Here is a 115,343-nt window from a genome sequence, read left to right on the forward strand (position 1 = left end):
ATGTCGTTCCCGAAACATTTACAGTTGCCACACTTTCTGCATTAGAAGTGGCTGAAAATTTCCCAGAACCTCCAGTGATTGCAACTTGTTGATTTTGATTTACACTAAGCGTAGCTTCATTTGTAGATAGTTTAAAATCAGCGTACTGTGAAATTACTGAGATTTTTACCGATTTTCCTGTCTGTGGATTGCTAATCGTAATTTCAGATTTTCCTCCTTTTTTAGCCTCAATTCTTATATTTTGATTTTCTAAAGTAGCTGTAATAAAGTCATTATTTACAGATAATTGGAAAGGACCCTCGCCAGAAGTAATTACAACATTTGTAACTTCTCCTATATTCAAAGAAATCGCTTCTTTGCTTACCTCAATATTTTCTAAAGCTGTTACTTCCACCTCAAGATTTGTTGACTTTTTAGAAACCGCATCCGTTACAGTAATTGTTGATTTTCCTGCTTTTACACCTGTGATTTTTATGGTTTTTCCTTCCAGTATAACTGTAACATTTTGATTATCAGAAGATATATCAAATTTATTTCCTTCAGAAGTTATATTCACAGAAGTGGTCGCTTTTTCTTTCAAAACTACTTTATTTTGGGATAAATTTACGAATGTAAATACTAATACATTGATAACTGATTTTTCTTGTGTTTTTACATCAGTAACCGTAATTTGAGTTCTACCTGTTTTTTTTGCAGAAATTTTAATCCCTTTTCCATTAGATGTAGCAGTTGCTATTTCAGTATTTTCCGAACTTGCCATAAAAGGTCCTACCCCCGAAATAGCAAGAATAGTGTGTTCCGCATTAGGATGTAACTCTATATCCGTTTTTTCCAATTGCAGAGACTCATTAACAACGACCTCAACAGCAAAAGTGCGGTTTGTTTTAGTATCTAAAACTGTAATGATGGATTTACCACCTTTCAACGCACTTATTTTTACATTGGTTTCCTTTACAGTAGCGCGTACCACATCGTTGCTTGATGTTACCTCATAAGGACCTTCTCCTTGTGAAATAGCGATGTTTTTTTCTTCTCCCTTTTTCATCTGTACCTTATCTGTTTCCACTTCAATTGACTTGAAAACAGTAATTTCAACAGTTGCTGTCTGATTGGTTTTTGTGTCAATAACGCTAACAACAGACTTACCAGGTTTCAATGCGGTTATTTTCAGCTCTTTATCTTCTTCAAATGCTTTTACCCCATCATTATCTGTCTCAATATTGAAAGGACCTTCTCCTGTCAAAAGTTTTATAACCTCTTCTTCGTTTACGCGAAGTTCTACTTTATTTTTTTCTAAAGAGACTGTTTTATAAACGGTTACATCAACTTTTGTTGAGCGGTTGATCTTGGTATTAGTTACCGAAACAATTGTTTTCCCTGCCTTTTTTCCTGTTATTTTGATGGTTTTTCCCTCCAAAGTGGCGGTCGCTATCTCTTCATTTTCAACATCTACGGAAAAAGTGCTTTCGTCAGCTATGGTTACCATTGTTTCAGAATTCTCTCCTAAACCGACCTCGTTTTCTGACAGGTTTACTGCCTGAGAAACCGTTAGCTCCACAGTCGTTTTTTTATGTTGAGCATCGGTCAAAGTTATCACAGTTTTCCCTGATTTTAAAACATTTATGGTGATTAAATTTTCATTAACAGAAACTTTAGCAACCCCCACATCAGAGGATTGTACTTTATATTTTCCGTTTCCTGTAAGAATTTTTAAGGTTTTATTATCTCCCTCAAATAAGGAAAGCATTTTCTCCTCCAGGGTAAGCTCTACTGGAATATTGGACATTTTATCGTCTTTCTCACAAGACCACAAAAATGCTAATCCAAAGACGATTAGCCCTAAAATAAAAGGTATTTTTTTCATTTCGATATTATTTTAATATTATAAAGTGATTGTTTTATATTTTATTACTCTTTAGGAATCACCAACTTAAACCCTTTCCCGCGAAGTAAGATACTTTCTCCGCGAACTTTCTCAACATATAGTCGGTTTGTTCCGTTGGTTATTCCAAAATAACTGCTCTCCACAGGATATATTTCCATCTGAACATCAATATGTCGCCCTTGTTTCGGATTCAGAATAGATGAAATTTTCAAAGCTCGTTGAGTGGATTGTGGCTGTACCTCTCCGTACGGATTAACTCCTGTTGCCATCCACACCCCTACTCCTTTGCGTTTGACTATCATTTTGGGAGTAATTTGGCGAGAAAGCGTTCGCCTTGTATTGTCATAATACCCATAAACTCGTGAATCTCCACCAGATTCAGCAATTACCTTTAACTGCTTAGTTTCAACCCCTTGTGCGGAAATACGAACAACGGCTTCCCCTTCATAACGGGCAAACAACTCCAAAATTTTGGTATTTCCGTTCCATTTGTAAAGCAAAATTCCGTCGGGGTCATCAACTTCCAACGTAGGTTCATCACCCCCACCGTCTATACTCACAAACTTGCTTTCTTCATTGGGGTAAATTCGAACCACCTCCTGACTAATACTCACCTGAGGGGGAACTACATTGATTTTCAAATGTGCTTTCTTGTCGTGCGAAATTACCGTTGCAAAGGTTTCTCCCTCAAACAACCCTTTGATTTTGAGCGTATCCTGATGTACGGAGGCTTGTGCCACTTTGGAATTTTCGATGTTCACGGCAAACTTCTCATTTCCGCCCGAAAGCAAAATATATCGCGTGGTTTGTTTATTGACCGAAACCTCACGGAGCGACTGCTCGTCCTGCCCGATTTTTATTTCAGGAATTGCATTGTGATTTTCCTTCTCGCACGAAGCAAAAAGACTTAAAATGGCAATACTTATGATAATCGTATATTTCATAACTCTCTTATTTTCATTTATTACTGAACTTCCAAATCATATTCTATTTCCCATTGACGGTCAACGGCTTCAATTATAATGATTTTCAACTTCTGTTTTCCTTTTTGGGGGAAGGTAAGCTGGTCGCCGTTGGGTTGTACTTCTTTTCCGTTTACAAAATAGGTAATTCTGGCAGAAGCATCAGCCAAATCATTGTAAAACAAATCAATCGTTTGCCTACAAATACCATCATCGTTAAGCGTACGCAAGTGCGGAACACGCCTAATGTCATTGATACCGTACTGCATTGATTGTGTTCCTTTGGTAATATGGTTAGTATATTCGGACGCATTGGCTCCCTTCACGGCTCTTACTTTGAACGTGTAGTTGGTTTCTGGTTCCAAACCTCTTACTAAAAACGAATTGGTAACGACACGTTGCGGAGCTTGTGCATCTACCACAACTTCCCATTGCAATTGGGGGTCAGCTTCCTTATCCCACGACAGAAGAGCTTCCCGCTGGAAGGTCTGAACCTGAAAACGAGTTGGAGCAGATAATTGCGTATTTCCTCCTCCTGCCTCGCCCTTATATACCAACGATACATCATCAATCAGAATGTAACCGCTTCCACTGGAACGACTCATTACAAAAGCCACTCCCATTTTGGTAATCCCAATAGGTACAGTAAGTTCCACCTCGCGTTTTGTCCATTCTGAGGCTTTGGGAGTTACTTTTCCTTTGGAATCTCTTTTTATAGGAGAAGCACTGGAACTGTTATACCAACTTACTACAAGTTCCATATTCTCACGATTTATTGTGCCTTTGTACCAATACGTTAGCAGATAAGTTGCTCCCTCTTGAACATCAATCGCTGCCGAACTGTAATTGTCATCAATCACATAAAATTGACCTGCATTGGCATACAATTTAGGACAATATTGCCCCGAACGTGCCTGTTCATTCCCAAAATCATCATTTCTAAAAAATATATTGTTTGAAAAACTCCAATTTTTGGGCTTTTTCCCCGGAGTATATTCCTCAAATCCTCCGTTAGGGATTAAATTTTCCTGTGCTTGGGCAATCCACGAAAGCCCCAAAAGCAATGTTATAAGTATTCGTTTCATATTTATCGTATTTCTGTAATTTCTGTTACACGTCACTTCGAGTGAATTTTATCGCAGTGCCAACGAAGATAAAGTTTGTATCGAGAAGTGATTTTATTCCCTGAAAGTTCTCGATACATTTTTCTTTCGCTAACGCTACAGAAAAACACTCGAACTGACGAGCCTAATTCTATTTTTCATCTTTTATCATTCATAAACCTCGTTACACGTCACTTCGAGTGAATTTTATCGTAGTGCTAACGAAGATAAGATTTGTATCGAGAAGTGATTTTATTCCCTGAAAGTTCTCGATACATTTTTCTTTCGCTAACGCTACAGAAAAACACTCGAACCGATGAACACTCAATTTGGTTAAAATTTTTTCTTTGCTAAATTAGGCAATTTCTCATACTCTCCGTCTATTAACGCTTGTTTTTTCTTTTGTGACCATTTTTTTATTTTCTTTTCAAATTCAATCGCTTGATTTATATCCGTAAAAGTTGCATAGTAAACCAATTCTACCGGTAATCTACTCGCTGTGTAGGAATTAGGATATTTCCCCGATTGATGTTCTTTTAGCCTTTCCCCTAAATTGGAAGTAACTCCTGTATAAAAAGTTTTGTCAGAACACAGTAAAATGTACACAAATGATTCCATACTTACCTTATCATTCAAATTTTCTTTGGTATGATTTATTCCTTTAATCAATCGACCCTCCTCGTCACTTCGAGTGAATTTTATCGTAGTGCAACGAAGATAAAATTTGTATCGAGAAGTGATTTTTACTCCAAAAGTTCTCAATACATTTTTCTTTCGCTAACGCTACAGAAAAACACTCGAACTGACGACCCTAATTCTATTTTTCATCTTTTATCATTCATAAACCTCGTTACACGTCACTTCGAGTGAATTTTATCGTAGTGCCAACGAAGATAAAATTTGTACCGAGAAGTGATTTTATTCCCCGAAAGTTCTCGATACATTTTTCTTTCGCTAACGCTACAGAAAAACACTCGAACTGACGAGTCACGTCCTAACTGATTGTCAATCACTTATAATGCCTATACTAATTTACCTTACAAATCATTTGAATTTACACTATCTTTTACCTCTTAATCTGCTCAATTGAAATGCCAAAAGGTTTGCCCACTTCCGTAGCGATGTGCTTTAACGAACCCTGCGTTTGAGCGTTAGAAAGTAAACGCTGTTTGTCCCACAATCCGTTTCCGAGTAGAAACTGTTGCAAAAGACGTTGTACTTCCTCCCGAGAATAGTAAAGTTCTCCCTGTGGATTTCGGGCAAATTGTAACGCATAAATAAGCCCATAAGCCCTTGAAATAAAAGGGAATGCGTATCCGCCTCTCTCGTCTAAATTGGCAAGGGTATTCTCCCCAATCAAAATGTTCATCGTGCGAATGGCAATGGCTCGTGAGAGTTCCTCCCGAATGATATGAAGATGTTGTTTCATATCCTCATAACGGTATCGCTCCAATTCGATACGTCCTTGCACAAATGCGTTAAAAATACGTACTTCGCTGTTTTTGAGCAAGGGAATCCCTTCGGCTCGCACCAACGGACGCAAAAAGGTGTAATATCCGTACGCCAAATCCCAATGATGCTCCAACTCAGTGTAATTTCGCCCAGGAGGAAGCACTACATCTTCGTGTTTCTTGCGAAGCGTCTCATCGCTGAGAAAACTTTCATTAAGATGATAATTTAGCACCTTATCCAAATAAATTGCCCCAAAAACGGCATAACGAAACGCTTCCGCCACCACAATTCCTTTTTCATCGGCAAAAGCTAAGTTTACATCGCCGATATTGTTGCCAATGTAGCCCGTTCGCCCTTGTCGCAATGCTTGTCGCCGAATATCAGAAGGATTTTCTGTGCCGTAGCCCCCGATTCGGGCAGAAGTTTCGATAAAATCGGTCAAATCTTTTTGAATCGCTTCCCGATTGGCTCGATGCAATTCCGATTTGGCAACTTCCTCTTTGGGTTTTAAATGGCTGTAAATCCCGTCGTTATAGTATCTGAAAACTACTTGATAATCTGCCTGATTCATTATTCTTGCTTCTTTCAAATAACTGTTGTACAACACGTCCAACGGTTCTTTAAGCAAACTGCATTCAAGCAAATCTACACTGCTACTTCCGTTACGGGAAAAGCTGTATTTATATTCAGGCGGAAGCGGTTCCAAATATGCCGATTCCACCGTTTCGCCTTCGCCCTTATTACAAGCGACGAGCATCAAAAGCATTGTAAATAATGTATATTTTCGCATTTCGTTTTGTTTTTCCTCCGTTACACAAATCAAACTAAAAATCAATCAACTACGGCAGAATAATATACTCGCAATAAGGTTGCGGAATTCTGTTAGGTCCTTCGCTATTTTGGTTCTGTTCAACGCTTAACACAGGAACGACCACCAATCCGTCATCAGAAACCGCCGTAATACTGGCGTTTACCCCCGACCCTCTGTCGCCAATCCCATTCACCGAAAGATACATCGGAAAACCAGACTTCACTTTGTAAGTAAATGCAAATTCTTTGTCTTTTTCCATAGTGAAATTCAACGAGTTATCAGAAGCATCACTCCCAACGGTTTGTATGCTTTTATCCGCTGCAACAAACCGCACCACGTAACGCGATTTTGTAGCAGCCCGTTCTTCACGATACCTGCATTTGAGGGTAATTTCATATTCCCGCTGATTTTCAAGCGTTACCCCTGGATAGCGGTAATTTTGCAATGCCTCATCAGGATTGCAAATGCGTATCCTCATATCTTCATAGGCGTTTTCGGGCTTTTCAATGGGTTTGAGGGGAAACAACTTTTCGTAATCCTCCTCCACAGGGTCGCTGTCTTTTACATTACAGGAAAAAAATCCGAGTAAACCTGCCAACAATACATATTTTATATTCTTCATTTATCTAAAAATTTCTTTTTTTTGGTGTAATATTCATTTTAAGTTGATTCCGTCACTTCGAGTGAATTTTATCGTAATGCAATGGAGATAAAATTTGTATCGAGAAGTGGTTTTACCCTTCTAAAAGTTCTCGATACGATTTGCTCCGCTCCGCAAATCACTCGAACTGACAAACTCAATACTACTTCATTTTTTACATAAATATACTTTTAAATCCGTCATTTATACTTGCTCTCCGTCACTTCAAGTGAATTTTATCGCAATGTAATGGAGATAAAATTTGTATCGAGAAGTGATTTCCTAATATCCTAAAGTTCTCAATACGATTTGCTACGCTACGCTTCGCAAATCACTCGAACTGACAAACTCTATTATCTCTTTGTGCTAAACAGTTTAATTAAAGACTAATTTATCTATTAAATTTTTTCTTAGCTAAATTAGGTAAATCTTCATAATTTCCTTCTATCAATGCTTGTTTTTTCTTTTGCGACCATTTCTTAATTTTCTTTTCAAATTCAATAGCTTGATTTATATCCGTAAAAGTTGCATAGTAAACCAATTCTACGGGTAATCTGCTTGCCGTGTACGAATTAGGATACTTACCCGATTGATGCTCTTTTAACCTTTCACCCAAATTGGAAGTAACTCCCGTATAAAAAGTTTTATCCGAACATAATAAAATGTACACAAACGACTCCATATTTTACCAATTTTAAAAGTTCTTAAACCAACATCATTTATATCTACTCTCCGTCACTTCGAGTGAATTTTATCGCAATGCAATGGAGATAAAATTTGTGTCGAGAAACGATTTCCTATATCCTAAAAAGTTCTCGATACGATTTGCTACGCTACGCTTCGCAAATCACTCGAACTGACGAGTTACATTCTGCTTTACTTTTTTTATACATTCTCCATAAATGTATTTCTTTATTTGAATCAACAATGTATTTAACTAATTATTCTATACTCTTACTTCCGTCACTTCGAGTGAATTTTATCGCAATGCAATGGAGATAAAATTTGTGTCGAGAAACGATTTCCTATATCCTAAAAAGTTCTCGATACGATTTGCTACGCTACGCTTCGCAAATCACTCGAACTGACGAGTTACATTCTGCTTTACTTTTTTTATACATTCTCCATAAATGTATTTCTTTATTTGAATCAACAATGTATTTAACTAATTATTCTATACTCTTACTTCCGTCACTTCGAGTGAATTTTATCGCAATGCAATGGAGATAAAATTTGTGTCGAGAAACGATTTCCTATATCCTAAAAAGTTCTCGATACGATTTGCTACGTTCCACTCCGCAAATCACTCGAACTGACGAGCAGTATTCTACTTTTCCTTTACAGTACCTCTTTATTTTTCCAAACACCCCTACATTCCTTCATCGGTGATTTCCGCTATAAAATAGGTGGGTTCGCCATCGGGATAAAGATGTTTGCTCACATACATTTCCCGTTTAAGAATCGCGTCATACACTTTCACCAATTCGCATACAAATTTATCACCCCGACGTTCAAAATCGCGAAAAATATACTTCTCCGTATAACGAAGCCCCGTGCGGAAGGTCAGCCCCTGCTCCGTTCCCACGTATCCCGAACCCAATCCGGTGCTTTCCTTGGCAATTCGCGGATTTACAAGGTCTGGTTTTTTATTGAAACGAAACAAATAGTACCGTTTTTCGATGATTTCTCTCAGAAATTGGTTATACTGAGGCGTTCCACGTGTACTACGAACAATCATATCGCTTTGAAAGAAAATACGACTTCCTTTGCGGATTACCACCTGCGGATTTTTCATCTGTTCGAAAATCTTTCGGTTTTTGTAAGATTCCGTAAGTGCATTATCGGTTGTATTGCGAGTATCTTCCCAATCAATTGGCGACTTCAATTTTTCAAAAACGACATACTCCCGAGCTGGTTCAATGTACGAAGCTGTTTTGAAAACCAAATTATTTTCAAAATCTCTTCCTGCGTACATAAAATCAGAATTTCCTGAAAATCGGTCGTTTACCAAGTGATGAATGTAATTAAAGGTGGTGAAACTAAGCTGTGTAAAGGTGTTTTGCTTGATTTCAAACTCACTTTCTTTGGTTTCCACCATTGATTTACTGTCATAATCGGCACGCATTTGCACGGTTCCTTTATCATCAAATTTCATCAGGAAATAAAATCCGCCATAGCCGTAACGCTCACGAAACAAAGGGTCTTTTTCCAAAATTTCATCTTTGTTAGCAAACAACAGCGAATCGGTTTTCGGAAAATAAAGCACCTTCCAACCATACGGAGCTTCGGTCAGTTCTTTACGTAACGCCTTGATGTTCTGCAAATTTCTGTCAGAAGGCGATACTTCCGAAGGCTCCTCTTTCTTACAGGAAATCATTCCCACCAAAACTATCAAAAATAAATATCTTTTCATTAAAACTTAACTTTAAAATTCAATAAACATTTTCAGGTTGTGTTATAAAAAGTATGATGCTGGTTTTGATTGTCAGGCTGAGCAAAGTCAGCGAAGACTTGGAGCTGAGTATGTGCATTGAAGCCCTGTAATGATAAGGCTTCGTCACATACTCCGTTTTCACGGACTTTGCTCAGCCTGACAAAAACACTTCTTTTTTTAAGGGCATCATACTTTTTACATCACCTTCCATTTTCAAATCCTCAAAAAACGTCATACTATTTATTTTTTATTCCATACGGTCGCCTTTTTACTCCGTACCGACTTCTTTTTGCTTCGTACCGACATCTTTTTGCTTCGTACCGACATCTTTTTACTTCATACGGTCGCTTTTTTACTTCCTTTCTTTCAAAAATATCAAAAAATTATCTGTTTACGAATGATTTGATACGTTGTACACTCAAAAGCTGCATCCGTTTGAGGTTGATTTTTACTTCTTTTTTAAAATATTCCTCTACAAACGCCTGTTTTTTAAGTAATTGTTCCTTGGCTACACGAACCTCTTGCTCTTCGTCTGCCGTACCACTAATGGAAGTACCTCCGAGGGTAATGGCATCGGTAATTTCCTTAGAACTATGTGTGAGATAAGCACTTACAATTTCAGCAAAATCATCTTCGGGGGAAAGCATTGAGTGAATGGTAAAAAATCCGCGGCGATTGGCTATTGCTCCTTCGGTTAGGATAACATCGGAAGTACGTGCCACCTCACAATCAGAGCTATACAACTTTTCGTTGGTTCGGATGGATTTCCCTACGCTGAAAAACCCCAAACGTGCTTGTTGGTAATCCTGCTCGGACGAAATCACGTAAGTGAACCCTGTATTGTCTTTATCACGACTACAATCGGATATTTTTTTGATATATCTTCCGATAGGCTCTTTGCTTGGAAGATCCTTGGAATCAGACACATACCCACTGCTAATCAATGCGAACTTATCCCGCTCATACGGAAGCAATTCCATCAATCGTTTGGCAAACTGATGATGTACGCTACGCATCAGCACATATACTTTTTCGTAATCCTTCGGGTCGAAATCATTGACGTTGTACAGAAACATCTCGGCGGTAGTACCCGTGTGATTCGCAAGTAGTTCCACACCGTGAGCGTCCAAATTTTTTCCGCCGTACATATAAATCTTAATCGGGTTTTTCTCCTTCATAAAATGGCTTCCTCCCACATTGTTGAGCGTGTAGGTTTCGAGCCACAAAAACTTAATGGCTTCCAACATCTTTTGAACATTTTCAGCCTCAGGCGGATAGGTATAACTTCCTTTCTGAGCAGTGTTTCCGTTCCATCGATAATCCACCTCAATGCCATACGGTAGCGTGAGTTCATTGTGTATCCACGTATCCAATTCGGTGTAGTTGCGTTGCACAATATTGGCTTCCACCACACTTTGGTCGGAAAGTTTTTCTTGGGAACACCCCAACAACGCCATTGATATTACGATATATATTTTTTTCATCATATGTTTATTATTCATTTATGTTTTCAAACGGAAAAGATACATCTTTTCCCTACAATATTATCTTGGATTGGGCTCTAACCCTCGATTGATGGCTTCGGCAGGGATTTGCAACAATTTACGCGGGTCTTCCTTTTCAAGCGGACGATATATTGCGTTTTTACTACTTCGGCTCACGGGAATGTAAAACCTGCGAATATCGAACCAACGCAACCCCTCGTGCAGAAACTCCTTCTGACGGAAATCCACAATGATTTTGATCAGTGCCAATTGTTTTAGCGTCATACCATAAAAAGGCGTGTAAGTCTCGTAATATTTACTATCTACGGTAGTGTAAGCATCTCTGGGACAGGACAAAGACGCTCCCCCGTATTTCCCTCTCCAATAGTCGAGCAGGTCATCTATGGATTTGTCGTACTCGCGTTTCATTGCGTAGGCCTCCATTCGGTTTAGTAACACTTCGTCGGTGGAAAACAGCACGTTAGTTACGTACAATCCTTTCGGACGCGTTCCCGTGCTTCCGAACAATGACAATTCATCAAACTTAGCGATGTACAATCCGTTAGTAATGGCATCTTCCGACGATGAAAATAAATACGTAGTTATAAGATTCAGGTTTTTACCCGCCTCACCACAACCGTCAATTCCTTTGGAATAGAAAATATTACGTACCGTAGCTCCTGTTACTCCGTATTTTTCGTTTAATATATTGCGTTGTATTCTTGATTCGGTAGCGGTAAGCAACAGATTGGCAGGGTCTTCCGTGTGCGTGTATTCTTTGTAGAGTGCCTTGCGATTGAATCGTATTTTTCGCTCATAAGCTGCCCAATTACGAAGCACCTGCTTGGAGTCGGCACCCAGCACATAGTTAGCGTATTCGATGACCAAATCCCATTCTCCCTTTATCAGATAAAACCTTGAAGCAAAGGCATATGCTGCTTTTTTATTAAAGTGAAATTTCGGATTTTTGTAATAATCGTCATTGACCAACGATACGCCCAATTTCAAATCTTTCTCGATTTTTTCATATACCTCAGCCACCGTGCCTCGTTTGTAATCCACCAAAGCGTGTTTTTCGGGTTTGGTCAAATACGGAATACCAGGGCTTTGCTGTGCTTTCTGCGTTCCGTAGGGTTCTGCCCAGATATTGACCAACATAAAATGCAAGTACGCCCGAAGCAAAAAAGCCTCTCCGTACAAAGCCTTTACCCTTTCTGTTTTGGGGTACGAAGCCAACAATTCCAGAGCCTTGTTCGCCTGTGCAATCCCTGCGTAACAAGCATTCCAGTAGTTCAGAGGCGTGTCCAAATCTTCTTGGTCATAATCTTCCCAAAAATACATCGCTTCATTCAGTCGAGAATGTACACCATTGACGCGTTCTGCCACATTGTCGGTTCGGGCTTCGAGGAAAGCAAAATAACTCGCCTCAGGATAAGCCCCCGCCAACAATTCGGCAATTTTCTCCTCCGAATCAATAGCCACATTGAGCGACGAATCGGGGTCTTTGTCCAAAAAACCCTGACACGATGCCAAAAGCATACTTACTAATGTTATTTTTATGATTGATTTCATAGTATTGTTTTTATTTTTATCGAAATAATTATTTCACTTCATTAATATGCCCCGATTGTCAGGCTGAGCGAAGTCGAAGCCTCCCAACAGGGCTTCGACTTCGCTCAGCCTGACAGAAATGTTCTCTTTTTTAAGGCATCATACTTTCTTCTTTTTATATCAATCCTCCTAAAACCCAACATTCACCGTTAGGGTAAATTGTTTGGGAGTGGGGAGCGACACCCCGCCTGAACGATAATACTCGGGGTCTTGTCCTTTGAGGCGACTATCCGAATATATCAAAAACGGATTGGTTATCTGTCCGCGAACGTTCAGCGACTTCATTTTGTAACGCTTGACAACACTTTCAGGCACGTTATACCCCAGCGAAATGTTTTTCATACGTACAAAACTTCCGTCGGCTACTCGGTTTTGCGAATAATTATACGTATTATACGCCTTTTCGATATTTTCCTGACCAATAAGTCGGATTAAATCCTGCGAAGGCAAAGCAGGAACTTCGGTTCGCCATTCGTCGCCAGGGGCTATCCATCGGTCATAATATTCGGTTGAAAATACGTTCAAATCCGCAAAAGCAGGGTCGAAAGACGGATTCAAACGGATTTTATTCCCCGCCTGTGCCGTTACGAAAAACGAAAACTCCCAATTCTTGTAATGGAACGTATTGGACAATCCTCCATTGACATTCGGCTCAATCGACCCGTGATAAATCAGATACGATTTAGAATATTGAGCGTCTAAAAAGTCCGCCCCTACAATGTTTCCGTAAGCTCTGTCATTGAGCGGATACAAACCGAAATCAAACGTTGGCAATCCGTAATTGTTCAAGCCTTGATAGTTGAACGAAAAGAGCGACCCTTTGGGAAAACCCACAATGTTTCCGCGTCCTGCTCCTGCCACCATATCGAACGTATTGGGCGTGTTCAAAAGCCTTGTAATCTTCTGATTCATATAACTTATGGTGAAGTTGGTCGTCCATTTGAAATCATCGGTCAAGATGTTTTTAGAGTTGAGAGCCAATTCCACGCCTCGCGTACGCATATCGCCAAAGTTGGCATATTTGTAATACTGCCCACCCACGCCCGAAGTTCGGATAAGGTCTATCAAATCAAACGAATTTCGTTGATAAATATCAATGGTAGCATTGAGACGATTGTTGAAAAATCCAGTATCAATACCCAAATTCAGTTCGTACATTTTCTCCCAAGTAAGGTCGCGGTTCTCCAAGTGCAAAATACGCAACGCATTCTCGCGGTCTTTGAAATGAAAACGATTCAGAATCACGTTTTTATATACCGCATTGGAGTTAATTGCCTGTTCGTTCATCTTGGCGGTAAGCCCGTAACTAAGTCGGAAAGCAAGGGTTGAAAAGTACTTTTGGTCTTTCATAAAATCCTCTTGGTCAATGTTCCATTTTCCGCCGACATTCCACGTAGGTAGCCAACGCGAACGGCTGTTTTTTCCTGCCGTATTCGACCCCTCGTAGTTAAGCACCGTATTGAAAATATACTTGCCCTTATATCCGTAAGTACCACTGAGTGAAAACGTAAGCCCTCGGTCGTAACGCTCCAACCACGCAAAATAATCATTGCCTTCATCAATCAATTTTTGAAAAATCAACGGATTGGTAAATATCTGATTTCCTTTGTCGTACTGAATCCCATATCCTTGAAAAGGATTCACGGTGCGGTCGGCGTAACGCATTTCGGCAAATCCGAAGGCTTTAATGTCGTGTTCGCCCAACGATTTGTTATAATCCAACGCCATACGAGCCTGATAGCTTTTCAGCGTGGTTTCGGTTTTGTTGAAAATCCCTCCGTGCGTAAGTCCTATTTTAGGTTGCGACAGCGGATTGTCTTTATCTTTTATCAAATAGATGTTTTGCTGAGCCACCCAAGGAGTTTCGTTGGCACGGAATGCCTGTACCACGTTGGAAGGTTCTTTGATGAAATGTGCCGAACTTGTCGAAGCCTGACGCGTGGAAAGCAACGCCGTAGCTTCCAAATCTTTGTTGATTTTGTAAGAAGCCTCTGCCTGTATTTTGAAGTCCAACAGATTGATGTCAAGATAATTGTTTTCGTATTCGTTTAAAATATTAAACGCAGCCCAGTTATTGCGATAATATTCCAACTTGCCATCGTTTGTGCGTGGTCGTAAGGTTCTCGAAGTTCCCAAAGCGTACGAAAACGGATTGATGTCGAAATCTCGCTCGAACGAACCTATGGTCGTGTTTTTGCGTTGGGTAAAAGTCCCAGGAGCTTTTTGGTTTCGCATATTTCCTTGTACGGAAAGCGTAGTTTTGAAATCGTCCGTGATGAAAAACGTACTTTTGAGGTTGGCGGTGATACGCTGTACGCGGTCAGTAATCGTCCAACCTTTGTCGTTAAACAATCCTAATGAAGCGTAAGTAGTCGTATTTTTTCCTCCGCCCGAAAAAGTCAAAGTGTGTTGCTGAATGGGGTTAATTGTGAATAGATGGTTGAACCAGTTGGTATTGACGTATTCGCGTTCTTTGAAGAAAGCCTGTTTGGCTTCTTCCGTATTTTCATAATAATACGTTCCTGTATTAGGGTTAATCGTGCTGATGCCTTTGTACCATTGATAATAAATGCCACTGCGTCTGCCATAAAGGGCATCTCGCAAACTGAAATAGCCTTTGTTTGCCAATTCCTGATATACCGACATTGTTTCCTGTGAGTTGAGCAAATCGTAATCCTTGTAAGAAGGTATCTGACGGAAACTCTGTTCGTACGAATAGGTTATTCGGTTGGGCGTATCGCGTTTGGCGGTTTTGGTGGTAACGACAATCACGCCGTTCAAGGCTCTTGCCCCATACACCGAAGTCGCCGAAGCATCTTTCAATACCTGAATATCTTCAATATCGGCAGCGTTAAGCCCTGCAATGGCGGAACTGATAAGCGTAACAGCATCACCCGATACCAATTGGTCAAGCGTTAATGAAACCAAATCTTCATATACTGCCCCGTCAATGACCCATAGCGGCTGCACGTTTCCGATGATAGAAGCCCCCCCACGAATGTTAATACGCGGAGCGGAACCAAAGGTTCCCGTTACGTTCTGAATGGAAAGTCCTGCTACACGACCTTCGAGCATACGCGACACGTCCGCCACGCCGTCCATTTTCACTTGTTCCATCTTTACCGATGCCGAAGCCCCTGTAAAGACACGGCTTTTTATCTTCTGATAGCCCGTAACCACTACGGCATCAAGCTCCTGCACGTCCTCTTTTAGTACGATATGCATTGTGGAAGCGGTAATTTTTACGCGTTGGGTCTGAAACCCGATGTAACTTACCACTAAGGTTTGTCCGTTTTCGGCTTTTGTGGTGAATTTCCCGTCGATATCGGTGGTTACGCCCACATTTCTTTCCTTTACGATGACGGTCGCCCCCAATAGTGGCATTCCCTGATTGTCCACCACAGTACCCGTTACTTCTTGTTGTGCTATTGCCCATTGCGAGCAAAGTAAAAATATAGTGTATAATAGTTTCTTTATCATTGATTGATTCATAAATGATAATTTTTGTTGTTTATTATTTGATATTATCGAATTTATATTTAAGTCGTGTTATAAAAAGTATGATGGTAGTTCCGATGGTCAACCTGACAGAACCAACCTTGTCTATCTTAAAATCTCCCGCCTGTCATTTCGAGCGGAGTCGAGAAACTATCGTTACAAAACTTATACGTTATATAGGCTTCGACTACGCTCAGCCTGACACTATTTCGCCCAGTCTGACAGAACCAACCTTGTCTATCTTAAAATCTCCCGCCTGTCATTTCGAGCGAAGTTGAGAAATTATCGTTATAAAACTTATACGTTATATAGGCTTCGACTTCGCTCAGCCTGACACTACTTCGCCCAGTCTGACAGAACCAACCTTGTCTATCTTAAAATCTCTCGCCTGTCATTTCGAGCGGAGTCGAGAAATTATCGTTACAAAACTTATACGTTATACAGGCTTCGACTTCGCTCAGCCTGACAGACTCAATATCAATCAGCCTTACAAACTAAAATTTCACATTCACTCCTGAATACACTCCAAAGGGATGACCAGGACGCAAGCCTGCGGGATGTCGCGATACCAAATAGGTTTTATTGGTCAGATTTACCGCATTCACCGTCAATGTCAAATACTTATTGATACGAGCCTTTGCCGAAGCATCAATAATGGTATGTGCAGGGACTGTGTTTCGCTCTGCAAGTGCCCCTTGACCTGGTGTGGTTCGCATATCGCCGTTGTAACGCACCCCTATGTGTAATTCAAAGCCCTTGTATTCAGCCCCCAAGCTGGCGTTAAAGCTGTGTTTGTTGATGTATGGGATTTCATCGCCCACAAATACACGTCCCCAAGTGTTTTCCTCAAACGAGTTCAACATTTCCGTATCCGTATAAGTGTATGAAAGCTGCAACGGAAGCCTCAATTTGTATTCTTTTGGAATGGGTTGGAAGTGCAACATCGCTTCCGCACCTTTCACAAGTGCTTCTCCCACATCAAATTGCTCCAACGTACCACTACCACCCGCCGCCGCAAGGTCGCTTCCCAACATATTACTATATTTATTGCGGAAAAAGATGGCTTCGGCAGTTAATTGACCTACGGAAAGGCGTGTTCCCACCTCCACATTGATACTATTTTCAGGTTTTTGGTTCATTCCCGCACTTGGAGGCGAAAAACCTTTGTGAATTCCCGAGAAAACTGACCAAGCGGGGACAATTCGGTAATGTAATCCCAAACTCGGAATAAAAACACGAGCCGGATTACTCACTTCACGACGAATTTTACCCGAACGGCGTACGTCGTTTTTGGTAAAGTCTTTCTTATGCAAATGTATATCCTCGTAACGCAAACCCGCCGACAGGGTCAGTCCGCGATACGTCAATTTGGACAAAAAATAGGTAGCCAAAGCCGTTGCCGAAGTGATTCGGTTTGCTTGCGAGCCGTGAATGGCAGGCAGGAAGAGTTTCATTTTTCCGTTTTCGATGGCATAGCTATCGTCCCACTGAAATCGGTCTTCGGCATCGCCGTGATAACGCAATCCCGCCTCTACGTCCATAAAAATATCGTTAATATAGAAATGATAATCGAATTTGGTTTGCAAACCACGCGAGTAATAGCCTCGGTTGTTGGCCCTTACAATCAGTCCTTCGCCGTTGTAGTCGGTTTTTCCTGTCAGAATATCGAAATACAGATGATTTGTTTCGGGGTCATCCAAAACGGCATTGATAGAACGCTTTTCGGCAGACGTTATCCCTGCTTTTATATCATTGAGCTTGTACCAATTACGATGGAAAGTGTTGTAATAAGCGTTCGTGGTGATTTTCATTCGCGGAGAAATACTAATCAAGTAGGTAGCAACCCATTGGGTATGCTTGGTGGTGATATTGTCCATTTGAGAGCCAGCGTATCGGAGGAAAGGCGTCTTTTTGAAATCGGCTTCGGACAATCCGACGTACGTTTCATCGGAATCTTCATCGGCATAACCGAATTTTACTTCAAAGGAATGGTTTACGCCTTCTTCTTTATCGGTTTTTGCTATTATTTTGGCAATAAAATCATTACGTTTGATAGCTGCTTTTTGATTGTCGGGCAATTTTTTAAATCCATCGGACTGAAAACGCAGATATTCTACCAAATATCCGAAATTTTTATGACTATTCCCGAAGTTGAAATGCGTTTTAAAGGTTTGATTTGTTCCGTAAGAGGCGTTTAATTTTCCTGCCAACTTTGAGGGAATGGGCGTGGACACCATATTAATAGCCCCACCTGTGGTAAAAGGTCCGTACTGCACTTGGCTACTTCCTTTGAGGACTTCCACGGCACTCATTCGGGCTGCGTTTGGGAAATAATATGCCGCAGGAGCCGAATAGGGGGCGGGAGCTGCTAAAATTCCGTCTTCCATCAGGGTAATTTTTTCGCTGCGTTCGGCTTTTGTCCCGCGAAGACTGATGTTGGGGCGGAGCCCGTAACCGTCTTCCTCATAGACGTTTACCCCAGGTACGGCTTTGAGCATTCGGTTAATGTCAGTATATCCCATTTTTTGGATTTCCGCCGGTGCGATGTAATAAGCTGACCCAGTGCGGTTTCGAGCTTGGAATTTGCTTCCTAAGATTTGATTAGCAGTAACTATGACTTCTTGTAATTCCTGAATGGAATCTTTCTTTTGCTGCTGAGCCTCTTGTGCAAAAATGCTACCAAACACAGACAAAAACAGAAAGAAACTTATCTTATAACGGTACATATAGTGCATACGTTTAACTTAGATTAAATTTTCAGGCGCAAAAGTAAAATTAATTTAGGATAAATCCAAATAAAAAGTTAAAAAGATTAACACCTCAAAATAAGTACCCTTAGGGATATGTTGTCGTACAAGTTTGTTGGTATTTTCATTGAATCCTCGCTCTCAAGAACAATACGGATTGGCAAAATAAAAAACAGGCTTAATGGACATTTTTTAGGCTGCAAACTCTGGAATCCCTTATTGTTACTACCTTTGTAGGCTATCAAAGGTTATGAATAAAAAAAGTGCTTTTACTATGGTAAGAATTTTACCAAGAAAAATGGACTAGTTAAAGGAGTCCAATTGTATAAATGCCAACATTGTGGCAAATAATTTGGTCGTGTTTTAAAAAGTATGATGGTATAAAAATTTGACAATCAGGGAATAAAGTTGTATTTTTGTTGAATGCTAATAACAATTAAACTCCACTGCCCCAATTGTCAGTGCACAAAGATAGTCAAAAATGGGAATAAAAAGAACAAAAAACAAAACTATCTTTGCAAAACCTGTAAACGCCAATTTATAGGCGACCATAATCTGACCTACAAAGGTTGGGCTTCGCATATTGCTGCGAAAATTCTCTTGCTTTTGGCAAGAAATGTAGGTATTCGTGATATTGCTGAAATTGAAAAAGTTAGCATCAAAAAAGTGCTTTCGGTTTTGGTAAATTTCAATCGAGAAATCAAACCCAAACAAAACAAATACAAATCGTTACAAGTTGATGAACTTTGGATTTTTGTAGGAAAAAAGAAGAATAAAAAGTGGTTGATTTATGCTTATTCTGCTGAAACAAAGGAAATTGTAGCATGGGTATGGGGCAAACGAAACATAAAAACAGCCCAAAAACTTCGTGAGAAATTGAAGAAATTGGGTGTTAGTTTTGATGAGATTTGTACATATAATTGGGAAGCTTTTGCGTCTGTTTTTCAAGAATATACACATAAAGTAGGTAAAAAGCATACTACTGATATTGAAGGAAACAACACACTTTTGAGACATCGGATACGCCGAGCCGTGAGGAAAACTTGTTGTTTTTCAAAAAAGTTTAAAAACCATATAAAAGCCTTTGAAATTGTGTTTTTCTACATCAATTTTGGGTGGATTTGAGTATCATACTTTGGGAAATACTACCAATAATTTTTAGGCGGAAATAGAATAAATAATAAGCTATTATGGGAAGAATATACCGTTGGAAAACAAACCTATTCTCAACTCGCCAAGAAATATAATTGTTCAATAAAAACCATTCAGAGACGAATTGATAAGGTCAAAATCAGTGTAGAAAAACCTATTGCAAGAAAGGTTATCGTTTTGATGGATACTACCTATTGGGGCAGAAACTTTGGTGTAACTCTTTTCAAAGATGCTATTACCAAAGAGAACTTACTGAAATATTATGTTCGAAATGAAACCAATGCTATTTATACACAAGGAATTGAAAAATTGAAGGCGTTAGGTTTTCAAATCCAAGCTATTGTATGCGATGGAAGGAAGGGGCTTATTCAATCATTTAACGGAATTCCAGTTCAGATGTGCCAATTTAGCTCATTAGATTTTTATTTTTTTATGGAATTCGCTGATTTAAAAATTCATCAGTCAGCTATTATAAGAAGATATTTGACCAAAAAGCCAAAATTAGAAGCAGCAAAGGAATTAATGAAAATAGTTGATTTGATGGTTATTACTGATAAAGAATCTTTTGAAGGGGCTTTGAGTTTATGGTTTGAAAAGTGGGAAGATTTTCTAAATGAAAGAACTGTTAATATTTTGACAAACAAGAGTTTCTATACACATAAAAAACTTAGAAGTGCTTACAGAAGTTTAAAAAACAATCTGCCTTGGTTGTTTACTTGGTATGATAATTATGAATTAGGCATTCCCAATACAACTAATGCTATTGACGGTCATTTTGCTGATTTAAAGAATAAATTACGCAGTCATAATGGATTGTCCTTAAAGCGTAAAATGAGGTTTATAGATGAGTTTTTAAAGGCATAGAAGCTCTCTAAAAATATCAATCAGACAAAGAAAATGCTATTTAAATTCAAATCAAAATTTAGTAAAAAATTAGAGCCTAAAAAATGTCCATTAGAAACAATCGTCTAAAAAACAGCCTAATTTTTGTCCATTATACCAAAAAACAAGAAACCGAAAAATTTTAACATATATCCTTACTTCACTGTAAAGGGTTAGTATATAGGTTACTACACGGTTTATGGCTGATTTTCGTAATAAAAAAGAGGCTGCCCTAAATTTTTAAGACAGCCTGATTATGGTATGTTATTTTTACTACATTTTGATTTTTACACCCGCAAAAATAGTTCTTGGCAATGCTGGGCCATAAATGTACGTTGGGTCACGTTCCACGCCTTTGTCGAAATCTTTTTGATATTCATTAAAGATGTTTTTTACTCCTGCACTTAGCTCCATATCAAAAAAGTCATTGAAAGAAAGATTGTAAACGGTGTTAAGACCAAAATCGAACATTCCTTTAGAAGTTTTTAATGCGTTTTCACCTTCGTGGAATAGTTCCATAGCTCCTGTGTAAACGCTTGTTAAATTCAGAGTCCATTTTTCTGTAGGTCTGTACGAAGCGGTTAAGTTTCCATAGATGGATGGCGAACGCAATATTTTATCGGTTTCCGCTATAACGGTTCCATCTTCTTCTTCAGCAACAACTTGAGATTTGCTAAATCTTGAACTTTGGAAAGTACTTCCCAATTGGAAAGCAAATTTGGAGTTAGGAGCATATTTGAATTCCACATTAATTCCTTTTACAGTAGCTCTATTACCATTTTGTTTCTGTTTTACTAAAAGTTCATCCTCATCCTCTCCTTCTATCGCAACATAATGGAATGGATTATCCAAATTGGTGTAGAAAGCTTCAAGCATCGCTACTATTTGGTGTCCATCATGCGAATGGTTATATTCTAACGAAGCCGAGAAGCTATCAGAAGTTTCTTTTTTCAGATCCGAAGCAAGTTCCACACGGCGTACATCTCCTGTAATCAATTCAGAGTGAACGTCTTCCGAATAGAATAACGGAGCTCTAAACCCTCGTGAGTATGTTCCTCGTGCAATTACCTCTTTGGTGATATTGTAAAGTAAACTTGCTCTTGGATTCAAAGCCGATACTGATTTTGCTAATAAATTAGAATTGATATTATCCAAACGCAATCCTGCTAAAACCTTAAATTTCGGTGTGATTTTCCAATCCACTTGTGAATACACGCCTAAAATATGCTGATCTTGATTTACCCCTAAGATTTCAGGATTACGACGATTTTCTGCGATTTCATCATATTTATACTCTGCACCTGAAGTCCATTGTAAACTATTTTCATTTACATAGAATTGAGCGGTATGTTGTCCACCTAACACCCAAATGTTTTCACGGGTAATTCCGTAGTTAAGCCCTTCCAAATCATAGGCATCATTTTCAACGTCGTATGCTCCGTAGTAATTGTTTGCTCTTGTGCGTTGTCCACTAATGAATGCCGACCATTTGTTGTTGTACGTTGGTGAATAATAGTCATACGTAGCATTTCCTCCGATGTTGTTAGTTCTGATGGATTCAGCGATGTCCGCCATATGTTCGGGCATGTCGAATTTATTTCCTCCACGACGATCTTCATTCCCGATGTTTAACTCTCCAACTAATTTTTTTCTTTCAGAAATATTATTAAAAAATTTGGCTCCTACGTTCAGATTTCTCAAGCGTGTTAATTCCGAAAAACCATCGTCATTAGCATCGTAAGGTTGTCTCCAACGATTTACCCCATAGAAAGAAATTCCTCTTTGCAAATCATCGCTCACTAAGGAGGCATTGAATGATGCTACTAAATCTTCTGACTTTCCTGCAATCAATGAAGAGGTAATTCCTGCTTGCATCGAATTTTCAGTTGGATTTTTAGTAATAATATTGATTGTTCCTGCAACTGCACTTGCACCGAACAAAGCTGACCCTCCTCCACGAATTACTTCAATGCGTTCAATCATACTTGTTGGAATTTGCTCCAAACCATAAACTCCGTTTAACGAACCAAAAATCGGGCGACTGTCAATCAAAATTTGTGAATAAGCCCCTTCCATTCCGTTGATTCTTACCTGTGAAAATCCACAATTTTGACAATTAACCTCAGTTCGCAATCCAGGCTGAAATACCAAACCTTCCATCAGCGTGGTAGCACGTACTTTTACTAAATCCTTTTGGCTGGTAACACTCACTAAAACAGGAGCTTCTTTACGATTTAGATGAGTTCTTGTTGCTGAAACAACTACCTCTTCAATCCCTAAAACATCTTCCTGTAATTGGATGTTTTTTTCAACAACTTTGTTTGAGACAATATGAATTTTTTCAGAAAAAGGCACGAACCCTAATGAACTTACTTTGAGTAAATAGTCTCCGCTGGGAACCGAGAGTTTAAAAGCACCATTTTTGTCAGAAGTCGTCCATTTTTTCTGATTTGCACTTTCCAATACCACCGTTACGGATTCTAACCGAGCTTTGTTGGAGGAAACGACTCCTTTTAAAACACCTTCTTGGGCATATATTATTAAGGAAAAAAGAAATAAAATAAGCGTAGAAAATACTTTCATAAATCTATTTTTTATTTGTTAAACTAAAATTTTCGGCAAAGCTAAAAAATATATTTGATATGCACAAAATAAAATTAGAATTATTTTAGATAAGATTTTTTATGTGCGATTTTTACTTTTGAAACAACCAAGAAAGGCTGTTAGAAAAAGTTTCCAACAGCCTTCTAATCATGGTGTTTCTAAAATCATGATGGATACTACTTAGCGTAGATTACATACGTAATTGTTTGATAATCCGATTTGTAATCAGCTCCGTTATGCGTTCCTGTCTCCTTTTTAGAGTATGAATATTCTACAATGTACTTTCCTTTCCAAGGTAATGTGAATGAAATTTCACCTTTGTTATTGGAACGAAATGATTGTCCCCAACCATTTTCATACGAAATGTTCACACGCTCTTTTTCTGCCACATTTCCTTCTTTCAAGATTTTGATTTTATTTTTTTGCCCAACTTTAAAATCCGTATTTTCAGCCGATAGCTGTACAGGCAGATTTCCAAATTGTAACTCCTTTTTTTCCTTAGAATTTACATTCACAAAAGCTACCGATTGATAAGTGATTTTCATCTCGCGAAATACATCTTTCACCAAATGAGCCACACTCACAGTATATGTCCCTTTTTCAGTAGGAGTAAAAAACGCAACATAATGACTTTCACGTTTCGTTTTTTGTAAACTTTCAACTTTGCCTGACGGATAAGTAACTTTCACATCAATATCTCTGATATCAGAGAACCACTTTTCACTAAATGTTGGACTCTCTAATTCTCCAAAAAAGATTTTTACTTCGTGTTGTTTGTTGAGTTTTCCTGAAGTGTTGGTTTCCAACCAAACGGTATGTGCTTTAGCAGTGATTGCCAAGCAGAATAAAACGATAAAACTGATTGTTTTCTTCATCATAATATGTATTAAAGTTAATAAGTTACTTATATAAAAAACGTTTGTTTTTCCGAGGAATCTATCACTACAGCATCTTTCAGAGATATAAAAATTTAGATAACATGTAGCCAGCCAACCCTCTCGAGTTAAACTGAGAAAATAATACCTAAGATAGATGTTTTTTCTATGTGTATCTTCTCAATGAACTGATTTTAAACAAATGAAATCCATAAATAGGAGGCAAATATAACAAATTATTTTTATTTAGAACAAATGTAGATAAAATTAATGTTATTTTCAGGTATTCTTTTTACTCATCTGAAATCGGTTAAGATTAGTTGTATGCCATATTTTTTGGAAAAATTCATATATTTGCACTCAGATATAAACTTAATTTATCTATTCTAACATAAATAAAACATTCTCTTGTACGCAATTCTTGACATTGAGACCACGGGCGGGAAATTTAATGAAGAAGGCATCACTGAAATTGCCATCTATCGTTTTGATGGACACGAAGTTGTTGATCAATTCATAACCCTTATTAATCCTGAACGCGAAATGCAAGATTTTGTAGTGAAGCTCACAGGTATTAACAACAAAATGTTGCGAAAAGCGCCAAAATTTTATGAAGTGGCTAAACGAATTATCGAAATCACGCAGGATTGTGTGATTGTTGCCCATAATGCAAGTTTTGATTATCGCATTTTGCAGACGGAATACCGACGCTTGGGGTACGATTTTTCTCGTACCACACTCTGTACAGTTGAATTAGCACAACGATTAATTCCGGGTAAAGAATCTTATAGTTTAGGTAAGTTAGCACGTTCTTTGGGAATTCCAGTTAGTGAGCGACATAGAGCTTGTGGTGATGCACTTGCCACAGTCAAACTCTTTAAATATCTCTTAGAAAAAGACAGCAAAAAAGAGATTATCACTACGTATTTGAAAAGCAATGCTCCTACAATAAATGTCCGCCATATTCGTATGCTGGATGAGTTACCCGAACGTTTGGGAGTGTACTATATGTACAATGAAGCGGGAGAAATCATCTACATCGGAAAGAATAAGAATATCAAAAAACGAGTGACGCAACATTTTTCCTCACCCTTGAAGCGAGATGTTTTATTGCAAAAACAAACATATAAAATTACATACGAAGAAACAGGAAATGAACTCATTACACGATTGAAGGAGCTACACGAGTTGGAGCATAACAACCCCAAATACAACAAAAATAATAAGTCAAATACAACAAAAATCAACTATGTTTTGACTTCGCACTTTAATCGCAGTGGATATCTTTGTTTTTCAACCGAGATGTTTCAAACACAAAAAACGTCGTTCATAACTACTTTTGAAACAATTCACCAGGCTCAAAATTTTCTGTATCAGATTACAGAAGAATTTGGATTATGCCCCAAACTGCAGCGGCTTTCGGAGGCTAAAAAAAATTGTCATAACTACACTATCAAAAAATGTAATGGAGCGTGTATTGATGAAGAAGCTGTGGAAATTTACAACCAACGTGCCGAGCAGGTAATAAAAAAGTATGGCTTTGTAAATCAAACCATTGCTATCATTGACAAAGGACGTACATTTGATGAGAAGAGTGTGATTTTGGTCGTGAACGGAATCGTCAAAGGTTACGGATTTTTTAATTTGAATTATCAACTATCACAGGTAGAAATCTTGGAGAATTTGATCACGCCTTTGCCTAATTCATTAAAAAACAGACATATCATACAATCGTACGTTCGAAATCATAAAGTAAAAATAATACCAATAAACACACAAAATTCAATATCTTATGAATAAGCAAACCTTACTTGTAATTTTACTACTTATCTCATTGGGAATAAATGTTTTCTTCCTATTCCGTGCGGAAAGAAACGAAATCGAATTTGCTGAGGTTCCCAAAGTGGACTCTGAACAGGTTGCTACAGCCGATGGTGACCGACAATCATTGTTGGACTCAATCCGTTCATTAGTGATTAAAAATAGTGATTTGCAATATTTTGATTTACAATACAATAACACTGCAAAGGATTATTTTATTGAACAAGGAATTGATAATCCTCAGGAGTTAGTGATGAATCAAATTTTGAAAACCAATACTGTGAAAGGAAAACACCCATTGATTCGTTTTGCACCTAAAAATGAGAGTTTCCAAACTAATAAAATCAAAATCTTAAACCACAAATGGGCAATTTGTGATTTTTCTGATGGCAGACTTTGGGGGGAATTGCTTATAAAATATTACATCAACGAAGACAAAACAGTAGAATTGACTGTGATGGATGATTTGCTTTATCCCGAAGAGGGCAGAGATTAGCGTCTGATAATCATTCTCCCACAAACTGACGATATGTTCTCCACTTTTCGATACAATCAACCATATCCTGAGGCAGTTCCGAATCAAAACGTAACATATCGCCTGTCACGGGATGCTCAAAGCCTAAGGTCTTTGCGTGTAATGCCTGACGGGGCAACACTTGGAAGCAATTCTCAACAAATTGTTTGTATTTAGCAAAAGTAGTACCTTTCAAAATTTTATCACCTCCATAGCGTTCGTCATTGAAAAGAGTGTGACCTAAATGCTTGAGGTGTACGCGAATTTGGTGTGTACGTCCAGTTTCTAACCTGCAAGAAATCAGCGTTACATATCCAAAACGTTCCAAAACTTTGTAATGTGTGATAGCCTCTTTACCGTGGTTTCCATCTGGGAAAACAGCCATTTGCAATCGGTCTTTTAGGTGTCGTCCGATGTGTCCTTCTATCGTTCCTTCATCGTCTTTAACGTCACCCCATACCAAAGCAACATACTCACGTTCAGTTGTTTTGTGAAAAAATTGTTGAGCCAGATGTACCATCGCTGTTTCTGTTTTAGCGATGACTAAAAGTCCGCTGGTGTCTTTGTCAATACGATGCACCAGCCCTGGTCTATTGCTGCTGTTATTTGGCAGATTATCAAAATGATATACGAGAGCATTGATGAGTGTTCCACTATAATTTCCATGCCCTGGATGCACGACCATTCCTGCGGGTTTGTTAACGACTAATAGCTGATCGTCTTCAAACAGAATGTCGATTGGGATATTTTCTGGGGTAAGTAGCTCCTCATGTGGAGGGTGTGCAAACATGACTTTAACCTCGTCGTTAGCTTTAACCCGATAATTCGATTTGACAGCGATTCCATTAACGAATATATTTCCTTGTTTTGCAGCCTGTTGTACCTTGTTTCGGGTAGCATTTTCTACAAAATTCATCAAGAACTTATCCACTCGTAAAGGTTCCTGCCCTTTACCTGCCTTGAAACTGTAATGTTCGTAAAGCTCATCGCCTTTTTCAATATCTTCTTCCTCAAATGTAACCATTATTCCAATTCTTCCAAAGGTATAACAATCTCTTCAACCGCTGTAGAGTCAATAGGTTGTCCTGTAAATCCATTGCCACATGTCAAATCTATCTTTGAAGTTTTAATGAGTTGATCCCCAGGCTCTACTTTTTGTCCGTTATGCGAAAGTTCTAACACCATGTCCTTACCGATGTCATCGACATAAGTAACTTTTCCAATTTCTAACCCAACCGATTTTAGTATGGCTTCAGCACTTCGTCTCGTAATTTGAATTACTTTTGGAATGGTTACTTTACGGTAGCCAGATGGATTAATCGTCAGGTAGATTTTACGCCCCTCTTTCACATGCTCCGTAGCTTCAGGATTTTGGCTGATTACCGAATATTTTGGAAATTTAGGATCATAGGTAGCCGAGTCAAGTACCTCGTAACGTAGATCAATTTCTTTAAGCATAAAATCAACTTCGGTCAGCGTTTTCTTAGATAGGTCAGGTACAACCACATACTCTCCATGATTGGTCCACACTTTCAGTATAGATAAAAATGCAAATCCTAAAACGACTAACAAAATACAGGCTAAAACAACGTGTATGGCTAATTTTTTGACGTGCTTTTTCATTTGATTATTTTTTTTATTCTTAAATTTTTAAGGATTCGGAATTTGTTGTTACACTCTCCTAAGTTCTACATTTGGCCTATCTCCTTTGCTCTTGCTTGTCTAACAAATTTTGAGCTACGGATTGTACTAAGGAGAGACATAAACTGAATAATAAAGCTCCAAAAAATCCGTTTACTTTGAAGCCTTCAACCAATTGAGCTGCCAATAGAATAATCACGGCGTTAATCACGAACATAAACAATCCTAAGGTAAGAATGGTTATGGGAATGGAAATAATTGCCAACACAGGTTTTACTAAAACATTCAGAATTGACAAGACAAAAGCTACTAAAATAGCTGAAAAATAATCAGTTATATGCGCTCCTGGCAATACATTTCCCAAAAGAAATATGATAACTGATGTGATTAATAAACTTACGATATATTTCATTTTAGCTATGAATTTACAATTACATATAATAGAAAAGCCCTTTCTCGAGATTTTTATTTACTATCGCTCTTGAATAAAAACTCGTACACGCTCAATTTTGTTTGCTGAGCATTCTTCAATAACAAAATCAAATGGAGCAAGTTCCACAATTTCGCCTTGTGAGGGAATGCCTTCGTTAGAGGAAACTATCAACCCGCCAAGAGTTTCATATTCCTCACTTTCAGGCAGATTAAGTTTATAAGTTTCGTTGATATACTCCACCTCCAGACGTGCAGAGAACACAAATTCATTGTCGGATATTCTTTCCTCCACAAAGTCATCTTTATCGTGTTCATCTTCAATCTCCCCAAAAAGTTCCTCGACTATATCCTCCAGAGTGAGCATCCCTGAAGTACCCCCATATTCATCTAAAACCACGACCATACTTTTCCGTTTTCGTGTGAGCATATTGAGGATTTCGTTAATGAGCATAGTTTCAGGAATGTACGGAATTGGAATCAAAATACTTTTAATATCTTTAGGTTTTTTGAACATATCAAACGTATGTACATATCCCACAATATCATCAATATTTTCGTTGTAAACCAATATCTTAGAAAATCCTGAAGACACGAATGTATCAATGAGAACCTCTGGTTTTTCATTGATTTCAACTGCCACAATTTCCGTTCGAGGAACCATAATTTCACGTGCTTTTACCCCCGAAAACTCCAATGCATTTTGAAAAATCTGTACCTCAGCATCAACTTCTTGTTTCTCTGGAACGTTTTCCATCTGTTCGGAAATATAGTCCACAAGTTCTAATTTTGTGAACGATAACGGGACATAATCACCCTTAGTTTTAAAGAATGTTTTCAGTATAAAATCTGAAATCCAAATAACAAAATTCGATATTGGAGAGAACAACCAATAGAAAAAATAAGCTGGAATAGCCAATATTTTTAATAATTGATTGGCGTAAATTTGAAAAAAAACTTTCGGCATGAACTCTGCCGTGATAAGGATGATCAGCGTAGAGATTACGGTATGCCACAACACATTTTGAAAAAAAGGAGGTAACGTAGCTGTCATCACGCGCCCCATCTCAAAACCGTATAGTACTAATGTAATGTTATTGCCCACCAACATAGTTGTAATCAACTTCGAAGGTTTACGCGTTATTTTGGTCAACACATCGGCCAGTAATCCTCCTTGCTTTTTTTGGATTTCGATATGCACTTTATTAGAGGATACGTATGCAATCTCGAAACCTGAAAAAAAGGCAGATAAAATCAAGCATATGATTATTATAATGATAGAAATTGGTTCCATTGTTTCAAAATGATAGTGTTACCCAAATTAGTTGCAAAACTAAAAAAAACTTTGCTAAAATCTTAGTTTTTAGTAAAGTTTTTAGGCAAAACGCATAATATTTTTATTTCTGTAAGCTGTATAAGGGTTGCATAATCAGCTTTTTAGTTATTAAAATAAACTCTCAAATGAAGCATTTAAAAAAATCATTGTGAGGTGACTTAAAAAATGAACTTTTAGCACTATCAAAAAAAAGTATCTTTCGTAGCACAAGGGGTAAGCGAAAAGAAAATAAACACTACTCAACAGACGAGTTTAATTTTTTTGATATGTAAAATCAACTCTTTCAGGCACTTTGATAATTTGTTATTAAGAAAGTGTACATTTTTTGTAACTTTTTCTTCTTTCATTCGTCTCAAGAGTAGAAATCAATATTATATGAAAACCATATTACCGTTTTTATACCTAATTTTTGATACGACTCTTTACTCTCAAGATGCCCCTTCTTTCAGGAGAAGTAAAAAATCAGTAACGAAAACTCGATGAATTTGTAAATGTTACCTAAAGAAACATGATAAACCAGTGCTATGTACACTTACCAATTCCTGAATTACCTATATTTGACTGCTAATGCTGAAAATACGCATATTTCACATATTTATAAACACTAATAAAATTATCACAAAAAACCATGAAAAAATTAACATTGCTATTAATTCTTCTTTTTGTTTCAGTAGTTTCCTATTCTCAAACTAAATACTATAGTACGGACGGAAAAAATAGGCTGACCGAAACCGAATTAAAAGAAGTTATTTCCATTTTGGAAGATAAGATGACAAAAGCATTTAGCAGAAAAATGAACGCTAGCTTAGTAGTAAAGGAAACACTGATAAAAGAAGATTCAACCATCGTCATGGTCTCATTTGATATGTGTGGTAAAGAACAGAACGAACTTTTTAAATCAGGACCTCTTTCCGAACATAAAAATAAAGAACTTCCTAAATTCAGTTTGAACACCTTGAATGGCGTAAAATTCAATTCGGAGCAACTAAAAGGAAAGCCTACAATGATAAATTTTTGGTTTACCAAATGTGCTCCTTGTATCGACGAAATGCCTGTTTTAAATAAAATCAAGGAGAAATACAAAAATGATTTTAACTTTATAGCAGTTACCTATGAGAAGAAAGAAACCGTCGAAAATTTCCTAAAATCACACTCTTTTGATTTTGAACATTTAATTGATGCTAAAGATTTAATAAACCAATTAGGAATAAAGTCGTTTCCTCTAAATTTATTTTTGGACAAAAATGGTGTTTTACAATATGTAGAAGGAGGAATTCCATATAATTTTATTGACGAAAAAGAAAAGAAAATTGGAGAAGGAGATGAATTTATAAAAATTATCGAAAAACTAAAATCACTTTGATTAACAAAGCTTTACTTAACAAGTTAATTTATATTAATATGTTAGGGTAATTTTAATACTCCCGACAACTTTTTAGTAAGTAAAATATGAAAACACCTCTATCCCTTTCCTTATAGTTGTTTTTGCTCCTCTTCAAATAAAAAATGATATAAACCATTAAATAACAAATACTTAAAAAAGCATCATTAAAAATGAATTTTATATATCCTATTCTTTTTTATTCTATTATTTATAGCTTTGTATTGGATTCAAAATGCTATATATGACAGAACGGCAAGAAAAAAACTAAACAAAATAAAAGACTTGGGCTTAAAACTAAATTATACTCTTTATTCGGTAAAATGCGAAACATTCATAAGTGGTGGAGGGGCAGGAAGAGGTCAGCATAAATATCGTTTCAGACTTGCTGATTTGTATTTTTACGAAAATGCTCTGGTTATAGCTGGATATTTTAAAATCGGAAAATATAAATCTTATAAAACCGTCCTATTTCTATCTAACGACAACAAACTGATACTTAATCGTCATAACATTGAAGTAAAAACACCTAAAAAAGTGAATTTAAATTCCTTTAACAGTGATGTCTATATTGAATTTATCATTTCAAATTTCATAGAAACAATTGTGGAAATTCGTTTAAAACATTTAAGCGAAGAAGAAAAAAAGCAAATCAGGATTACTACTCCTAACACACCTCCTTTTTCTTTTTCTTGACAATAGAGTTCTTTATTCCACTAAATAACACAAAAGAAGCTGTCCGAAAAGGTCAGCTTCTTTTAGTTTAATTCTTAAAAGCTCCTATTCTTCCAACACTGAAAACTCGGCTCCCGAAGCGAAATCCTGATTGTAATGCTGGCTCAATGCCGTAAACCGTACATAACGGGTTTTCAGGGTTTTATCAAAAAGTATGCGTTTTAGCTCTGCACTGGTGTCAAATGTGCCTTTTTGGATTTCTGTCCAATTTTTCCCATCGGAACTTATTGAAAAACTGTATTCTTTTATTTTACTGCTCCAACTATCATAAGGCAAATACGTGAATCCCTTGATGTTACGCAATTCATTCATATCAAAATCTATCCAATGCGGATATTTCGCCACCGTAACGGAGTACATCGTGTGCCAAATGGTACTGGGGTTGCCATCAATCAAGTTTTGTGCATCGCCACTGCCTGATTCTTCGCTACTTGCAGAAATTACCCGCACAGGCACGTTCTCCAAACGGTCAAAAGTCATCGTTATTTGGGAATCGGGTTTACCTTCAAACCAAGCCATTATTTTTCCGCCTTTTCTAAACGGAATAGGCAAGTTATATTTTGATGGTTTCTTTTGATTATCAATTGTATATACGATTTTAGCAAACCTATCTTCCGATGAAATACTTACATTTCCGAAGTAATCGCGTGAAATGGCAAGTGGAATTTCACCCGCAGGTCTTACCATCGTCTCCGCCTCAATGTTCCCATTACGAACGGGACGAATCATAAAGCCCATTACGTGCGAACCTCCTGCAAAAATACGGTCTTTCGGAAGTGGTGCCCCCTGTCCGCAACTATTTCCGCCTAAGCCTGTTACAGCAATGTCTAAATTCAGATATGTGTCCTTAGCCTTAGGCAATTCGTGTGGATGTCCTGCTAAAATCATATCTTTTGCTGTGTATTGCAATGCAGAAGATGACATTGGCTCATTCGGAATGAAAATCGCTCCATTTCCTTGATTGTCAGTAAGTGAAATCCAACGTACTTCTTCGTGATTGCCCATATCTTGTGGTTTCGGGAAATGTACAAATTCGTCTTTCACTTTGCCTGAAAACTGCTCAATAAAAGCTCCCGTTTTTCGGTCGTTGTAATTGTCGTGTTTTCCGCGTCCGTAATAGGTCAGGTTTTCGTATTTCTGCGGAATGGTCATCACATATCCCAATCGCGGAAGTATCAGCCACAAATCGTTAGACGTAATAGCCGATTGCAGTTCTATACTTCCGTCAGGATAAATCGTATATATCTGATTTGTAATAAATTTGAAGTCTTTTTCTCCAAATTTTCTATCGGTTAATTCTTCTATTTTATTTTTTCCTGAACTTGTTCCTCCGTGAATTTTCGCTGCATTCGGAGCTTGTGAAACCACTGTGAAATATACGGAAATTGAGCCATTTTTGTTTTCAACTACTTTGTTGGAAGTGGCATTGTGTTTCAAATTATGTAACCCTTTTTCAAACCACTTCTCATAAAACCAATTATCGTTATTCACGAAAGCCCGTAGTGCATTGATTTTGGGTCCATTGCCGTCAGTGATAATACTTTCATTTCCGTATTCTAGACTAAAAATACTTCCTGTTTTGGTGTCGAATTTTGCCGTAAAACTGCTGTTTTTCAATACTTTCAGATTTCCTTCATCAGAAAGTTCAATTTTCTCGCCCTTGGCAATTTGCAAAATAGAAGGTCTTTGTATTGGTGATTTCAGCAAAAATTGTTCTTCTGCCTGAACGTATCCTTTTTCTGCCCAAGGTTTATCTTCTTTTAATTTGAATTGAATTTTTAAGAAATATTCCGAAGTGGGTTTTAAAAGCGATTGATTATAAGGTACTTTTACAGATTTTCTGCTTCGTGCTGGAATGTTGCCAATGGCTAAATTCCCTTTTTCAATTGATTTTCCGTCTTCAAACAAAAACCACTCTACATCATAATCCGATAAATCCTTGAAATAGTTTTTGTTAAAGATTTCAACTTCATTGCCTATATTTTTCAATCCAACATATTGATACACTTTTTTCACTTCGTAATATTGGGGTTTGGGCGTCATATCCGCAAAAATAATTCCGTTCATAACAAACTGACCATCATTCGGATAGTCGCCAAAATCACCTCCATAAGCAAAATAACGCTTTCCGTCTTTGGTGTAGTTGTACATCGCTTGGTCAATCCAATCCCAAATCGCACCTCCACAAATAAAGTTGCTCGACTCGATGGCTTCCCAATAATCTATCAAATTCCCCACCGCATTTCCCATAGAATGAGCATATTCCGAAATGTGGAACGGATATTTGATATTGTGTGTTCCTTCCGAAGCTCCTTTCATCCAAGCAATGGACGGATATTGGTTTGAACCCATATCCACAATGTCGTTATTTCGCTCATACTGAACGGGGCGCGATGGGTCGAACTTTTTAAGAGCGTTGTAAGCCGTTACGAAGTTTTCGCCCGGTCCTGCCTCATTTCCGAGCGACCAAATCACAATCGAAGGGCTATTTACCGTAGCGTGAGCCATTTCCATTACCCGTGCCACGTGGGCTTTTTCCCATTCTTTGGGGTGCGAAAGCGATTCTTTTCCGTAGTAATATTGATGCGATTCGATGTTGGCTTCATCTTCCAAATAAATACCGTATTTATCGCACAAATAGTACCAATATGGGTCGTCAGGATAGTGTGAATTTCGCACGTGGTTGATGTTGGCTCGTTGCATCAATTTTATTTCGTCTTCCATCTGTTGGCGAGTGATGGCGTGTCCGCGTTCGGGATTGGTTTCGTGCCGATTTACTCCTTTGAATTTGACGGTTTTGCCGTTTACGTAAAAATATCGTCCCGCTTTGCCAAATTCGTCGTCTTCGGCTTTGGTGTCTTTAATTTCCACTTTACGGAAGCCCGTGTAGGTGGAAACAGTTTCTATCACGTTGTTTTTCTTGTCTTTAAGCTGAGCCACCAATACATAACGGTGCGGAAATTCGCTTGACCATTTTTTAGGATTTTCCAACGGAAATTGGGTTTTAATGATTGATGATTTTTGTGAAGAAACATCAAAGGAAGTCGAAAAAATAGGCTTTCCAACTTCTTTATTTTCATCGGAATAGAGTTTCGTTTCGTAAAGTGAATATTCGATTTTGTAGCCTTGTGCTTGTTTTTTATCCAAATTTCGGATTTCTGCGGAAATATTCAGCTCTCCGTTTTGGTAATTGTTGTCCAAATCAGGAATTACCTGCAAATCACGTATTTGCACTTTCGGTGTAGCAGTTAATGCCACCGAACGGAAAATTCCCGCCAAGCGGAACATATCCTGAGCTTCCAAAAACGAGCCGTCCGAGTTTCGGTACACTTCCACCGCCACCGTATTTTTTCCTTTTTGCAGATATTTGGTGATGTTGAACGCCGCCAAGTTTCGGGAATTTTTTGAAAAACCGACATATTTTCCGTTTATCCACAGATAGAAAAAGGAATCCACGCCATCGAAATTGATAAACACTTCGCGATTTTTCCAATCCTGCGGAATGGTAAATTCGCGTCGGTATGAGCCTACTTCGTTTCTGTAAATATAAGTTGTCCAAGAAGTTGGCGGAGTTCGCATTACGCCTTTTCGCCAATCGTCCACTTTGCGTTCGTGGTAGAAAATCACAGGCTGATTGACGTAAATCGGTACGCCATATTTTAGGGTTCCATCTTTTTGAATGCCGTAGATATTCCAATTGGAAGGCACAGGAATTTCCTCCCACGCAGTTACGTCATAGCTCGGCTTGAAGAAATCTTTCGGACGCTCATCAGGTGTTTTTACCCAATGAAATTTCCAATTTCCGTTGAGCGATTGCCAATATTTGGAATTTTCGGGCAATACTTTTCGTGCCGACTGCTTATCAACAAACGAGAAAAAATAGGCTTTGGGCTGTTCTTTGTTAAGTGAAAGTTCCTCCACCGATTCCCATTCCTTGCCTGTGGGAGCTTGTTGGTCGCCATAAGCATAGCCAAGGAGAGGCTGCTGTTGAGCGAAAATAAAATTGGAAAACACCAATCCTACAATCAAACTTACTTTGTTAATGTGTTGTATCATAATTTTAGTTGAAAAAACAATTCGCACAAAGGTAATGAAAAAATTGACGGTTTCCAATGAAAAAAAGACAAAGCCCAAAAAAAATGGGCTTTGTCAAAATCCTATTTACCTAATTTAAAACTTATTGGATAAACGAAATTTACTGCAATATTTTTACCTTTGTGTTTTGCTGGAATAAGTTCAGGTAGCATTTCTATGAGACGTTTTGCTTCTTCTTGAAGTAGCTTATCGCCTCCTTTTAACGATTTTACAACAACCTTTCCTTCAGCGCCTATGACAAAAACCACGGTTACCTTACCTTGTAGATTATTTTTTAAAGCAGCCTCTGGATATTTGAAATTACGTGCTATGTGTGCGTCCATTTTTTTTCTGAAGCAATCTAAATTTTCACTTTCAGAAACATTTTCACACTCCTTAAAACGAGGTGTTTTATCTACTTTCGTAAAGGGAAGTGTGTCATTAACAACTTGATTGTTTGTAAGTTGAGCTTCAGTTACTGAAATTTTTGGAAGGCTTTCCGATAGATTGTTTTGCGGAGCATTACCTGCCGAAAGCATCAGCACTGAAACTGCCAATGCGGGGATTGCCAATAAGTATTTTGACATCCCTTTTGTCGATTTTTGTTTTTGTTGTAACATACTTAGTCTTCGTTTAATAAGTTTGGGAGCAGACCAATAACTGGTAAGTAAATCAATCTTCGTTCCCAAAGCTTGGTTAATAAGTGTTTGATAATAATAGTTTTGAAACTTAGGGTAGGTTTGCCTATCGGCTTCAAATTCGTGTGCTTCTACCAATCGTTTCTGATAGAAATACAACAACGGATTAAACCAAAAAACAATCTTCATCAGTTCCAAAAACAACAAATCAAGCGAGTGCCACTGCTTTTGATGCACCTTTTCGTGTTCAATAACACAAGTTTCTTCCGCTTGTTCTTTGCCTACATAAATGTTATTCATAAATGTAAAGGCTTGGGTCAAATCCTCTAATAGGAAAATACGAGTTCCGTTCAGAACCACCTGTTGTGAACGGTACAATAGGCGGTTCAACCGTATTATTTTTATGATGAAAAGCAATCCGAAGCATACTGCTCCGATACCGTAAATCATTTCATACCAATTGATAGCATTCGTGTTGGAGGCTATAACCATATTTTCTGAAGTTGTATTGGCATAGGCGACAAATTCTTCCAAACGGATAGCCGCTGTAATATTATCGTTTGCCAAAGAAACCGGGAAAAAAGGCAATGTTAATGAAAGTGCAATTCCCGATAGCAGGAAAAAGCGATTTATCCTAAAATAAGGCTCGTTTTTGAAAAACGCTTCGTAAAGCAATAAAAACAAAAGCTGTACGAACATCGTTTTAACTGAATATATTAAAAAGTTTTCCATCACTTTTCCTTTTTAAGTTTTTGCAATAGGTCTTCTACATCTTTTAAGTCGATGTCCTTTTTTTCAACAAAGAAGGAAAGCATTGATTTAAAAGAACCTTTAAAATAATTTTCAGCCAAGTCTTTGAGTGATTTGTGACTGTAAATTTCCTTCGATACTATTGGAAAATAGATAAATCCTCTACCTTGTGGCTCGTGACTGACAAACCCTTTATTTTCCAATATCCGAACCACTGTTGATACCGTGTTGTAGGCAGGTTTGGGGTCATTAAGTTGTGCAATGATATCATTGACTGTACCTTTACCTAGCTGCCACAATACTTGCATAATTTCTTCTTCGGCTTTAGTAAGCGTTTTTATAGATTGAGACATTAACTTATTATTTTTATACGGCAAATATACAAACTATTTTTTTAGTTACAACTATTTTTTTAGTTTTATTTTATAAAAAACTTGAATTAAGCACAAAAAAAACACCTAATAAAAAGAAAATCAATTTATTAAGTGTTTATTATTTTGTTAGGTTTCACATTTTCGTTACTTCAACTCTCCAAACTTGCCTTGTTCAAAATCTTGGAAGGCTTGTATGAGTTCTTGGCGGGTATTCATCACAAACGGACCATAAGCGGCAATGGGTTCTCCACTAAGCACCAATATCAAGGCATCAGAAGTGGCTTCCACAGTGAAATTTTCACCATCGTTTTTGAACAAAACAAAGTGGTCAGCAGTGACTTCCTCCTGTTCGTTTACGCGGATGCTTCCCTCCACTGTTACCAAAGTCGTGGTGTAATGTTTTGGGAAAGAAAGTGTGGTTTTTCCTCCTCTTTGCAAACGCACATTATACATATGGATAGGACTAAAAGTAGAAGCCGCACCTTTCACGCCGTTGTATTCCCCTGCAATAACCGCTACCTCGCCATCGGTTATCGGAACTTTAGGGATATCCACATTTTTTATTGCCTGATACTTAGGCGGAGTGGTTTTGTACTTTGCTGGAAGATTCACCCACAGCTGCATCATATGGAAAAGTCCTCCCGATTTGCTCCACTCGGTTTCGTGAAATTCTTTGTGTAAAATACCATTTCCAGCGGTCATCCATTGTACATCGCCCTCTCCTATCACTCCACCTCCACCTGCACTATCAGCGTGTTCTACCTTGCCTTTGTAAGCGATGGTTACGGTTTCAAAACCCTTGTGCGGATGCACATCTACACCTTTCGGAATTTCACTCGGTGGGAAAACATACGGGGCATTATAATCCATCATTATAAAGGGGTCCATACGCTCCATAGAAGAAGTTCCAGGAATGAAATTATGTACGCGAAATCCGTCTCCCACAAAATGAGGTGTGCCGGGACGAACGATTTTTTCTATATGTTTGGTGTTCATAATCTCTTTTTTAAATTTGTTATTTATTGTTTTACAGCATATTATCTACAATAAAAATTATTCTGACTATTCGTTTTTCTTAAAAATATTGGTTTTATCCAAGTTCAGAAAAGGATTGTTCAAATTCGGATTATCTTCAAAAGTATAATTCGACATTCTTCTTCTAAATAATTCATTACGAAGATTGATGACTACTTTTTCCAAATCTGCCATATTTTTGAAATTTGCTTTTTCAAATATAATCTCCGAATCTAAAATTCCTGCGATTTTCTTTATTTTGAGGATTTCTTGTTCTTCAATGGTTGCATCTGCCAATATTGCTCCCACAGCAAAGAGATTCAATTTTTCAATGGCTTGTTCGGCATTATCCGCAAATTCAAACACAACTGAAGTATATACTTTTGCCAACTCTCTGATGAAAGTTTCTTCTTTAGAAACAATCAAAACAACATTTTTTTTCATTGTTTAATCTCCTTTTATTTTTCTGATACAAAGATACGACTATATGCAATACATTTTTCAGTAATAGAACATTATCAAGTTAATATAATTTTATATAGTAATTGATTTTTAGATGTTTATTTTGAAAAATGTAGATATTCAATGTTTTTCTATTTGCCAATATTGTCTATTTTTGCAATCTAAAAAACTTTTGATGAAAGAAAACAACGAAAATAAATACACGGAAATACAATCGGTTTTAGATGCGATTGAAGTCATTGGCGGAAAGTGGAAATTTCCTATTATTTACAGCCTCTGCGACCATACCAAGCGGTTTAAAGAATTGGAAAACGAACTAAAAGGTATTTCACCCAAAGCCCTTTCCAACGCTTTGAAAGATTTGGAAATGAATGGACTAATACATCGCGAAGTGTTTCCCACCGTTCCCGTTACGGTAGAATACAGCCTTACGCCCTACGGCAAAGACCTAAAGCCTGTACTTTCTGCCCTACAAGAATGGGGCAAAAAACACCGTGAAAAAATCGTGGAATCTTGTAAGAAGGAGGAGTAAGGATTATTTTGTATTTCTAAATCACTCATTGACGGAATGTTAGTAAAAAAACATCTATCAGGTAAATGTTCCCCGAAATGAGAGCCATTATATCTGTAACAAATTGATCAAAATAGAATCACAGATAGAAGTGTTTTAAAATCTGTTTTTTTATATTTGCCTAAAGTTACTGAAATATAATGCTTTATATTTGTGTAAAGTACTGTTTTTCACGCAAAACATTATTTTGAAATAATTTGAACAGGATATTATTTAAAGAGTAGCTCCTACAAATAATTGTTTTAGGAAAATATCAAAAACTAAAAAAGGAAAGCAATAATCCATTAGCAAGAACTTAAACATGAATTACAATTGGGTTTTCAAACAATCACCTCAAAAAGAAATAGTAGCTTCACTCCAAAAAGAACTCAATGTCAGTGAAACAATAGCTACGTTATTGGCTCAGCGAGGAATCACTGATTTTGATAAATCAAAACGCTTTTTCCGTCCGTCATTGGATGATTTATATTCTCCTTACTTGATGAAAGATATGGAAAAGGCAGTATCGCGCATTCATAAAGCTATTGAAAATCAAGAAAATATACTCATATATGGTGATTACGACGTAGATGGAACTACCGCCGTGGCACTAATGTATTTATTTCTACAACAATTCACCCATAATATTGATTTTTATATCCCCGACCGATATAGCGAAGGCTACGGCATTTCTTTTCAAGGAATTGACTACGCTTCCGATAATGACTTTTCGTTAATTATTGCTTTGGATTGTGGTATTAAGGCAGTTGATAAAGTAGCATATGCCAATGAAAAAGGAATTGATTTCATTATTTGCGATCACCACCGTCCGTCTGAGATTGTACCCGATGCATTGGCCATTCTGAACCCCAAACAAGTCGATTGTTTGTATCCTTACAAAGAGTTATGTGGCTGTGGGGTAGGGTTTAAACTCATTCAAGCACTCAACGAACATTGGGGATATCCTTTTGAGGAAATCCTACCATTTTTGGATTTAGTAGCTACTGCCATTGCTGCTGACATTGTTCCTATTACGGACGAAAATCGGGTGTTAATGTATTTTGGTCTGCAAGTGTTGAACCAAAATCCGAGAGTAGGACTGAAGGCTTTGTTGGAAGTGGACAAACCTGTGAAGACTTCCAATGTAGTGTTCCGATTAGCGCCCCGTATCAATGCCGCGGGGCGTATTGAACACGGCAAATTTGCAGTAAAATTGCTTACGGAAAACGATGAAAATAGAGCCATTGAAAAGGCTAAAATCATTGAAGAGTTCAATACGGAACGCAGAGATTTAGACCAAAATATTGCCAATGAAGCCTTAGCACAAATTCAAGAGAATAAGGAACAACATCGTTTTTCGACTGTGGTTTACGCACCATCATGGCACAAAGGCGTGATAGGGATTGTAGCTTCTCGTCTTATTGAGACGTACCACCGTCCTACGCTTGTATTTACTAAAAGTGGAGAAAAGTATGCAGCTTCCGCACGTTCCGTTTCTGGTTTTGATGTATACGAAGCCTTGGAACAATGTTCCGAGTATATTGAGCAATTCGGAGGACATAAATATGCTGCAGGACTCACTCTTTTGCCTGAGAAATACAGCCTTTTCAAAGAAAAATTTGAAGAAATTGTTTCTAAAACCATCACAAAGGAATTGTTACAGCCCAAAATAACGATAGACACCATGCTTCCATTGGAACAGATTACGGATAATATGTTTCGCATTATAAGTCAGTTTGAACCCTTTGGGCCACACAATATGACACCTATTTTTTACGCTGAAAATGTGATAGATACAGGCGTAGCAAAAGCTATCGGCAAGAATGGAGAGCATTTACGATTAACTTTGAAGGAATGCGGAGGAAATCGATTTTTTACCGCCACAGCTTTCAATATGGCTCATATGTTACCAACTATCAAACAAGGTAATGTTTTCAAAATTGCCTATTCACTTGAGGAAAATTTTTGGAACGGGAAAAGATACCTACAATTGATGATTAGAGATATAAAGTTTTGATTTTTATTAAATTATCATCTTTTTTTGAATTAGTATCTACTTTTTTCTTAATTAAATTTATCATCTAATAAAATATTGAAAATCAATCAATTGTATAGCAGAATTAATAACTTACCGAACGAAAAAAACTATGGATAATGAAAACTATTGTTCCAAAATAAAAAAAAGCAGTTAGCACGAGTTGAGTGTGGCTCAAAACAAAACATCTTTCTCTCTTGCAAAAAATAATATTTATTTGTACCTTTACCTCTTGAAAATTTAACTTAAAAATAACAACATACGATAAATATTTAGATTACATCATTATGCCAACAAAGAAAATGACATTAAATCCTGACTACATCTTCGAAACAAGTTGGGAAGTGTGCAACAAGGTAGGTGGTATTCACACCGTTATCTCAACCAAAGCGTTGAGCATTACTAAAAAATTCAAAAATAAATACATCCTCATTGGGCCAGATATCTGGCAACACGCTGAAAACAAGGAGTTTATTGAAAATAAAGAACTTTTCAAATCGTGGAAAACCAAAGCAGGAAGCGAAGGGCTTCGAGTGCGTGTAGGAAATTGGAATGTGGCAGGAAATCCGATTGTGGTTTTAGTGGATTTTTCGAGCTACATCAGCAACAAAAATGAGATTCTACGCTACTATTGGGATACATACAAACTTGACTCATTAAACAGCTCATGGGATTACATCGAATCAGTACTTTTTGGATACGCTGCAGCCAAGGTTATTGAGAGCTTTGTGAAATTCAACACCGCTTCACGCGAAAATGTACTGTGTCATTTCCACGAATGGATGACAGGTAGTGGTTTGCTCTACATCGAAGACAAAATGCCAAAAGTAGGTTCTGTTTTCACTACACACGCCACCGTTGTAGGTCGTTCAATTGCAGGAAATGGTTATCCGCTCTATGACAATATGAAAGGTTACAATCCTGAGGAAATGGCATATCGATTTGGAGTGCAACACAAGCATTTCTTGGAAAAAACCGCAGCGAAAGTGACAGATTGTTTTACTACTGTGAGTGAGCTAACAGCACAGGAATCGCTTCATTTCTTAGGTCGTAAAACTGATATGATTACTCCAAACGGATTTGAAGACAGTATTGTTCCTTCATCCAAAACTTTTGATAAAAAACGCAAAGAAGCTAAAAAACAACTCCATAAAGTAGCTCAAGCTCTAGTTGGGCATACGCTTAGTGAGGATACTAAGATGTTGGCTATCAGCGGAAGATATGAATTCAGAAATAAGGGTATTGACGCTTTCATTGATGCTTTAGGCACGTTGAACCGCAATCCGAAAAATAAAAAAGAGGTAATTGCTTTCTTGCTAGTTCCTACGGCTCATGAGGGCGTAAACCATGGGTTACAACATAATTTGGACTATCCGCAACAAGCGGGAAATAATGACCAAAAACATTTAACGCACTATTTATCAGACCCTAATAATGACCAAATTCTACGCAGAATCTATGAACAACAACTTTTCAACCGCAAGGAAGATAAAGTGAAAGTGGTGTTTTGCCCTAGCTATCTGAACGGCAATGACGGTATATTCAATTTGTCGTACTACGATGTACTTATTGGAATTGACGGCACTGTATTCCCTTCATATTATGAGCCTTGGGGGTATACGCCATTGGAAAGTTTAGCTTTCAATGTGCCGACAATCACGACTTCTTTGGCTGGATTTGGAAAATGGGTAGAAAATTATTATCCTGAAAAACAGAAATCTATTGAGGTTATCAAGCGTACTGACAGCAATTATGGTGATGTAGTTAGTGAAATCACTAAAAACATATCATCACTACTTCTGATGAAAGATTCTGACTTTGAATTAATTAGAGAAGAAGCAGGTAAAGTGGCCGAAATTGCCCTATGGAAGAACTTAAGTAAAAATTACTTTAAAGCCTACGAACTGACCTTAGAAAATATTGAAGAACGAATAATTAGTCTGCCTAACATTGACACAGACGCAGCTTCTGTATTAGAAAAAAGTAAAATAGTGAATACTCCTATTTGGCGTAATATTATCATTCACAGAGCGATACCAGAAGCACTACAACCTTTGGAAGAATTGGCAAAAAACCTTTGGTGGTGTTGGAATGACGATGCTTCGGATTTATTCCACAGCATTGACCCTCAAAAATGGCTTGATTCTCGCAAAAATCCAATAGAATTGTTGGATATGATTTCGCTTTCAAGGTATAAAGAGCTTGAGAAAGATACTGCTTTTATGAAACAACTGTCAAACGTATATAACAAATTCCAAAATTACATGGCTAAAAAAGTAGACATGGTAAGCCCATCGGTTGCTTATTTTAGCATGGAATATGGGTTACATTCTTCTCTAAAAATATATTCGGGAGGATTGGGAATTTTGGCAGGAGACTACTTGAAAGAAGCTAGTGATAAGGCTACAAAAATTACTGGTGTAGGACTACTTTATCGTTATGGATATTTTACTCAAAAATTATCTTCCGCAGGAAATCAAGAGGCTGATTATGAAGCTCAAGATTTCTCAAAAATTCCAGTCACCCCAGTGATTGACACCAATGGAAAATGGATGGTCGTGGCAGTGGATTTACCTGGAAGAACATTGTACGCGCGTGTTTGGCGAGTGGATGTAGGACGCATTGAGTTATATCTATTAGATACTGATTTTGAAGATAATAGAGAGGATGACCGCTTTGTAACCCACCATCTTTATGGGGGAGATTGGGAAAACCGTCTGAAACAAGAAATGCTTTTAGGATTAGGAGGCATCAAAATGTTGCGTAAGTTAGGAATTGATGCTGAGGTATATCACTGCAATGAAGGACACGCGGCATTTATTGGACTGGAACGACTTAGTGAATACATCCAAAATGACAATTTGTCTTTCTCCGAGGCTATGGAGGTAGTACGAGCTTCATCTTTGTTTACTACGCACACACCAGTACCAGCAGGACACGATTTCTTTGAAGAAGGTATGCTAAGAGCTCATATTGAGAATTATACCGATAAACTACACGTAAGTTGGGAACAAATTCTATCCTTAGGAAAAATTAACTTGAACAATCCAAGAGAGAAATTCTCAATGAGTAATTTGGCGGCTAATCTATCACAGGAAGTAAATGGAGTGAGTTGGCTACATGGAGAAGTTAGTAAGGATATCTTCAAAAATCTATGGCCAGGTTATATGCCAGAAGAGTCACACATCAGCTACGTTACCAATGGGGTACATAAACCAACATGGACAGCTACCTTATGGAAAGAAATTGAAGATGAGGTGTTTGGTGAAGATTTCAAAAAGAATCAATTTGACCCTAAAGGTTTTGAAGGGATTTATAAAGTGTCCGACAAACGTATTTGGGAAGTCAAAACAGAATTACGAGCAAAATTATTACGTCGTGTGGAGCAAAAGTTACGTTTGGAAAAAAATACACCGTATTTCTCACCTAAACAGTTAATTGAAATCAAAGAGAATTTAAGAAAAGATATTCTTACTATTGGTTTTGCACGTCGTTTTGCGACTTACAAACGAGCCCACTTATTATTCACTAATATTGAGCGTTTGGATAAAATAGTAAACAATCCAGAGCGACCAGTACAGTTCATTTTTGCAGGAAAAGCACACCCTGCCGATAAAGCAGGTCAGGATTTGATTAAACACATCGTTGAAATCTCGAAAATGCCACAGTTTTTAGGTAAAATTCTTTTCATTCCTAACTATGACATGGAGTTAGCTCGTCATATGGTACAAGGAGTGGATGTTTGGATGAACACTCCAACGCGTCCGCAAGAGGCTTCTGGAACCAGTGGAGAAAAGGCTGCAATGAACGGAGTGATGCACTTTAGCGTACTCGACGGTTGGTGGGTAGAGGGCTATCGCGAAGATGCTGGTTGGGCTTTACCAATGGAACGAGCTTACGAAAATCAAGAGTATCAAAATGAAATGGATGCCGAAATGATATACAACATCATTGAGGATGAAATTGCTCCTACATTCTACGAAAAAGATAAAGACGGCATTTCACAATCTTGGTGTGCGTTAATTAAAAATACTATTGCTAAAGTGGCAGTAAATTTCACAACAACACGTATGCTTACGGATTACGAAAATCAATATTACTTCCCTATGAGCGAACGTGCTGCGAGTTTGAAACAGGATAATTTTGCCTTAGCAATTCAAATTTCGGACTGGAAACGCAAGGTAAATCAAGAGTGGGATAACGTCAAAATAGTAAGTACTGAAATTCCGAACAAGAACAAACAATTGATTTCCATAGGAAATAACTACCAAGCAAAAATAACTTTGGACATTGGAGGGCTGAACATGAATGACATTGGTTTGGAATTGGTCATCGCGCGTGAGGACAAGGAAGGAAAAACAAAAGTAATGGACAAAAAAGAATTTACACCAGCTTCACAAGAAGGTAGTAAAGCTCTTTATACCTTAGAGGTGGTTACCGAGTATCCAGGTTCATTACAACTTGGACTTCGAGTGTTCCCGAAAAATGATTTGTTACCACACCGCCAAGATTTTGCATTAGTGAAGTGGTTCTAATAGGTAGGTACTGATAAGTATTTGGAATTTTACCATAATAAGTTCAACACCTAATAGTTTTCTCATTCAAAACTTTGTCAGAGTTTAAACTTTGGCAAAGTTTTTTTATAATGTATTAAATTCATTGGGCAATCATCGTAACGATTAATCGAAAAAGATACTCTTTTCCTTGAAAAGAGTATCTTTTTTGTAACATTTCCCGTTTTTATGCATCTTTAAGATGGAAATCAAAAACAGAGTTGCTATGAAAACCATATTTTCTTTTTTGTGTTTACTATGGGCAATAAGTCTTTCCGCCCAGGAAGTCACTCTTTCAGGAGACGTGAAAAATCAACAACAAAAACCCGCTGAATTTCTGAATGTCATCTTAAAAAAAGACGAAAAACCCGTACACGGAACACTTACCGATGCTTCGGGGAAATTTTCTGTAAAAATCCCGAAAGGCGATTACACGCTCATTTTAGAACAATTCGGCACCGAATTTCTTTCCAAAAAAATCTCCGTTTCCCAAAATACCGATTTGGGAATTCTGCAAATCAATCAAGCTATTGAAGTGGAAGCCGTAACTGTTGAAGGTCGTAAAAAACTTGTAGAACAAAAAGTGGACAGAATTGTTTTCAACGTAGAAAATTCTGTTCAAGCAAGTGGTGGAGATGCCCTCGATGCACTAAAATCTACGCCAGGAGTTCAGGTACGTAACGAAGATATTTCCATTGTTGGCAAAAATGGTTTACGCGTGATGGTCAACGATAAAATAATACAACTTTCGGGAGAAGGACTGACCAATTTTCTCAAATCTATAGCGTCCGACAATATCCAAAAGATTGAAGTTATCACCACACCGCCTTCCAAATACGACGCCGAAGGCAACGCAGGGCTAATCAACATCGTACTTAAAAAAGCCAAGGAAAACCATTGGAGTACCACTCTGCGAACTTCCTACCAACAAGGAATTGAAGGGAATTTACGCAATGGTGCGAATTTTTCGTACCGAAAAAATAAGTTTTCCGCTTTGGCTGATTTGGGATATACGAACGGCAAGCAGCACTACGAAAATGATATTCATTTTTGGTATCCAAAAGAATATTGGGTGAATCGTTTAGAGTCTAAGAGTAAGGTGAAAATTTGGTCGCCTCTTTTAAATTTAAACTACGACCTAACCGATAAAAGTACTCTTGGGGTGCAATTTATGGGAAACTTTTTTAACAGGGAAATCAATGGTTCTACCGCAAATCGTGCGTATCTGTACAATAGTCCGAAACTGATAAAAGAATACATAACGCATCAAAACAAACCTGAAAACACTCAAAATCTGTCTGTTAATGTGAATTTCTTGCAGAAAATCGGAAAGAAAGGAGCTAAACTTACCATCGACACTGATTATTTCCATTATAAGAAAGATAGAAATGATGATTTAAACACTATTTTCTATAATTATCAGCTAAATATGCAACCAAAATTATTTGGAAATTCTCTCTCAATGCAACAGATAGATAATTATTCTTTTAAGGCAGATATGGAAACACCTGTTTCGTGGGGAAATCTTTCTTTCGGAGCGAAAATTGCCCGAACACAGACCGACAATATCGCTCAATCCGATTTTCGTGATGAAAATCAAATAGAAACTCTTGCTCATAAAGACCACTTTCTTTATACAGAAGATACCCAAGCCTTGTACGCCGATTGGGCAAAATCTTTCGGAAAGAAATGGAGCGTAAAAGCCGGCGTTCGAGGCGAAAATACACAAACCAAAGGAGTTTCCGTTTTAGCAAATAATGAAACACACAAACGAAATCTCTTTAAACTTTTCCCGACATTATATATTCAATATCAAATTAATGAGAATCACAACATTTCGGCAAATGTAAACCGTCGTATTTTTCGTCCGCAATTCTTTTCACTTAATCCAGGGAGAAACTATCAGAATCCGAAATCATATGTGGTAGGAAATCCGTTTTTACAATCTTCCTATTCATTAGGAGCTACACTCAACTATTCCTATAAACATTGGCTAACACTTCAATTATCATATACTGACATAGAAGACAGCCGAACTCAAATCACATATCACAATCCTGATTTGGAAGAAACTCAAATCCGATGGGAGAATTTTGCCAATACCAATCGATGGAGTGCTTCGGTGAATATCAACAAAAGTTTGTTTTGGTGGTGGGAAGTTTCAGCATATATGGGAGCAACTTATGAAGATGCAAGACCTTATGTCGATTTATTCCCCGATAAAATGATAAGCCGAGGAGGTTATCAAAACTTGCAGAATACTTTTATGCTCAATGAAAGCAAAACTTTACAAGCAAATGTATCGTATTTCTATCAATTTCCGTGGGATAGTGGCACGAGAAGAGTTTCAGAGGCTTCAAGTTTGGATTTAGGTATTAAGTATTTAGCTTTCGACAAAAAATTAACTCTTGCCCTTTACGTGAATGATATTTTCAAAACTGAGGCAATGACTTTTACCTCTCATATTGAAAAACAAGATATTAAGGAAAGCTATCGTCAGTATTATGACAATCGTTACGTACGTCTTTCTCTTACCTATAAATTTGGAAATAGCAAAATTTCGGTACGAAAAAGAGAGGGAGGAAATGCAGAAGAACGTAATAGAAGTTAATACAATTCGTTTATTATTTTCTACATATTTTAGAGATTTATAATTCCTTAGAATATCTCTACTTTTAGCTTCGGGGAGTGTTTAAAAAACACTCCTTTTTTGTTTTATTAGTTCGAGTATTTAGGCGAAGACTGAAAACAAACGATTAACGCTTCAACTAATTAGGCGAAAGTAGAAAACGAGCGGTTTGACACTTCAACTAATTAGGTGAAAGTAGAAAACAAGTGGTTGACACTTCAACTAATTAGGCGAAAGCAGAAAACAAGTGGTTGACGCTTCAACTAATTAGGCGAAAGCAGAAAACAAGCGGTTGACGCTTCAACTAATTAAGCGAGAGCAGAAAACGAGCGGTTTGACACTTCGGGCAAATACCCAAATATAAAAAACGAGTGTTTTCTATATATCTACGTAGGATTTTTTGTTAGTTGCTAAATTAGTAATTACGGATAATCAATAATATTTTGAAAGTCTTACAGTTTTTAATGTCTTACCATTAGGAATTATACATTCCCTAAGTACTCCTTTATTGCTTGAATGGTTTTGGTGGCATTTCCTACGAAAACTTGCTCGTCAATCACAATCACAGGACGAGCCAAAAAAGTGTAATGTTCTAAAATGAGTTGTTTATAGTCGCTTTCTGTTAGGTTTTGTGCTTTTATGTTACGATTTTTGTAAAGTTGCGAACGTTTATTGCATAAAACTTCGTAACTTCCTACCTTACTTTTCAAAAAATCTAAATAGGTTTCCGAAATCGGTGTTTTTTTAATGTCTTGTAGTTCAAAATCAGTTGGGAGTTGTAAATCATTTAAAATGCGTTTACAAGTGTCACAAGAACTTAAATAATATACTTTTCTCATCATTTTACCATCGAATAATTGCACTTGCCCATGTGAATCCACTACCAAAGGCAGCCAAAACCACCAAATCACCATCTTTAATTCTTCCTTGCTCAAAAGCCTCCGTTAGAGCAATTGGTATGGAAGCCGCTGTGGTATTTCCGTATTTCATGATGTTATTAAATACTTGATCATCACTTAGTTTAAATTTTTGTTGTATAAACTGAGAAATACGCAAATTGGCTTGATGTGGAATCAGCATGTTAATATCTTCCTTTGACAGTCCGTTATGTTGCAAACCTTCCTGAATAACTTCTGCAAAACGGATTACAGCATTTTTGAAAACATGTTGTCCGTTCATGTATGGAAAATAACTTACATCCGTTGAATCATTTTCAGCAATAATATCTGTAACCCAACGATTTGCAATTCCAGGTGCGATGAGAGCTAACTCCTCGGCATGAATTCCCTCGCTATGCAGATGAGTTGACAATATACCCTTTTGTGGGTTCTCTTCTCTTGAAATGATAGCCGCTCCCGCTCCATCGCCAAAAATAACGGACACGTTGCGTCCTCGTGTGGTAAAATCTAATCCAGGTGATTGTGTTTCAGCCCCAATAATCAAAATATTTTTGTACATACCTGTCTTTATGTACTGATCAGCAATCGAAAGTGCATAAATAAAACCAGAACATTGATTCCGTACGTCCAAAGCTCCTACGGTTTTTAGTCCTAATTCCTTTTGAACTAACACACCTGATCCAGGGAAATAGTAATCAGGGCTTAGAGTTGCGAAAATAATGAAATCAATATCGTTTTTGTCGATTCCTGCATTTTCAATGGCTTTTAAACTTGCCTTAACCCCCATTGAAGTGGTAGTATCTTCGCCTTTTATTACGTGCCTACGCTCTTCGATTCCAGTGCGTTCACGAATCCAAGCGTCATTAGTATCCATCCGTTTGGACAGATCATCATTGGTTACTACATTCGCAGGAACATAGAAACCTAAACCTTTTATTTTTGAACGATATAACATATGAATTATTGTTATCTCAATTTGATTTTCTCAGAATTTTTAGGATAATTATGAAATTATGAATCTTTTTACGCGTTTTAATTTTCTAAAAGCTTTATCTAAAACTTTCTGACGATATTTTGAAAATCATTATTGAGTGGTTGATTTATCTGTTTTTTTCTTTTCTTTTTCTTTTTTATACAGAGGAATCAAGTAGGTGATAGTATAATTGAAATTCGCTCCGAATCGGCTTCCTTCACGGACTCTGTTGAATCCAGGAATCCAATAATTAGGAAAGCTATCCGTAGGATTTGCTATCATAACCCCTAATCGCAAACTTGCTCCGGCAAATAAATTGGTGAATAATTCTACTTTCATCCCTAAGATTACTTCCAGCCAATGAGCAGTTCGACCCTCATAGCTTCGTAACCAATTGGGATTGTTTCCTGTTGTATTTTCCTCCCAGTACGGATTGGTGGTATAAATCATGTAGGAAGTCAATTCCTGAGCAAATCGCGAAAAGGCATATCTTCCTCCCATATAAATCATATTTTCCATTCCATACCAATTATTGTAGGCATTATAATCTATTCCCAATCGGATAAATTGTCCAGTAGTTTTGTATGAAAAAAAATCTTCGTTTTTGGATCTATTTTCAAAACCTACTTCGGCAGCCAAATAATAGTTATAGTTCCACCGATAGTCCCCCACAAATTCCAAACCACTGTACCCCTTTTGGAAAAAGGAACGTATAGGTTTGCTAACGTCCATTCCTACGCGCAATCCATAGCGTTGTTTGTAGGTTGTTTCTTTTGTATCTTCTTGAGCTATAGTAGTTTGATAGAATAAAAAACTAATGATAAAGCTGTATGTGAGCGTTTTTTTCATTTTCTACTTCCGTTTTTGTAACGTTAATTGATTGTATCCAAGTATCATCAGGATTTTCGATGGTAGCACTCACAGTATTATATGTAGCTTTAAAACCACATGCTCGGCTAACAAACTCTTCCTGTACCTGATATGTAAATGTGATGGTCGTCATATCTCCACCAGTAATTTCTCCCGTTGTGTTATTATAGTTTGCATTGCTTACCATAACATATGAAGTTTTGGGCTCGGCAACTTTCAATGGCAGAGCTATCGAATCGGTTGAAGCGTTGATTAACAAGGTGTTCTTTCCTTCTCCATAGACAATTAAATTTGAGACTTTCTTTTCCTTTTGGGTAGACATATCTCGGAAGCGAATCACTAATTGGGGTGTATTTACCTTTTGATCACATAAATCATCTGATTCACAAGATGTTATCCATAAAAAAGACAGTGCTAATAAAGGGATAACTATATAAAGTTTAGAATATGATTTCATTTTAACGGATTTTAGGTTGTAAAGATAGGAATTTATCATTTAACAAAACAATTCCGACCTGTTTTTTGTGTGAATTGAGGCGTCATTCAAAATCGCAACAGGATAATGTCATAAAAACTTCGTGAAAGTCATCTTTTTTAATAGACAACTTCAGCGAAGTTTTTATACATTTTACTTTAAATCAAATGATTAATTTCCGATTATCCTTTTCAATTCATTGAGTTTCATCAATGCTTCCACAGGAGTAATTGTATTGATGTCGATTTGTGTAATTTCGTTTTTGAGTTCTTCCAACAGAGGATCTTCAATGTTGAAAAAACTCAGTTGCATTTCTTTTTGAGTTGATTTCAAAGTTTCCGAAGTTGTGGAGGAAGAATGAGATTCTTCCAACTTTTTAAGTATTTTATTTGCTTTTTGGATAACGAATTGAGGCATTCCCGCCATTTTAGCCACGTGAATTCCAAAACTGTGTGCCGAACCTCCCGAAACCAATTTGCGTAGAAAAAGAACGCTATCTTTCGTTTCTTTAACCGAGACATTAAAGTTTTTAATACGTTCAAAACTTTCGGTCATTTCGTTCAGTTCGTGGTAATGCGTTGCAAATAATGTTTTAGCTTTGGAAGGATGTTCATGTAGGTATTCAGCAATTGCCCAAGCGATAGAAATCCCGTCGTACGTACTTGTACCACGACCGATTTCGTCCAAAAGCACCAAACTTCGTTCGGATATATTATTTAAAATGAGGGCGGCTTCATTCATTTCAACCATAAAGGTTGATTCGCCCATAGAAATATTATCACTTGCACCAACACGTGTGAAAATCTTATCAACAATCCCGATTTGAGCCGATTCTGCAGGAACAAAGCTTCCGATTTGAGCCAACAGAACAATTAACGCACTTTGTCGCAAAATGGCAGATTTACCTGACATGTTAGGCCCTGTAATCATTATAATTTGCTGAGAATCACGGTCAAGGTATACGTCATTAGCTATGTAGGGAACCCCCACAGGCAACTGTTTTTCAATCACAGGATGACGTCCATTCTTGATATTTAGAACAAATGATGCATCCATTTCAGGGCGACTATAATTATTTTCAATAGCAAGCTGAGCAAATCCACAAAGGCAATCGAGCTGACCTATAAGCGATGCATTTGTTTGAATTTGAGCAATATATTCATTTGTGAAAGATACCAATTCCGAAAAAATACGCTGTTCCAATTGGGATATTTTTTCTTCAGCTCCTAATATTTTAGCTTCGTATTCTTTTAGCTCATCTGTGATATATCGCTCAGCATTGACCAAGGTTTGTTTGCGAATCCACTCAGCAGGAACTTTGTCTCTATGCGTATTTCGAACTTCAATATAATACCCAAAAACGTTATTGCTATCAATTTTCAGTGAAGGAATTCCTGTACGTTCTGTTTCACGTTTGAGCATGTCGTCTAAATAGGATTTCCCTGATTGTGAGAGATTTCTTAGCTCATCCAAATCTGCAGAAAATCCTTTGGCAACAACATTTCCTTTAAGGATGTTCACAGGAGCATCATCAAAGAGCGTATTTTTTATTCGTAAACAAAGTTGTTCGCAAGCGTGCATTTTATCTCCCAATGCTTTCAGATGTTCATTGTCTGAAAGTACGCAAAGTTGTTTAATGGGAGGTATTGCCTCCAAAGACATACGTAGTTGTACGACCTCACGAGGGGATATCTTTTCTGTAGCTACTTTTGAAATAAGTCGCTCAATATCACTAATTTTAGCAACTTGCTCTTTAACTTTATGTAGGGTATCAATGTGCTGCATGAAATGTGCTACTACTTCATGTCGTTGCTCTATCTGATTGATTTTTTTCAGTGGGAGCGCCAACCAACGTTTGAGAGTTCTGCTTCCCATTGCCGACGTGGTTTTGTCAATGATATCCAACAGTGTTACGGATTGGCTCGAAGTCCCTGTGTAGAGTTCCAAGTTTCGGATAGTGAATTTATCAAGCCAAACATAGGCATCTTCAACTATACGCTGAATAGAAGTGATGTGCTGTAATTTATTATGCTGTGTTTCAGAAAGATAAAAAAGAATTGATCCAGCTGCTAAAATTGCTTCAGAAAGTTCGTCTACACCAAAACCTTTAAGAGAATTAGTTTGAAAATGCTGTGTAAGTACCTGATTGGCATAATCTTGCTTATATACCCAATCTTCCAAAAAGAAAAGGTGGAAATCCTCTCCAAAGCTGTCAATAAAATCTTTTTTTTGTTTTTTAGCAATAAGAATTTCACTAGGTTTAAAATTTTGTAATAGTTTGTCGATATAAAATCTATCACCTTGTGCTACTAAAAATTCACCTGTGGAAATATCCAGAAAAGCGACCCCATTGGTTGTTTTTCCAAACCAGAGTGATGCTAAGAAATTATTGGACTTAGAGTGAAGTATATCATCATTCAGCGCTACTCCTGGAGTAACCAGTTCGGTAACGCCTCGTTTAACAATTCCTTTGACCGTTTTTGGGTCTTCCAATTGGTCACAAATAGCAACTCGATAACCTGCTTTGACCAATTTGGGTAAATACGTATTTATGGAATGATGCGGAAAACCAGCTAATTCGGTACGTTCGCTACCGTTATTTCTGTTTGTAAGCACAATATCAAGCACTTGAGCAGTTTTGACAGCATCTTCTCCAAAAGTTTCGTAAAAATCTCCCACTCTAAAAAGCAATAGAGCATCAGGATATTTTGACTTTATCTGATTGTATTGCTTCATTAAAGGAGTTTCTTTCGTAGCTTTTTTTGACACGGGGTTATTTTTTGTGTTTGCTTAATCCAGTTTTATTTAGTATTCTTCGTATTTTTTGTTTACTTTTTCGTGTGTTGTAACTTCTATTGAAATAAAACAGAAGTAATGCTAACCCAACGAAAATAGCTGAAAGAAACAAAAACACGTAGGTGGAAGAAAAAATCGTATTTAAATATAGAATTACCACAAGAACAACTAAGTTAATGAAAGCCAAAAACAAACTTGCCTTTCCGTGAGTAAGTCCTGTGTAGTCAATCAGTACATGGTGGATGTGGCTTCTATCGGCTAAGAAAGGTTTCCCATGTCGTACAATACGCGTAACAAAAACACGTGTAGTATCAAAAAAAGGAATAAATATAATAGCCAACACAACCCAAATTTTATTGATTGGTTTTATATGAGCTTTTACTAACTCCTCGGGTGATAACGAAAAGAATTTCAATACCAAAAATCCGATAATGAAACCAACAATCATTGAGCCTGTGTCACCCATAAATATTTTTTTCTTTTCCGATAGGTTATAGCGTAAAAAAGCTAACAAAAAACCGATACAAAGAGCTGATAGCAAACAATAGTAATAATTTCCAGACAAATAAAATATATATCCGAAACCTCCAAAAATCACAATGCCAACCATTGCCGCCGAGCCATTGATACCATCAATCAAATTGAATGAATTTACAATAGCCATCATGACCATGCAAGACAGTAGCACTGAGATCCAAAAGTCAATTTCATTGATAAAAAAGAATCCGTCTAATGAACGTACCCAAAGTTGTGTTCCATAAAACAAAATAAGGGTGGAGAGTACCTGACCAATGATTTTAGTTTTAGGCTGTACGCCTACTAAATCATCCTTTAATCCAATGAAAAAAAGTATACTTACGCTCGAGATGATGTTAGTTCCTATGTGATCAACGTCATAATCACGAATGAAAAATATGGTGAAAATGATGCTGATAAAAAAAGCAATCCCTCCCATTGTAGGCGTTCTCTGCGTATGTGAGCTCCTTTCGTTCGGATTGTCCATCAAGTTTTTATTTACAACAATGTAAATAATTTTTGGCAAAACAAGATAACTCACCACGAAGGAGAGCGTGAAAACCCATATTATCGTTGCCATTAATCCTTGTGAAAGTAGAAGTTCTTTCATAAAAAAATCTCTATTCCGCAAATGTACGCAAATTAAAACGAATATTCAAATTTTTTGCGTGTACTTATAAATTCTTATAAAATAGAGTCGTTATGTCTTTTTATAAATAATTGACATATAGATTTTTATGTGTTTAAAACGTATTTTTACACGAAAATTATTTATTTCAAAATATTCATAATCTTGAATTTTTCGTTTACTAAACGTTTTTATAAACATCGCTTGGAGCATAAAAATCTTTCGTAATATTTCGAAAATTTTGCTCCAAGCGGTTATTTTCAAAAATTGAATAATCCTATTTATATCTTCTGTTCAGGACTGAAAATCAATCCTTCAACGTCTTTTTTGCCATCTAACGTAACAAAAGCAAAATTAAAATGCCATTTCACAAGGCGAACTTCGGGAGTGGAAAATTTTCCAATGGGTAACTTTAACAATATTTTGTTCCAACCTTTTTGTAAAGTTACCGCAATGGGATTTCGTACTTCAAAATTTTCGTTTGTCAGTGGAATTTCGTTCGATTTTTCTTTATGAGAAGAAGCCCACACAGGCGGTAAAATTTCCGTTCCGTTAATCCAAATTTTACTTTCTTTGTAATCCCATTTTCCTTGTGGAGGCGGTAAATCTTTTTCAGAACGGCTGTAATTCTGTGTGGCAGCCCACAACCCAACAGATTGTTTTTTAGGAGAATAGACATACGTATAAGCATACGCCGTGTGGTTGGGCTGTGGATTTTCGTAAAAACTTTTCACAATTTTTCCCCAAACGTGTCGCAAATAAACGCCCGCCCCGATGGCTGTTTTCGTACCATATTTTTTCCCATTGTAAAAATAACTTTCTGCAAAATTTTCTTGCTCGGGAGGGAAAGTTTTTGTTAGATTTCCTTCATTAGGAAAAGCATCGGTAATTTGCCATTTCATATGTGTTTGTTTTACATAAGCAAAAGGTAAATTACTGAAATATAGTTTTTTATGCCATAACATTCGGCGTTCAAAATCGTGAAAAGCAATGAAATTTTCATCTTTTTCCGAAAATAAATTTGTTCCTTTTACGTCAAAATATTCTGTCCCTCCACCAAGCCAAGAGCGTTCTGCCAAAGCCAACATCGACGGATAAAAATTATTCTGAATGATGATTTCTTTTTCATCAGGAATGAATCGGTCGTGCCAAACCGCAACGATAGCTCCTGCGTGGTTGTCATCTCCTTTTTTTACATTCAGAATACGACTATTGTACAAAGCAATTAAATCGGCAAATGCATCAAAATGATTGATATAATGCAAACGACAATCAATGGCAGGAATGCCTTTTTGTACCTTCCCTCGATAGCTCCACAGTTGCGTCATATCAATTTCCCCTTCTTTATAGTCCCAACCAGGGTTCCAAGAAATCACTTTTTTACCCTTTTTCCGAATGAAACGAACCATTTCGGGGACAAAATCAGGGTTGGTAAACTCTACTTCATCTGTCCCAATATGGAAGTACGGCACATCGAAATAAGGCATCATTTCATCAAGTAATTCTTTGAGAATCAGCATTCCTTTTTCGGTTTGCATATCACATTTAAACGCTTTTTGGAACGCCAAACTATGCCCCGGCATATCAATTTCAGGAATTAAAAGCACATTGTGTTGCTTACAGAAATCGACAAGTTCCTTAGCTTGCTCCAAAGTGTAGAATTTGGCGTGCATTCGCTCGTAACTCGAACTATCATTCAAAATCGGATATCGCTTGCTTTCCAATCTCCAACCTTGATTTTCAGTTAGATGCCAATGAAAAACATTGATTTTATATTGCGAAAGAATTTTGATTTCTTGCTTTAATTCTTCCAATGAAATAAACGTACGCCCCACATCTTGCATAAATCCGCGAATGCGAAACGCAGGATAATCCACTATGGAACAGCCTTCAAAATAGGTTTTCCCTTTGGGTAATTTTAGTTGCCGAAGGGTTTGCATTGCCCAATAAACGCCTTTCTCGGTTATGGCTTCGATTTGTATTTTTCGTTTGGAAACGATTAATCGGTATGCCTCTTCTTTGTTTAGTTCGGCTTGCGGAATACTACTAACTAACTTTATTTCAACAGATTGCTTAGCCGAAGATGAAATTTCTCCGCCCATTTCCGAAATAAATTGTCGCCACTGTTCTTGCAAAACCGAAGTTTCCAAACGCACTTTTTTGAAGCAAAAAGTCTCTCCATTAGGCTGAATGTGCTGTGGCTTGGGCAATAAATGGTCAATCCCAGCATAAGATAACGATGTGAAAATCAGTAAAAAGTAGAATAACACGTGTTTCATATGTTTTTAGTTTTTATTGGCATTAAAATGTTTATCCTTATAGTGGTTGTTTATGTCCTGTGGCGTCTACTTTGTATACAAAGCCATTTTCTATCAATAACCCTTGTGTTTTTGGGCTGTATTTTTCGTGTCCGTGCTTTACGTCTATGCGGATAACCTTACCATTATAATCGGTAGAAACAGCATCCACAATCGAATGCCCAACGACTATCTTCTGGACTTGATAGAGGTTTAGCAGTTGTTCCAAATCCTCGGGAGTTGCTTTGTTATAATGTTTGTAATCAGTTACTAAACCTCTATACCAAAAAGGACCTTTTCGTCCGAGTAAAAAATTGGCTGTTGAATCGTTTTCAGGGTTATTATAAAGGTCTTTGTCCCAATTTTTTCGAGTGATTTCGTTCATATCTTGCAAGGTAAGATTTAAGGAAATGATTTCGGAGCTAAGTCCAGCATGGACGAAAAGATAATCTCCTATTTTCACAGAAATGTTTTTGGAACGCAACCATTTACCAATTTCAGATTTTTGGGAATACAAAATTTTATAACTTTCTTTTATTGTCTCTTTGGGTGCTATCAGCTGTGCTAATTTGATGTATTTAGGGTTGGCGTATTTATATTTTCCTTGAAAGTTCATAATTTCATGGTTTCCTAAAACAAAATGAACTTTTCCGCCGTGTTTTTTAGCCTCTTGTTCAAGTTTGTAAATAAGCCATAGGGTAGGAGTCACATGTTCGCCTCTATCGACAAAATCTCCGTTTAGCACTAAGTGACCTTTACCGAAAGTCCAACTAAAACTTTGGTTGATAATTCCGTTTTTTTCAAGAAATCCGCAAAAAGCGTCAAAATTTCCTTCAATATCTGAAATTGCAATCAGTTTTTCAGGCATTGAATAGGCTACAGAATCTTTTTCGAGCTGTTTATTTAGTGAAAAATAAAAAGTACTTTTATCTTTGTTAGGCACTTGCACTCGTAAGCTATCTTTTATTTCGATAGATTTTACAAGGATGTTATTTTCATCTACATAGTACAAGGTGTCATTGATGATATAAGGCCCGTCGATGCCATTTAACTCAAACGGTTTCTTTTCATTGATTTGAAACCGCATATTCTCGCGATCCCATCCGAAAATAATTTCTTCATCGTTTATGTACTTCATATCGAAAAAGAATATTTGAATCAGAAAATAGATAGGAGATAAAATCAATAATGCAAGGATAATTTTTTTGTTCATGGGATTCGATGTTTAAAATGACTCAAACTGTTGATATTGTTCTATTTGAACTCGATATAGTTTCTCGGGTTTGCTGGGTAACCATTGCTCCAAAGTTCAAAATGCAGATGCGTACCTGTCGAAAATTCACCAGTGTTGCCAATGGTTGCAATCACTTCACCTGTTCGCACTTGGTCGCCTTGTTGCTTCACTAAGGTAGCGTTATGTTTATAAACCGAAACCAAATTCTGTTTATGCTCAATGATGATGACATTACCCGTAGCAACAGTCCATTCAGCAAAGATAACTGTCCCGTCAGCGACTGATTTGACTGCTGTACCCTCAGGGGCTGCGATATCAATACCAAAATGACGCTCTTGTGGTTTAAATTCGTTCGATATCACTCCTTTAGAAATTGGAGGAAAAAGTAGAATTTCTTTGTTTTGATATAAGGCCTTTTCGAAAACATTGTAACGATCTTCTTCAGCCACTTCTTGTCGCAATAACGAATCTTGTCGGCTTGGGCTCAAATCAATCGTTTTAGGGTCAATTTTATTGGATTCATAAATAGAATCTTTATTGATTTGGGTATATAGAATATCGCCTGTAAGTACTTTTTTTATAGAGTTTAGGTACAAATCGTTCTTTCGCATTTGGTTTTCCAACGAATCAATTTTAAACGCTAAATTAATGGTTTCTTGTTTGTTATTAACTTCTGAAAAACCTAAAATATATTGACGTAAGGGAGTATAGATGATAAATAGAGTCGTTGCAATGATTAAAAACAGTGAGAAAAGCGTCCCTACCACAAAGATATTCATACGACTTAGCCGTAGCGAAGCCTTTTCTTCATAGGTTTCCTCATCCATAAATACCAACCGGTATTTACTTAGCAACTTACGTCTGATGTATTCTTTTTTATTTTTCTTTTGGGAGCTCATCGTTCTACGTTTTATTCATTGGCATAAACAACCATATCGGACAGTATTCTGCTGCCCGAAATCCTTTACTATCTGATGTTCTTTTGTTTAAATAATATTTACAACGCTCTCTATTTGAGGAACATATTTCTTTACGGTCATCTCAACACCGCTTTTTAGCGTCATTTGATTTACGCTACACCCCAAACAGTTACCTTCCAGTCTTACTTTAACGATTCTGTCATCTTCAATGTCTACTAAAGTGATGTCACCACCATCGCTTTGCAAAAACGGACGAATTTCGTCCAATGCCCTTAAAACGTTTTCTCTTACTTGTTCTGTTGTCATTTTTTTTGATATTTCTGAGTGAATCATATTGCCTCACTGTTATGTTTTTATTTTCAATTTTATATAGTTTGCCAGAATTTAAGATCAAACTATAAACTCCCGCTTTTTGTCCCTAATTATTTACTGCATCCTGCCATAGTCGTGATTTTAATGGCTTCGGAAGGAGGTAAACTTCTATTGCGTTCTACAACACTTTGCACTACATTTTGTGATAATTGCTTGAATGACAATGCTAAAGGAGTATTTTCTTGTAATGCTGCTGGTCGTCCTACATCGCCTGCCTCACGGATGCTTTGCACCAAAGGTATTTCACCTAAGAATGGAACATTTAAATCTTCGGCCAGGTTTTTAGCTCCTTCTCTTCCGAAGATGTAATATTTGTTATTAGGTAATTCTTCAGGAGTGAAATACGCCATATTTTCTACAATTCCTAATACAGGAACGTTTATTGTGTCTTGTTGGAACATTGCTACACCTTTACGAGCGTCGGCAAGAGCAATTTTTTGTGGAGTACTTACTACTACCGCTCCGGTTACTGGCATAGCCTGCATGATGCTCAAATGAATATCACCCGTTCCAGGAGGTAAATCTAATAGTAAGAAGTCTAATTCGCCCCAATCTGCATCAAAAATCATCTGATTGAGAGCTTTGGCCGCCATTGGACCTCGCCAAATCACAGCTTGATTTGGATTGGTAAAAAAACCAATAGAAAGCATCTTAACTCCGTAATTTTCAATAGGTTTCATTTTTGATTGTCCTTCTACGGTTACTGATTTTGGCTTTTCATCGACCACATCGAACATAATCGGCATTGAAGGTCCATAGATATCAGCGTCCAACAGTCCTACGCTAAATCCCATTTTTGCTAAAGAAACCGCTAAATTGGCTGTTATAGTTGATTTTCCAACACCGCCTTTGCCTGATGCCACGGCAATAATATTTTTTATTCCAGGAATAGGTTTTCCTTTAATTTCTGGTTTCTCAGGAGCAATGACTTTTACATTTACGAACACTTTAGCTTTTTCGTACACCTCACTGTGAATAGCTTTCATGATTTCGACTTCCGTGCGTTTTTTTGCTTGTAAACTCGGATTGTTTATCACCACGTCTACTACAACCTCGTCACCGAAAATTACAATATTTTGAACCGCACCACTATCGACCATATTTTTACCTTCACCTGGGGTGGTAATTTTCGTCAGTGCTGATATTACATCTTTTTTTTCTATTTTTATCATATCTCTATGCTATATTTACGATTGTGTTTTAATAATTTGAAATACTTTTTTGAGCTTGTATCTTATGTATTGAAAGATACTTGAATATTTTTTTTGAAAAACATTCATTCAATCTGCAAATATACAATTTTTAGGATTTAAATACTAATTTTATTTTTGCTACATTCAACCCCCAAACGCAATTTTTATGCCATGAATTTATGCAATAAAAGTCTTCACCTATGTACTGATATACTGTTGACTGTCAAGAGAATTAAATCTAAAGGACTATAAATTGAATTAAATTTACAGATATATCCAAAAAAATAATACCTTTGTAAATCAGAAAAGAAACTGATGTCACGCCAAAAATTCAGACATACCATTTTAAAGATGCTCGGATTATTCTCTTCCGTAAGGGGCTACAACATCTTGATGGTTTGTATAGCTCAGTACTTGGCAGCGATTTTTATTTTGTCGCAACGTGATTCTGTTCGTGAGGTGGTATTTGATATAAATCTGCTTATACTCGTTGCTGCGGGAGCGTTGGCTATTGCTGGTGGATACATTATTAATGGATTCTATGATAAAGAGAAAGACTTGATTAACAGCCCTTTAAAATCGATGGTTGATCGGTTAGTTGGACAAAACACAAAATTGACGCTTTATTTTCTGTTGAATTTTATTTCTGTAATCGTCGCGAGTTACGTGTCATTTCGAGCAGTAATGTTTTTTTCGGGCTATATTTTTTTGATGTGGTTTTATTCTCATCGGATTAAGAAAATCGTATTTTGGGGAAACCTCACTTCAGCAATATTAGCTATTATTCCTTTTTTCGCTGTTTTTGTATACTATAAAAACGTACATACAGTTATTTTTATTCACGCTCTGTTACTTTTTCTTCTGATACTTATCAAAGAACTTATTAAGGATTTAGAGAATTTGAAAGGCGATTTGGTGCATAATTACCAAACGATCCCTGTCAAATATGGTGAAAATAAGAGTAAAATTGTAATTTCATTGGTAGTTTGCGTGTGTTTTTCACCCATTTACGTACTACTACACCACTTTGATATTGGATGCATGTACATTTATATTATTTTTGTGGCCATCTCTTTGCTTTTTTTCATTATAGCACTATGGAAAAGTAATAAAAATCGTACTTATGTATTGCTTCACAATTTACTCCGTGTGATTTTAACAATTGGTATTTTTAGTATTATGCTTGTGGATATGGATAAATTGACACGTATTCTGTTTTAATGTACTTCAGCGTAGCACCTTTTCAAATGCTTTTCGGGCAGAACCTCGGAAATAGACTTCTCCACAATACACATACCCCAACGTTTGAATAGTACGAAGCATCGGAATATTGTCGAAATTAGTGTCAATACGAAGGCTAAACGTGTTATTATCAACACTTAATTCAGCTGCTTTTTGTAACATCCTTTTGCTCAAACCTTTACCTTTTCCTTTAGCGCTCACTGCCATGCGATGTACCACAGCATATGGCTGTTCACTGACCCATTTGCCATCAATAGATTCATATGCAGGTTCAGCACCCAATATAAAAGCAAAATACCCTACTATTTCTGACTGAAATTCAACTACGTATCCATATTTATTTTGAATATCAGCAAATATGGTAGCTTCGTTTGGGTAACCGTCTTGCCATTGAGAGCTACCTTCTTGTTTCCGAATTTCTTTAGCAAAAAGAATAATTTCCCATATGGCTGAAAAATCATCAGTCGTAGCTATACGGAAATGATAATCCGAGAAAGTATTCATAACATAAAGGATTACTCCATAAATAGAAATAAATAAATACCATAACCTTCTTTTTCCATATCCTCTTTTGGAATAAAACGTAAGGACGCACTGTTAATGGAGTAACGCAATCCTCCTTTATGCAGAGGACCATCATTAAAAAGGTGTCCTAAATGGCTATTACCTGTTTTACTCCGCACCTCAACACGGGTTTTTCCTCCTGATTTATGAGGTTTTTCTATGATGAGGCTATCGTCAATGGGACGCGTAAAACTCGGCCAACCAGAACCTGAATCATATTTGTCTGAAGATAGAAATAAGGGTTCTCCTGTGGTAATATCCACATAAATTCCCTTACGATTTTCATTCCAATAAAGGTTATCAAAGGGTTGCTCGGTAGCTTTCTTTTGGGTTACCGCATACTGCAAAGGTGTTAATTTTTTCTTTAAAAAGGATTGGCTTTCTCTTTTATATCTGGGTTTTTTCGGATTCGCCTTGCTGGCGTAAGCAAATAAATGAGGCTCAATATGACAATAGCCATTAGGATTTCTTATCAGATAGTCTCGATGCCAGTCTTCAGCAGGATAAAATACTTCAAGAGGTTTTCTTTCTACAACGATTGGACGAAAATACATTCGTTCGATTTTATTGAAAAAAGCGTCTGTAACAGCCTTATCTTTAGCGTTAGTGTAGTAGACTCCTGTACGATAACGAGTGCCTACGTCGTTACCTTGTTTGTTGAGACTGGTTGGATCAATCGTTTCAAAAAACAATTTAATTAGCAATTCCAGACGAACTTCTTTTGGATCATAGATAACCTTTACAGCTTCAGCATACCCTGTAGTGTCTGTGTTAACCTCTTCATAAATAGGCTTATTTGTATGCCCATTCACATAGCCCGGTTCGGTGGTGATGACTCCCCGAACTTGCTTAAAGAAGTGATCTGTTCCCCAAAAGCATCCTCCTGCAAAATAAATTTCTTTCATTGTTTCTGATTTCATAAAGACCCTTTTTTACTTATTTTCGTTCAAAGAGTTGATTAACCATCAGTTTTTGAACTTTTTACCAAGAATCGCACAAATATAAAAAAACATATTATCTCCGCAAAAAAAACTTTTGCTAAGCCAATGTATCTCTATCCTACTTATTTTTAAATAATTCCCATTTTTTTCATCAAAAAGGTAGCATTTTTGTTTTGGCAAACACCTTCTTTGAGTTTGTAATCAAAATGTAATTCATTGTTAATTATTTCTACTTCAAAGCATTGATTTTTAAGATGATGTGGGTACTCTGATTCTAATTTACACACTTCCAAATCATGTGTAGCGATGATGCCTATAGCATTCAATTCAACCATTTTCTCAATAATTTTCACTGTACCTGATTGTTTATCCTCGGAATTTGTTCCACGCAAAAGTTCGTCTAAAAGTACAAAACATGGTTCTTGTTGAAGAGTTTCCATAATCTGCTTCAATCGATCTATTTCTGCAAAAAAGTAAGATTTCCCATCGTTAAGCGAATCTGACAAACGCATGGAGATGAGTATTTTCATCGGATGTACATTTGCTTTTTTAGCACAAACGGGTAGCCCCATAGAGGTTAAAAGTACATTCACTCCCAGCGTTCGCAGAAAGGTACTCTTTCCGGACATGTTTGAGCCTGTTAGTATCACAAATCGGTTTTCTTTGAATGAAATAGAATTAGTTACGCGTTGATCTTCAGCAATTAAAGGATGTCCTATGTCCACAAAACTTACTTCAAAATGGGCGTTCAGTTCAGGGAAAACAAACTCGGGATGGTTGTATTTAAAGTTTGCTAAACTGCACAAAGCCTCCATTTCGCTAATCACATCCAACCAAGTAGAAACGTGTTCTGCGTTAATTTTCTTCCACAAAATCAGCTTGTTATATTGATGTAGATGATAAAGAGTAAATCCATTTAGTACCCAAGAAAAGATATTCAGCACATTATCCATATTATCTAGCAAACGAGCTAACGAACGAGTCAACTCACTTGCCCTTTGGTTGTTTTGGATTAACTGTTGTTGTAACTCACAAATTTGTTTTGATTTAAAACTTTCTTTTTCAATAAGTTCTATATTCTTCCTTACGGAATACAAGGTGTCGTAGATCCCTTCAAATCCCTGCTTATTTTTAAGTATATGCCGTAACTCCCATCCAAAAACCATCAAATTGATAACAAATAAGGTATTTGCCCACATCTTCATATCGGCATAATCGAAAATATACCCTAAAATGATAAAACTTAATAATAATAAAGGAGATAGATAGATAAAAACTCGCAAAGGGAATGAAAAAAGAACTTCTTTTCGTTTTTTCCAAGTGCTAATTTTCTCAGCTGTATGTTGATTATCGGGTGCTTGAGAAGCAACAGCCATAAAATCTTGTCTCCATTCCAATTTTTCGGATAATTCTGCAATGGTGGCTTGTTTTTCAGGAATGTACTTATTATCGGTACGCAAGAAATGTGCTGCCAGTTGTTTTTTTCCCGAAAAAGTTACCGCTCTGTTGATATAATGAAACAATGATTTCTCACCAAAAATGTCTAAATCATATGCATATGGATGTTCTTTATCCTGAAAATCAAAGCCATTATCGTAAAAATAGACTCCTTTTTCGAGAAAATCGATTTCCTTTTGATTGATGTCTATTTTTGATTTCTCTATTTTGCGGAGATACGATATTTTTTTATGTTTTACGACTAAAAATAGAAAAAATATCACGAAAAAAAATATTCCAACAAGGTATAAAAGCGAAAAATTTGTAAAAGATAAATATCCTAACAACAGAATACTAATTGCTACACATAGCCGTACAGCTCCAATAATATTATAGATTTTTGTATACTTTTGATGTAGATCTTTAGCCTTTTCTAATTGTTTTTTGTATGCAGGAATCATTTCTTTTGATTATAACTTGTGTGAATTTCTATAATAAACTGAAGCCAAACATTTGGACTCCACAAATCTTAGGCAAAGATACAAGAAAATAAGAATTATTTCTTATTTTCAATATCATAAATGGGTATCAATACGGGTCATAATTCCCTAAAAAGAAGCAAAAGAGTAATTCTTGGTAAGTACGTATAAGTTTAAATTTTACTTTATAAAAAGTGAATTTTAGGATTCGATTTACCATCTAAAAAATCCTCTGAAAACATTTCTTGATTCCAGAAATAATTCGTACTTTTGTTCGACAAAATTTTTAAAAAATGGCAAAAACAAGAATATTACTAACGGGTGCCGGCGGACAATTGGGTAGTGAACTGACGGAAGCTTTGGCAGAAAAATTCGGAGCTGAGAACATTGTAGCTACCGATATTAATGAAAAAGTTGCTGAAAGATTCTCGTACTGCACTTTTGAAGTATTAGACATCCAAGATGCACAACGGTTAGAACAATTAGTAGATACCTACAAAATCACACAAGTGTATCATTTAGCTGCGCTTCTTTCGGCAGTAGGAGAACGAAATCCCTTATTCACATGGAATTTGAATATGAATGGGTTGTTGAACGTTCTAGAAGTTGCTCGAAAGAAGAATTTAGACAAAGTATATTGGCCTTCATCAATCGCCGCTTTTGGAGTGAATACCCCTAAAGAAAACACTCCACAAGAAACAGTTACGGAACCTAACACAGTTTATGGAATCACCAAAGTAGCAGGTGAGTTGTGGTGTCAGTACTACTTTGAAAAGTTCGGTGTGGACGTTCGAAGTCTTCGCTACCCAGGACTTATCGGCTATAAATCACTTCCTGGAGGAGGAACTACTGATTATGCCGTGGATATCTACCACAAAGCCATTGCAGGTGAAACTTTTTCGTGCTTCTTAAACGAAAACACCTATCTACCAATGATGTATATGCCTGATGCCATCAAAGCAACCATAAACTTGATGGAAGCTCCAAAAGAACAAGTGAAAGTACGAACTTCGTACAACGTATCATCATTATCCTTCTCTCCTAAAGAAATTTATGACAGTATCGTAAAAATAATCCCTGATTTTAAGATTAAGTATGAGCCTGATTTCCGTCAGAATATTGCCGACAGTTGGCCAGATAGTATTGACGACTCAGCAGCTCGAAATGATTGGGGATGGAATCATGATTTTGATTTGGACAAAATGTCGGAAGATATTATCAAAAATTTGAAATAGTTGTAGGATAAAACAGCAACGTAAAGGACTGTCCGCAGAGGTTTTAGTGATTCTCTTGCCAAGTTTGAATGACAAAAATCGACTCCTCGGACAGTCTTTTTTGTGCTTCTAAAAAAAGAGTATCTTTGCAAAAAATCCATAAACAGTAGTAGCATCTCAGCGGAATAATTCCTAAGAATAGTCTGATGAACACAAATATGTATCTAAAAAAAATAGCAGTTGTAAATTACAGAAATATCTCCACAAAAAATCTTCTGTTTGAATCGGGAATCAATTGTTTTGTAGGGAATAATGGTGTAGGCAAAACCAATCTGTTGGACGCTATCTACCATTTGGGAGTCGGAAAGAGTTACTTCAATCCATCGGCATCGCAAAATATTCGTCATGGCGAAGAGTTTTATATGATTGAAGGACTTTTTGAACGAGAAAATCGGGAGGAACAGATTGTATGTAGCATTAAAAAAGGGCAAAAGAAAATTATCAAGTGCAATGGGAAAAATTACGATCGGATTACGGAACATATAGGGAAATACCCCATGGTGATCATATCTCCTGCTGACACAGACCTCATCGTAGATGGAAGCGAGGTGCGACGAAGATTTTTAGACAATGTTATTTCCCAATCCGATACCGCTTATCTGGATACGCTCATTCGTTATAACCGAGTGTTACTGCAACGAAATACGATACTTAAACAATTTGCAGTAAATCAGTATGTTGATTTACTGACTCTTGGGATTTATGACAAGCAATTGGCTGAACTGGGACAGCATATCTACCAAAAAAGAACCCAGTTTATGGAAGCCTTTTTACCTGTTTTTCAGTATCAATATGAATATCTATCCGAAGGCAAAGAGCAAGTAAGCCTAAGTTATGAAAGTGCTTTGCATACAACCTCTTTATCCGAGTTATTGAAACAGAATTTGGAGAAAGATCGCATATTGCAATACACTTCGCAAGGCATTCATAAAGATGACTTGCTCTTTGAAATTGATGGATTTTCGATGAAAAAATACGGAAGCCAAGGACAACAAAAATCCTTTCTGATTGCATTAAAACTATCTCAATTTGAAGTTATTAAACAACAGTTGAGAGTAACCCCAATATTCTTGTTGGACGATATTTTTGATAAATTAGACGACAAACGTGTGGAAAAATTAATATCATTGGTAACACAACAACATTTTGGACAGTTATTCATCACCGACACTCATTATGACCGTACAGAATCGGTGGTAAAAAAAAGAGGAGTGCCGTATCAAATTTTTAAAATATAGTTATAAAAAAGGAGAAGCCATCCGAAAAGTTTTATTTTTAAGCTAACGCGCTTCTTGTTGTTCTGAGATTTATCATATGGTGCTTATTAACACACGTTATGGATTTAAAACAAAACTTTTCGGACAGCCTCCCCACAAGAGAGATGATAAAAATGTTTGAATTGTTCCTGAATGATATTTACTTTTTGGGGTTAATACGAACTGTTACTTGTATCTGATTTTCAGGATTATAATTCATGTCAATCCGGCTTATTTTCGCAGAAAACAAATCGGTGTGTCCCAATTGCAAAAACTTAGTAATATCCTTATTATCAGTACGAGGAATGTACCCCAACATTGTATTTCCATAAAGAATTTTCACCGCATTAGCATCATACCCATTAGTAGGTTCTGCCTCAAGCTGAAGTACTGTACCTACTTTTAATTCATCAATCACATCAACTCCATCCCAATAGGTGAACCCCGCGATGTTAAATGTAGTATAAAATTTACTGACTGCCATAACTTATATTTTTTGGTTTCTGATGCAAAAGTATAACGAATGTATGCAGTACATCTGCATATATTCATTTTGTAAAGAGTAAGTAGCTGTAAAAAAGTTATGAATTTCGGTCAATAGCTTCTTTTATTCGAGATAACATTTTTTCTTTCAGATGATTAGGAGCTATTATTTTAATTTTATCAATATATCCCAACAATAAATTTTCTAATTCATAATTGATGATAAGTTGTAATTCTATTCGAGTTGTTCTCTCATTCTTCTGTTTAATCTTTTGTGAACCGTGCAATGGTTTGGTTATAACATAGGGCATCAGTACGTTGTCAACTTCCAAGATGATAGTTTCCACCTCTTTGTCCAACACAGATACTCCGATAATATCCTCAAAGTGTTCATCAAAATCTATAAATGTATTTTCTACATAAGGCACAGAAACCATTGATATGTGTTCAATTCGGTCAATGGCAAAATTAGTAATCATTCCCTTATCTTTCAGGTGATTACAAAGTCCAAATAAAAACCATCGGTTATTATATTGTTTTAAAAAATAGGGATGGAAAACATATCTTTTTGTTTCATCATTGAATTTTCGATAGTGAAGTTCTACGGTTTGTTTATTAATGATAGCATTAAAAACGTGAGAAAACCAATGAAGTCCTTTGAGGTAAGGGTTATGCTCAAATCCAACTACGCTAACCACGCTTCCTTTTAGCTTAAAGGAATCTTCAAAGCGAGTGAGTATTTCCTCCATCCACCCGAATTGAGACATTCCTTTGAAGCGGTTTAACATGCAAATAGTCTCTTTCAACTGACGAATTTCAGTTTCATTAAGTAATTGATTGTTAATGGAGTATTGAGTATCCTCATAACGATAAAAAATGCGTCTTCCTTCTCTAATTCTCTCTAAAGCAATACTCCAACCTGCTTCGCTTTCCATAAAAGAAATATCATCCTGTACTTGACGCTTTTTAACTCCTTCAGCTATTCCCGAATATTCATAAATAGCCTGATTACAAGCTTCTACTAAGTCTTCAATAAAATATTTTCTGCCAGTGTTTCGGAAGCAACGATCTAAGGCCTGATACCGGATTTGAGCATGTTTGTTGGTTGCCATTTTCTTACAACTGCTTAATCCCTTTGATAAAAATCCATTTCATAAAAAGTTTTTCGCCGGAATCCGCTTGGATGGCTGCAAATCGAGGCGAGAGGAAAAGCGTTACTACCCCCGAAATGATGGATGCAGTTAATCGTTCTAACTCGGGAAAGAAATAATTAATTCCCAATCGGATAGTGATAAAAATCAACCCAAAACAAAGAAAATTGAATAAAAATGCTTTACTTTTTGCTGTCATTTTTTTTATTTATATGTTTATAGCTGTACCAACCGAGAGGTTTAACAGATATTCTTCATCAGGAATATCCCTCGGATAGTTTTATGCAGTTTTTTTTTCAGGCAAACAGCCTATTTTTTCTACAAGAAAATAAATTTCTGTACGGAGAGAAAGGAACTACCGTTGTCGTTTTACAGAACCCGTAAGGCTACTGGTAGCTTCTTGGATTTCTTCTTTTACTTTGTCAATTTCGTTCTTAGTGTCTTCAAAAACAGAGGTATCGATATTATTCTGCTCGGCACTTCTTTTTATTTCAGACTTAATCTCGTTGGTAGCGTCACGCAATTGTCGCATACCTTTCCCTAATCCACGAGCAATCTCAGGGATTTTGTCTGCTCCAAAAACGATCAGCACAATGAACAAAATAAAAAATATTTCAGAAAAACTCATTTGTTTAGTTATTAATTATTAGCCATTTAAAAATTAAATGATTGTATTCGAAAAAACTTCGATTTTATTTATTTCCTTAGGGCAAAAAATCCGAGTGGAATCCTATCAAATAATTTGCGAAAGAGATTTCAATGCCTTGTTATACTCATCAATAATTTCTTCAAAAATAGCTTTTACGGGTTTAATTTCGTGAATCAATGAAGCTACTTGTCCAATTTCTAATTCTCCTTCGTCCAAATCACCTTCGAACATGCCTCTTTTAGTACGTCCTTTTCCTAATAAAACTTTTAAATTTTCTGGAGTGGCTTCTTGCCTGTCGTATAAAGCTTTCACTTGCTCGTAAAACTTATTTTTTAACAATCTTACAGGAGCCAACTCTTTCATTGTCAAGATAGTACTTCCTTCATCGGCTGTCAATACCATTTTTTTGAAATTCATATGAGATGAAGCTTCATCAGTGGCGATGAATCGGCTTCCTATCTGAACTCCCTCCGCTCCTAATGCCATAGCGGCCAACATACCTCGACCCGTGGCGATACCCCCAGCTGCAATAATCGGAATATGAATATGTTGCTTGACCGAAGGAATCAGTATCATCGTTGTAGTTTCTTCGCGTCCGTTGTGTCCACCTGCCTCAAAGCCTTCGGCAACAATAGCATCGACCCCTGCCTCTTGTGCTTTGATAGCAAATTTAGAACTACTGACTACATGAGCTACTTTAACACCCTCTTTTTTAAGTATTTGTGTCCATAAGGTTGGGTTTCCTGCTGAGGTAAATACGATTTCTACTTTTTCCTCCAAAATGATTTCCATCAATTTGTCTATATCGGGATACATGATTGGAATATTCACTCCGAAAGGTTTATTAGTGGCTTTTCTACACTTTTGGATATGTTCACGCAATACTTCTGGGTACATTGACCCTGCTCCGAGTAAGCCTAATCCTCCAGCGTTGCTCACTGCTGACACCAGTCGCCATCCGCTTGCCCAGACCATTCCTCCTTGAATAATAGGGTGTTGAATGCCAAAAAGTTCCGTTATTCGATTGGTCATTTGTATAAGTTATTTTTTTTCGTGTTATCCCTCTAAGAACATACCTTGCCTATCGTTTTTCAAAAGTACCAATGATTAGAAATTTAACGTTTGCGATGAAAAAAATTCTTTATTTACTCAAAGGATTTGTTGATAAATAGTTCATCACATTGTTAAAAATCCGTTCTTGGATGTTTGACACGTCTGCTTTTACAAACTTCTCACCGATAATATTTTCATACAGTTCAATATAACGCTCAGAAACCGAAAGCACGTACGCATCTGTCATTTCAGGGACTTGTTGTCCTTCTTTTCCTTGAAATCCGTTAGAAATCAACCATTGACGTACAAATTCTTTTGACAATTGCTTTTGTGGTTCTCCCTTTTCTTGTCGTTCATCATAGCCTTCTTTGTAGAAATAACGAGAGGAATCCGGAGTATGTATTTCATCAATAAGCACGATTTGCCCATCTTTAGTTTTTCCAAACTCATATTTTGTATCTACCAAAATAAGTCCGCGTTTTGCTGCAATTTCGCTTCCTCTAGCGAACAAAGCATAGGTATATTTCTCCAATAAAGCGTAATCTTCTTCACTTACAATACCTCTTCGGATGATTTCTTCTTTTGAAATATCCTCATCGTGCTCACCATTTTCAGCCTTGGTAGCTGGTGTTATGATAGGATGTGGAAAAATATCATTCTCTTTCATTCCCTCAGGAAGAGCTACTCCACAAAGAGTTCGTTTCCCAGCTTTATATTCGCGAGATGCATGTCCTGCTAAATAACCACGAATCACCATTTCTACCTTAAAAGGCTCACACAAATGTCCTATAGCAACGTTTGGATCGGGGGTAGCAATCAACCAATTAGGTACAATATCTTCGGTTTGCTGCATAAATTTGGTGGCTATTTGATTCAGAATCTGACCTTTATAAGGAATTCCTTTAGGCATTACCACATCAAAAGCCGAAAGTCGATCAGTGGCTATCATCACCAAAAGGTCGTTTTCAAGATGATAGACTTCCCTTACTTTTCCTCTGTAAACAGATTTTTGACCTGGAAAATTAAATTGAGTTGTTGTAATAGTGTGATTCATAAAAGTACATTTTTATAGTATAGAAACTGTTTTTAAAAGAAAAGACAAAGGTAATGAATTGATTTGAATTGATAAAAAATATGTTTTGGAATTTAAGTCGTATAAAAGTTGTTCAGGAATATTGCATAGTTGATTTTTAAGTGCTACCTTTGCATAGAAGATTTATGGAATCTTCTATTAAAAAAGAAAATATAAAGAGAATTTTACTAAAATAAAAAGAGTCATTGACTCCATAATAGCTAACCCTACTGTTACTGGGTTACTATTAAGGCTTTGATATCTCTAACAGTTTTTCTACAAGAACAACACATGCAACGGGTGTTGCTTATTAAAACTGTAAAACAAGATTACAAGAAATAGCAACAGTTTTGTCTTCAATTGCTGTTTTTTTGGACTTGAAAAAAAAAGAAAACTTTTAAATATAAATAATGATGAAAAATTGCATTTATTCTTTGACAATGGTGCTTCTACTGGGAATATTAGTACCTGCACAAGCACAGGTTTTGGATCGTCTGGCTAAAAAAGTTAACAGCAAGATAGACAATCAGGCGAGTAAAACAACTGACAGAAATAGAACTAGTACTACTCCTGGAAAAACCTATTACGTGAGTGCTACTAAGGGTAGCGTACGTGCCGATGGACTTAGTAAAGACAAACCGCTGAAAGACTTACAAAAAGCCATTGATTTGGCTGAGGAAGGCGATGTTATTTTAGTAGCCGAAGGTAATTACTTAGGCAATATGGACAGAGGTTACATCGAATGTGGAAAATTCGGTAACGGTGCCGATAACGGAAAATTCTTGAAGTTCTACGGCGGGTATTCCTCTGATTTTTCTGAGCGTAATCCAGTAAAATATATTACCAAAATTCAGCCCAATGCCTCCATACCCAAAGGAATCGGTTCGGCTTTGTTTCACATTACGGCACGTCGTGCTTATGGCGACAAACGTCCGGCAGGTGAGGTAGTGGTTGACGGATTTACTTTTGACGGAGGTGAGTACATTCTCTACTACAAACCCGATGTAAAAGACCCACGCACCGGAACGCCCAACACCGAAGTAGAAACCGGAATGCTCGTTCACCCTGACGCTTTGGCAGGAAATGCTATGGGCGTAAATAAACACGATTGGCGTGCGCTACATCTTACCGTTGAGGGCAATGTAAAGGTGCAAAACTGTGTGTTTGTCAATTGTCGGAATTTCGGATTGCAAGGCGGAATGGGAGCAGGGCATATTGAAGTGAGTAATAACGTTTTTGTTGCCAATCGTTATGCGGCTTGTGAAATATGGGGAACATTGGCAGCAGGTAGAGAGGGCGAAATTTCGTTTGATTTTCATCATAATACGGTACTTTTCAGTTGGCCTATTACCAAAGAGTTTGAAACGATGGGGCAAGGCTTCCGTTTTATGAATGGTATCCGTACTATCAATGTGTATAACAATATTTTTGCTTTCAATTCGCGTTGTGGCGTGGAACGTTGCCGATATGAAAATAAAAAAGAACTCGAAAAACTCAAACAGAGTAATCTTTATGATAATTATTTCTTAGGTAATATGTACGATCTTGAAATATGCGACAGCTCTCGACCGATCAATGTACCTGCATCACGTATTGAAGAGGCGGAAGAAATCGGGCCAAAATACGAAGGTAATAAAGAAATGCCTTTCAATGAGGCTTTTATTGCTGCCATTGATGCACCATACTTAAAAGGTTTTACAGGACTAAAAATATCAACTACAGAAAGTTATGATGCTAATTCTTCGGCAAATCAACTAAATCGCTTTTTAGGATTAAATCAGCAAGGAACGAGCACTACCCGCGTAACGATGTTTGCTAACAGATATCCGTGGCAAAAAGCCCGAAATTTATTTGGTGTAGTCAAAGGATACGGAGCGCAAGAAATTAAGTAGTAGGTATTAGCAGTTAGCAAATCGCAATTAGCATTTGTAACTTGGTTCTTGTTTCTTTATCCTTTTGAACTTTATTATTTATTCTTCACATTTTAAAATTTAAGAAAAAATGAAAACGATTAGCTATTTTTTGGTAGCAGTGCTCTTGCTAGGAGCTTGTAAAAATACCAAAAGTAATAACGAAACAGAAAGTGTATCAACAGATGAACAAACACTCATACAAACATTGAAAGAACAGCTCATCGCCTCGGACAATCCTTTGGAGCGTATTAAAATAAATGTGCAGATTGCCGATTTGCAATTTAAAAACGCAAGTGAGGAAGACAAACAAAAGTTGTATTATGATATGACTACGTTTAATTGGGTGGAGTTGGACAGAATCAATGAAAAAGAATCCGAATATTTGGAAAGCTATTACAGTTATCGGTTCGATGATGAAGGCGAAGCCCGAGAGCCTCACGATTCCATCAAACAAAAAGAGAAACCTTATTTAGATGCAGGTTTGGTGTTTAAAGAGCTTGGTGAGGGGTTGGTAGAGATTGATTTTCCCGAAGATTTTTACAGTAAATATGAGAAACAATTATCGGAGGATTATCAGGAATATTTGCGTTTGGAGCGAGATGCTACAAACATTGCTCCTGATGCGGTTTTGATACTTGCTTGGGAGGATATCGCCGATTTGATTGTGCGTTACGAGGCTTATGCTGAAAAATATCCTCAAAATATTGGTCTTTTCAAAATGTTAGCAGGAAACTATGAGTTTTTGCAACAAGCGTTTGTTACTGGTACCGACAATACCCTGATTGTTGACGAAAACGGACAGCTTCTGTCGGAACTCAAAACCGAATGGTTACGTTTTAGCAAGGCTTACCCCAAAAGTCCTACCACTAAACTCATACAAATTGCTTTGGCAGAAAAGCAATATGCAGAACCGCACATATATACGTTGATAGAAAAAATTAATAAAGCTCAATCGGCTTCCGATGACCCGTATATGAGCAATAAGCAGTAATTTTTAAACCTCTTAAAAATGAAACAAATAGTATTAAAAATCAGCATAATTCTTTTTTCGGTGTTGCTTATTGCTTGTAAAAATCAGAGTGCAAAATCGAAAGATACTTTATCGGCATCAGAGGAGCAAAAAGTATCGCTTCCTGAGTTGAAAGCCGGTGAGGAAAACGTATTTGAAAACAATCTTTTCCGATTGGTCGATGGCGGAACTGTAGAAACTTCGGACGGAATTTATAATACATTGAAAGTACAACCCAAAAATAGTGGTATCGCCACCTTTGAAATAGAAGGAACCGTTTTAACTTTTGAAGGTGTAGTTGGCAGTACTTTATTGGTGAGTGAAGGTACTGGAACCGTGGGATTACTTACACTTTTCGACCTTACTTCGGGAAAGGAAATCCTTCAAATAGAAAATTTTACAAGTGATGAGCTTTCGGTAGAAAATGACAACGCGTTTTATTACTACGCCTATGATCAAGATTTACCGACAGTGGCGTGGAGTGAAGCCAAAAAGGTTTGGGAGCCTGTAAATAAGGTGCCTAAAACACTTTTAGAAAGTCAAGAGCTTAAAGACGTTGCAGAAAATAACGAAAATCTTTTTGAAGGAATGCCAATGATGGCAAAACAAAAGATACGTGTTGATATTCAGCAGAAAAAAATAATTCCACTGAATGAATATAAATGGCTCTATATTGAATAACAATAATTTTTACTTCTAAATTGAAAAATATGAAACGATTATTGTCAATTTGGATTATGGTGCTGTTCGCTGTGCAACCTATATTCGGACAAGCTACGGCACAAAAGTTCAAGAAAACATATAAAAATCAGAATGAAAGCAATGTAGCTTGGTTTGCCACTTATGTAGATGACCCTGACACTAATGGTACAAATTTACGAGAAACACCCGGCGGAAAGGTAGGTAAAGTGATTCATCCGAGTTTGGAAGAATCAAGGGTTTTTACCGTATCCTTGTTGGAGTCGTGGGAAGGGTGGTTTCGCATTGGTCAAGAAATAGAAATTTTGGACGAAGATACCCTTGTGTTGGGCAAATCTCTGTGGATTCACGGTTCATTACTGAAAGCAAGTACCACCAATTACGATGGAGAAGTACTTTCATTTTACCAAAAACCCGACCGTAAAAGTAAGGTGGTTTTTACAGTCAATACCGAAGTTAGTGTGTCCTTTGTTGCAATTGAACAAGGTTGGGCGAAAGTAAAATACGTTTCACCAACCCAAAAGGTGTACGTTGGGTGGATTCCCATAGAACAATTATGTGGCAACTTTGTAACGAATTGCTCGTAATGTGAAAAAGATTACTTATTTAACTTGCGAAATTAACCATTTAAAAAATAGATAACGATGAAAACCTTATTTTATATTTTTATTTCCATTTTAATGATTTCATTTTCAGGGTGTGGACAAAAAAAGACTCAAAAACAAGATACCGAAGAGATGAGTGCTGATGAAAATGCAACTATTGAAATGAAAGTTGTTCGGGTGAGCAACGCCAAAGAGTTTGTTAATGCATTGGCGTCCCACACTGAAATTATCATCGCCGAAGGTAGCCATATCGACCTTACTCAATATATTGAAGCAGTTGTTGACGGCTCCGAGCAGCTGAATTATCGTGAACAAGAAAGTAGCTATTTCGAAATTGAAGAAATTGGTGATGGGCATCAGTTGGTAATTTATGATATGGAAAACTTAATCATCAGAGGAGAAGGGAAAACGCCTATTCCTGTACAAGTTGCGCCAATGTATAGCTTTGTGTTTTCTTTTAAGGGAGGAACTAATATTCACATTGAAAACCTTGATGCCGGACATACCGAAGGCGGATACTGCGATGGTGGTGTTTTTCAATTTGTGAATTGTAGTAATGTCACCATTCATAAAACGATTATGTACGGAAGCGGAACCGAAGGTATTCAAGCGATAGACTCGTACGATTTGAAATGCACCGAATCTGTTATTAAAGAATGCACTTACAGTATTATGACTTTGGATAATATTTTCAATGCTGTTTTTGAAGATTGTAAGTTTCATAATAACAAAGAATTCACCTTGGTAAATGTTCGAAATTCTAATAACGTACAGTTTAATCGTTGCCATTTCTATGATAATGAAGGTACTTTGTTCGATTTGGGCAACCAAATAACACTGAAAGATTGCCAAATTGACCATCCAAAATCAAAATTAGGTGATATGGGAAGCTGTATTGTAGAGTGATAAGATATATTGCTTAGTAGCAACATTCCATAAAGAGGCAAATGAACTATAATTAACAAAAGGCTTCAACAAAATTTTAGTAAATTGTTGAAGCCTCTATTGGCTAAAAATCGAAAAGTAATTCATAATCACGAGAAATACGATTTTTAGTTTAGTTCTAAAAGTAGTATGTAAGAAGAAATTAATTTCGTTAAGCTACTCAATAAGGGATTTGATATCCTCAATAAGCATTTTAACTTGACTATCATTCAACCCGTTGTAGTAAATAATAGGCTTTCCATCCTTTCCTTTTCTTGAAACAATATTCCCATGCTGATCAATCAAAGCAAATAATCCTGAATGCTCAAAACGGTGGATATCCCCTGCCACTTCTTCAACATGCAAGTTGAAACCTTTGTTTGACAAGTCATAAATAGCATCTACTTCACCTGTAAGAAAATGCCAATTTGCACTGGTAGCACCTTTCTTTTGGGCGTATGCTTTTAACACCTCTGGCGTGTCCTCTTCTGGATTAATTGAAAAGGAAGCAAATCCAACGTTTTTATCTTTTAACTCATTTTGAATTTTAACCATATTGTTTGTCATTACAGGACATATGGTTGGGCAATCGGTAAAGAAAAAATCGACGACATAAACCATTCCTGCGTAGGTTTCGTTGTTAATAGTTTGGTTGTTTTGATTAGTAAATGTAAAACTAGGAGCCTTTCCAATAGTTACAATTTCTGGTTTTTCTTTTGTTTGGCAAGCAATCATCCCTAACAGAAGAAATAAAGCATAGATTCCTCTCATTTTCATAAATACGTCTATAATTGTTTTATTCTATTTCTCTTACAGATGGAAAAAGTGTAAGTTCGTGCAAAGGTACGAAAAATATCTGGTTTTGATTATAAAATTTGCGGTAATTTTTGCCCATCATATTCAATTGGTAAGTGCGATTTTATTGTTGTATTTTTTGGATGAGCTTTACCGCAGTACTATTCTCCTTATTTTCATATAGTTCTGCGGTAGCTATCCGTGGACAGGAATCTTTTTCAGAAGTTTGAAAGAAGTTTTAATTATGGTTCCATTCCTACTGTTCATTCACTTTGTATTCTTCTGGGAAGCGGTATATTACCTTTTACCTATTCGCTCTTTTCGGCCAATCCTTTAAGAACCAGTTCAGCAGTGGCAGGATTCGTTGCAATTGGAATATTGTGAACATCGCAAATACGCATTAGCATCAAAATGTCGGGTTCGTGTGGATGTTTATCCAAAGGGTCGCGGAAGAAGAATACTCCCTGTACCTTACCTTCCACAATTTGAGCAGCGATTTGAGCATCTCCTCCCTTGGGGCCAGAGAGTACTTTTTCTACCTGTAATCCTGCATTTTGAGCATGTTGCCCTGTAGTTCCTGTAGCAATGATTTGAATGTTTGCTGAGTGCAAGGTTGTTAAATTTTTCATCAAAAAGGACACCATTTCGGCCTTTTTCCCATCGTGTGCAATGACTGCTAATTTCATATAGTTATGTTTTAAACGTTAAACATCGTATTTAATGGAGAACTTTTCAATAATCAAGATTTCCAACGTTCACTACTGCAAATAATGGCGAAAATACATATCCATTTTTTTTCGTAGTTTATTCATCTTCAGAAATTTCTACAAATTCAGGATATAAAAAGTTGTTGTAAGGAAAACGCGTAATGTGGATTTCTCGCACTTTAGCATATACTTTTTCCCTAAATTCAGCCAAATTATCCTTGTTTAGAGCAGAAATGAACAGCACATCGTCACCTACTTTGTTCATCCATGTCTGTTTCCAGTCCTCCAAGGTGAAATGTTTTTTGGTGAATTCCGTGGTTAGGTCATCATCAGCAATACTTTCATGCGTGTAAGCATCTATTTTATTAAAGACCATGATAGTAGGTTTATCAGCACTTTCAATTTCTGTCAAAATTTGATTTACAGACTGTATGTGTTCCTCAAAATTAGGATGTGAAATATCCACAATATGTAGCAACAAATCTGCTTCACGCACTTCATCTAAGGTACTTTTGAACGATTCAATGAGTTGCGTTGGCAATTTGCGAATAAATCCAACAGTATCGCTCAATAAGAAAGGTAAGTTACCAATCACCACCTTACGGACAGTGGTATCCAAGGTTGCAAACAATTTATTTTCTGCAAAAACTTCACTTTTGCTAATCACATTCATCAAAGTTGATTTTCCAACATTGGTATATCCAATCAACGCCACACGAACCAATGCTCCACGATTGCTACGTTGCACAGCCATTTGACGATCTATAGATGACAGCTTTTTCTTCAAAAGAGCAATCCTGTCTCGTACTATACGGCGGTCTGTTTCAATTTCCGTTTCTCCTGGTCCACGCATCCCGATACCTCCTCTCTGACGTTCCAAGTGCGTCCAAAGACCTGTTAGTCGTGGTAAAAGATATTGATATTGAGCAAGTTCTACTTGAGTTCGTGAATAACTTGTTTGAGCCCGTTGTGCGAAAATATCCAAAATAAGCCCAGTACGGTCTAATATCTTTGCTTTCAGAATACGCTCAATATTTTTCTGTTGTGCAGGAGAAAGTTCGTCGTCAAAAATAACGGTTCCTACTCCGTTTTCTTCAACAAATAACTGCACTTCTTCCATTTTTCCTGTTCCGATAAACGTCTTAGGATTTGGTACATCCAAGCGTTGAGTGAATCGTTTTAGCACCTCGCCTCCAGCTGTATAGGTCAAAAACTCCAACTCATCCAAATATTCTTTTGATTTCTCTTCGTCCTGCGTTTGATTAATAATACCCACCAACACTACCTTTTCGTAGTTTAGGTTCATTTGTTCCAACATATCGTTTTAGTATCGAATTTTCTGCAAAAATAGGAAGAATATTTTTTAAAAAAACCGATTTTATTGAAAAATCGGAGAAATAAGCGTAGGGAAACATTTATAAGCTAGATTTCTAGCTCAAATTATGTTTTAAAGAAGCTAGTAATGTTTTAAACTGAAAATCATAGCCTAATTTTTCAAGCCTTTCGGCACGAATCCGACTTCCTTGAAGTAACAAGACGGAGGCTTCTCCAAACAAACACTGAATCAAGTATTTAGGTAAAGGAGGAAATATAATTTTACGACCAACGACCGTTGCTAATGAGTGCGTAAAATTCTTATTACTAATATGTTCGGGAGCAACAATATTAAAAACTCCAGAAGCGTTTTTTTCTTCCAATAGAAATTGAGTAACATCCACTAAATCAGCAATATCAATCCAAGGAATGTATTGTTTACCATTGCCCAATACAGCCCCTAAACCTATTTTGGTTATGGGTAACATTTTCGATAAAATTCCACCATTTTTGCTGATAATTACACCTAACCTCAACTTTAAAACTCTGTCAGACAATATGTTAAATCTATCAGCCACTGCTTCCCATTGCTGACAGACATCACTGAGGAAATCATTTCCTTTTGGGCTGTTTTCTGTGTATATATTTTCTGTGGTTTTTGTACCGTAATAGCCTACTGCAGAGGCAGAAATGAACGTTTTCAGTCGTATGCGATGTTTCTTAAGAGCGTTTAAAAGAATTTCAGCTGATTGAACTCGGCTGTCCAATATCTCTTGCTTACGGCTTTTTGTCCATCGTTTTTCTCCAATAGAAGCACCTGCCAAATGGACGATATGTTGCACCCCGTCAAACGCCCTTTCATCGATAAAACCTGAAGAAATATCCCAACGATAATGGTTCGGTTTATTTGCTTTCCGACTGAGAAAACGAACTTCATAACTCATTTTCAAAACCTTACAAAGTTCTTTGGCAAACATTCCGTTACCTCCCGTGATTAAAATAAGTTCTTTGGACATAAAAGAGACGTTTTTGCGGTTTGTGTAAAAACAAAAACCACAGTTTAAACTGTGGTTTTTGCAATTCCTAATCCTTAAAAATATGAAAAATTTCCTCTATGAAGAAGATCTCGTGGTACCTCCAGGAATCGAACCAGGGACACAAGGATTTTCAGTCCTTTGCTCTACCAACTGAGCTAAGGTACCAGTTGTTTTTCTTTTGCGTTGCAAATATAGAACCTTTTTTCAAACTGACAAAATATTTATTAAAAATATTTTGTTTTTTTTATACTTTCTTATATAATGGCATGAAAAACAAGTGTTTGTAAAAAAAATATTTTTTACATCATAATTCCTATCTTCGGATAATCAAACTGAATTTGAACCAAACCTCGCAGTTGTTTTGCCTTTTGATATATTTCAGCGATATCCAACCCTGAGTCGTCGGTTTCAAGAAAATAACTACCTTCGGGAATAGATTTGAATACTTCCTGAACAGTAATATTAGTCAATAAGGATTTTCCAAATGAAAGTTTGATATTTTCGCTAATTAAAGTTGTAGCAACAGCTTGATTTTTGTTGAAACCGTGCAAAATCCATGGTTGCTGTGGTTGATATTTCTTTTTTAAGGAAATCAACTCACTATACGCTTTCACGCAGTGAATGATGAGTGGTTTTTTAACCTCTTCCGAAAGGAGTATATGTCGTTCAAAAATAGTTTGTTGCAGAGACAAAGGATATTTGACATTTCGGTCTAATCCACATTCTCCAATTGCTGCACAATGTTCATACTTCACTTTTTTGGTTACCGTTTCCCATTGCGATTGCCAGTCATCTTCCGAAAAATACCACGGATGTATGCCTACGGAGAAAAAACCTTCTTTGTTTATTGAAAACGGTAATTCGTTACGAATCACGATATTCCCAGAAGAGGATTCGTTATGAGTGTGTATGTCAAATAAAAGATTCAAAGTTTTAGAATTTAAAAGTTGCACTAATTGCCTTTTTTACTCTTTATTCTTCGTATCAACAATAATTGTGACAGGTCCATCATTGCATAGACTCACTTGCATATCGGCTCCAAAAACACCTGTGCCTATAGTTTTCCCTAAATCCGATGTAAGTTGTTCAACAAATTGTTCATAAAGAGGCACAGAGATTATAGGTTTTGCAGCTTTGATATAGCTTGGTCGGTTGCCTTTTTTAGTAGAAGCATGTAGCGTGAATTGTGAAACTGTAATAATTTCACCATCAATATCTTTTACCGACAGGTTCATCACCCCATTTTGGTCATCGAAAATACGCATATTGACAATTTTTGCCGAAAGCCATTGCACATCCTCTAAGGTGTCGCTATCTTCAATACCTACTAAAATCAATAACCCTTGTCCAATAGATGAAACGGACTGATTACTAACGCTTACGGATGCGTTAGATACACGTTGAATAACTGCTCTCATAACTGCCTTTTAGAAGATTTTAATTTTTTGGAACATAAGTTCTCAAGACGATAAGGATCATAACTCACACACCAATAATTAGTTAACATTTTTCCACATATTTTTATCAGTAAAAAAATAAAGTTTCACTACAAATTATAATTTACTCCAAAGGATAAGCTCATCAAATCGGGGTAACCAGGCACAAAGGACATCGTCAAATCAAATCGCTCACTCAAAGCGTACTTGTATTCAAATTCTCCACCATACCACAAAAACAAATATTGCCAACGACTTTCTTTGCTTCCTTTAAATACGTTCGGATTATGATAGCCCTCTAATTTTTGCCAATTCTTACGAAATACTAAAGTAGGACCTAAACCTCCTGATAATTTGTGTCTTTGAATTTCAAAAATCCTAAAGCGAATTCCAATATGCGAAAACCCACCGAACTGAACCGCACAATCAGCATAAACCCCTTGTGCAAATTTGATACTTATACCCTCATAGACAAATTTTTCAGCAGAAACAATCGCCCCCAAATTCAGAACAAAATAGGCATTCCTATCCAATTTATTAGGCATTAAATGAGCATTTTGCCTTTCTCCCAACGGATGAAAACTCAAACCAAAGAATTTTATTCCAATATTATCCTGTCCTAAACATCGAGATGAAATTAATATTACTAAAACTAGAAGGTATTTTTTCATTTCAACCTGATATGCAACTCCTCGAGTTATGCGGAGTCAATCTTTACTCCGACAGTTGCTTTAATTTTTATCTAATCGCTTTTCTAATTCTTTTCTAACTTCTTCGGCTGTAGGGTCAATTGCAATGATTATTCCTTTTTCGTCAATGAGAAAAACACCACCCGCTTTATTTTGCATTCCGTACTTCTGCCAAATTTTATTTTGTTTGTCTAACTCAACCAATTGTAACCAATCCCATTTTTCTTTCTCTAAAAATTGAGTTAACCTATCCGTATTTTTAAACTCTCCGGCAACTCCCACCATTGTGAAACCCTTGTCTTTGTATGCTTCATAAATGGGAATCATCATACGAGTAGTAGCAATACAAGGTCCGCACCAAGTAGCCCAAAAATCTAATAGTGTTATTTTTCCTTGAATAACTTTTGATAGCTGCACTTGCTTTCCGTTTAAGTCGGGGGCTGTAAAATCGACGAATTTTTGACCAATTTTAATATTTTCAAGAGAGGCAACCAATTCGGCAACCAATTTATTATATGGATGGTTCGGATTGGCTTTTGCTAGTTTTTTTGCAACTCTTTTGCTATAAGAAATATCCATTTGCTCCCTTTTATACATTAAGTCTTTCAAAAGAAATGAGTAAGCAATCAAGTTCGGGTTTTTCTCAATATACTCCTGACGATATGCTTTAGCTTCCTCATTTAGAGGTTTTAACCTATCATTAAGCTTTTTAGCCTCAGGGCTAAGATGTTTATCAGCTTTTGTTAAGGCTTCAATTTTTTCGTAGATAAGTTTTTTCTCAACACCTGTTTTATCGTCTAATTGCTTGTACAACTCTTCCACCTCTTTACTATGATACAAATCATTTTCATATAAAACATCCAAACTATCTATAATCGGTTGGAAGAGATGTTCAAACTTACGATTGAAATCATCCGTATACTTTTTATGCTCAGCATTCAACTTGCCTCCTTTTACAATGTTCTTGTTAAATTCTTCTTCATCATAAAGCGTGAGATGTATCTCCTCATTTTCCAAAAACAATTCCATAATACTTCCACTTCCTTTTTTACGAATCTCACTGAAATAAAGTTCTACAGCTTCTGGAAATTCTAATTGAGATTCATAATAAAACTTCCCATTCTTTACAGGAATTTCTATAACAGCATCTGTAAATACAGATTGTGTGGGTTTTGCCAACAAAATAGATTCAGTTTCTGCCCCAACAACTTCTCCCGAAAGCTTTAACTTTTTCTGTGCATACATTTCTTTGAAAGAAAATAAAGTTATCAGCACAATGAATAGTAATGTTCTCATTTTTATCATAGTTTTAAGATGTTAGCAAATCTAATGATTTTCAATGAAAAAGAAAAACATTGCTAAAAATTCTTCTATCTTTCAGCAATGTTTTTTATGTTAATTATTCAACCTGATATGCAGTTCATCAAGCTGTGTGGAGTCAATCGGTGAAGGTGCGTCAATCATTACATCGCGTCCCGAATTGTTTTTCGGGAAGGCTATAAAATCGCGGATAGTTTCTTGTCCGCCCAAAATGGCAACCAATCTATCAAACCCAAAAGCCAAGCCTCCGTGTGGCGGTGCCCCATATTTAAAGGCGTTCATCAAGAAGCCAAATTGAGCCTCTGCTTGTTCAGGTGTAAAGCCTAACAACTCAAACATCTTCGCCTGTAATTCTTTATTGAAAATTCGGATAGAACCACCGCCTATTTCGTTTCCGTTCAGCACCAAATCGTAGGCATTGGCACGTACCGCAGCCGGATTGGTATCAAGCAGGGGAATATCTTCCGGTTTTGGAGATGTAAACGGGTGATGCATTGCAAAAAATCGGTTCTCTTCTTCGTTGAACTCCAACAATGGGAAATCAACCACCCACAGCGGAGCAAATTCGTCCGCTTTGCGTAAGCCCAAACGTTCAGCAAGTTCCATACGCAAGGCTGAAAGTTGCCCTCGTACCTTGTCGGCTTTTCCTGAGAGAATACAAATAAGGTCTCCTGCCTTTGCCTCAGTGCGTTCCGCCCATTTTTGGAGGTCTTCTTCAGTGTAGAATTTATCCACAGACGATTTGAAGCTACCATCATCATTGCATTTAACATACACCATACCTGAAGCTCCCACCTGTGGGCGTTTTACCCATTCGATTAAAGCATCAATTTCCTTACGTGTGTAGCTGTTAGCCCCTGGAACGGCAATCCCTACCACCAATTCCGCTTCGTTAAATACTTTAAAATCTTTATGTTGTGCAATATCGTTAAGCTCACCGAACTTCATTCCAAAACGGATATCGGGTTTGTCGTTTCCGTAGGTTTTCATCGCTTCGGCATAGGTCATTCGTGGGAATTTCTCAATAGAAATACCTTTTACTTCCTTCAACAGATGTTTGGTAAGTCCCTCAAAGGTATTGATAATATCTTCTTGCTCCACGAACGACATTTCGCAGTCGATTTGGGTAAATTCTGGCTGTCTGTCAGCACGTAAATCCTCATCGCGGAAGCATTTTACTATCTGAAAATATTTGTCTAATCCGCCGACCATCAAAAGTTGCTTGAACGTTTGTGGCGACTGCGGAAGGGCGTAAAATTCTCCCTCGTTCATACGACTTGGCACCACAAAATCCCTCGCTCCCTCAGGGGTTGATTTTATCAGCACAGGTGTTTCCACCTCAATAAATCCTTCTTTAGAAAGATAATTCCTCACTTGCATCGCTACCTCGTGACGGAAAATCAAATTGTTGCGAACTGGCGTACGACGAATATCCAAATATCTGTATTTCATACGAATATCCTCCCCGCCATCAGTATTATCTTCAATGGTAAAAGGAGGAAGTTCGGATTTGTTCAACACAACTAATCCCGAAACTAAAATTTCGATTTCTCCAGTAGGGATGTTCGCATTTTTCGATTCACGCTCAATGACTTTTCCCTTAATTTGAATAACATCTTCACGTGAAAGTGACTGAGCTTTTTCAAAAACACTTTTTTCAGTACGTTCCTCATCAAAAATTAATTGCGTGATTCCGTAGCGATCGCGGATATCCACCCAAACCATAAAACCTTTATTGCGGATTTTTTGTACCCAACCACTGAGAGTGATTTCTTTATTTACGTCCGTCAGGCGAAGCTCGCCACAAGTATGTGTTCTGTACATAGCTTACTTTTTTTTGCAAAAATAAATATTTATAGGGAATATAAGCTATGAATTTTACAAATTTCTTTTACCTTATATTTATGATACTCTTCAAATATAGGAAAAACTTGTCTGTCATTTTCATACGTAAAAATTTGTCCTTCACTACTTCTTGTTTTGTTTTTTAGCCATAACACCGAATTTTTCGGAGCTTCAATGCGTTTTTAACTTGATTTTTTATTGGAATTGCCACACGGTTTTTGCCAAAGTATTCAGTTGCAAAATCTACGAAATAATAAAAACCTTCGGTTTTCATATAATCAGAAAGGATATTGCAGGCTTCAACAACGTCTGTTCCTTTGTAAAGAGAATCTAAAATAGGATTGTATTTTTCGTAATAGGCTTTACAGCAATTTGTTAAAGGCTCTTCCGCAATACAATAAGGTAAAATTAACTCGCAAAAATCGTCAAATGAAAGGTGTTTGTTCCAAGGTTTTTCTTGCCAAACTTTGAAGGCATAATCAATGTTTTCGATAAGCATTTCTGCTTTGATTTCTTTAATATCTTGCTTGATGATAGGTTGTGAAGTTTGTAGAAACCGAATACCTTTCTGACGTTCTTCTTCTGTTAGATTTCTTTTTTGAAAGTAAAATTTTGACACTATTCATTTCAGCACTCACTTGATAGTGATAATACGGCATATTTTCAATCAAAAACACCACAGATTTATATCTTAAACTGTCATTTTCATAGTGACTCAGCATTTTTTCAAGTTCTACGCGGTTGTTTTTGGCTTGTTGTAAAGCAAGGTCTAATTTTGTGGGATAGTGTCTAAAATCATTATTTTAACGAAAAGAAGAGGCTGTCCGAAAAGTCAAATTTTAAGATTTTCACAAAAATTAAGTTACTGAAAATCAGGGTTTTATTTTTGGTATTTTGCCCAAACTGAATCTTTTCGTACAGTCTCCTCTTGCTTTTTGAGCTATTTTTTTACCTTGTAATTTTCATAAATCACAACCCCAACCATACAAAGAAATCCAAAGATGGTTACGGGAATAGAGAAAGCTAAGGTCTCCTTATCAAAAAAAGGTAATTTCTGTTGGACAGAAAAAAACAAATTCATCAAAGGAAAAAAAAATAGCACGTATCCAATCGAATATAGTAGAATTTTCTTTTTCATAACAACTAACAATTACTGCTTCTATAATATGCCCAAGCGGAGGCAGCTCCTGATTCAATAGCGACACCTATCAAAGCAGGTATAGCCAGTGTTCCTCCTGAACCAACAGCTACTCCTGCACTTATAATAAAACCAACTGATGCAGACATTCCATCCGCTTCGAGTACATCAGATAGACATCTTCTCCATTTGTCATCATCTCCTGCCGATTCTGAATTTGAGTTTTCTGAATTTGACATATAAACTATTCTTTTTAAAGTGTTTTTATAATACGCATACTGTCCCTGTCCGCCCAATTTTTCAAAACTATTATCTTGTTGCAAACCAAGACAAATAGTATTTTTTCTTTTCACTGATTTTGCCGTATAAGGAAACAACCTAACAGTTCGACTGTCTATTTTCATTCATCCCAAATGAAAATATAAATCCTTCCTTATGTTATGTGTCTTTGTTAGTTTATTTTGAATTACACCACAAAGTTCCGACAATAATTCTTAAAAGTCAATATTGATTTTTTCAAAAATTTTTACTAACTTTGTATTTCATCGATTTAACAGCGTTTTCATTTCTTCTTGCATTTCAAAAATCGCCATAGAAGGTATTTTGATAGGTTTTTGCAATAAAATATTAGCGGAGGTGATGTAAAAAGTATGATGCCTTAAAAAAGAAAGTGTCTTTGTCAGGCTGAGCGTAGTCGAAAGCCCTATAATTACAAGGCTTCGACTACGCTCAGCCTGACAATCAGGACTTTCATCATACTTTTTATAACACGACCATATTAGCTTGTTGTTTTGCTTTTTCTAAATCGCCTTTCTCTTCATACATTTTCGCTAACAAATCCAATAGCAATTAACCTTGAAAAAGGAGTAGGATTGAAAAAACTTCCAGTAATGGAAAAATCAGAGTGAAAGGATTTGAAAATTCCAAAATATTGACCAAAACCATAATACCAAAATAAAAATTCCTGTGAAGAAATGTTTTTGTGTGTTTTCCATCGAAATACGTATTAGAAACTTCATACAAAAATACAAAATAAAATTATCTGTTCAAAAGTAAAAAACACAAAAAAATCCCCATTCTTATTACAGAAATCCTCAATTTTTACTACTTTTGTAAACTGAAAAATACACACTAAACTAACAAACAATGGAACACTTCACAGCACAAGATTTTGAAAAATTACTAAAAGAATGGATTACCAGTTTAATTGATTTCATCCCTACGTTGATAGGAGCAATTGTCTTTTTTATTGTTGGAAAATACGCTATAAGACTAATAATGAAGTTACTAAAACGGGTGATGGAACGTAGAGAATTGGATTCTTCCCTTCAAATTTTCCTTACCCAGTTAGTGCGTTGGGTGTTGTATATTGCTTTGTTTCTCATTATAATACAAATAATAGGAATCCCAGCCACACAGTTTTTTGCTATTCTGGCGAGTGCGGGGGTTGCTATTGGTTTAGCACTACAAGGTTCTTTGTCAAATTTCGCGGGGGGAATCATGATTCTGATTTTGAAACCTTTTCGCATAGGGGATAACATTGAAGCCAAAAATGAACGAGGCACTGTAAAAAGTATAGGACTTTTCTATACAACGCTTAATAAATTTAATAATGAAGAAGTTATTATTCCCAATGGACCTTTGTTTGGCGATAGCATCATCAATTTCAGTCGAGAGGACAAACGACGTGTAAAGGTAATGGTAGGTATTGGATATGATTCTGATTTACAAAAAGCTAAGAAAATTTTGCTAAACATAGCTTCCCAAGACAAACGTGCATTTGACACCCCAGCTCCCGTAGTTTTTGTGGAGGAACTGGCAGATAGCTCTGTGAATATCTCTCTACGATACTGGTGTAATAACGATGATTATTGGAACTGTTACTTTGAAACAATCGAACAAATTAAGCTCCGCTTTGATGAAGAAGGTATCGAAATTCCGTTCCCACAACGAGTCTTAAATATCAGAAACGAAGGGAATGGTCAAAATGTATAATTTTTCGGCGTAAAATTTCTAAAAAAACTGTACCTTTGTTGAACGTTTGTAAAGTGATTCGAAATCAGGGAACAATCTGAGGAAGCGGACATATTAGCTACTACGTGTAACACGGTAGAAATAATTAGGAATTCTATAAGAACAGAAGAATATAAACATAAAAAATGTAAAAAATATATGAAAATCGTAGTAACAGGCGGACTTGGATTCATCGGTTCGCATACAGTTGTAGAGTTGCAAAATTCGGGTTTTGAAGTGGTTATTATTGATAATTTATCAAATTCATCGGAAGACGTACTTCCACGAATCGTAAATATCACAGGTAAAAAGCCTATTTTTGAAAAATTTGACCTACGAGACAAAAACGCTGTGATTGATTTCTTTAAGCGTCATCAAGATGTGTCTGGGATGATTCACTTTGCAGCATCCAAGGCGGTGGGCGAAAGTGTTGAAAATCCGTTGTTGTACTATGAAAACAATTTGAGTACGCTTGTGTATTTACTACAAGAGTTAACCAAACTCAAAAAAGCACATTTCATATTCAGTTCATCTTGTACCGTTTACGGTCAAGCTGATGAGCTTCCGATTACTGAAAATGCCCCTGTAAAAAAAGCAGAATCACCTTACGGGAACACCAAACAAATTGGAGAAGAAATCATTTCCGACACATGCAAAGTTACCCCAAATCTACACGCTATTTCGTTGCGTTATTTCAACCCCATAGGAGCTCACCCATCAGCTGAAATAGGAGAACTACCTATTGGTGTGCCACAAAATTTAGTTCCTTTTATTACACAAACAGGTATTGGCCTTCGTGAAAAACTATCTGTTTTTGGTGACGATTATCCGACTCCAGATGGTACTTGCATACGCGATTACATCCACGTGGTAGACTTAGCAAAAGCTCACGTGGTGGCTCTACAACGCTTGTTGGAAGGCAAAAACACTGAAAATTACGAAGTTTTCAACGTTGGAACAGGAACAGGAAGCAGCGTTTTGGAAGTAATCAATAGTTTTGAGCGAGTTTCAGGCGAGAAACTGAATTATCAAATCGTGGGCAGACGTGCAGGTGATATCACCGCTGCTTACGCCAATACCGATAAGGCAAACAATATATTAGGCTGGAAATCAAAATCTACATTAGACGAAGCTATGGCTTCCGCTTGGAAATGGGAAAAGAAAGTTAGAGGAAAAGAATAAAATCCTTTTAAATAAAAAATAGAAAAAAATAGGAAAAGGAGCCTCTTTTCCTATTTTTTAGTTTAAATAATTGACAATCAATGTTTTAATACATAAATTTACTCTAACATAAAACCTTTTTAAAATGTTAAAATAGAGATGATATGTTAAATATATGCATTAAAATGAAAAAAAAATAGGATAAGAAAAAAAAAGTAAAGATATTTGTCCAAAATTCTAATTTCTATAATTAGAAACACATCCCTATCTTAAGTTATATGGATGCAATTGTATTTTAAATTTTTATCAGCAATGAAAAAAATCCTATTATTTGTTTTTATGGTTATTGCTACGGGAGGGAAAATCCTTTCACAGGAGTTGCACCTGCCTCAAATGAACCAATATTTAGCAGACAGTGAGTTTTTAGTTACATCAACCTATGCAGGGATTGGCGACTTTATTAAGTTGCGTTTCAGTGGTGTTTCTCAATGGGTAGGAGTAAAAAATGCACCTGATTATCAATCGCTTTCTGGAGATCTTCGTATTGGAGAGCGAAGCGGAGCAGGTTTAATTCTCTATAACGACAAAAACGGGAATACACGCCAAATGGGAGCAAAAGGGAGTTTTGCTCATCACCTAACATTGGATCGCTACGAGAATCATTTCATTTCATTTGGTATATCCTATGCCTTGAACTCTTTCCGCATTGATATTGACAAGTTTGATACAACAAGTGGTATCGACCCGTCGGTAACAAATAATCGTTCACGAATCAATCACAACTTTGACGTTGGGGTCTTATATCGTTACAAAGGGTGGTTTGCAAGTTTGAATGCATTGAATATCTTAAACAAAGATGTTGATATTTTTGCTACCAATGAACCAAAAGGATTGCGTAACTACACAGTTTACGCAGGATATTTGTATAAAATGGAAAGAAATGGCTCTTTTGAAATCGAGCCGTCAACGTTCATTCAATACTATGAAAGTGACGGACGTTCATCAACCGATTTGAATCTCAAACTTCGTTGGAGAAATATGGAAGACTACTATTGGGTGGGTGCGAACTATCGTTTCTTGAATGATCAGATTCTGGCTCCTCTCAACGTAGGACCTATGGCAGGTTTAAAAAGAGGATATTTCTATTTCGCTTATTCTTACCAAGTGACTTTAAATGAGTTAATTAAATATAATTCTGGAACGCATGTATTGACCATTGGTCTTGACTTATTCCAAGGAATTAGTAACTGTAAGTGTACGCATCGATAAACCAATGGGACAAATCATATTAAAAAACATTCGTGTTTTTGCTAATCATGGTTGTTTAACCGAAGAAGGCTTAATAGGAAGTGATTACCGGGTGGATTTGAAAGTATCCTTAAACTTACAAAAGTCAATAGAAAGTGATGAACTTGCAGACACGATAAACTATGTTAGGTTGAACAGCATAGTTATGGAAGAAATGGCAATTCGTTCGAAGCTTTTGGAACATGTAGCTGGGCGAATTTCAGATAGAATTTTTTTAGAACTTGCTGATTCAGAAAAAATTACATTAAAAATATCAAAACTAAACCCTCCTATCGGAGGCGATGTTGAATCGGTTAGCATAAAAATAAAACGCAAAAGAGTTTGCTAATATTAATAAAAAGTTTTATCTTTGCAACCTAAAATTTAATGGCATCGTGGCCGAGTGGCTAGGCAGAGGTCTGCAAAACCTTGTACAGCGGTTCGAATCCGCTCGATGCCTCTTAGTTTAAACAATAAATATTTAATCAATAATAAAATTTATAAAAGATGACAAACGTATTAGACAAATTCATTCAGGATATGAAAAACAACGTTCCTGGATTTATAGCTGTATCTGTTACAGAGGTAAGATCTGGAGTTTCTTACGGAGCTGAAACTGTTAATCCTAATTTTGATCCAACGTTGGCTTCTGCTTATAACCTTGAGGTAGTAAAAGCAAAACAAAACGCTCTTCAAGTTTTAGGTTTAACTCCAAAAGAAAGAATTGAGGACATTTTGATTACTTTAACCGATCAGATTCATATCATTGACATCTCAGCAAGTGGAGCTTACTTTATTTACTTAGCTGTTGATTCAACAAGAGCGAATCTTGGTCTAACGAGAGCTTTATTATCTAAATACAAAAAAGATTTAGCTGCGATTTTCTAAGAAAAAATCATACCATAAAAAAGAGGTTATTCGAACGAGTAACCTCTTTTTTTGTTTTAAAAGTTAATCGAAAATTTGGGTCTGATATGTTTTGGAATAATTTTAAACCTTGAAAGAATCATGAAAATCAACATCTTCGTGAGATAATAGGTTTGATACAGATACCAAAAATAATAACTATCTGAAACTTTAATAAACCTAAATTCTCACTTAAATTTTGCACAGAAAGATTGGTTAGATTTTAAAAAAAACGTACCTTTACGTGCAAATTTCAGAGAGATAACATAAAATCATAGTGATGAAGACAAAGGATATTTTTATTGCTCTAGTAGCTTTATTTTCAGTGAATTCTTATGCTCAATTACTGAAACATACTTTTGACGAAAAAGGAGAAACTTACATTCAAGCGGGTATTAGAGGTCAATTTTGGGGAAGGTATGTGGCTACCAATCCTGGTACAACTATCAATAAAGAACCAGTCAGCGAAACTTTTGATTTTTCAGTACGACGCTATCGTATTTCTTTCCAAGCACAAATCAAGAAGAATCTGTTTTTTTACATGCAATTAGGCAATAACAACATCAATCAGAAGACCATTCGTTCAAGCGATGTAAGGCTTTTGGATATGTTGGGAGAGTACACTTTTAGTAATAAATTCAAACTCGGAGTAGGAAAACTATCTTTCACTGGAGCTGGACGCTTTGTCGATATTGCAAATGGATCAATGCTGAACTTAGACCCCTCGGTACATCAGTTATTTACGCTGAATCAATTGGACGACACGGGGCGCAATATTGGGATGTATGCAAAAGGGCAATTAGGTAAGTTTGATTATAATGTGTCAATTCATTCAATGGCAATTCCTACCGATGCCCAAGTTACAGATTTTAATTATTCACGGAAATATACAAGTTTAGGTTATTCTACCTACGTGAAATATGAATTTCTTGAAGACGAAAGTAACAGAACTCCTTACAGTGGAGGTGTGGGGACATATATCGGAAAGAAAAAAATACTAAACATTGGGGTTGGATATGGTTATAAATCCAAAATGTTTGAAAGAACTGTAGGAGCCAATAAAACATATGATGATCATCGGAATTTAGGTATCGACTTCTTTATGGATATGCCGATTTCAGCAAAAAATAATGCTATTACTGCCTATTTGGGTTATAATAATCTCTTTTTTGGAGAGGATTATGTTCGAAATATAGGTGTGAACAGTATTTTTGACTCTTCTGGAACCTCATTTAATGGCGGAGGCAATGCTTTTCCTGTGATTGGAACAGGAAATACTCTATTACTTCAATTAGGATATTTACTGTCAAAGTCTGAGAAAAATAACACTCGTTATCAACCTTATTTTGGATGGAAATTAGCTGATTTTGAAGGCCTTAATCAAAGTGTGAATTCTTATGCTTTAGGTCTTAATGTTTATTTTAACGGACATAGAAGTAAATTAACATTTGGTTACCACAATCGTCCTATATTCGATGCTACCACCAAAAAAGTGGATTCCCGAAAGGGAACTTATGTCATTCAGTATCAAATAGAAATTTAATTAAAATACTGAGAAATAGTATTGTAAAGATAATATGGTGTAAAATCGAAGATTTTGGACAGAATCTGATACAAGCTATTGTGTTGAAAACTGCTAAGAATTATTTATCAAAATATTTTTAGCAGTTTTTTGTTTACTATTGCTTGTGTGGGTTTGTCATCTTTTCTCAAACTTGTAAGACCCCCAAGCTAAAAGACTTTTCAATAGGAGCATGATTAGCGGCTTCAATACCCATTGAAATCCATTTTCGGGTTTCCAAAGGGTCAATAATGGCATCTGTCCACAAGCGAGCTGCGGCGTAGTAGGGAGAAATCTGTTCGTCGTATTTTGATTTTATTTGGTTAAACAACTCTTCTTCTTTTTCTTTAGAAATCTCTTCGCCTTTCTTTTTCAGGGATGCTGTTTCAATTTGTAAAAGTACTTTGGCAGCTTGAGCTCCACCCATTACGGCAATATTTCCACTTGGCCATGATACAATAAACCGTGGGTCATACGCCTTGCCACACATCGCATAATTTCCTGCACCATACGAATTTCCGATAACTATTGTAAACTTAGGTACTACCGAATTTCCCACCGCATTTACCATTTTAGCACCGTCTTTGATGATTCCACCGTGTTCGGATTTTGAACCTACCATAAAGCCTGTGACATCTTGTAAAAATAACAAAGGGATTTTCTTCTGATTGCAATTAGCGATAAATCGCGTAGCCTTGTCGGCACTGTCCGAATAGATAACTCCTCCGAATTGTAATTCACCTTTTTTGTTTTTTACTACCTTACGTTGATTAGCAACAATACCCACAGCCCAGCCATCAATACGGGCATAACCCGTTATGAGCGTTTGTCCATAACCCTCTTTGTATTCGTCAAATTCTGAATTGTCCACTAAACGTAGGATAATTTCCTTCATGTCGAATTGTTCAGTGCGTGAAATGGGTAAGATTCCGTAGATTTCTTTCGGATCTTTGAGTGGCTTTTGTGGTGTTTCACGGTTGAATCCTGCTTTTTCGTAATCGCCTATTTTCGACATTGTTCGCTTTACTCGATCCAAAGCATCTTTATCGTCCTTAGCCTTATAGTCGGTAACACCGCTTATTTCGCAGTGCGTAGTTGCTCCACCAAGAGTTTCATTATCAATATCTTCTCCTATGGCAGCTTTTACTAAATAGCTTCCTGCTAAAAAGATACTTCCCGTTTTATCCACGATCATAGCTTCATCGCTCATTATTGGCAGATAGGCTCCACCCGCCACACAACTTCCCATCACAACAGCGATTTGGGTGATTCCCATACTGCTCATTACCGCATTATTACGAAAAATGCGTCCAAAGTGTTCCTTATCAGGAAAAATTTCGTCTTGCATTGGCAAATACACTCCCGCACTATCCACCAAATAGATGATAGGCAATCGGTTTTCGATGGCTATTTCCTGAGCTCGTAGGTTTTTCTTTCCAGTGATTGGAAACCATGCTCCAGCCTTTACAGAAGCATCATTAGCTACCACAACACATTGTTTCCCAGAAACATATCCAACAACTACGACCACACCTCCAGAAGGACAACCTCCGTGCTCAACATACATTCCCTCACCAACAAATGCTCCGATTTCAATAAAATCACGGTCTTTATCCAGCAAATAGTCGATACGTTCACGAGCCGAGAGCTTACCTTGATCGTGCAACCGTTGGATACTTTTCTCTCCGCCTCCTTTTCTGACTTTGGCTAATCGTTTGTGTAAATCACTTACTGACAGTTTATTAAAATCTTCGTTTTTGTTGAATTGAATATCCATATTCTATTCTTTTGAAATAGTGTTTGTTCTTAAATATTGCTTTTTCGTTGCGTTTTTAACGCTTTTCAAATGTCTAAATTTCGGCTAAAATACGAAGAAAGTTTTAAATGACTATATAAGCAATCAAAAAATCCTTATTTTTGCATTTTAAAATTTGAAGTACGATGTCAGAAGAACAAAAATCAAATAATTTTATTGAAAATATTATTGAAGAAGATTTAGCAAATGGATTTTCTTCCAGCAAGTTGCGTTTTCGCTTTCCACCAGAGCCTAATGGCTATTTGCACATTGGTCACGCTAGTTCAATATGTTTGAATTTCGGATTGGGGTTGCGTTATCAATCGCCTGTAAATCTGCGGTTTGACGATACCAATCCGTCTAAAGAAGAACAAGAATACGTTGATGCCATCAAACGCGATGTGGAGTGGCTCGGATTTGAGTGGGACAGAGAGTGTTACGCTTCCGATTACTTCCAAGAATTGTACGATTGGGCGGTGCAGCTCATCAAGCAAGGAAAAGCTTATGTAGATGGGCAAACTTCCGAAGAAATCGCCAAACAAAAAGGAACGCCTACCCAAGCGGGTACTGAAAGTCCGTATCGAAATACTTCCGTTGATGAAAATTTACAACTTTTCGAGCGAATGAAAAACGGCGAATTTGAAAACGGAAAATATGTGCTTCGTGCCAAAATCGATATGGCGTCTCCTAATATGTTGATGCGTGACCCAATCATCTACCGAATTATGCATTCAAGTCATCATCGCACTGGAAATCAGTGGTGTATATACCCAATGTACGACTGGGCTCACGGCGAAAGCGATTATTTGGAGCAAATTTCGCACTCCATTTGTACGCTCGAATTTTTACCACACCGCGAATTGTACGACTGGTTTTTAGACCAAATTATTGACAAAGACAAAGTCCGTCCCAAACAGCGTGAGTTTGCTCGTCGGAACCTATCGCATACCATTGTGAGCAAACGAAAATTGTTGCAATTGGTCAACGAAAAACACGTTTCGGGCTGGGACGACCCGCGTATGCCCACTATATCAGGCTTACGCAGAAGAGGTTATACGCCCGAGTCTATCCGAAAATTTGCTGACACCATCGGAATTGCCAAACGCGAAAATTTGATTGATGTTTCGTTGTTGGAATTTTGCATTCGTGAGGATTTGAACAAAAAGGCAAACCGAGTAATGGCAGTTCTTGACCCTGTTAAAGTGTTGATTACCAATTATCCCGAAGGAAAAGAAGAATGGTTGGATGCTGAAAATAATCCCGAAGAAGAGGTATTAACCTTCCGAAAAGTGCCTTTTTCGAGAGAAATTTATATCGAAAGAGAAGATTTCAGAGAAGAAGCTAATAACAAATTTTTCCGGTTGAAATTAGGTGGAGAAGTTCGTTTAAAAAATGCGTATATCATTAAGGCAGAAAGCGTTGTAAAAGATGAAAACGGAAATATTACCGAAATTCATTGCACGTACGACCCCGATAGCCGTAGCGGAAGCGGTACAGAGGCGAGTAAACGCAAAGTGAAAGGTACATTGCATTGGGTATCAGTTCCTCACGCATTGGAGGCAGAGGCACGTATTTACGACCGATTATTCACCGTTGCTGAGCCTGACCGTCAAGAAAAAGACTTTTTGGAATACGTAAATCCTGATTCACTTAAAGTGACTACCGCTTATGTGGAACCGAGTTTGAAAGATGCCAAAGTAGGCGAAGGTTTTCAATTCCAACGATTGGGTTATTTCAGTCTTGACCCTGATTCAACTTCCGAAAAATTGGTTTTCAATAAAACCGTTGGGCTAAAAGATACTTGGACGAAGGTTGAAAATGCTGACATATAATAAAATGAGATAAAAAAGCTGTCTTCAGAAGTTGTAAGGCAGCTTTTTTGGTTTTCAATATCTTTCTGTTAATAGAATTACTCATGATGGCTGTCATTTTGAATTGAAATGTTAATCTAAAAAATAAAAAATGAAAAGAATACTGTCGTTTATCACTCTCGTGTTTTTTGTAACTGCTTCTGCACAAGTACAAACCATTTCAAAGTCGGATTACGAAAAAGCCGATTTTACAAACTTAACAACCCTGCAAAACGATTTGAAAAACGTCCGTATTGTAGGGCTTGGTGAATCGAGCCACTATATGGGTGAAACCTATGTGTCTAAAATTAAAATGGTAAAATATATGCATCAACATTGCGGATTTGACGTAATAGCTATAGAATCACCTTTATATGATTTGAGAAAGTATTATAACGAAACGGTTAAAACCAATCAAGTTAAAACACCTTGGCATTTCACAGAAATTTCCGGTGTTTGGATAACTGATGATATGTACGAGCTTTTTGACTATATTTTAGAAACTCAAAAAACAGACAGACCGCTGATTTACACGGGATTTGATGAGAAATTATTTTACAAATTTGATTATAAACTCAACGATGATTACAATGAGTTTCTCGAAAAACTAAATGCCGACACGGGTTCAAACATCAAAACGGATTCATTGTTTAAAAAAGCATTGAATTTTACGGCTGAGAAATGTTATTACTTTGCCAAAGTTCCTCCAAAAGACACACTTGTTCTTCACAATACATTTAATGAAGTAAAGAAAGCTTTGAATAAATTAGAAACCAAAAACGGCTACTATTATTTTTGGGAACGAATGACCGAGAACATAAAGTCGTTATACAGATTCAATTATAAAAATCTATCACATAGGGATAAACAGATGGCTGAAAATGTGAGTTACTTAGCCAATTACGAATTTCCTGATAAAAAGATTATTTTGTGGGCGGCTTCCATACATCTGATGGATAATATTACCAAAATCAATCAATATGATGAAAAGAGATTTGCAAAGGACTATACTATGGGGCATTTTCTTCGGGAAAAATTCAAAGACCAATACTATGTAATTGGCTTTGTGCCTGCCACAGGGGTTACGGGTTTCAAGGGATATTTGGGATTGGGAAAATTCAAACCCAAAGCCAAGAAAGGAAGCTTCGAACGATATATTTTAGATAAATACAATCCTGATTATGCGTTTATTTCGTTACGAAGTACACTTTCACGGAAGGAAATTTCAGAAAATAACATTGAAAGGTCAAATTTTATTGGGACAACTTCGTATAAAATGGATATGCTTTCTGTGGTCGATGCATTTTTTTATCTAAAAGAAGAACATTTGGTATCTTTCGAAAAACGAAAAGCGTATTTTAAAAAAGAACGCGAGGATTTGGAAAGAACAGCTGATACCTCAAACAAATGATTTATAAAATTATCTTTTCATTAGTTGTAAGTGTTTCGGTATGTAGTATTTTTACCGTTCTGTTCTACCAATTTTTGCTGTGGTTAAACCCTCCTTATGTAATTGTTGATGGTCAGATACGTTACACAATGCCTTTAGGAACAGTTATTTTTTCTCTGTTGTTTGGTGTAATAGTAGCGATTGTTACCTTTATACTTTGTCTGTGGAAACTAAAAAGACAGAATTGAGTAGATATTTTGAAAGTAGTTAATTTATTTGTAATTTTGGAGACTTAACGAGATGGTAGCACAGCGTAAAGCTATAATTACCACGGCTTTAACATAGGAAAAGTGATGTTGAAGACAAAAATAACAAATCTAAAAAATATTTTACATAAGACATAAATGAAAGATGAATTAGTTAGAGTAGGTATTTCCATAGGAGATATCAATGGTATTGGAATGGAAGTGATCTTAAAAACTTTTGAAGATCCAAAGATTTTGGAATTATGCACACCTATCATTTTCGGTTCCAATAAAACGGTTTCATTTCAGCGAAAACATTTTGAGTTAAATACCAATTTTCAAGGTATAGACAAGATTGAAGATGCCATTGTAGGGAAGCTCAATGTGTTAAATTGTTGGAAGGATTCCCCCAGCATTGCTTTTGGACAAGTGACAGAAGAAGCTGGAAAGTATGCTTTTTTATCGCTAAAAAGGGCTGTTGAAGCTCTCAAAAAAGGTGATGTAGATGTGTTGGTAACGGCTCCTATCAACAAAAATAACATTCAGTCTGAGGAATTTACATTTCCTGGACATACGGATTATTTAGCCAAAGAACTTAACGGAAAGAGTTTGATGTTTATGGTCAGCGAAGACCTTAAGGTAGGACTTTTCACAGATCATGTTCCGTTAAAAGAGGTTAGCTCACACATTACCGAAAGCCTTATTTTTGAGAAAATCAAAGCGATGAACGAATCGTTGCGTAAAGATTTTCGTTTACATCGACCGAAAATTGCGGTTTTAGGACTCAATCCGCACTGTGGTGACAATGGAGTCATAGGTAACGAAGACGATGAAGTGATTCGACCTGCCCTGAAAAAATTGTTTGAACAAGGAATATTGGTTTTTGGGCCTTTTTCAGCCGATAGCTTTTTCGCTACTCAAAACTATCGCAATTACGATGCAGTCATAGCTCCTTATCACGATCAAGGATTGATTCCTTTCAAAACACTTTCGTTCGGAAGTGGCGTAAACTATACAGCAGGATTGAGTAGGGTACGCACCTCTCCCGATCATGGTACAGCTTATGAAATTGCAGGAAAAGGTATAGCCGATGCGGATTCGTTCCGACAAGCTGTTTTTACAGCGATCGATATTTTCAAAAATAGGATTGAGTACGATGAATTAAATCACAATCCGCTGAAAATAAATGACCTGGAGGCTGAAAAATAGGTATTCTCATTTTTGGGAACAAACTGAAAAGACACGACTGAGCCGTGCCTTTTCAGTTTTTCAAGCCTACCATAATAAAAAAGAACCGAGATAACATTTTTTACGGGGTTTAACTTTTTATTTTACTAAAAAATCGTTTTCAATTTTTACGCCATCGACTCTTATTTCTTTCACTTCAGCAACTGGGCAACATCCATTGCGGCTGACCATAGCTCCTTCTATTTCTATTTTGTACGTTCTTGAAGCGTTTTTGAGATAAAGGATTTCTTTTTTTCCCGTATAAACATCATTTATACGATCAAGATGAGTTCCTACTGAAAGGTAATTTTCCCGCAACAAAGGGGAAACCTCTGCTACTGGGTATTCTTTTTTTACGTTACCGTTCATGCGGTATAAAGAAACATTTTTTGTGTCAAACTTACCTTCTGAGTCCAAAAACTCTTTGTAGGAATCGGAACTTTTGTTTATATATAAGTTAAAAATGGGAGGAGGAGAGCAACAAAGTTTCACGTCTTTTTCTTTGCTACAGGCCAATGCTCCCAAAAGTACACTTAAAAATAAAAACTTTTTCATAATATGATATTTTAGTGAATATTTACTGGATAATGTTTAAAATCAAAAATAGCACACAGACTTAGGTTCCGTCTTCTTCCAATTTTCAGAAATAATAGCATAGTTCAAAAAAATAAAAGCGAAAGTTTTAGTAATTTGAAAAAAACTAAAATTCTGAGTTTTTATGGTTTACATGATACCTAAGAGACTACGAATTTTCAGTTACAAAGGTATTGAAATAAGATGAAGAAATCAAGCAAAAAAATATTTTTAGACAAAATGTTTTTTCCTGCTGGTGTGAGTTTTAGAAATTAAGATAAAAATTTATAAGGACAAAAATAAACTTGATTATCAGTGTTTTATAAAAAAATATAAATTGGACTAAAAAAAAATACTCCAAAAATTTTCTTAATTCCGATTGAAAATGTAAATTTGCCCAAATAAGGAAAAATACAAATTTTATATTTTTTACAAAATAATAATGGTAGCTAAAAACATAATTCAGAAATTCGTTTTATTTTTGTTATTTTTCATTCCGTTTCAGGGATTTTCTTCTGATGCCAATAAAGACAAGGAAGAGGCTTTTGACCCTGTTTCGATGATTATGCACCACATCAGTAACTCGCACGAGTTTCACATTACCGACTTTCAAGGAAAATCTATTTCAATGCCACTTCCTGTAATTCTTTGGACGGATAACGGATTGATAACTTTTATGTCAAGTGAGTTTCACCATGACAATGATGGAAAGGTAGTGGTTGAGAAGAAGGGAATGAAGTTTGCTCGTTTTCATGAAGTAATTCACTACACAAACCCTGATGGAAGCCTTTCTTTTGATAAAGACGGACATGTGACTAATACTCGTCCGTTGAACTTCTCAATAACGAAAAACGTTTTTTCAATGATTTTAGTGTCGATTTTGTTGTTAGCAATCTTTATTCCAATGGCAAAATCTTACAAAAAGAATCCAAAAGCACCTAAGGGAATGGCAGGTTTCTTAGAGCCGTTGGTATTGTTTGTACGCGATGATATTGCTATTCCACAGATAGGAGAAGAAAAGTATGCTCGTTACATGCCTTATCTTTTGACGATTTTCTTCTTGATTTGGTTCGGAAACCTTTTCGGATTGATTCCGTTTTTCCCATTCGCTAGTACATTGACCAACGATATTTTGTTCACAGGATTTTTAGCCATTATAACATTTTTTGTAACTGTCTTTAGTAGTAACAAAAACTATTGGAAACATATTTTTGCGACTCCAGGAGTGCCGTTTTGGTTATTGCCAATTATGATTCCGGTAGAAATTTTGGGTATGTTTACTAAGCCTTTTGCTTTGATGGTGCGTTTGTTTGCGAATATTACTGCAGGACATATCATTATCTTGAGTTTGATTTCTTTGATATTCATCTTTAAAACAGTATGGGTGTCTCCAGTGTCAATTGCTTTTGCTTTGTTCATTAACGTACTTGAATTGTTGGTAGCAGCTTTACAGGCCTATGTGTTTACTTTGCTATCAGCTTTGTTTATTGGACAAGCCGTGGAAGAACACCATCACTAATATCAAAAAGGCATATCGCAAATATTTGAAATTTAAATATTTAATTATAATTTTTTATTAACACTTAATTTTTTTTATTATGGTTTTAGGAGGAATTGGAGCTGCTATCGCAGCATTGGCAGCAGGTTTCGGCATCGGTAAAATTGGAGCAGCCGCAATGGAAGGTATTGCTCGTCAGCCGGAAGCAGCTTCAAAAATTCAAACTGCAATGATTATTGCAGCGGCACTTATCGAGGGTGTTGCCCTTTTCGCCGTGGTTGTTGCGTTAATCGCAAAATAATTAAGTTAAAATCATCTTACAGCGGTTGGCTGTAAGGTGGTTTTTTCGTAAAAAAGAAAAGTCGAATCATATTTAAATATATTTAGAACAATGAATTTTACAAATCCTGAAAGTTTTCTGTTTTGGGGAACGTTGATTTTTGGAGTTTTACTTTTTTTATTAGCAAAATTTGCTTGGAAACCGATTCTTTCAGCGGTTAAACAGCGCGAAGAGTCTATTAATAATGCTTTGGAAGCAGCAGAGGAGGCACGTAAGCAAATGGCAGATTTGAAAGCTGATAACGAGCGTTTGTTAGCAGAAGCAAAAGCAGAGCGAGACACTATGTTAAAAGAAGCGAAAGAGTTAAAAGACAAAATCGTTGCTGAAGCTAAAGAAGAGGCTCAAAAAGAAGGACAAAAATTGATTGACCAAGCAAAACAAGCTATTGATAATGAGAAAAAAGTAGCAGTTGCTCAATTGAAAGATAAGGTTGCTTCGTTGTCAATTGAAATAGCTCAAAAAGTCATCAAAAACGAGCTTTCTGACAAGGAGAAGCAAACCACTCTGATTAATGAATATTTGAAAGGAGCTACTTTAAACTAATAAAATATGTACGGATTCAGAGCAGCTAACAGATATGCTAAGGCACTTTTGGAATATGCCCTACAGCGAAACGCTGTGGAGAGCGTTTTCCGTGATATGTCTTTAGTTCATAAAACGATAGAAGCAAATAAAGAGTTGGACAATCTTTTGGTTTCACCCATCGTAAAGACTGTGGTTAAGAAAAATGTATTGGATAAAGTGTTTGTAGGAGTTTCACCAGAGGTACAACGCTTATTCACCTTGCTTATCGAAAATCGACGATTGCCCATCTTGAAGCAAATCGCTGAGAAATTCGTTATTCATTATAATTCATATAAAAATAACGAAACGGCTGAGGTAATCACAGCGGTTCCTCTTACGGAAGAGATGAAAAAACAAGTGTTACAAAAGGTAGAAAGTTTGAAACAAAATAAAAATATTACCTTGATTAATAAAGTAGACGAAAGTATCATAGGCGGATTTATATTGCGTGTCGGTGACATTCAATATAACGCCAGCGTAGCTTTCAAACTTAATAAATTACAACAAGAATTTCAAGAAACATTGTTTGTTTAGATATAATAGTTTTAACTTATTTAATTAATCAAAAGGTTTTTATGCTATGAAAAAAATAAATACATTTTTCGTTTCATTTATTATTGTTATTTTATTTATTGGTTGTAGCCAAGATAGTAATAAAGATTTAGGTTATTTAGAGGTAGAAAACATTGAAGACATCAGAAAACTTAACAATTTGAACTATGTAGATATAGAAGAAATTAAGAGTTTGGCAGATAGTATATTTACAACGACTAACATAATGTTCTCTAAAAAAGGAATTAAAAATCAAGTCCGTGAAATTTCTCCTATTAGGACTAAGGAAAATAAATCTTCGATTTATATTGTTAATTACGAAAATGGAGGGTTTTTTATTATGCCAGCGGACAAGAGGATTTTTCCTATATTAGCCTATTCAAATGATAATAATTTTGATTTAAATACTAAGGAAATTCCTCCGTTTTTAATAGAATGGTTGCAGAATCAAAACAGTTATATTGCTGATTTACAACAAGGAAAGATAAAAGATAGTGTTGATTTTTCTAAACATTGGAATGCTAATTTTATAGAAAATTATATAGCAGGTGTAAAACAATCTAAATTAACAGCAAGAGGAACTTACGGAAATAGTCCTGAATTAATTTATAGAAATGGTCCGTTGACAATAACCGAATGGGGACAAGGAGAAGGATATAATAATATGGCACCAAATCTTAATTGTTTATCTCAAAGTAATGGAAGAGCTTTAACAGGTTGTGTAGCAACTGCTATGGCTCAGATTATGAAATTTCATAATCATCCAAATTCATATAATTGGTCTATAATGCCTAATAAGAAGAATGGTAATTCAAACACAAATTCAGGTGGTTTTAATGAGATTTCAAAATTGATGAGGGATGCGGGTAATTCTGTGAATATGAATTATGGCTGTGAGAACTCTGGAGCTATAACATCACATGTAGCAAATGCTCTTAAATCTTCTTTTAGTTATAAATCAGCTATATATACAGAACATGATATCCTGTCCAAAATTGAGAATGAAATTAAAAATGGATATCCTGTTATTTTAAGAGGAGGAGAAGAATTTATTTTTAATGGACAATCTATATATACAGGGGGTCACGCATGGGTATGTGATGGATATCAAGAAGTTATGATTGAAATATGTATAAAAGTTGGTCGCTGGGGCTATGACTGTCATGATAAAATCGTACCTTCATACTATATGAATTTTGGCTGGGATGGACTTTGGAATGGGTGGTATTTATCTCCCTTTAAAGGAGATTATGGAACCTTTGATTACAAAAATGGAATAATTTATAATATACGAAAATAGCTATGAGAAAGAGTTTATTTATTATTATCATGGGAGCATTGTTTTTTTCTTGTAACAAAAATAATGAAAAAATAAACAATGAGGAAAATAGTGAAGTAGGTTGTTGTAAACACTTAAGTAGTAGTGCCTCCTTTTCTGTTGTAGATAATCAAGGGAATGATTTACTAAGTCCTTTTAATGAGAAATTTGACCCTAAAAATATTAAAATATATTACAAGGATAAAAACAATAAATTAGAACTGTTCGACAGACCAAATTTAGCTGAACCTAAGGGCTTTACATTCATAGCCCCAGAAAAAGAGGGTCAGAAGTATCTGATAAACGTGTTTATAAATTCTTTATATATCGAAGATAAAATTTCTCATACAGTTATTGACTTGGGGTATAAAAAATACGAAATCAAATCCGAATTCTCTGTAACCACAAACGCTATCGTATTACAAAAAATATACGTGGATAATAAATTGATGAATTTTCAAAACAATAGGATAGTTACTATTGTTGAGTAGTTATTACAAATAAAGATTTATAAATAAAAAAATATAAACTAAAAATGGCAGAAATAAAAGCGGCTGAAATTTCAGCAATTTTAAAAGAGCAATTAGCTAATTTTGATGCCACAGCTTCTTTGGAAGAAGTGGGGACGGTGTTACAAGTGGGAGACGGTATCGCTCGTATTTTTGGTCTGTCGAATGCGCAATACGGAGAATTGGTAAAGTTCGACAACGGACTTAAAGGTATCGTTTTGAACTTGGAAGAAGATAACGTAGGTATTACTTTATTAGGACCTTCAACAGATATTAAGGAGGGAGATACAGTTAAAAGAACTGGATTGATTGCTTCTATCAATGTAGGGGAAGGTATTGTAGGTCGTGTGGTAAACACTTTGGGTCAGCCAATTGACGGGAAAGGCCCTATCACAGGTCAGTTATACGAGATGCCATTGGAGCGTAAAGCACCGGGGGTTATCTTCCGTCAGCCAGTAAATGAGCCGTTGCAAACAGGTATCAAATCCGTAGACGCCATGATTCCTATTGGTCGTGGTCAGCGTGAGTTAGTTATTGGAGACCGTCAAACAGGAAAAACAACGGTTTGTATTGATACCATTCTTAACCAAAAAGAATTTTATGATGCAGGAAAACCTGTGTACTGTATATATGTAGCTATTGGGCAAAAAGCATCGACCGTAGCTGCAATTGCTAAAACATTAGAAGATAATGGAGCTTTGGCTTATACCACTATCGTAGCGGCAAATGCTTCTGATCCAGCACCAATGCAGGTATATGCGCCATTTGCAGGAGCTGCTATCGGGGAATATTTCCGTGACACGGGTCGTCCAGCTTTGATTATCTATGATGATTTGTCGAAACAAGCGGTGGCCTACCGTGAGGTGTCGTTATTGCTCAGAAGACCACCTGGACGTGAGGCTTACCCTGGGGACGTGTTCTACTTGCACTCTCGTTTGCTTGAGAGAGCAGCGAAAGTAATCGCTGACGATAGTATCGCTCGAAAAATGAACGATTTGCCGGATAGCATCAAGCATTTGGTAAAAGGAGGCGGATCGCTTACTGCTTTGCCAATCATTGAAACTCAGGCAGGTGACGTTTCGGCATATATTCCAACGAACGTAATTTCAATTACAGATGGACAGATTTTCTTGGAGTCTGATTTGTTTAACTCTGGTGTACGTCCAGCGATTAACGTAGGAATCTCGGTATCGCGTGTGGGAGGTTCCGCTCAGATTAAATCAATGAAAAAAGTTGCTGGAACATTGAAACTTGACCAAGCTCAATACCGTGAGTTAGAGGCGTTTGCTAAATTCGGTTCAGATTTGGACGCAGCTACAATGAACGTTATCGAAAAAGGTAAACGTAACGTGGAGATTTTGAAACAATCACAGAACGACCCATATACGGTTGAAAATCAAATTGCGATTATCTATGTAGGTTCTAAGAACTTGCTTCGTCAAGTACCTGTAAATAAGGTAAAAGAATTTGAAAAAGAATATTTGGAATTCTTGAACTTGCAACATCGTGATGTTTTAGATGAGTTGAAAGCAGGTCAGTTCAATGATAAAATCACCGAAACTTTGGAGAAAGTAGCGAAGGAACTTTCTGAGAAATACGTAAAATAATCCTAAATTAAGATTCAATTCTTTGTCAAAAGTGTGAAATTTTGACAAAGAATTGAGAAATTCCTTTGTTTAATCTAAATTTTAAATTATGAAAAGTTTTTTTTGTTTTTTCGGATTTGGAGTATTATTTTTACTGGCTTGTGTGGGAAATAAAGATATTACACAGGAACAAGAGGAACAAATTATTAATAACTTATTTCTTGAAATTATACAGATAGCTTCAAATGAAAGTTGTGAAGATGGTTCTCAATGGGATTTTGCTCCTATAGGAAGTAAGGCTTGTGGAGGTCCAATGGGATATATAGCATATCCTAAAAACATTGATGTAGAGGCGTTTTTAAAGAAAGTAGCGAAATACACACAAAAACAAAGAGAATTTGATCAAAAATGGGGAATAGGAAGCGATTGCTCTATTCCTGCACGACCTAAATCGGTAGATTGTGAAGGGGGAAAACCTATTTTTCGGTATGATGCTACTTCTGTTAAACATTGAAATAGAAAATAAATTACAGTATTTTCAGAGAATAGAAAAATGGCAAATTTAAAAGAAATACGAAGCAGGATTTCATCGGTAAGTTCTACGATGCAAATTACTGGAGCGATGAAAATGGTGTCGGCAGCAAAACTTAAAAAAGCTCAAGATGCCATCATCGCGATGAAACCCTATGCTTATAAGCTAAAACAATTGTTGGAACAACTTAGTTCTGCTTTGGGTAACGACAGTATCTATAACGAACGTCCTCAAGTGGCTAAAAATATATTGATTGTTCCAATCACCTCTAATAGAGGTCTTTGCGGAGCTTTTAACTCTAATATTATCAAAAAATCATTAGAATTAGAAAGTACTGTTTATAAAAATCAAAAGGTGGAGTTTTACACCGTAGGAAAAAAAGGAAACGATGTTTTGAAAAAAACTGACAAAGTTTTCAGATATGAATCCCATATTTTTGATAACTTAAACTACGCGGATGCGGCCGAGTTGGCATCAGAATTGATGGAGTTATATACATCAGGTCGATTTGATAAGGTTGTTTTGGTCTATAACAGTTTCAAAAATGCAGCAACACAAATCGTTATAGAGGAAACTTTCTTACCTATTCAGACTGTTGCAGAGGAACAAGAATCTTTAGTAGATTATATTTATGAGCCTTCCAAAGAAGAAATTGTTAAGGAATTGATTCCTCGTTCATTGAAAACGCAGGTGTTCAAGGCATTACGTGATTCGGTAGCTTCTGAACACGGAGCTCGAATGACAGCAATGCACAAAGCAACGGATAATGCGAGTGAACTTAGAAATCAATTGAAATTGACTTACAACAAAGCTCGTCAAGCGGCGATTACTGGCGAAATATTAGAAATCGTTGGAGGTGCAGAGGCTTTGAATTAGGAAAAAATTTAATGTTTGAATTTGATTTTCAGCAACTTATAAATGAAGTTTAAAAAGAGTGCTAAAAAAAATATTTTTTCTTTGGAAAATATAAAGAAAATAGTATCTTTGCACTCGCAAAATGAGGTCTGGTAGTTCAGTTGGTTAGAATACCTGCCTGTCACGCAGGGGGTCGCGGGTTCGAGTCCCGTCCAGACCGCGAAATCAAAAGTGTTGTACATCTAAAAGCCTTTCTGTTAAGAAAGGCTTTTGTTTTTATCAAAGTTTTGATAATCATCTATCTGTATTAATTTACAGACTTTCGAATACAACTTTTTATGATAGCATGAGTAAGAGTCAAGAAAATCGTATCGATATTATAATTGATGTTTTTTGTTAATAATAATCTGGTACAGAGTTTTTTATGTCAAATAACTTTTGCTATATTTCTCTGAATAAATGTATAATTCTTGTAAACATTTCACTTTCTCTTTATGAGTCGTTTTACCGTTCAGTGAGAGAAATCAGTCGGAAGTGAAAATATTCAAAAGCATGAAGTCACGAAAAATCATAAAAAAAATCATTTTCATACCAACGGTAATATGTCTTTTTTTGGTACTATATGCTTGGCAAATAGAGCGTCATTGGGTAGAAGTTGTTTCAATGAAAATGCCTATTGAGCATTTACCAAAACATTTGGAGGGGAAAACCTTGATGCAAATTAGTGACCTCCATACGGGACGTTGGGTAAGTAACGATTATCTGATTTCAACTTTTGAAGAAATGAGAAAATATGATCCTGATTTTGTGGTTTATACAGGCGATTATGTTACTTATAAAAACAAAAAAGTACTGTACGACAAATTGGAAGAGGCTTTGCAACATTGCGTGAAGGGAAGATTAGGAACGATAGCTGTTTTAGGGAATCATGATTACGGAGTGAATTGGCGTGAGCCTAAAGTGGCAGATAGTATTGTTCAGTTGATGCGTTCACACCAAATCGTTGTTTTGAGAAATGAACGTATTCAAATTGAGGGGTTGACCTTTATTGGATTAGACGATTTGTGGGCAGGTGAATTTAATGCGAGTAAGGCTTTTGAAAATTATGATGCAGCACAAGCTAATGTAGTTTTGAGTCACAATCCTGACACTTGTGATTTGGAGGTTTGGCAAAATTATCAAGGTTGGATTCTTTCGGGGCATACCCATGGAGGGCAGTGTAAACCTCCTTTTCTTACACCTCCCGTACTTCCCGTAAAAAATAAGGAATATGCGTCAGGAAAAATTGAATTATCCAATCAAAGAACGCTTTATGTCAACCGAGGAATAGGGCATTCCATTCCTGTTCGGTTTAATGTACGCCCTGAAATTACGATTTTTGAGCTGGAAAAGCGAAAATAGCAAGATTATTTGAAATTTCTGAAGGCTTTTTTATTTTGAAAAAATGGGTTATATTTGCCACAAAATTGATATGATTATGAAGCAAATCGGTATTTTATTAGGTGTTTTATTCCTGTTTTCGTGCAAAAATAGTGTTGATGAAATCAAGGTTTCAGAAGAAGCTTTGTTAAATACACAACAAGCGGAGGCATTGTTACAAAGTAGCCAAAATTCATCTGTTTTTGATAAAAACTTAGGACTTCTGAATGCAACAAGTGCTTCTCAGTTGCCTACCACAGGTTCTTCGGGAGTGACTTTGAATCCTCCGCATGGTGCACCTGGTCATCGTTGTGATATTCCAGTAGGAGCACCGTTACCAAATTCATCAAATATACCACAGAATATTAGCCAACACATTCCAGTTTCGGAAAACGAGGCTTTGCCACAAGTGTCGTCTGAGGGTTTTGCAGTTCCTCAGCCCGCCTCATTATCGGTGGATTCCCGAGGTGTGAAATTAAATCCACCGCATGGTGAACCAGATCATCGTTGTGACATTCCAGTGGGGGCTCCATTAGATTCCAAGCCAATGGGACAAGTGGTTAATCAACAAAATCAAAGTGTTGAACCTCAGGTTGCTCCTCAACAAATAGTTGTGGATCCTCAAAACACACAGCAAAATGTAGGAGTTACTGCCGAAGGATTTTCAGGAAAACCTAATCCACCACATGGTGAACCAGGACATCGTTGTGACATTGCTGTCGGAGCAATTTTGCCATAGTTTATAACTGAGATGATTTTTCGAGAAAAATATTGTATTTATTTAATACACAATATGTTGAAAAAAATAAAATCTGTTTTAAAGGTTTTTAGTGAATAAATTTATACATTTTTTTTTCTTTTATTAAGAAAAATCATATATTTGCAGACAAACATAAAAACACTTTATGTTTTGCGTGAACAAAATATAAATCAAATAATTAAACATAACAATTATACAGAAAATGTCTCAAAAAGGTAAAGTATCACAGGTAATTGGACCAGTAGTGGATGTTGTTTTTGCTGCTGAGAGCGAACTTCCTAGGATTTATGATTCATTGGAAATTATTAAAGCTGATGGTTCAAAATTAGTTTTGGAAGTACAGTCACACATAGGTGAGGATGTTGTTAGAGCGATTTCAATGGACTCAACAGAGGGTTTAAGTCGTGATACAGAAGTAATTGCAACTGGGAATCCAATTCAAATGCCTATCGGGAAAGACATTTATGGGCGTTTATTCAATGTTATTGGAGATGGAATTGATGGTTTAGGAAACCTACCAAAGGAAGGTTCTAATGGACTACCGATTCACCGTGAGGCTCCGAAATTTGAAGATTTATCAACTTCAACAGAAGTGCTTTTCACAGGAATCAAGGTTATCGACCTTATTGAGCCATATGCTAAAGGAGGGAAAATTGGTTTGTTTGGAGGTGCGGGAGTAGGAAAAACCGTTTTGATCCAAGAGCTAATTAACAATATTGCCAAAGGTCACGGAGGACTTTCAGTTTTTGCTGGAGTGGGTGAGCGTACCCGTGAAGGGAATGACCTTTTGAGAGAAATGTTAGAATCTGGAATTATAAAATATGGTGATGAGTTCATGCACTCTATGGAAAATGGAGGATGGGACTTAACCAAAGTTGATAAAAAAGCAATGCAAGACTCTAAGGCGACATTCGTTTTCGGTCAGATGAACGAACCACCAGGAGCTCGTGCTCGTGTGGCACTTTCAGGACTTACCATTGCTGAATATTTCCGTGATGGGGCTGGAGATGGACAAGGAAAAGATGTTTTATTCTTCGTAGATAATATCTTCCGTTTTACCCAAGCAGGTTCTGAGGTATCGGCGTTGTTAGGTCGTATGCCATCAGCAGTAGGTTATCAGCCGACATTGGCAACTGAGATGGGGGCAATGCAAGAGCGTATTACCTCTACAAAGAGAGGTTCAATCACATCCGTGCAAGCAGTTTATGTTCCTGCCGACGACTTGACTGACCCTGCACCAGCGACAACCTTTGCTCACTTGGATGCAACTACCGTATTGTCACGTAAAATCGCTGAGTTGGGTATCTACCCTGCCGTTGACCCATTGGATTCTACTTCAAGAATTTTGACTCCTGAGATCTTAGGAAAAGAACATTACGAATGTGCTCAACGTGTTAAGAAATTATTACAGCACTATAAAGAACTTCAAGATATTATCGCCATCTTAGGTATGGAAGAACTTTCAGAAGAAGATAAATTGGCGGTAGCTCGTGCGCGTCGTGTACAGCGTTTCTTGTCACAGCCTTTCCACGTAGCTGAACAGTTTACAGGTATACCTGGAGTTTTGGTTGATATTAAAGACACGATAAAAGGCTTTAATATGATCATTGATGGAGAGTTAGATCATTTGCCAGAAGCTGCGTTCAACTTGAAAGGAACTATTGAGGATGCTATCCTTGCAGGAGAAAAAATGTTAGCTGAGGTTCAATAATATTGAAAATTCAATACGGATATGAAAGTAGAAATTGTCACCCCTGAGGAAATTTTGTTTAACGGAGAAGTGAATGCGGTTTCTGTTCCTGGAGTGAACGGAGAGTTCCAAATGTTGGAAAACCACGCACCTATCGTGTCAGTTTTGACGAAGGGATACGTGAAATTATACGGAAACATTGAACTTCGAGAAAGCGTTGCTTCTCGTTTTGAAAAAGGAGATAAAAAAAATGAATTTTTATTGGCTATCAATGGCGGAACTTTAGAGTTAAATAACAATAGAGTAGTCATTTTAGCGGATTAAGATAGTTTTTTGATTTTAAATTTTATTATTGAATTAAAACGGCTGTAAGGGATTACGGCCGTTTTTTTTATGATATCTGGATACTGTTCAGACTATTAAAATATGCC

97 protein-coding genes and 3 tRNA genes (1 of these 100 only partly in view) are annotated in these 115,343 nt (G+C 36.7%); 43 read left to right on the forward strand and 57 right to left on the reverse strand.

The window, feature by feature from the left end; all coding sequences use genetic code 11:
- From ACF3OB_RS06750 to ACF3OB_RS06800, 11 genes are all read right to left on the reverse strand, one after another.
- Positions 1-1,864 carry the 5' portion of a hypothetical protein gene (locus tag ACF3OB_RS06750; protein WP_392447202.1) on the reverse strand. 1,370 nt of this gene lie to the left of the window's left edge, so 1,864 of the gene's 3,234 nt are visible here — the first part of the coding sequence; it begins with the start codon at positions 1,862-1,864; its stop codon lies off the left edge, out of view.
- A gap of 44 nt (positions 1,865-1,908) precedes the next feature.
- Positions 1,909-2,829 (reverse strand): hypothetical protein, encoded by a 921-nt coding sequence (locus tag ACF3OB_RS06755; RefSeq protein ID WP_232751847.1) that lies wholly within the window; start codon positions 2,827-2,829, stop codon positions 1,909-1,911.
- Between the two features lie 20 nt (positions 2,830-2,849).
- The gene (locus tag ACF3OB_RS06760; protein WP_392419894.1) at positions 2,850-3,932 is read right to left on the reverse strand and encodes a fibronectin type III domain-containing protein; all 1,083 of its coding nucleotides are present in this window, start codon (positions 3,930-3,932) and stop codon (positions 2,850-2,852) included.
- Positions 3,933-4,283: 351 nt separating this feature from the next.
- Complete coding sequence (locus ACF3OB_RS06765) at positions 4,284-4,568, reverse strand: GIY-YIG nuclease family protein (RefSeq protein WP_392448763.1); 285 nt, start codon at positions 4,566-4,568, stop codon at positions 4,284-4,286.
- A 448-nt stretch (positions 4,569-5,016) separates the two neighbouring features.
- Entirely contained in the window at positions 5,017-6,192 is a 1,176-nt protein-coding gene (locus ACF3OB_RS06770) for a DUF4856 domain-containing protein (protein ID WP_392447204.1), read from the reverse strand.
- 49 nt (positions 6,193-6,241) lie between these two features.
- Entirely contained in the window at positions 6,242-6,835 is a 594-nt protein-coding gene (locus tag ACF3OB_RS06775) for a hypothetical protein (protein ID WP_095893651.1), read from the reverse strand.
- 409 nt (positions 6,836-7,244) lie between these two features.
- Entirely contained in the window at positions 7,245-7,535 is a 291-nt protein-coding gene (locus ACF3OB_RS06780) for a GIY-YIG nuclease family protein (protein WP_095893650.1), read from the reverse strand.
- Between the two features lie 687 nt (positions 7,536-8,222).
- Entirely contained in the window at positions 8,223-9,266 is a 1,044-nt protein-coding gene (locus ACF3OB_RS06785) for a DUF4302 domain-containing protein (protein WP_392419896.1), read from the reverse strand.
- A gap of 404 nt (positions 9,267-9,670) precedes the next feature.
- A complete protein-coding gene (locus ACF3OB_RS06790; RefSeq protein ID WP_173014943.1) occupies positions 9,671-10,774 on the reverse strand; it encodes a putative zinc-binding metallopeptidase in 1,104 nt (367 codons plus the stop codon).
- Between the two features lie 57 nt (positions 10,775-10,831).
- Positions 10,832-12,343 carry a RagB/SusD family nutrient uptake outer membrane protein gene (locus ACF3OB_RS06795; protein ID WP_095912057.1) on the reverse strand — a complete coding sequence of 504 codons (1,512 nt, stop codon included), beginning with the start codon at positions 12,341-12,343 and terminating at the stop codon, positions 10,832-10,834.
- Between the two features lie 168 nt (positions 12,344-12,511).
- A complete protein-coding gene (locus ACF3OB_RS06800) occupies positions 12,512-15,874 on the reverse strand; it encodes a SusC/RagA family TonB-linked outer membrane protein (RefSeq protein WP_392447209.1) in 3,363 nt (1,120 codons plus the stop codon).
- A 68-nt stretch (positions 15,875-15,942) separates the two neighbouring features.
- Here ACF3OB_RS06800 and ACF3OB_RS06805 point away from each other — a divergent pair, with 68 nt between their 5' ends.
- Positions 15,943-16,158, forward strand: coding sequence for a hypothetical protein (locus ACF3OB_RS06805; RefSeq protein ID WP_392447212.1), 216 nt, complete (start codon positions 15,943-15,945; stop codon positions 16,156-16,158).
- 216 nt (positions 16,159-16,374) lie between these two features.
- Here the strand turns inward: ACF3OB_RS06805 and ACF3OB_RS06810 are convergent, their stop codons facing one another.
- A complete protein-coding gene (locus tag ACF3OB_RS06810; RefSeq protein ID WP_392447213.1) occupies positions 16,375-18,606 on the reverse strand; it encodes a TonB-dependent receptor family protein in 2,232 nt (743 codons plus the stop codon).
- A 444-nt stretch (positions 18,607-19,050) separates the two neighbouring features.
- On the opposite strand from ACF3OB_RS06810, the gene ACF3OB_RS06815 reads away from it, so the two are divergent.
- Both ACF3OB_RS06815 and ACF3OB_RS06820 read left to right on the forward strand, forming a co-directional pair.
- Positions 19,051-19,752: an IS1 family transposase gene (locus tag ACF3OB_RS06815; RefSeq protein WP_392419900.1), complete on the forward strand. Its 702-nt coding sequence runs from the start codon at positions 19,051-19,053 to the stop codon at positions 19,750-19,752.
- Positions 19,753-19,959: 207 nt separating this feature from the next.
- Positions 19,960-20,643 (forward strand): hypothetical protein, encoded by a 684-nt coding sequence (locus tag ACF3OB_RS06820; protein WP_232745208.1) that lies wholly within the window; start codon positions 19,960-19,962, stop codon positions 20,641-20,643.
- Positions 20,644-20,934: 291 nt separating this feature from the next.
- Here ACF3OB_RS06820 and ACF3OB_RS06825 read toward each other — a convergent pair whose 3' ends face one another.
- Positions 20,935-23,244, reverse strand: a complete 2,310-nt coding sequence (locus ACF3OB_RS06825; protein WP_392447214.1) for a TonB-dependent receptor — start codon at positions 23,242-23,244, stop codon at positions 20,935-20,937.
- Between the two features lie 197 nt (positions 23,245-23,441).
- Positions 23,442-24,143, reverse strand: coding sequence for a DUF4198 domain-containing protein (locus ACF3OB_RS06830; protein ID WP_392447216.1), 702 nt, complete (start codon positions 24,141-24,143; stop codon positions 23,442-23,444).
- A 405-nt stretch (positions 24,144-24,548) separates the two neighbouring features.
- Between ACF3OB_RS06830 and ACF3OB_RS06835 the strand changes: the two genes are divergently transcribed.
- Positions 24,549-25,940, forward strand: coding sequence for an exonuclease domain-containing protein (locus tag ACF3OB_RS06835; protein WP_392447218.1), 1,392 nt, complete (start codon positions 24,549-24,551; stop codon positions 25,938-25,940).
- The gene (locus ACF3OB_RS06840) at positions 25,933-26,457 is read left to right on the forward strand and encodes a hydrolase (RefSeq protein WP_172918042.1); all 525 of its coding nucleotides are present in this window, start codon (positions 25,933-25,935) and stop codon (positions 26,455-26,457) included. The genes ACF3OB_RS06835 and ACF3OB_RS06840 overlap by 8 nt, the downstream gene beginning before the upstream one ends.
- Positions 26,458-26,467: 10 nt before the next feature.
- Here ACF3OB_RS06840 and ACF3OB_RS06845 read toward each other — a convergent pair whose 3' ends face one another.
- From ACF3OB_RS06845 to ACF3OB_RS06860, 4 genes are all read right to left on the reverse strand, one after another.
- Positions 26,468-27,499 (reverse strand): RluA family pseudouridine synthase, encoded by a 1,032-nt coding sequence (locus tag ACF3OB_RS06845; protein ID WP_042005406.1) that lies wholly within the window; start codon positions 27,497-27,499, stop codon positions 26,468-26,470.
- Positions 27,499-28,098: a PASTA domain-containing protein gene (locus ACF3OB_RS06850; protein ID WP_392419904.1), complete on the reverse strand. Its 600-nt coding sequence runs from the start codon at positions 28,096-28,098 to the stop codon at positions 27,499-27,501. The genes ACF3OB_RS06845 and ACF3OB_RS06850 overlap by 1 nt, the downstream gene beginning before the upstream one ends.
- Before the next feature lie 76 nt (positions 28,099-28,174).
- Complete coding sequence (locus ACF3OB_RS06855; RefSeq protein WP_392447220.1) at positions 28,175-28,528, reverse strand: phage holin family protein; 354 nt, start codon at positions 28,526-28,528, stop codon at positions 28,175-28,177.
- A 60-nt stretch (positions 28,529-28,588) separates the two neighbouring features.
- Positions 28,589-29,839, reverse strand: coding sequence for a hemolysin family protein (locus ACF3OB_RS06860; protein WP_392447223.1), 1,251 nt, complete (start codon positions 29,837-29,839; stop codon positions 28,589-28,591).
- Positions 29,840-30,509: 670 nt separating this feature from the next.
- On the opposite strand from ACF3OB_RS06860, the gene ACF3OB_RS06865 reads away from it, so the two are divergent.
- Positions 30,510-31,244, forward strand: coding sequence for a TlpA family protein disulfide reductase (locus ACF3OB_RS06865; protein ID WP_095893637.1), 735 nt, complete (start codon positions 30,510-30,512; stop codon positions 31,242-31,244).
- A gap of 237 nt (positions 31,245-31,481) precedes the next feature.
- Complete coding sequence (locus tag ACF3OB_RS06870; protein WP_392447225.1) at positions 31,482-31,958, forward strand: hypothetical protein; 477 nt, start codon at positions 31,482-31,484, stop codon at positions 31,956-31,958.
- An 84-nt stretch (positions 31,959-32,042) separates the two neighbouring features.
- On the opposite strand, the gene ACF3OB_RS06875 is transcribed toward ACF3OB_RS06870, so the two are convergent.
- The 5 genes from ACF3OB_RS06875 to ACF3OB_RS06895 all read right to left on the reverse strand — a co-directional run bounded on the left by ACF3OB_RS06875 (position 32,043) and on the right by ACF3OB_RS06895 (position 39,291).
- Complete coding sequence (locus tag ACF3OB_RS06875; RefSeq protein WP_392447226.1) at positions 32,043-36,053, reverse strand: glycoside hydrolase family 2 TIM barrel-domain containing protein; 4,011 nt, start codon at positions 36,051-36,053, stop codon at positions 32,043-32,045.
- 101 nt (positions 36,054-36,154) lie between these two features.
- Complete coding sequence (locus ACF3OB_RS06880; RefSeq protein ID WP_392447228.1) at positions 36,155-37,441, reverse strand: TonB family protein; 1,287 nt, start codon at positions 37,439-37,441, stop codon at positions 36,155-36,157.
- Positions 37,441-37,812 (reverse strand): BlaI/MecI/CopY family transcriptional regulator, encoded by a 372-nt coding sequence (locus tag ACF3OB_RS06885; RefSeq protein ID WP_018278204.1) that lies wholly within the window; start codon positions 37,810-37,812, stop codon positions 37,441-37,443. Before ACF3OB_RS06885 ends, ACF3OB_RS06880 begins: the two co-directional genes overlap by 1 nt.
- 165 nt (positions 37,813-37,977) lie before the next feature.
- The gene (locus tag ACF3OB_RS06890) at positions 37,978-38,829 is read right to left on the reverse strand and encodes a pirin family protein (protein ID WP_392447229.1); all 852 of its coding nucleotides are present in this window, start codon (positions 38,827-38,829) and stop codon (positions 37,978-37,980) included.
- Positions 38,830-38,895: 66 nt separating this feature from the next.
- Entirely contained in the window at positions 38,896-39,291 is a 396-nt protein-coding gene (locus ACF3OB_RS06895) for a hypothetical protein (RefSeq protein WP_392447230.1), read from the reverse strand.
- 193 nt (positions 39,292-39,484) lie between these two features.
- Here ACF3OB_RS06895 and ACF3OB_RS06900 point away from each other — a divergent pair, with 193 nt between their 5' ends.
- The 4 genes from ACF3OB_RS06900 to ACF3OB_RS06915 all read left to right on the forward strand — a co-directional run bounded on the left by ACF3OB_RS06900 (position 39,485) and on the right by ACF3OB_RS06915 (position 49,058).
- The gene (locus ACF3OB_RS06900) at positions 39,485-39,841 is read left to right on the forward strand and encodes a helix-turn-helix domain-containing protein (RefSeq protein ID WP_042347632.1); all 357 of its coding nucleotides are present in this window, start codon (positions 39,485-39,487) and stop codon (positions 39,839-39,841) included.
- Positions 39,842-40,181: 340 nt separating this feature from the next.
- On the forward strand, positions 40,182-41,876 hold the full coding sequence (recJ, locus tag ACF3OB_RS06905) for a single-stranded-DNA-specific exonuclease RecJ (RefSeq protein WP_392447232.1): 1,695 nt from the start codon (positions 40,182-40,184) through the stop codon (positions 41,874-41,876).
- A gap of 302 nt (positions 41,877-42,178) precedes the next feature.
- Positions 42,179-46,429 carry an alpha-glucan family phosphorylase gene (gene glgP, locus ACF3OB_RS06910; protein WP_392448765.1) on the forward strand — a complete coding sequence of 1,417 codons (4,251 nt, stop codon included), beginning with the start codon at positions 42,179-42,181 and terminating at the stop codon, positions 46,427-46,429.
- A 244-nt stretch (positions 46,430-46,673) separates the two neighbouring features.
- Positions 46,674-49,058 carry a TonB-dependent receptor domain-containing protein gene (locus ACF3OB_RS06915; protein ID WP_392447234.1) on the forward strand — a complete coding sequence of 795 codons (2,385 nt, stop codon included), beginning with the start codon at positions 46,674-46,676 and terminating at the stop codon, positions 49,056-49,058.
- 500 nt (positions 49,059-49,558) lie between these two features.
- On the opposite strand, the gene ACF3OB_RS06920 is transcribed toward ACF3OB_RS06915, so the two are convergent.
- The 11 genes from ACF3OB_RS06920 to ACF3OB_RS06970 form a co-directional block, all read right to left on the reverse strand.
- Entirely contained in the window at positions 49,559-49,915 is a 357-nt protein-coding gene (locus ACF3OB_RS06920; RefSeq protein ID WP_392448767.1) for an arsenate reductase family protein, read from the reverse strand.
- Between the two features lie 4 nt (positions 49,916-49,919).
- The gene (locus tag ACF3OB_RS06925; protein WP_042347636.1) at positions 49,920-50,930 is read right to left on the reverse strand and encodes a 3-oxoacyl-ACP synthase III family protein; all 1,011 of its coding nucleotides are present in this window, start codon (positions 50,928-50,930) and stop codon (positions 49,920-49,922) included.
- Positions 50,931-51,059: 129 nt separating this feature from the next.
- Positions 51,060-51,797, reverse strand: coding sequence for a DUF6048 family protein (locus ACF3OB_RS06930; RefSeq protein ID WP_042006872.1), 738 nt, complete (start codon positions 51,795-51,797; stop codon positions 51,060-51,062).
- Entirely contained in the window at positions 51,763-52,275 is a 513-nt protein-coding gene (locus tag ACF3OB_RS06935; RefSeq protein WP_042006871.1) for a DUF6452 family protein, read from the reverse strand. Before ACF3OB_RS06935 ends, ACF3OB_RS06930 begins: the two co-directional genes overlap by 35 nt.
- A 189-nt stretch (positions 52,276-52,464) precedes the next feature.
- Positions 52,465-55,029 (reverse strand): DNA mismatch repair protein MutS, encoded by a 2,565-nt coding sequence (mutS, locus tag ACF3OB_RS06940; RefSeq protein WP_392448769.1) that lies wholly within the window; start codon positions 55,027-55,029, stop codon positions 52,465-52,467.
- Between the two features lie 37 nt (positions 55,030-55,066).
- Positions 55,067-56,215: a glycosyltransferase family 4 protein gene (locus ACF3OB_RS06945; RefSeq protein WP_198540575.1), complete on the reverse strand. Its 1,149-nt coding sequence runs from the start codon at positions 56,213-56,215 to the stop codon at positions 55,067-55,069.
- 299 nt (positions 56,216-56,514) lie between these two features.
- Entirely contained in the window at positions 56,515-58,512 is a 1,998-nt protein-coding gene (locus tag ACF3OB_RS06950) for a family 20 glycosylhydrolase (protein WP_392447235.1), read from the reverse strand.
- A gap of 37 nt (positions 58,513-58,549) precedes the next feature.
- A complete protein-coding gene (locus ACF3OB_RS06955; protein ID WP_095912037.1) occupies positions 58,550-59,743 on the reverse strand; it encodes a metallophosphoesterase in 1,194 nt (397 codons plus the stop codon).
- Positions 59,744-59,784: 41 nt separating this feature from the next.
- A complete protein-coding gene (locus ACF3OB_RS06960; protein ID WP_042006867.1) occupies positions 59,785-60,663 on the reverse strand; it encodes a M23 family metallopeptidase in 879 nt (292 codons plus the stop codon).
- Between the two features lie 87 nt (positions 60,664-60,750).
- A complete protein-coding gene (locus ACF3OB_RS06965; RefSeq protein ID WP_172918031.1) occupies positions 60,751-60,990 on the reverse strand; it encodes a NifU family protein in 240 nt (79 codons plus the stop codon).
- 116 nt (positions 60,991-61,106) lie between these two features.
- Positions 61,107-62,228 (reverse strand): Mrp/NBP35 family ATP-binding protein, encoded by a 1,122-nt coding sequence (locus ACF3OB_RS06970; protein ID WP_188111525.1) that lies wholly within the window; start codon positions 62,226-62,228, stop codon positions 61,107-61,109.
- Positions 62,229-62,564: 336 nt separating this feature from the next.
- On the opposite strand from ACF3OB_RS06970, the gene ACF3OB_RS06975 reads away from it, so the two are divergent.
- Positions 62,565-63,470: a geranylgeranylglycerol-phosphate geranylgeranyltransferase gene (locus tag ACF3OB_RS06975; protein ID WP_172914260.1), complete on the forward strand. Its 906-nt coding sequence runs from the start codon at positions 62,565-62,567 to the stop codon at positions 63,468-63,470.
- A 6-nt stretch (positions 63,471-63,476) separates the two neighbouring features.
- Here the strand turns inward: ACF3OB_RS06975 and ACF3OB_RS06980 are convergent, their stop codons facing one another.
- The 3 genes from ACF3OB_RS06980 to ACF3OB_RS06990 all read right to left on the reverse strand — a co-directional run bounded on the left by ACF3OB_RS06980 (position 63,477) and on the right by ACF3OB_RS06990 (position 66,894).
- Positions 63,477-63,995 carry a GNAT family N-acetyltransferase gene (locus ACF3OB_RS06980; RefSeq protein WP_042006865.1) on the reverse strand — a complete coding sequence of 173 codons (519 nt, stop codon included), beginning with the start codon at positions 63,993-63,995 and terminating at the stop codon, positions 63,477-63,479.
- An 11-nt stretch (positions 63,996-64,006) separates the two neighbouring features.
- On the reverse strand, positions 64,007-64,975 hold the full coding sequence (gene msrB / locus ACF3OB_RS06985; protein ID WP_052458053.1) for a peptide-methionine (R)-S-oxide reductase MsrB: 969 nt from the start codon (positions 64,973-64,975) through the stop codon (positions 64,007-64,009).
- A gap of 149 nt (positions 64,976-65,124) precedes the next feature.
- Positions 65,125-66,894, reverse strand: coding sequence for a MutS-related protein (locus ACF3OB_RS06990; protein ID WP_392447237.1), 1,770 nt, complete (start codon positions 66,892-66,894; stop codon positions 65,125-65,127).
- Positions 66,895-67,205: 311 nt separating this feature from the next.
- On the opposite strand from ACF3OB_RS06990, the gene ACF3OB_RS06995 reads away from it, so the two are divergent.
- Complete coding sequence (locus tag ACF3OB_RS06995) at positions 67,206-68,147, forward strand: NAD-dependent epimerase/dehydratase family protein (RefSeq protein ID WP_042347646.1); 942 nt, start codon at positions 67,206-67,208, stop codon at positions 68,145-68,147.
- Between the two features lie 197 nt (positions 68,148-68,344).
- Positions 68,345-69,424 (forward strand): DNA replication/repair protein RecF, encoded by a 1,080-nt coding sequence (gene recF / locus ACF3OB_RS07000; RefSeq protein ID WP_042006887.1) that lies wholly within the window; start codon positions 68,345-68,347, stop codon positions 69,422-69,424.
- Positions 69,425-69,602: 178 nt separating this feature from the next.
- Here the strand turns inward: recF and ACF3OB_RS07005 are convergent, their stop codons facing one another.
- The 6 genes from ACF3OB_RS07005 to ACF3OB_RS07030 form a co-directional block, all read right to left on the reverse strand.
- Complete coding sequence (locus tag ACF3OB_RS07005) at positions 69,603-69,926, reverse strand: HIRAN domain-containing protein (protein ID WP_042006857.1); 324 nt, start codon at positions 69,924-69,926, stop codon at positions 69,603-69,605.
- Positions 69,927-70,023: 97 nt separating this feature from the next.
- A complete protein-coding gene (locus tag ACF3OB_RS07010; protein WP_392447239.1) occupies positions 70,024-71,037 on the reverse strand; it encodes a helix-turn-helix transcriptional regulator in 1,014 nt (337 codons plus the stop codon).
- A 4-nt stretch (positions 71,038-71,041) separates the two neighbouring features.
- Positions 71,042-71,275 carry a hypothetical protein gene (locus ACF3OB_RS07015; RefSeq protein ID WP_095893622.1) on the reverse strand — a complete coding sequence of 78 codons (234 nt, stop codon included), beginning with the start codon at positions 71,273-71,275 and terminating at the stop codon, positions 71,042-71,044.
- 156 nt (positions 71,276-71,431) lie between these two features.
- Complete coding sequence (locus ACF3OB_RS07020) at positions 71,432-71,704, reverse strand: twin-arginine translocase TatA/TatE family subunit (protein WP_042006851.1); 273 nt, start codon at positions 71,702-71,704, stop codon at positions 71,432-71,434.
- A 105-nt stretch (positions 71,705-71,809) separates the two neighbouring features.
- Positions 71,810-72,757: a nitronate monooxygenase family protein gene (locus ACF3OB_RS07025; protein WP_172914253.1), complete on the reverse strand. Its 948-nt coding sequence runs from the start codon at positions 72,755-72,757 to the stop codon at positions 71,810-71,812.
- Positions 72,758-72,866: 109 nt separating this feature from the next.
- The gene (locus ACF3OB_RS07030) at positions 72,867-73,832 is read right to left on the reverse strand and encodes a phosphoribosylaminoimidazolesuccinocarboxamide synthase (RefSeq protein ID WP_042347654.1); all 966 of its coding nucleotides are present in this window, start codon (positions 73,830-73,832) and stop codon (positions 72,867-72,869) included.
- A gap of 428 nt (positions 73,833-74,260) precedes the next feature.
- Here ACF3OB_RS07030 and ACF3OB_RS07035 point away from each other — a divergent pair, with 428 nt between their 5' ends.
- From ACF3OB_RS07035 to ACF3OB_RS07055, 5 genes are all read left to right on the forward strand, one after another.
- Complete coding sequence (locus ACF3OB_RS07035; RefSeq protein ID WP_232751845.1) at positions 74,261-75,742, forward strand: right-handed parallel beta-helix repeat-containing protein; 1,482 nt, start codon at positions 74,261-74,263, stop codon at positions 75,740-75,742.
- A gap of 109 nt (positions 75,743-75,851) precedes the next feature.
- Positions 75,852-76,754 carry a hypothetical protein gene (locus ACF3OB_RS07040; protein ID WP_095893620.1) on the forward strand — a complete coding sequence of 301 codons (903 nt, stop codon included), beginning with the start codon at positions 75,852-75,854 and terminating at the stop codon, positions 76,752-76,754.
- 18 nt (positions 76,755-76,772) lie between these two features.
- Entirely contained in the window at positions 76,773-77,453 is a 681-nt protein-coding gene (locus tag ACF3OB_RS07045) for a hypothetical protein (protein WP_095912031.1), read from the forward strand.
- A gap of 29 nt (positions 77,454-77,482) precedes the next feature.
- A complete protein-coding gene (locus ACF3OB_RS07050; protein WP_042006835.1) occupies positions 77,483-78,058 on the forward strand; it encodes a hypothetical protein in 576 nt (191 codons plus the stop codon).
- A gap of 57 nt (positions 78,059-78,115) precedes the next feature.
- Positions 78,116-78,982 carry a right-handed parallel beta-helix repeat-containing protein gene (locus tag ACF3OB_RS07055; RefSeq protein ID WP_095893618.1) on the forward strand — a complete coding sequence of 289 codons (867 nt, stop codon included), beginning with the start codon at positions 78,116-78,118 and terminating at the stop codon, positions 78,980-78,982.
- Positions 78,983-79,177: 195 nt separating this feature from the next.
- On the opposite strand, the gene ACF3OB_RS07060 is transcribed toward ACF3OB_RS07055, so the two are convergent.
- From ACF3OB_RS07060 to ACF3OB_RS07115, 12 genes are all read right to left on the reverse strand, one after another.
- On the reverse strand, positions 79,178-79,777 hold the full coding sequence (locus ACF3OB_RS07060) for an SCO family protein (protein WP_231549982.1): 600 nt from the start codon (positions 79,775-79,777) through the stop codon (positions 79,178-79,180).
- Between the two features lie 326 nt (positions 79,778-80,103).
- Positions 80,104-80,481 (reverse strand): methylglyoxal synthase, encoded by a 378-nt coding sequence (locus tag ACF3OB_RS07065; RefSeq protein ID WP_042006831.1) that lies wholly within the window; start codon positions 80,479-80,481, stop codon positions 80,104-80,106.
- Between the two features lie 118 nt (positions 80,482-80,599).
- Entirely contained in the window at positions 80,600-81,820 is a 1,221-nt protein-coding gene (hflX, locus tag ACF3OB_RS07070; RefSeq protein WP_042347659.1) for a GTPase HflX, read from the reverse strand.
- Between the two features lie 112 nt (positions 81,821-81,932).
- Positions 81,933-82,832 carry a TIGR01777 family oxidoreductase gene (locus ACF3OB_RS07075; protein ID WP_095912030.1) on the reverse strand — a complete coding sequence of 300 codons (900 nt, stop codon included), beginning with the start codon at positions 82,830-82,832 and terminating at the stop codon, positions 81,933-81,935.
- A 113-nt stretch (positions 82,833-82,945) separates the two neighbouring features.
- Positions 82,946-83,018, reverse strand: a tRNA-Phe gene (locus ACF3OB_RS07080).
- 134 nt (positions 83,019-83,152) lie between these two features.
- Positions 83,153-83,782 (reverse strand): TatD family hydrolase, encoded by a 630-nt coding sequence (locus ACF3OB_RS07085; RefSeq protein ID WP_392447242.1) that lies wholly within the window; start codon positions 83,780-83,782, stop codon positions 83,153-83,155.
- A 36-nt stretch (positions 83,783-83,818) separates the two neighbouring features.
- The gene (gene dtd, locus ACF3OB_RS07090) at positions 83,819-84,271 is read right to left on the reverse strand and encodes a D-aminoacyl-tRNA deacylase (RefSeq protein ID WP_042006824.1); all 453 of its coding nucleotides are present in this window, start codon (positions 84,269-84,271) and stop codon (positions 83,819-83,821) included.
- Between the two features lie 128 nt (positions 84,272-84,399).
- A complete protein-coding gene (locus ACF3OB_RS07095) occupies positions 84,400-84,960 on the reverse strand; it encodes a hypothetical protein (protein WP_172919550.1) in 561 nt (186 codons plus the stop codon).
- Between the two features lie 60 nt (positions 84,961-85,020).
- Positions 85,021-86,274 (reverse strand): redoxin domain-containing protein, encoded by a 1,254-nt coding sequence (locus ACF3OB_RS07100; protein WP_392447244.1) that lies wholly within the window; start codon positions 86,272-86,274, stop codon positions 85,021-85,023.
- Between the two features lie 99 nt (positions 86,275-86,373).
- Positions 86,374-88,122 (reverse strand): aspartate--tRNA ligase, encoded by a 1,749-nt coding sequence (aspS, locus tag ACF3OB_RS07105; RefSeq protein WP_392447245.1) that lies wholly within the window; start codon positions 88,120-88,122, stop codon positions 86,374-86,376.
- A 163-nt stretch (positions 88,123-88,285) separates the two neighbouring features.
- A complete protein-coding gene (locus tag ACF3OB_RS07110; protein WP_241697294.1) occupies positions 88,286-88,762 on the reverse strand; it encodes a hypothetical protein in 477 nt (158 codons plus the stop codon).
- A 524-nt stretch (positions 88,763-89,286) separates the two neighbouring features.
- Positions 89,287-89,685, reverse strand: coding sequence for a hypothetical protein (locus ACF3OB_RS07115; protein ID WP_172919552.1), 399 nt, complete (start codon positions 89,683-89,685; stop codon positions 89,287-89,289).
- A 742-nt stretch (positions 89,686-90,427) separates the two neighbouring features.
- Here ACF3OB_RS07115 and ACF3OB_RS07120 point away from each other — a divergent pair.
- The 7 genes from ACF3OB_RS07120 (at position 90,428) to ACF3OB_RS07150 (ending at position 96,191) form a co-directional block, all read left to right on the forward strand.
- Positions 90,428-91,276, forward strand: a complete 849-nt coding sequence (locus ACF3OB_RS07120; RefSeq protein ID WP_042343062.1) for a mechanosensitive ion channel family protein — start codon at positions 90,428-90,430, stop codon at positions 91,274-91,276.
- A gap of 177 nt (positions 91,277-91,453) precedes the next feature.
- Complete coding sequence (gene galE / locus ACF3OB_RS07125) at positions 91,454-92,476, forward strand: UDP-glucose 4-epimerase GalE (protein ID WP_042006809.1); 1,023 nt, start codon at positions 91,454-91,456, stop codon at positions 92,474-92,476.
- A 291-nt stretch (positions 92,477-92,767) separates the two neighbouring features.
- Complete coding sequence (locus tag ACF3OB_RS07130) at positions 92,768-93,724, forward strand: type IX secretion system membrane protein PorP/SprF (RefSeq protein WP_042343096.1); 957 nt, start codon at positions 92,768-92,770, stop codon at positions 93,722-93,724.
- Positions 93,725-93,728: 4 nt separating this feature from the next.
- Positions 93,729-94,091 (forward strand): dihydroneopterin aldolase, encoded by a 363-nt coding sequence (gene folB / locus ACF3OB_RS07135; protein ID WP_042006807.1) that lies wholly within the window; start codon positions 93,729-93,731, stop codon positions 94,089-94,091.
- A 40-nt stretch (positions 94,092-94,131) separates the two neighbouring features.
- Positions 94,132-94,202, forward strand: a tRNA-Cys gene (locus ACF3OB_RS07140).
- A gap of 47 nt (positions 94,203-94,249) precedes the next feature.
- Positions 94,250-94,630, forward strand: a complete 381-nt coding sequence (locus ACF3OB_RS07145) for a hypothetical protein (RefSeq protein ID WP_042006804.1) — start codon at positions 94,250-94,252, stop codon at positions 94,628-94,630.
- Positions 94,631-94,928: 298 nt separating this feature from the next.
- Positions 94,929-96,191, forward strand: coding sequence for a hypothetical protein (locus ACF3OB_RS07150; RefSeq protein WP_095893611.1), 1,263 nt, complete (start codon positions 94,929-94,931; stop codon positions 96,189-96,191).
- A 166-nt stretch (positions 96,192-96,357) separates the two neighbouring features.
- Here the strand turns inward: ACF3OB_RS07150 and ACF3OB_RS07155 are convergent, their stop codons facing one another.
- Positions 96,358-97,986 carry an acyl-CoA carboxylase subunit beta gene (locus ACF3OB_RS07155; RefSeq protein WP_042006800.1) on the reverse strand — a complete coding sequence of 543 codons (1,629 nt, stop codon included), beginning with the start codon at positions 97,984-97,986 and terminating at the stop codon, positions 96,358-96,360.
- 164 nt (positions 97,987-98,150) lie between these two features.
- Between ACF3OB_RS07155 and ACF3OB_RS07160 the strand changes: the two genes are divergently transcribed.
- The 3 genes from ACF3OB_RS07160 to pdxA all read left to right on the forward strand — a co-directional run bounded on the left by ACF3OB_RS07160 (position 98,151) and on the right by pdxA (position 102,698).
- A complete protein-coding gene (locus tag ACF3OB_RS07160) occupies positions 98,151-99,836 on the forward strand; it encodes a glutamine--tRNA ligase/YqeY domain fusion protein (protein ID WP_392447247.1) in 1,686 nt (561 codons plus the stop codon).
- Positions 99,837-99,966: 130 nt separating this feature from the next.
- Positions 99,967-101,265, forward strand: coding sequence for an erythromycin esterase family protein (locus tag ACF3OB_RS07165; RefSeq protein WP_392447248.1), 1,299 nt, complete (start codon positions 99,967-99,969; stop codon positions 101,263-101,265).
- Between the two features lie 383 nt (positions 101,266-101,648).
- Positions 101,649-102,698, forward strand: coding sequence for a 4-hydroxythreonine-4-phosphate dehydrogenase PdxA (gene pdxA, locus ACF3OB_RS07170; protein WP_095893606.1), 1,050 nt, complete (start codon positions 101,649-101,651; stop codon positions 102,696-102,698).
- A gap of 117 nt (positions 102,699-102,815) precedes the next feature.
- Here pdxA and ACF3OB_RS07175 read toward each other — a convergent pair whose 3' ends face one another.
- Positions 102,816-103,271: a hypothetical protein gene (locus ACF3OB_RS07175; protein ID WP_392447250.1), complete on the reverse strand. Its 456-nt coding sequence runs from the start codon at positions 103,269-103,271 to the stop codon at positions 102,816-102,818.
- A 460-nt stretch (positions 103,272-103,731) separates the two neighbouring features.
- On the opposite strand from ACF3OB_RS07175, the gene atpB reads away from it, so the two are divergent.
- The 14 genes from atpB to ACF3OB_RS07245 all read left to right on the forward strand — a co-directional run bounded on the left by atpB (position 103,732) and on the right by ACF3OB_RS07245 (position 115,236).
- Complete coding sequence (atpB, locus tag ACF3OB_RS07180; RefSeq protein WP_095893605.1) at positions 103,732-104,808, forward strand: F0F1 ATP synthase subunit A; 1,077 nt, start codon at positions 103,732-103,734, stop codon at positions 104,806-104,808.
- A 79-nt stretch (positions 104,809-104,887) separates the two neighbouring features.
- The gene (gene atpE, locus ACF3OB_RS07185; protein WP_042347689.1) at positions 104,888-105,088 is read left to right on the forward strand and encodes an ATP synthase F0 subunit C; all 201 of its coding nucleotides are present in this window, start codon (positions 104,888-104,890) and stop codon (positions 105,086-105,088) included.
- A gap of 90 nt (positions 105,089-105,178) precedes the next feature.
- Entirely contained in the window at positions 105,179-105,670 is a 492-nt protein-coding gene (locus tag ACF3OB_RS07190) for a F0F1 ATP synthase subunit B (RefSeq protein WP_172918251.1), read from the forward strand.
- A 6-nt stretch (positions 105,671-105,676) separates the two neighbouring features.
- On the forward strand, positions 105,677-106,225 hold the full coding sequence (gene atpH, locus ACF3OB_RS07195) for an ATP synthase F1 subunit delta (protein ID WP_042347691.1): 549 nt from the start codon (positions 105,677-105,679) through the stop codon (positions 106,223-106,225).
- Between the two features lie 46 nt (positions 106,226-106,271).
- Positions 106,272-107,543, forward strand: coding sequence for a C10 family peptidase (locus ACF3OB_RS07200; RefSeq protein ID WP_172919555.1), 1,272 nt, complete (start codon positions 106,272-106,274; stop codon positions 107,541-107,543).
- A 2-nt stretch (positions 107,544-107,545) separates the two neighbouring features.
- Positions 107,546-108,052: a hypothetical protein gene (locus tag ACF3OB_RS07205; protein WP_042008536.1), complete on the forward strand. Its 507-nt coding sequence runs from the start codon at positions 107,546-107,548 to the stop codon at positions 108,050-108,052.
- Positions 108,053-108,096: 44 nt separating this feature from the next.
- The gene (gene atpA / locus ACF3OB_RS07210; RefSeq protein ID WP_392419925.1) at positions 108,097-109,677 is read left to right on the forward strand and encodes a F0F1 ATP synthase subunit alpha; all 1,581 of its coding nucleotides are present in this window, start codon (positions 108,097-108,099) and stop codon (positions 109,675-109,677) included.
- A gap of 88 nt (positions 109,678-109,765) precedes the next feature.
- Positions 109,766-110,170: a hypothetical protein gene (locus tag ACF3OB_RS07215; RefSeq protein WP_392447252.1), complete on the forward strand. Its 405-nt coding sequence runs from the start codon at positions 109,766-109,768 to the stop codon at positions 110,168-110,170.
- Between the two features lie 39 nt (positions 110,171-110,209).
- Positions 110,210-111,064, forward strand: coding sequence for an ATP synthase F1 subunit gamma (gene atpG / locus ACF3OB_RS07220; protein ID WP_042347697.1), 855 nt, complete (start codon positions 110,210-110,212; stop codon positions 111,062-111,064).
- 125 nt (positions 111,065-111,189) lie between these two features.
- A tRNA-Asp gene (locus tag ACF3OB_RS07225) sits at positions 111,190-111,263 on the forward strand.
- 332 nt (positions 111,264-111,595) lie between these two features.
- Positions 111,596-112,444: a metallophosphoesterase gene (locus ACF3OB_RS07230; RefSeq protein WP_172914240.1), complete on the forward strand. Its 849-nt coding sequence runs from the start codon at positions 111,596-111,598 to the stop codon at positions 112,442-112,444.
- Between the two features lie 76 nt (positions 112,445-112,520).
- Positions 112,521-113,201 carry a hypothetical protein gene (locus tag ACF3OB_RS07235; RefSeq protein WP_392447255.1) on the forward strand — a complete coding sequence of 227 codons (681 nt, stop codon included), beginning with the start codon at positions 112,521-112,523 and terminating at the stop codon, positions 113,199-113,201.
- A gap of 223 nt (positions 113,202-113,424) precedes the next feature.
- Complete coding sequence (gene atpD / locus ACF3OB_RS07240) at positions 113,425-114,933, forward strand: F0F1 ATP synthase subunit beta (RefSeq protein WP_042008529.1); 1,509 nt, start codon at positions 113,425-113,427, stop codon at positions 114,931-114,933.
- Positions 114,934-114,954: 21 nt separating this feature from the next.
- Positions 114,955-115,236, forward strand: a complete 282-nt coding sequence (locus ACF3OB_RS07245) for a F0F1 ATP synthase subunit epsilon (protein WP_042008526.1) — start codon at positions 114,955-114,957, stop codon at positions 115,234-115,236.
- The last annotated feature ends 107 nt before the right edge of the window (positions 115,237-115,343 follow it).

The sequence above is a fragment of the Capnocytophaga canis genome (assembly GCF_043187445.1).
Classification (GTDB): domain Bacteria; phylum Bacteroidota; class Bacteroidia; order Flavobacteriales; family Flavobacteriaceae; genus Capnocytophaga; species Capnocytophaga canis.

Bases quoted from the DNA above. Each gene is read 5' to 3' on its own strand.
- ACF3OB_RS06755 (WP_232751847.1), bottom strand. From the start codon at position 2,829: ATGAAATATACGATTATCATAAGTATTGCCATTTTAAGTCTTTTTGCT.
- ACF3OB_RS06760 (WP_392419894.1), bottom strand. From the start codon at position 3,932: ATGAAACGAATACTTATAACATTGCTTTTGGGGCTTTCGTGGATTGCC.
- ACF3OB_RS06765 (WP_392448763.1), bottom strand. From the start codon at position 4,568: ATGGAATCATTTGTGTACATTTTACTGTGTTCTGACAAAACTTTTTAT.
- ACF3OB_RS06770 (WP_392447204.1), bottom strand. From the start codon at position 6,192: ATGCGAAAATATACATTATTTACAATGCTTTTGATGCTCGTCGCTTGT.
- ACF3OB_RS06775 (WP_095893651.1), bottom strand. From the start codon at position 6,835: ATGAAGAATATAAAATATGTATTGTTGGCAGGTTTACTCGGATTTTTT.
- ACF3OB_RS06780 (WP_095893650.1), bottom strand. From the start codon at position 7,535: ATGGAGTCGTTTGTGTACATTTTATTATGTTCGGATAAAACTTTTTAT.
- ACF3OB_RS06785 (WP_392419896.1), bottom strand. From the start codon at position 9,266: ATGAAAAGATATTTATTTTTGATAGTTTTGGTGGGAATGATTTCCTGT.
- ACF3OB_RS06790 (WP_173014943.1), bottom strand. From the start codon at position 10,774: ATGATGAAAAAAATATATATCGTAATATCAATGGCGTTGTTGGGGTGT.
- ACF3OB_RS06795 (WP_095912057.1), bottom strand. From the start codon at position 12,343: ATGAAATCAATCATAAAAATAACATTAGTAAGTATGCTTTTGGCATCG.
- ACF3OB_RS06800 (WP_392447209.1), bottom strand. From the start codon at position 15,874: ATGAATCAATCAATGATAAAGAAACTATTATACACTATATTTTTACTT.
- ACF3OB_RS06805 (WP_392447212.1), top strand. From the start codon at position 15,943: ATGATGGTAGTTCCGATGGTCAACCTGACAGAACCAACCTTGTCTATC.
- ACF3OB_RS06810 (WP_392447213.1), bottom strand. From the start codon at position 18,606: ATGTACCGTTATAAGATAAGTTTCTTTCTGTTTTTGTCTGTGTTTGGT.
- ACF3OB_RS06815 (WP_392419900.1), top strand. From the start codon at position 19,051: ATGCTAATAACAATTAAACTCCACTGCCCCAATTGTCAGTGCACAAAG.
- ACF3OB_RS06820 (WP_232745208.1), top strand. From the start codon at position 19,960: ATGGATACTACCTATTGGGGCAGAAACTTTGGTGTAACTCTTTTCAAA.
- ACF3OB_RS06825 (WP_392447214.1), bottom strand. From the start codon at position 23,244: ATGAAAGTATTTTCTACGCTTATTTTATTTCTTTTTTCCTTAATAATA.
- ACF3OB_RS06830 (WP_392447216.1), bottom strand. From the start codon at position 24,143: ATGATGAAGAAAACAATCAGTTTTATCGTTTTATTCTGCTTGGCAATC.
- ACF3OB_RS06840 (WP_172918042.1), top strand. From the start codon at position 25,933: ATGAATAAGCAAACCTTACTTGTAATTTTACTACTTATCTCATTGGGA.
- ACF3OB_RS06845 (WP_042005406.1), bottom strand. From the start codon at position 27,499: ATGGTTACATTTGAGGAAGAAGATATTGAAAAAGGCGATGAGCTTTAC.
- ACF3OB_RS06850 (WP_392419904.1), bottom strand. From the start codon at position 28,098: ATGAAAAAGCACGTCAAAAAATTAGCCATACACGTTGTTTTAGCCTGT.
- ACF3OB_RS06855 (WP_392447220.1), bottom strand. From the start codon at position 28,528: ATGAAATATATCGTAAGTTTATTAATCACATCAGTTATCATATTTCTT.
- ACF3OB_RS06860 (WP_392447223.1), bottom strand. From the start codon at position 29,839: ATGGAACCAATTTCTATCATTATAATAATCATATGCTTGATTTTATCT.
- ACF3OB_RS06865 (WP_095893637.1), top strand. From the start codon at position 30,510: ATGAAAAAATTAACATTGCTATTAATTCTTCTTTTTGTTTCAGTAGTT.
- ACF3OB_RS06875 (WP_392447226.1), bottom strand. From the start codon at position 36,053: ATGATACAACACATTAACAAAGTAAGTTTGATTGTAGGATTGGTGTTT.
- ACF3OB_RS06880 (WP_392447228.1), bottom strand. From the start codon at position 37,441: ATGGAAAACTTTTTAATATATTCAGTTAAAACGATGTTCGTACAGCTT.
- ACF3OB_RS06885 (WP_018278204.1), bottom strand. From the start codon at position 37,812: ATGTCTCAATCTATAAAAACGCTTACTAAAGCCGAAGAAGAAATTATG.
- ACF3OB_RS06890 (WP_392447229.1), bottom strand. From the start codon at position 38,829: ATGAACACCAAACATATAGAAAAAATCGTTCGTCCCGGCACACCTCAT.
- ACF3OB_RS06895 (WP_392447230.1), bottom strand. From the start codon at position 39,291: ATGAAAAAAAATGTTGTTTTGATTGTTTCTAAAGAAGAAACTTTCATC.
- ACF3OB_RS06900 (WP_042347632.1), top strand. From the start codon at position 39,485: ATGAAAGAAAACAACGAAAATAAATACACGGAAATACAATCGGTTTTA.
- recJ (WP_392447232.1), top strand. From the start codon at position 40,182: ATGAATTACAATTGGGTTTTCAAACAATCACCTCAAAAAGAAATAGTA.
- ACF3OB_RS06915 (WP_392447234.1), top strand. From the start codon at position 46,674: ATGAAAACCATATTTTCTTTTTTGTGTTTACTATGGGCAATAAGTCTT.
- ACF3OB_RS06920 (WP_392448767.1), bottom strand. From the start codon at position 49,915: ATGAGAAAAGTATATTATTTAAGTTCTTGTGACACTTGTAAACGCATT.
- ACF3OB_RS06925 (WP_042347636.1), bottom strand. From the start codon at position 50,930: ATGTTATATCGTTCAAAAATAAAAGGTTTAGGTTTCTATGTTCCTGCG.
- ACF3OB_RS06930 (WP_042006872.1), bottom strand. From the start codon at position 51,797: ATGAAAAAAACGCTCACATACAGCTTTATCATTAGTTTTTTATTCTAT.
- ACF3OB_RS06935 (WP_042006871.1), bottom strand. From the start codon at position 52,275: ATGAAATCATATTCTAAACTTTATATAGTTATCCCTTTATTAGCACTG.
- mutS (WP_392448769.1), bottom strand. From the start codon at position 55,029: ATGAAGCAATACAATCAGATAAAGTCAAAATATCCTGATGCTCTATTG.
- ACF3OB_RS06945 (WP_198540575.1), bottom strand. From the start codon at position 56,215: ATGAAAGAACTTCTACTTTCACAAGGATTAATGGCAACGATAATATGG.
- ACF3OB_RS06950 (WP_392447235.1), bottom strand. From the start codon at position 58,512: ATGAAACACGTGTTATTCTACTTTTTACTGATTTTCACATCGTTATCT.
- ACF3OB_RS06955 (WP_095912037.1), bottom strand. From the start codon at position 59,743: ATGAACAAAAAAATTATCCTTGCATTATTGATTTTATCTCCTATCTAT.
- ACF3OB_RS06960 (WP_042006867.1), bottom strand. From the start codon at position 60,663: ATGAGCTCCCAAAAGAAAAATAAAAAAGAATACATCAGACGTAAGTTG.
- ACF3OB_RS06965 (WP_172918031.1), bottom strand. From the start codon at position 60,990: ATGACAACAGAACAAGTAAGAGAAAACGTTTTAAGGGCATTGGACGAA.
- ACF3OB_RS06970 (WP_188111525.1), bottom strand. From the start codon at position 62,228: ATGATAAAAATAGAAAAAAAAGATGTAATATCAGCACTGACGAAAATT.
- ACF3OB_RS06975 (WP_172914260.1), top strand. From the start codon at position 62,565: ATGTCACGCCAAAAATTCAGACATACCATTTTAAAGATGCTCGGATTA.
- ACF3OB_RS06980 (WP_042006865.1), bottom strand. From the start codon at position 63,995: ATGAATACTTTCTCGGATTATCATTTCCGTATAGCTACGACTGATGAT.
- msrB (WP_052458053.1), bottom strand. From the start codon at position 64,975: ATGAAATCAGAAACAATGAAAGAAATTTATTTTGCAGGAGGATGCTTT.
- ACF3OB_RS06990 (WP_392447237.1), bottom strand. From the start codon at position 66,894: ATGATTCCTGCATACAAAAAACAATTAGAAAAGGCTAAAGATCTACAT.
- ACF3OB_RS06995 (WP_042347646.1), top strand. From the start codon at position 67,206: ATGGCAAAAACAAGAATATTACTAACGGGTGCCGGCGGACAATTGGGT.
- recF (WP_042006887.1), top strand. From the start codon at position 68,345: ATGTATCTAAAAAAAATAGCAGTTGTAAATTACAGAAATATCTCCACA.
- ACF3OB_RS07005 (WP_042006857.1), bottom strand. From the start codon at position 69,926: ATGGCAGTCAGTAAATTTTATACTACATTTAACATCGCGGGGTTCACC.
- ACF3OB_RS07010 (WP_392447239.1), bottom strand. From the start codon at position 71,037: ATGGCAACCAACAAACATGCTCAAATCCGGTATCAGGCCTTAGATCGT.
- ACF3OB_RS07015 (WP_095893622.1), bottom strand. From the start codon at position 71,275: ATGACAGCAAAAAGTAAAGCATTTTTATTCAATTTTCTTTGTTTTGGG.
- ACF3OB_RS07020 (WP_042006851.1), bottom strand. From the start codon at position 71,704: ATGAGTTTTTCTGAAATATTTTTTATTTTGTTCATTGTGCTGATCGTT.
- ACF3OB_RS07025 (WP_172914253.1), bottom strand. From the start codon at position 72,757: ATGACCAATCGAATAACGGAACTTTTTGGCATTCAACACCCTATTATT.
- ACF3OB_RS07030 (WP_042347654.1), bottom strand. From the start codon at position 73,832: ATGAATCACACTATTACAACAACTCAATTTAATTTTCCAGGTCAAAAA.
- ACF3OB_RS07035 (WP_232751845.1), top strand. From the start codon at position 74,261: ATGATGAAAAATTGCATTTATTCTTTGACAATGGTGCTTCTACTGGGA.
- ACF3OB_RS07040 (WP_095893620.1), top strand. From the start codon at position 75,852: ATGAAAACGATTAGCTATTTTTTGGTAGCAGTGCTCTTGCTAGGAGCT.
- ACF3OB_RS07045 (WP_095912031.1), top strand. From the start codon at position 76,773: ATGAAACAAATAGTATTAAAAATCAGCATAATTCTTTTTTCGGTGTTG.
- ACF3OB_RS07050 (WP_042006835.1), top strand. From the start codon at position 77,483: ATGAAACGATTATTGTCAATTTGGATTATGGTGCTGTTCGCTGTGCAA.
- ACF3OB_RS07055 (WP_095893618.1), top strand. From the start codon at position 78,116: ATGAAAACCTTATTTTATATTTTTATTTCCATTTTAATGATTTCATTT.
- ACF3OB_RS07060 (WP_231549982.1), bottom strand. From the start codon at position 79,777: ATGAAAATGAGAGGAATCTATGCTTTATTTCTTCTGTTAGGGATGATT.
- ACF3OB_RS07065 (WP_042006831.1), bottom strand. From the start codon at position 80,481: ATGAAATTAGCAGTCATTGCACACGATGGGAAAAAGGCCGAAATGGTG.
- hflX (WP_042347659.1), bottom strand. From the start codon at position 81,820: ATGTTGGAACAAATGAACCTAAACTACGAAAAGGTAGTGTTGGTGGGT.
- ACF3OB_RS07075 (WP_095912030.1), bottom strand. From the start codon at position 82,832: ATGTCCAAAGAACTTATTTTAATCACGGGAGGTAACGGAATGTTTGCC.
- dtd (WP_042006824.1), bottom strand. From the start codon at position 84,271: ATGAGAGCAGTTATTCAACGTGTATCTAACGCATCCGTAAGCGTTAGT.
- ACF3OB_RS07095 (WP_172919550.1), bottom strand. From the start codon at position 84,960: ATGAAAAAATACCTTCTAGTTTTAGTAATATTAATTTCATCTCGATGT.
- ACF3OB_RS07100 (WP_392447244.1), bottom strand. From the start codon at position 86,274: ATGAGAACATTACTATTCATTGTGCTGATAACTTTATTTTCTTTCAAA.
- aspS (WP_392447245.1), bottom strand. From the start codon at position 88,122: ATGTACAGAACACATACTTGTGGCGAGCTTCGCCTGACGGACGTAAAT.
- ACF3OB_RS07115 (WP_172919552.1), bottom strand. From the start codon at position 89,685: ATGAAAATAGACAGTCGAACTGTTAGGTTGTTTCCTTATACGGCAAAA.
- ACF3OB_RS07120 (WP_042343062.1), top strand. From the start codon at position 90,428: ATGGAACACTTCACAGCACAAGATTTTGAAAAATTACTAAAAGAATGG.
- galE (WP_042006809.1), top strand. From the start codon at position 91,454: ATGAAAATCGTAGTAACAGGCGGACTTGGATTCATCGGTTCGCATACA.
- ACF3OB_RS07130 (WP_042343096.1), top strand. From the start codon at position 92,768: ATGAAAAAAATCCTATTATTTGTTTTTATGGTTATTGCTACGGGAGGG.
- folB (WP_042006807.1), top strand. From the start codon at position 93,729: ATGGGACAAATCATATTAAAAAACATTCGTGTTTTTGCTAATCATGGT.
- ACF3OB_RS07145 (WP_042006804.1), top strand. From the start codon at position 94,250: ATGACAAACGTATTAGACAAATTCATTCAGGATATGAAAAACAACGTT.
- ACF3OB_RS07150 (WP_095893611.1), top strand. From the start codon at position 94,929: ATGAAGACAAAGGATATTTTTATTGCTCTAGTAGCTTTATTTTCAGTG.
- ACF3OB_RS07155 (WP_042006800.1), bottom strand. From the start codon at position 97,986: ATGGATATTCAATTCAACAAAAACGAAGATTTTAATAAACTGTCAGTA.
- ACF3OB_RS07160 (WP_392447247.1), top strand. From the start codon at position 98,151: ATGTCAGAAGAACAAAAATCAAATAATTTTATTGAAAATATTATTGAA.
- ACF3OB_RS07165 (WP_392447248.1), top strand. From the start codon at position 99,967: ATGAAAAGAATACTGTCGTTTATCACTCTCGTGTTTTTTGTAACTGCT.
- pdxA (WP_095893606.1), top strand. From the start codon at position 101,649: ATGAAAGATGAATTAGTTAGAGTAGGTATTTCCATAGGAGATATCAAT.
- ACF3OB_RS07175 (WP_392447250.1), bottom strand. From the start codon at position 103,271: ATGAAAAAGTTTTTATTTTTAAGTGTACTTTTGGGAGCATTGGCCTGT.
- atpB (WP_095893605.1), top strand. From the start codon at position 103,732: ATGGTAGCTAAAAACATAATTCAGAAATTCGTTTTATTTTTGTTATTT.
- atpE (WP_042347689.1), top strand. From the start codon at position 104,888: ATGGTTTTAGGAGGAATTGGAGCTGCTATCGCAGCATTGGCAGCAGGT.
- ACF3OB_RS07190 (WP_172918251.1), top strand. From the start codon at position 105,179: ATGAATTTTACAAATCCTGAAAGTTTTCTGTTTTGGGGAACGTTGATT.
- atpH (WP_042347691.1), top strand. From the start codon at position 105,677: ATGTACGGATTCAGAGCAGCTAACAGATATGCTAAGGCACTTTTGGAA.
- ACF3OB_RS07200 (WP_172919555.1), top strand. From the start codon at position 106,272: ATGAAAAAAATAAATACATTTTTCGTTTCATTTATTATTGTTATTTTA.
- ACF3OB_RS07205 (WP_042008536.1), top strand. From the start codon at position 107,546: ATGAGAAAGAGTTTATTTATTATTATCATGGGAGCATTGTTTTTTTCT.
- atpA (WP_392419925.1), top strand. From the start codon at position 108,097: ATGGCAGAAATAAAAGCGGCTGAAATTTCAGCAATTTTAAAAGAGCAA.
- ACF3OB_RS07215 (WP_392447252.1), top strand. From the start codon at position 109,766: ATGAAAAGTTTTTTTTGTTTTTTCGGATTTGGAGTATTATTTTTACTG.
- atpG (WP_042347697.1), top strand. From the start codon at position 110,210: ATGGCAAATTTAAAAGAAATACGAAGCAGGATTTCATCGGTAAGTTCT.
- ACF3OB_RS07230 (WP_172914240.1), top strand. From the start codon at position 111,596: ATGAAGTCACGAAAAATCATAAAAAAAATCATTTTCATACCAACGGTA.
- ACF3OB_RS07235 (WP_392447255.1), top strand. From the start codon at position 112,521: ATGAAGCAAATCGGTATTTTATTAGGTGTTTTATTCCTGTTTTCGTGC.
- atpD (WP_042008529.1), top strand. From the start codon at position 113,425: ATGTCTCAAAAAGGTAAAGTATCACAGGTAATTGGACCAGTAGTGGAT.
- ACF3OB_RS07245 (WP_042008526.1), top strand. From the start codon at position 114,955: ATGAAAGTAGAAATTGTCACCCCTGAGGAAATTTTGTTTAACGGAGAA.